The sequence below is a fragment of the Haliea sp. genome (assembly GCF_040221975.1).
GTDB lineage: Bacteria > Pseudomonadota > Gammaproteobacteria > Pseudomonadales > Halieaceae > Haliea.
Map to the genome: position 1 here is coordinate 230687 of NZ_JAVJWR010000036.1, position 113686 is coordinate 344372.

Sequence of the window (113686 nt, forward strand, 5' to 3'; positions counted from 1 at the left end):
AGGCATTGGTGCGGTGAAGCCTGCAAGGGCAAGCGGTAGAGGAAAATTACTCTCATTTATTGGTGGGGCGGGATACTTCTCACCATAGCCAATAGTGAAGGGACTCACGACGCTAGCTTTCTCCAACGTAGCGGTATTAGTTGGTAGCGGCGTCGGCAAACTGGATTCGTTGCCTGGAGAGCATCCGAGCACCGCCAGCGCGACAACGCTGGTAACCCAAAGTTGCGAAACGCTTCGAGAATCAAATCTCACGACTTGGCACTCCGCCTCGAATCCCTATAACGCTCGCATTTGCGGATGGTTTGGAGCGCAGCGGAAAACTAGTCCGACAACATGCGCTTGTTACGTGTTTAGTGAAGCCGGCTCGCGATGAGCCGATTTAAACTTACCCCCGCCTCCGCAGCCTGTATCGCTAATGAACGATGAGTTTCCGGCGGTACACGAACCATGAACTTACCGCTGTAGCTTTTAGCAGAGATAGGCTCGGGAACTGGCTCGCCACCTCCCTCCAAATCACTGACGCATTCCTGTACCAGCTTACGAATACCAGATAGAGCTTTTTCGGGCGTCTTTTCAAGCCAGCTCAGGCTGGAGAATTCTGCGCACAACCCAACATATTCCTGGTCCTCTTCAGACCAGGTGACACGGTATGTATAGCGATCAATAAATTTAGCCATTTTCCTCCTCCAAACGCTCAACCGCCGCCACCACTTGCCGTACCTGATAAGGCTTGGCTTTACCCTTAGCATTTTGGATATTGACTCTCGGATCTCCTTGCCATGGAGTTCTATAAACTCTATGGCTGGAACCGGATTGCCGGGCCTCACCAAAGAAGGCGTCACAGACTTTGCATAAGTCATTGAAACGTATGCCTTTTGGATTGGCCCGCATCTTGGCGAGGATATCTTCTATATCAGCCATACGCTTATAATATCACTATTGATACTATTGACAAGCCCTCCGATTGGGAGTTCGCCCGGGGCTAGGGAAACACGTAACGCCAAAGGAACCGGCGGCGCAGCCGCCCGGTTGCCTTACCTGTTATGCGCTGATAGAATTCGTACATATTTCCGTACATGTACAGGTTAAAGTCATGGAAAGCATAAGTTATACCGCTGCCCGCAGCAACCTTGCCAAAAAAATGGAGCAAGTCTGCAACGATCATGCGCCCATTGCGATAACACGCAAAGGGGAAGGTGCCGTTGTAATGATGTCTATGGAAGACTACCAAGCGCTTGAAGAAACCGCCTACCTTCTCAGAAGCCCCAAGAACACACGAAGGCTCATTGAGTCGATGGCAGAGTTGGAAGCAGGCGAGGGATTTGAGAAGGAACTTATCGAGTGAGGTTAATCTTTGCTGAGAAAGCATGGGAGGACTACCTATATTGGCAGAGGACCGACAAGAAACTTCTTAAGCGGATCAACGCACTCATCAAAGATATTACCCGGGAACCCTTCGAAGGAATTGGAAAGCCTGAACCATTGAAGCATGCACTCTCCGGCTACTGGTCCAGACGGATCAACGATGAGCATCGAATCGTGTATAAGGTCCAAGACAATTCCCTTCTTATCGCACAACTTCGATATCACTACTGAACGGGCGCATAACGCTTACCGCTGCGGCGCGGAAACCGCGCAGCGGTTTGTGCGTCCGGCCCCGCAGGGGCGCACAGCCGGTACTTGTTACGTGGCATCACTGGCACCCCACTGCACATCACCTTCTTTAGTGAAAATAATTTCATCGGTGGACCTCATACAATGCGTGACATAGCCCACGCTTGGAAAATCGTGTGACTGACCATCCTCGGTTGTAATTGATATAGCATAACTGCTGTCAGAGCCAGCTTGAAACTGGCAGGTAACTTCTCCGCCTGATGCCAATAACTTTGCCTCACAAAACTGGCCCCAGACATCGAGCCGAAGACTGGAGATCGTTTTGCCCGATAGATTGCGTATAGTGACGGTAGCTCCCTTGTCTCCGCAGAAGACTTTATCCAGTGCCACTAATCCCGCCACGCCGAGCAATCCAATTGCGACTAGCGATATTAGGAATGTGCGCCTCATTAAGCCACGTAACGCCGCCGGCACAGGCGAGCGGAACGCAGTGTAGCGAGTCCAGCGCAACTTGTTGCGCGGTTGTGCCCGGCCTTGTTAAGCATTAGTTGTATAGAAACATATTTTATTATTGTCTAAATCTCTTACATAGGCCGAATGCATATTAGAACGTATTCTAGGCTCGCCCTCGCTCACGCCTCCTAAATCAAGAACCTTGCTATGTAATCGATTAACCTCTTCAATAGAATCAACATGGAGACCAAGCATGGTACCATTCCCGTTCGATGCAGGGTTTTCATCGAACGGCTCTGCTATCGAAAACATAAAGTCTTCGTTACCCCATAGCGTCATCCGTCCTTCTCCGGGAATTTTATTTAATCCACACCCATCAAATAGTTCGTCATAAAACGCGACTGCCTTTTCTTTGCTATTTGTTCCAAATACAAAATAATTCATTTTCATAATAAATACTCTAGGTAGATAGGATGCTTAACGCTCACAGCTGGGGTGGCGAAACCGCGTAGCGGTTTTGGCGTCCCGGCAGCCTGTACTTGTTATAGGTACTACACACTGTCGCCTAAAAATTCGCAACTGATATGACCATTACGATAACACCAATAAGCGCCGCGACAATGCGCAGATAGGAACGCTCAGATGGAGCGATTGTCGCTCTAGGGAGGTGTAGTTTTGAGTTGAATAGAACCTCACTAAGTATCGTTGCTGCAAGAACATAGAGGATGAAATATTTGGTACCACTGCCAAACAGCTCAAATCCTTCGAAATACCAGAAGTCGACAATAACAGCTGCCACAATAGGCCAAAAAACCCACAACATTAGCGGAGGTAAAGAAAGAGTCTTTTTGGTCTCCGAATACGTGCCCATAGTCGCTCAGTACCTATAACGCCGCCAGCAGCGGGCGCGCTGTAAGCGCGTCCGGCGACCGTAGGGAGCGAACTGCCTGGCCTTGTTAGGCGTCGTTGCGGCCTGATTACTCAACAGTTTCTGGCTCTGGTTCGGGAGGCTCATCACCACGCTTCCGAAGTTCAGCCAACGCAAGGCGTACATCACCTCCATATCGGCGAAGGGCTCTCTTACACTCGAGTAAGCCAGCCCCGGATTCAAATCGGAGCTTCCTGATCTTCTCGGCTTCATCGTTGTGCTCCATAGACCGCCTAACGCCGTGCACAGCGGCGGCAGCGAAGCTGACGTCCGGCGCCGCTAGGGGCGAACTGATGCACTTTGTTATGTGCTATCCGAAAAAACATGCGTGCTCGTCCTCAGCCACAATGTTAAGAAATTCAGCGAACGACTTTACTTTTGGATTCGGCTCGTACCCGTGCCACTTCAAATCCGATCGTTGCCAGAATATCTTCCAACATTTCTGCGACTTCACGAAAGTAGCCTTTGCCACTGGAATTTCCATCTTCTGCGAAGGATTTCGCCATTGTGGCCGTATCTCAAATATCTCGACGCTCTGGCCGTCTATCCTATAGTCGAGGTCCAGTTCATTTCGGATGTGCGCTGGAGGGCGCCGCACTTTCATGAAAGCCTCGATCTCTTTCTCGCACTTCCTAATTTCAAATTCACTTATTGCCATGATAGTTCACAGATGTCCGATGGGCACATAACACCTTAGCGTTTATTCGACATGCAAGCATGGCGTATAAACGTCTGTTGATCTGAACCGCTTTGCGGTGGCTGCATCTTATATAGGGGATTGTTTTTAGAGTGGATGGACGATCATGGCCAATCAGCCCTGACGCAACGCCTTGTAGCTCCTGCCTCTGCTTACACTCGCCTGCATTTTCCTTGCGGCAGCACGTTATTTCATCACATTTAAGCCAATTGAGCCGACAAAGTCCACACGTCTCCCCAGCTCAGACCTGAACTGTCCATTTCACGCTGATGGCAGGAACCTGGCTTACATTACAGCATCACAACATCGCCTGGGGCGGCCGGCCTCTATCTCGCCGGCGATCTGTAAACTCCCTTGGCGGCATCGGGGACAGGTCCTGGTCGCGGTGACATCCATGACGGGATGTGCTATCCCCTCCCGCCGCGCCGTAACCGTATCCTCTCCAGCTGCGGCATCGACTTCCAGGCAGTGCCGTATTTGCTCAAGTCGCTTTCGCCGACAGCAATTGGCCATAAATCCGTAGTGTCGGATACGCATTAAGCCGTGAGGCAACACATGCAGGAGAAGCCGACGCACAAATTCCTGGCCCTCGAGGCGCATACGTTTACTGGTGCCTCCCGACGCGTAATCCTTGTACCGGAAGACGACGTCGTTCTCCTCCACGGCCTCAAGCCGGCTGTTGGAGATGGCGATACGGTGGGTATAGCGCGCCAGATACGCCAGGACCGTATCACTGTGGTGGCAGGTGCTCCGGGCATACACCACCCAGGGCGTCTCCATGAGCGATGCCAACTTACACTCCACTTCGGCTACGTCGGTCAGTCGCGATAGCAGACCCTTATCGTATGCCTGTCGCAACTCACTCACCATGCGGCCTCGGTAGCGGCGCGACAGGGCTTTCACGGGGAACAGATATGTCGATCTGGCGGGATGCCATTGGTGGCGTTCCCGGTGATACCCACCGCCCGGTATCAGACAGTGCAGGTGAACGTGTTGACTCAGGTTTTGCCCCCAGGTGTGCAATACCGCCGTCATCCCGATCTGGCCATCAAGGCGTTTCGGATCATCGCCGAAGCTCCGCAGGGTATGCCAGACCGCCCTGAACAGAATGGCGTACAACACCTCCGGGTGCAGCTGCACCCAGCCATTGAGCTGGTGGGGAACGGTGAACACGAGATGGAAGTAAGGCACAGGCAGCAGGTCTTCACACCGTTTGGCCAGCCAAGTGGCCGAGGCGTGCTGCTGGCATTGGGGACAGTGGCGATTACGGCAGGAACGGAACCGCGACTCATGATAATCACACTGGTCACAGGCCAGATCATATCCGCCCAGGGCCTCGGTGCGACAACGGCACAGCAGCCCCGTCACCTTCGCCTGCTGGGGCGTCAAGGAATGCCGCTGGCGATAGCTTGGCAGAAACTGCCTCAGGACCTCTGCCGTGCTTGGGGTGGCGTTCATGATGACGCCTCGGACCAGCACAGCAGGTCCATCCCCAGCTTGCCGCGATTCTGGTAGCTCGGCAGCCAATGGACATAGCGCAGGGTGCTCTTCATGTCGGTGTGACCCAGCAGACGTTGCAACTTGAACGTCGGCATCCCGGCCTCCAACTGGTGGGTAGCGTATGCGTGGCGGAGGCTGTGAACCCCGCCCTGCTTATCGATCCCGGCTGCCGCCTTGGCGCGGGTGAAGATCTTGCCCACCGTTCCGGCATCAAGAGGCTTCCTCGGGTCCTGACCATAAAACAAGGCCACCATGGGACGATAAAATTGCCAGTAGCGCCGCAACAGGAGCAACAGGGACTCGGGCAAAATCACTTCGCGATCCTTGTTGCCTTTGCCCGCCCGGATATGCACCAGCTCTCGGGCACTATCAATATCCCGCACGCGCAAATGCACCAACTCGCTCACGCGAAGCCCCGCGGCATAGCAGGTTGCCAGCAAGGTGTGGTGTTTCAGGTTGCGGGTGTGGGACAGAATCCGATGCACTTCATCACGGGTCAGGAGTTCCGGTATGCGTTGCGCACGTTTCGGATAGCGCACCAGAAAGTCCCGAGCGGGACGCTGAAGCACCTGGTTGTTCAAGAAGCGCATGCCGTTGACGATCAGGCGAACGCTGGCGCTGGCCATGCGCTTCTCCGTCAACAAGTACAGGAAATAGCTTTCCAGTTCGCCGACATCGATGCTGTCGGGTGAGCGGCCAAAATGCCTCGCCACTTTCTCCACAGAGTAAAGGTAGGACTTTTGAGTTTTTGGTGAGTATCCCTTCAGCACCATCAGATCGATCATTTTTTGGCGTAACGGAGTCATGACTTATCACCTCACTGGTTGAGTGAACGGCACAATGCCGTGTGATAAGTGTGGGATATTTTAGGGAGGTCAGCGTGGCGGAGGGCTGGCGGATGGAGCCACCGCGAAGCGGTTTAGTTCAACAGCGAATTAACCAGACCGGGCCGTATAACACCGTTCCGGTTAATTCCAAAATCGACGCGAGTAGCATCACCATTTATAGCTCGCAAACAGCACGTTAGCGATTCTTACTCCAAATCCTGCCAAGATAACCGGCCGCTTTCCGCAAACAGAATTCATCATTTCCCCCAATAACCAGAATCCGCCCCTACCTTGTCCCTTGGTGCTCGACCAGTCCCCAAAGGCCCTTTGTCAACCGGCGGCTCTGGGTCGAAAGCGGCCTTTAGCACAGATCGTTTTTGGCTGCCCTATAGTGCAGAGCTCAACACAATCCATCCGCCGACTTCTGATAGGTTTTTTGAATTGGGATTTATGTGGCCACCCGCGATTAAACGTTATTTTTTGCTGCGTCTATTTTGTTTATACCACGCGCCACTCAACACTCCAAACACGTCATGCTACAGCCACACGAGCTGGCGTACAGTGCTCTCGCGCAGCGCTCCATCATTCGGGGTGCAGATGTATGGCCAGCCACAGTGTACCGGGTTCACAGCTTTCAACCCGGTGCGGCGTGCCCGCCGGAAGAAAAAGATAATCGCCAGCACCGAGAACAGTGCGAATTCCGGCAACGTCCATAACGGCAGCGCCCTGAACCAGCAGTACCCACTCATCCTGCGGCTGTACGTACTCAACAGGCTGGATGTCGGCACCGCTGACAATGCGCTCGATCACCAGGTTGCGGTGGGAGAGGAGCGTGTCGAAGCGCTCGCCCTGAGCAGGCGGATTGAGGGCTTTGAAAAGGTTAGGTGTGGAATTCCGGCTCATGCCCATTGTTCTCAGTGGTAATCATCTTCAAGCTGATGCCGCACCGCGAGTACAGTCACGAGGTCATCGCCCTCAATCTCAAAGAGCGCAATGTAGCCAGAGGCGCCAAAAGGAATGATAACCTCACGAAGAAACGGATCACTACTTTCGGCTTTACGACAGGAGAGCGGGAATTCCTCCAGCATTTCCCATGTCTTGCCAAGCATTTCAAGTGCCCTGTCCGCCGCCGCCGGGTCATTTTCGGCGGCGAAGGTGTACAAGCGAACCAGATCCTCTGCAGCCTCTTCGGTAAAGCGGACCGAAAAACTCACCGCCCTTTCGGGGCCTCGTCACGAATGGAGCGGAGGGAATCCATTAGTTCATCCTTTGCGACGTAGCGACCTGTGGCTCTGGCTCGGTCACGCGCGGCGAGACCACGGGCAATGAACTCCTGCTGGAACTTGCGCCGTTCGATATGCTTGCGCAGGGACTCTTCGACAAAGCCACTCAGGGTTTCGCCTTCTTTCAACACGCTTTCAGCTTCATGACGAAGGCTGGGGGTAACTCTCAGGGATGGAATGGTTGCTGACTTCATGGAACTCGCCTCTGCATTACATTTGCAATGCACTATACCTGCCAGTCAATAGCTCCACAACCGTCATGCGGTCCCTAGATCACCGCCGCAAAGGTATCGCACTGACTGAAATCACCGCTCTCGAACCCGCGCCGGAACCAGGCCACCCGCTGGGCCGAGGTGCCGTGGGTAAAGCTGTCCGGCACCACCTCGCCACCGCCGCGTTTCTGCAGGCGGTCATCACCAATTGCCGAGGCCGCTTGCAATGCCTCCTCCAGGTCACCGGGTTCCAGCATGTCGCTGTAGTGCTTGGCTGAGAGGCCCCAGAGGCCGGCAAAGCAGTCGGCCTGCAACTCCTGGCGCACGGACAGGTTGTTGACCTCGGCTGCGGACTTGCCCTGGCCGCTGGCGCGCACCTGCTGGCTGATCCCCAGCAGGGTCTGGATGTGATGCCCGACCTCATGGGCAATCACATAGGCCTGGGCGAAGTCGCCCGGCGCGCCCAGCTGGCGGTCGAGGTCGCGAAAGAACGTCAGGTCCAGGTACACCTTGCGATCGGCGGGACAGTAGAAGGGTCCCACGGCTGAGCTGGCGGTCCCGCAGGCGGATGCCACCCGCTGGCTGAACAGCACCAGCACCGGCTCCTCATAGCGGCTGCCCGCGGCGGCGAAGATCTTCTGCCAGGTCTGCTCGGTGTCCGCCAGCACCACGGCCACGAATTCGGCCAGTTCCTGCTCTTCCGGCGAGAATGACGCCTGCCTGGATGGAGTGCCGGTACCGGTGGTCAGCTGCAGCAGGTCAATGCCCAGCATCTGGGCGCCGAAGAAACCGACCACCCCCACCAACAGCAGCGCCCGCCCGCCCTTGCTGCGCAGGAGCCAGGGCAGTATCCGCACCAGCATCAGCAGGCCCGCCCCCCCGCCAGCGCCGGCCCGCAGTGGCTGCCCGCGCCGGTCATCGACGTTGCTGCTCTTGCGTCTTCCTCGCCAGTCCATGCATTACTCCTGTGCGGCACCCAAGCGGGGCCGCGACATTACATTAGACCAGATTTCTGACCAAGTGTACGGGGAGCACCAGTGAGTGCTACGGTTAATCCAATGGCAAGCACCCCTGATCTGGAAGCCATTGCGACGAGGCTGCGGGCGCGGGGTATTGGGGTGCCGGACGCGCCCCTGCGCCTGAACGGCTATGGTGCAAGAATCCGCTTTTTCTCTTCCCGTCGCTTGATCGTGTTTTCCTGCCTGATCTGCTGATAGCGGATCTGGATCAGGCGTTCCTGCTCGGCCAGTTCCGTGGCGCGCTCCATAAAGGCTTGTCCCGCCGCTTCACCCTGCGCTGGCTGCAGCAGCATGCCGTAGACACTGTGCTGGGCAGTGATCGCCTGGCGCTCGGCGTCCTCTTCCCACTGCAGGCGGAAGTCCTCCTCCGCATTGGTGCGCTCCCACTCCCGCAAACGCTGCCCATTGCGGTAGGGTGCGAGCAGCTTGGCGTTGCGCTCGGTGATCTTGGCCACCTCTTTTTCCTCGCGCTGGTTCCACTGCTCTTCCTGCCGGGTCAATTCGCCGCCGATGGGCCGGGCCAGGATGGGCGCGTAGTCGCGGGTCAGGCCCAGCTCCGCTGCCCGGGCGAGCACCTTTTGGTCCAGGGCATCGCGCAGGCGATCCTTGTCTGCCTCGGCCTGCATGCGGGCGCGGTGTGTCTCTTCCACGGTCTGGCGCTTGAGGGCAAACAACCGTTCGCCGTAGGCCCTGGCATTGGCCTCCAGCGCCTGCAGCCGCTGCGCGTCCGGCTCGGCACCCTGGGTGAACATGGCCCCGGCAAACTCTTTCTGGAACTCGGTCTCGGCCCTGGCGACGCGCTCTGCGCCCTCGGCCCGCAGCCTGACTTCCTCCAGCCGGTAGGCGGTGTCTATCTCCTGCGCCTCGGGCTTGTAGGCCGCCTCCAGCTCGCGGGCATGGTCCCGCAGCTCCCGGGTGGCATCGGACAGGTCCTGGTTGCGCTGCTTGCGCTCCTCGCTGCGGGCCTTGTGGGCCTCGCTGCGCTCGGCGCGCAGTTCCTTGTCATCCTGGGCAAGGACAGGCGCGTATCCCTGGGGCAGTGTCAGTAACAGCCCGAGCAGGCCTCTCAGGAGCATTGTTCTTGTCACGGTTGTGTCCCTCCAAATGGACTTGTGCGCAGCGCACACTATCGAAGAATAGCCAGCACTGCGGAAACAGGCAATGGGCGCCCACGCGGCGTTCAATGGTTCGGGCGCAGGCTGGACATTCCCCCCACCAACGCCGAACATAGCGGGCTCTGTCATTACCCCGGAACCGCCCATGCTTGTCGACAACCCGGAAATCTACGCCGGCCTTACCTACCCCTGGTCACGGGCCATCAATCCCGAGCCCGGCGTGCCGCAGCTGGTCGCGGACGGGATCTACTGGGTCCGCTTCCCCATGCCGATGGGGCTTGACCATATCAATATCTGGCTGCTGGAGGACGGTGAGGGCTGGGTGGTGGTTGACACCTGCCTGGACCTGCCCCGTTCCCGCGAGATCTGGGAACAGCTGTTCGCCGGCTTCCTCAAAGGCGAGCAGGTCACCCGGGTGATCTGTACCCACATGCATCCGGACCACGTCGGCCTCGCGGGCTGGATCACCGAGCGCTTCGGCTGCCAGCTGCTGATGACCCGGGACGAATTCCTGATGTGCCGTTCGTTGGTCAGCGACACCGGCCGGCCCGCGCCAGAGGTCGCCACCCGCTTCTATGAAGCCGCCGGTTACAGCGAGGAGCAGATAGCGAACTATCGCAAGGCGTTCGGCGGCTTTGGCCGCGCTGTCTACAGATTGCCGGACAGCTTTCGCCGCCTCAAGGACCGCGAGACCCTGACCATTGGCGGCCGCTACTGGCAGATCATTGTCGGCAGTGGTCACTCGCCGGAGCACGCCTGCCTCTACTGCCCGGCACTGAAGATCCTGATTTCCGGCGACCAGGTGCTGCCCCGCATCACCCCCAACGTCAGTGTCTTTCCCACCGAGCCGGAGAGCGACCCGCTGCAGGAGTGGCTGCAGTCCTGCGCCCGCATCCGCGAATTGCTGCCCGACGACCTGCTGGTACTGCCCGCCCACGAAGCCCCCTTCCGCGGCCTGCATGTGCGCCTGACCCAGCTGATCGAAACCCACAAGCGCGAGCTGAACCAGCTCTACGAGCACCTCGCGGAGCCAAAGCGGGTGGTGGACTGCTTCCCCGCCCTGTTCAAGCGCGAGATCACCGGCGACCACCTGAGCCTGGCGACGGGCGAGACGCTTGCGCACCTCAACTGCCTGCAGCGGCGGCGCCAGATTGACTTCGATATCGATGCCCAGGGGGTGCGCTGGTATCGGCAGCTGCCGGAATCCATTGCCTTCGACTGACAAGAGACCGGTCGCGATGCTGCAATCCCTGAAAGTCTGGCTGCTGCGGCATTACTACCGCTGGAGCGGCGCCCGTGCCTGGCGCGGCAACTTCACCGACGCTCCCTACAGCACCCTGCAATTGCCACTGCCGGGCCGGTCGCTGGCGGCGCGGCTATACAGTGGCCCGGCGGGACGCGACCTGCCCCTGGTCATCTATTTCCACGGTGGCGGCTGGGTCATTGGCGACCTGGAGTCGCACCACGCCTTTTGCCAGCAACTGCGCGAGCAGGGCGGCTGTACGGTGGTGGCGCTGGATTACCGGCTGGCGCCCGAGCACCCCTGCCCGGCCGCGCTGGACGACTGCCGGGAAGCCACCCGCTGGCTGGTGCAGAACCTGGAAAGCAGCGGCCCCAACAACGGCAGTATTGTGCTGGCCGGCGACAGTGCCGGCGGCCACCTCGCGGTCTGCACCGCCCTGACCCTGGACCCGGAAGCCCGGGCCAGGCTTGTCGGCGCCCTGCTGATCTACCCGGTTGTGGACCACTACAGTACGCCCTATGCTTCCTACGTCGAGCGGGCGCAGGGGCAGACGCTGACCAGCAGCCTGATGCGCTGGTTCTGGGATACCTGGCTTGCCGGCGAGGGCGCACAGGCCGCGACCGCGGCAGGCGCCGTGCCCATGCACAGCAAGGGCCTGGCGACCCTGCCGCCCTGCCTGCTGGTTACCGCCGAGCGGGACCCATTGCGCGACGAGGGTGTCCAATTCGCAGCACAGTTGCGTGCCGCTGGTATTACTGTCACCAGTGAGCACTACGGTAACGCAGAACACGGTTTTGCCTGCTCCCAGGGCCCGACCCCGGATTGCAAACATTTCATGACCCTGGCGAGAGGCTGGCTGCGTACACTGTAGTTACCCGTCAAGGAGGCACCGCGATGAGCGACAAGGTCGACCTGGTAATCTTCGGTGGCACCGGGGATCTCTCAACCCGCAAGCTGCTGCCCGCCCTGTACCAGCTGCACCGCCACGGCCTCGCCGAGCGCCTGCAACGCATCATCGCCACCGGCCGTCGCGACATGGACTCGGAGACCTTCCGCAGCGAGGCACATGCCAACCTGCAGGAGTTCGTGGCCCCCCAGGACTGGGATACCGCGGTGTGGGAAAGCTATTGCCATAACCTGCACTACGTCCGCGTCGACGCCAGCGATGGCGGCGACTACGAGAGACTGACCGGGCTGCTGGACGCGGATGGTGCGCCCATCCGGCTGTTCTATCTCGCCACCCTGCCCGCCCTCTACGGCACCATTTGCAGTCATCTGCAGCAGGCCGGCGCGGTACAGGCACAGAGCCGGGTGGTGCTGGAGAAGCCCCTGGGACACGACCTCGCCTCCTGCCACGAGATCAATCTGCAGGTGGCCAGCGTGTTCAGTGAGGAAAATACCTTCCGCATCGACCACTACCTGGGCAAGGAAACCGTGCAGAACGTGATGGCGGTGCGCTTCGGCAATCCGCTGCTGCACCCGGTCTGGAACAACACCTTTGTCGACAATGTGCAGATTACCGTGGCCGAGGAGATCGGCGTGGAAGGCCGCGGCGGCTACTACGCCAAGACCGGTGCCCTGCGCGACATGGTGCAGAACCACCTGCTGCAGGTGCTGTCGCTGGTAGCGATGGAGCCGCCGACCAGCCTCGACCCCACCGACATCCGCGACGAGAAGGTGAAGGTGCTGCGCTGCCTGGAGCCCATCACGGCAGACAACGCCCGGGAGCGCACGGTGCGCGGTCGCTACGATGCCGGCGCGGTCCGCGGCGAGGCGGTCAAGGGCTTCCTGGAGGAGGCCGAGTACAAGGATGCCGGCGCCACCGAGACCTTTGTCGCTCTCAAGGCCAGCATCAACAACTGGCGCTGGGCCGGGGTGCCCTTCTACCTGCGCACCGGCAAGCGCCTGAGCCGGCGCTACTCCGAGATCGTCATCGAGTTCAAGAAATTGTCGTTCTCGCTGTTTGCCAACGATCCCAACGAACTGACCAACAAGCTGGTGATCCGCATCCAGCCCGAGGAAACCATCAGCCTGCACACCCTGAACAAGAAGCCCGGCCTGACTCGCAAGCTGCGCCTGCAGCCTGTGGAGCTGCACCTGACCGAGGACCCGGCCCAGAAAGGCGTCAGCTACGACGCCTACGAGCGCCTGCTGCTGGACGCCATCAACGGCGACCAGACCCTGTTCATGCGCCGGGACGAAGTGGAAACCGCCTGGCGCTGGATCGACTCCATCATCGCCGCCTGGGAGGAAGCGGGCACCCCGGTCAAACCCTACAACTCGGGCACCATGGGCCCCGGCGCCGCCACCGCCCTGGTCGCGGTGGATGGCCGCAGCTGGTATGAGTGAGTGGCGCGAATTCGGCAGTCGAGCCGAGCTGGATACAGCGCTGGCGGCACAGCTGGCCGCGGACTTGCGAGCGGACCTCGGCGCCCGTGCCCGCAGCAGCCTGGCGGTGTCCGGCGGCAGCACGCCGCGGCACATGTTCCGGCTGCTGGCTGCCACCGGGCTGGACTGGGCCCGGGTGGCCATCACCCTGGTCGATGAGCGCTGGGTAGACCCCGGCGACCCGGACTCCAATGCAGCGCTGGTGCGCGACTGCCTGCTGCAGGACCGGGCAGCGGCGGCGAGCTTTGTCGGCTTGAAAACGCCCGGCACGGACTGCGCGGCCGCCGTGGCCGAGGTCACAGCAGCGGTGAGCAACCTGCCGCGCCCCTTTGCCGCGGTGGTGCTGGGCATGGGTGGCGACGGCCATACCGCCTCCTGGTTTCCGCAGGCGCGCAATCTGCAGCGGCTGCTGGACCCCGCGAACCCGGCCCCGGTGGCCGCCACCGAGCCGGTCACCGCCCCGCACCCGCGCATGACCCTGACCCTCGCAGCCGTACTGGACAGCCGCCACATTCACCTCCATATCACCGGCAGTGGCAAACGCGCTGTGCTGGAATCCGCCGTCGCCCGGGGCTTGCCCGTGGCCAGCGTTCTGGCGCAGACACAGACACCCCTGACAATCTGGTGGGCCCCCGATGACTGATCCCCGACTGCAGCAGATCACCGACCGTATCGGCGAGCGCAGCGCCGACTCCCGCCGCACTTATCTGGACCGTATCGAAGCCATGCGCCGCCAGGGCCCGCAGCGAGGCAGCCTGTCCTGCAGCAACCTGGCCCACGGCTTTGCCGCCTGCGAGCCGGAGGAAAAGCAGGCGCTCAAGCTGGTGGAGGCCGCCAATATCGGTATCGTCAACGCCTACAACGACATGCTCTCAGCGCACCAGCCCCTGGGCGAGTACCCGGATATCGTCAAGCGCGCGGCCCACGCCGTGGGCTGTACCGCCCAGGTTGCCGGCGGCGTCCCCGCGATGTGCGACGGCGTTACCCAGGGCGCGGCGGGGATGGAGCTGTCCCTGTTCAGCCGCGACATCATCGCCGGCGCCACCGCCATCGCCCTGTCCCACAACATGTTCGACGGCGTCCTGTGCCTGGGAGTCTGTGACAAGATCGTGCCGGGTCTGCTGATCGGCGCGCTCAGCTTCGGCCACCTGCCGGTGATATTCGCCCCCGCGGGTCCGATGAGCAGCGGCCTCAGCAACACTGAAAAAGCCCGGGTCCGGCAACTGTTCGCCGAGGGCAAGGCCAGTCGTGAAGAACTGCTGGAAGCGGAGGCCGGCGCCTACCATGGCAAGGGTACCTGTACCTTCTACGGCACCGCCAACAGCAACCAGATGCTGATGGAGGCGATGGGCCTGCACATCCCGGGCGCCGCCTTCGAGCCGCCGGATACCGAGCTGCGCCAGCGCCTCACCGAGGCCGCGGCCCAGCGTCTGTGCCGGATCACCGCCCTGGGCAGGGAGTACACCCCGCTGGCCGAGGTGGTGGACGCAAAGGCCATCGTCAACGCCATCGTCGCCCTGCTGGCGACCGGGGGTTCCACCAACCACAGCATCCACTGGATCGCGATAGCCCGTGCCGCCGGCATCATCATCGACTGGCAGGACTTCAGCGAGCTGTCGGCGATCACCCCGCTGGTGAGCCGGGTCTACCCCAATGGCGCTGCCGACGTGAACCATTTCCACGCCGCGGGTGGTACTGCCTTCGTGATTCGCACCCTGCTCGACAGTGGCCTGCTGCATGAGGATGTACTTACCAACTGGGGGCCGGGCCTGCGCCACTACACCCGCGAGCCGCGCCTCGCTGACACCGGTCTCGACTATGTAGAGGGTACCGGGGCCAGCGCGGACCTGGCCGTACTGCGGCCGGCCTCGGAGCCGTTCTCGAGCGAGGGTGGCCTGCGTCTGCTGGAGGGCAATCTCGGCCGCGCCGTGATCAAGGTCTCGGCAGTGGCGGAGGAACACCGCGTGATCGAGGCGCCGGCGCGGGTGTTCGAAAGCCAGGACGCGCTCAAGCTGGCCTTTGAGGCCGGCGAGCTGGAGTGCAACGTGGTCGCCGTGGTGCGGTTCCAGGGACCCCGGGCCAACGGCATGCCCGAACTGCACAAGCTAACGCCCTACCTGGGCATTCTCCAGGATCGCGGCTTCCGGGTGGCGCTGGTCACCGACGGGCGCATGTCCGGGGCCTCGGGCAAGGTGCCGGCGGCCATCCACGTCAGCCCGGAGGCGATTGCCGATGGCCCGCTGGCAAGGGTTCGCGACGGCGACATTATCCGTCTGGACTGCGACAGCGGGGAGCTGCAGGCGCTGGTGCCCGCGGACGAGTGGCGCGAGCGCCAGTGCGTCCAGCGCAGTGATGCCAGCTGCGAGTACGGGACCGGGCGCGAACTGTTCGGCTTCATGCGCGCCGCGGTCAACGAGGCGGAGGCCGGCGCCACCGTCTTCCGCGGCTGAAGGCGCCGGGGCGGGGACTCAGGCGGTGATTTTACGCAGGATATCCAGAATCGCGTCCCGCTCCAGCAGCTTCGGCACGGGGTAGCCTTCACACTCCTTGAAGGCCAGGCCAGCCAGATAATCGTAGTCTTCGGCGCGAATCTTGTCGGAGGTCTCCGGCAGGCCGACGTCGGCGCGCAGCTGCACCACCGCCGCAATGAACTTGCCCGCCAGCGCATCGGTGGACTCGCCGGCGCTACCCGCCTCCACCAGCAGCGCCAGCTCCGCCAGCGCCTCGCCGGACTCCGCCCGACAGAACTCCAGCACATGCGGCAGCACCAGGGCATTGGCCAGGCCGTGGGGAATACCGTACTTGCCGCCGATCTGGTGGGCGATGGCGTGCACGTTACCGACGTTGACCTGGTTGATGGCAATACCGGCGTAATAGGCCGCCATGGCCATCGCGTCGCGGGCCTCACGATTGCTGCCATCGGCCACCGCGTCGCGCAGGTGCCGGAAGATCAGCCGGGTCGCCATGGCCGCGTGCTCCTTGCGAGTGCCGCGATCCCAGACACAAATGTAGGCCTCGATGGCGTGCGTCAGGGCATCGATACCGGTCGCGGCGGTAATCGGCGCCGGCATCCCCAGCATCAGGTCGGAATCCAGTGCCACTGCCGTCGGCAGCAGGCTGGAGCCGGAAATCACACCCTTCTCGCGGCTTTCGCTGTCGGAAATCACCGCGCCCATGGTGGCTTCCGAGCCGGTGCCAGACGTGGTCGGGATGACGTAGAGCTTGGGCACCTCGTGCTTGACCTTGCCAAAACCCACCCAGGTTTTCGGGTCCTCGTCGCTGCTGGCGGAGGCGGCGATGATTTTCGCCGCGTCGATGGACGAGCCGCCACCGATGGCCAGTACCGCCTCGCAGCCGTGTTCCACCATCAGCTTGCGACCGGCCGCCACCTGGTCGTAGGTCGGGTTGGGCTCGACGCCGTCAAAGATCACGATCTCCACCCCGGTGTCGGCAAGTGCGGCAGTAGCCTGGTCGACAATGCCGAGATCCCGCAGCGGCTTGTCGGTCACCAGCAGCAGTTTGCGCACACCGGTGCGAGTGATGTGGCGACACAGTTCCGCGGCGCTGCCGCTGCCGGTATAGGCCATGTACGCCGGGCTGCCGCCCAGGCCGGCCAGGGACTTCATCAGAAACAGGGTAAAGGCGTGCTTGAACTTGCGCAGGGACATCGGGGACTCCAGTGGGGCCGTTTATGCTTATAGAATAATTGACGCTGGACAGTATGGCCAAATCAGCCGTGGGAAACCATACCCACAGGGTGAACGTCTGCTGCCACAATCACTGAATCGCGGCCGGCCTCCTTGGCCTGGTACAGGGCCTGATCAGCGCGCAGCAGCAGGGCCTCCCTGCTGTCGCTCTGGTCAAAGGCGGCAATACCGAAACTTGCAGTCAGGAGAACTTCCTGGCCGTTGTCCACCAGCGGATGCTGTTGCAGTGTGCGGCGCACCCGGGCGACCATTCGGCCCGCGTCCTCGATACTGGACTCACCCATGACGATGGCAAACTCCTCGCCACCGATGCGGCCGATACAATCCTCCGCCCGCACGCTGTCGCGGAGAACCTGGGCGAAATGGGCCAGGGCAAGATCACCAATGCTGTGACCGTAGCGGTCGTTGACCCGCTTGAAGAGGTCGATATCGGCGAGCACCATTGTCAGCGGGCGTCGATGGCGCCGGGCGCGGGCCAGCAGGAGATCGGCGGCCTGCAGGAAACCGCGCCGGTTACTGACGCCGGTGAGCTGGTCGGTGATCGCCTGCAGGCGCAGCTTGTTGGAAAGATCCGTCGCCAGCAGGAAGATCACGGCGACACCCATGGCCACGAAAAAGGTCGGCATCAGGGCGAAGTTGACCAGGTTGTAGGCCTGCCCCTGTGCCGGCGCGGCAACTGCGCCAAACTGCAGGGCAATCGCCGCCGCCAGCCCCTGGGCGAGGCCAAACAGGCCGTGGATCACCGCGGCCACCCGCTGCGCCAGCACTGGCTCCGGGCCGTGGCGCAGCAACAGCCAGGCCACGTGCAGCAGGGCGACACAGGCAAAGGCCGGCGCCAGCGAAACCCGCACATCCGCCCGCGGCAGCACCAGGGTAAAGACCAGCTGCGCCAGCATGATTGCCACAAACAGGCCCGCGACCCACGGCCAGGGACTGATTCTGCCCAGCCGCTGCCGATGTCCCCAGACCACGGTGATCACCAGCAGCGTGGACATCAGGTTGGCGAACAGCCAGTAGGATTCATAGGAGGGCAGCGCATCGCGCACCAGATTGACCAGGTACTGACCCATGGCCAGCAGGTAGGCAAAGGTCCAGATCAGGGCATGCCGGGGGTGGCCGAACAAACGCCAGGCGAGATAGTTGGCGCCGGCGAATACGGCGCTAACGACCACCAGCGTCAGCTGCAGCGCAGCGACGGCATCAAGGTTCATGGAAGCGTGGCAAGGGCTGCAGGCATCAGCGGATCATCGCCCAGCTGCGGCTGGCGAGCAAGCACTCTGTGCCATCAAATAACATGCCCAGCAGGAGCCGAACGCCCCTGCTGGCGCAACCCGGAGCCGCCTTTCAGGCGCGGCGCGGCCCGCCGCGGGTTCCCTGCCAGCGGGACCCCGAGATGGTATCGGTGAAAGGCATGAAGCCGTCGGGGTCCAGCTTGCCCGCCAGGGTCACTTCCCGGTCGAGAAAGGTGGGCCACCACAAGTGCGCGGAGACCTGTTCCCGCAGCGGCAGGCGGCTGGCCAGCGGATCCCAGGGGCTGTCGCGCAGGACCAGCTGACCCTCGACCTTTTCCCGCCAGGCGGTGCCAAACCTGCTGCGGACATGGACCACATGGGGCGGGAAGTCGTAGCCCCGCGCCGGGTCCGGCATGACACCCACCGCGAGGGAGAACTTCACCCACCATTCGTGCATGTCGAATTCCGGCAGGGGATCGTTTTCCCCGCTGGAGGTGCCGCTGAATTCCACGAAGGTGTAGCCCTGGTGGCTGGCACGGGCACTGACGTTGGGTCCGTGCCGATAATAGTCGGTGGTACAGGGGTACTTGGGCTGGCCATTGTGGTCGCGGCTGATGAAGATCGCCGACTCCTGGTCTATACCGTAGCCCAGGGCGTACTCACCGGCAGTGCCGTTGTAGTCCGCATCCACGGTCTGCAGGATGCCATATTCCGGTTCATCCGGTACCGGCACATTGTAGATGGTCAGGTTGACATGGGGTTTGGCGCCGGGGCTGATGCCGGGTGGCAACACCGCCGCAATGGCGTCGGGATCAGTCCGGTAGACAATCTTGAGCAGCGGCCAGTTGCCGATATCACCAGGGCTGCCCTGGGGTGCGTTTCCTGTGTTGGACATGCTGGAGCTTCCTTATTGGTAGGATATGGGTGGAACAGACAATGCGCGACCTGGCCCCGTCCCGAATCAACCGCCGACCATGTTGGCAACCGGGTTATCGCGATTGAGGATCATGTCGGCCCGGGCGCGGATCTTCTGCTCCGTTTCCGGGGTGGTGGCCAGCAGCCAGAAGGCATCGCGCTCCAGCCCTTCCAGGGCCATGGCGGCAACCTCGTCCGGATGGGTGGTCTGCAGTTCGATGCCGTACTCCGCGGCCATGCGCTTCATGTCATCCACGGAGCTGATGCCGGAGGCGTTGCCCTCCACCTCTTTTTTCAGGGCCTCGGGCCGCACCCGGCCGGAATTGAACAGACCGGTCTCCACCACATGGGGGCCAGGGAACAGCGCGCTGACCTTCACCGGACTCTGGGCCGCCTGCAGCTGGTAGTGCAGGTTTTCGGTGATCGCGTGCACCGCCGCCTTGCTGGCGGTGTAGATGGGCGCGTCGGGGTAAATCAGCAGAGCGCCATTGCCGGAGCCGGTGACCACGAAGTGGGCGGGCTCATTGGCCGCCACCAGACGCGGCATGAAGGCCTTGATGGTGTTGATCACGCCCCAGATATTGACGTTGAAGCACCACTGCCAGTCCTTGTCGGAGTAGTCCCACATGGCCCCGGACTCGCCGGCGCCGATGCCGGCATTGGCAAACACCAGCTGGACGCCGCCAAAGTGCTCGGTAGCAATGGCCGCCAGATTCTCCAGGCTGGCGAGGTTGGTGACATCGCAGGCGGCCACCCGGGCGTCAATGCCCTCCGCCGCCAGGTCCGCGTCAATGGCCTCCATGGCCTTGGTGTCGACATCGCCGATGACGATGCGGGCGCCGCGGCGCCCCAGGGCAAAAGCCAGGGAACGACCGACGCCGCTGGCACCCCCGGTAATGACCGCTACCTTGTCCTTGAAATCCCGCATCTCAGGCAATGTCCCTTACGTCGATATAGAACTGGCGCACCCACTTGCGGTACAGCACCAGGGTCTTGTCCTCCCGGCAGAACACCGGCTTGTGCTTGTGCACCTTGTTGGCCCAGATCGGGTAATCGTCCTGGATGCCGGCGATGATGCCCTTCATGACGTCATCACCCGCCAGGTCCTCGATTTCGCGCCGCACCGACAGGGTCCAGCGCAGCAGGGTGGTGTGCTTGTCGATGGGCTGGGCGCTGTTGTAGACCAGCATTTCCGCACCGGGACCGTAGGAAGTGCGCACCACCGCCAGGCCCGGGTTCAGTACCATGGCATGCAGCTTGTGCGGCACCGCGGCCTGGTCAGCATCCGCGCGCAGGTGCAGGGTGCGACCATCGTCGTCAATGGTCACTTCCGAGGCCGGCACATCCGGCTGCCGGTGCACATACTGGAAATGCACCGGGTCGCAGGAGTTCTCCGCGATGTCCTGGATGTGGGCAGGCACTTCAAACTCGGCATAGCGCGGCGCCGTCCAGTTGTCGTCGTCGAGCTCGGTCAAGACCGGCAGCTCCCATTTCGGTGCCAGGTTCTGCGGGTGGAACCAGATGTAGACCTCGCCGTTCTGCTCCTCGGTGTGCCAGGTACGGATGCGGGCGCGCTCGGGAATCTCGTCACAGTAGGGGATTTCCACGCACTGTCCCGTTGTGTCGAAACGCCAGCCGTGGAAAGGGCAGCGCAGGGACTCGCCAATCACCCGCCCTTCGACCCCGAGGTGGGCACCCAGGTGGGGGCAGAACGCATCCTGCAGTACCGCCTTGCCGGAGCGTGTGCGGTAGAGCGCGAACTCGCGGTCGAACGCGTGCACGCGCTTGACCTCGCCCACCAGCAGTTCCTGGCTGCGGGCCACGGAGTACCAGCCCATCGGGAAATCGGGGGTGGTGTTGGTTTTCGATTCACAGGCTTCAACGATCTTGGTGGTCATGCGGCTTCTCCCCTGGCATGAAAGATGGAGGAACTGGGGCCGATCTGGTCGGCGACGGCCTGCAGGCGGGCGCGGTCGAGGCCATACCAGGCCACCGCGTTTTCGCCCAGGATCTTGCGCCCGTCGGCTTCGGGAATACCGGCGAAGGTCTCGCGGAAATACTCGCCGGTGTGCGGCCAGGTACCTTCCGGGTGCGGGAAGTCGCTGCCCCACATCAACTTGTCGACTCCCAGCACGGTGCGCAGGTCGATATCCCGGCGCGGCACGCAGGAGGCGCCGACCGCAATATTGCGCTGGAAGTATTCGCTGGGTGACATGGACAGATGGCTGCGGAAGTCCCCGAGCTTGGCGGAGAACTGCACGTCGGTATAGTTGTGGTCCAGCAGGCGCAGCCAGGGCGGCAGCATGAACACGGTCCCACCCTCGGTCATCACCACCTTAAGGCGCGGGAAGCGCTCGAATACGCCGCCCCAGATCATGAAGGTCAGGGGCCGGTAAAGCCACCACATGACCTCGGAAACGTAGATACCCATGGCTCCCGGCAGTTCCTCGCTGCGATCTTCCTGCGGCCACTGCTTGCCGAAGTATTCCGGGTGCGGGGCGGGACCGGAGTGGAAATGGACAATCACTCCCAGGTCCTGGCAGACCTCCCAGAACGGGTCGTATTTGGTGTCATGGTAGGGGGCGTGTTCGCCCCAGAGGGTCGGAATCATCACCGCCCTGAGACCGTTGTCGACACACCAGCGCACCGCATCCACCGCCTGCTGCACATCCCACAACAGGGGAATGGAGGCGACGCCAATATGCCGGGCCGGGTCGTTGCCGCAGAATTCGGCCAACCAGCGATTGTGCGCCATGGCCCCGGCCCACTGCAGCTCGGGCACCTGGTCACGGGGCGACAGGCCGAGGCCAGCGCCAAAAGGCGGCGTGTTCATTTCGGTGATGCCGTCCGGGAAGATGATCTCGGCGACGATGCCGTCTTCGGCCAGCATCTTCACCCGCTCCTGGTAATCCCAGGCTCCGGTCAACTGTTTCTGTATGGGCGCGCGCCAGGCATCGTTGATTTCCTTGATCAGGAAACTCTGCTCGGCTTTTTCCGTGAGCTCGACCTGGACCGGCACCGCCATGTCCATGACCTCGTGATACTTCGATTCAACGTAGGGCTTGTAATCGGCGATGTGCAGGCCGGCGTGGCAGTCCGAGGACACCACTAGCAAACGATCGGACATGACTTTACTCTCTGCGGGCAATTGCGAACCATTGTTATGAAGACAGACACCTGTGCAAACTTGCACATTTGTCTACAAATTAGTTTAATGGCTGCTGAAAAGCAACCGAATTACGGAAATTTCATGGGCATAGCCGAGGCACCGCAGGGACGCAGGGAAAAGCGCAAGCTGGAGACCCGCGCGCGCATCGAGGATGCCGCCTATGAACTGTTCCAGCGCCAGGGGATCGACGAGACCAGCATCGAACAAATCTGCGCCGAAGCCGACGTCGCCCGGCGCACGTTCTACAGCTATTTCCCCAACAAGCACGCCCTGCTGGGCGGCCTGGGCGTGTCGCGCCTGTACAGCCAATCCGGCCCGATGCTGGACGTATTGATCAACAATTACAGCAGCACCCGGGACCGGCTGGCGGCCATGATCGACTTTATCGAATCCACCTTCTCCGGCTATCGGGAAATCGACCGGCAACTGATCCTGGCAGCGCCGACCGTATTTGCGAATGACCCCGAAACCCAGCGCGAGATCAACAACTCCGCCCTGGACAGCTTTGCCCGCCTGTTTGCCGCGGGCCAGGCCCAGGGCGACGCCCGCACCACCTTCAGCCCGGAGATCCTGGCGTCCATGGTCGTCGGCACCCTGAACGTACTCACCGTATGCTGGGCCATGGACAGCAGCTACCCCATCTTTGCCAAGCTGGAAGAAGCACGGGACATGTTTGAGGGTATTGTCTGCAGGGACTGAAAGCCTGGTGAAAGTGGGATCAGGTCTCGCATTGTTGCGTTCCCTGATGCAACAATACGAGACCTGATCCCCTGCTTGCCGATGCAACGATGCGAGACCTGAACCCACATCTGCTACTGGCGCTATTCCTGAGTCTTGCCCTGAACGGCTGCGGTGGCGGTGGCGGAGGTGGCAGCGCCCCCTCACCCCCGCCCAACCAGCCTCCGGTCGCCGACATCTCAGCGCCCGTATCCGTGGACATTGGCGCCACCGTGGTCCTCGACGGCAGCGGCTCCAGCGACAGTGATGGCAGCATCGTCAGCTACCAATGGCAGCAGGTCGACGGGCCGGAGATAGAGCTGCAGGGCAGCGCCAGCGCCGAGGCCAGTTTCACCGCCCCGGGCGTCAGTGGCGATACCACTTTCGCATTCTCATTGACCGTTACGGATAACAGCGGCGCGGCAGCGAGCAGCAGTGTGAGTGTTATCGTCGAGGGCAGCGCCGGCGGGGTGACCTACAGCCTCAGCGGCAGCGTGCTGGCATCCAGCAACCAGGCCGTGGATGGTGATACCAACGATCCCGCCAACATGTATCTTGCCAACGACACGCTCGCCAGCGCCCAGCACCTGGCCAACCCGATCACGCTTGGGGGCTATGTCAATCTGCCCGGCACCGGCGCCGAAGGGCGCTCGCAGGTGGCCGGCGATATCGATGACTACTACCGTCTGGAGCTGCTGGAGGGCCAGTCCATCACCCTGCTGGTTGCTGATTTCGAGACTGCGGATGCGGATCTGTACCTCTATTCGGAGCAGGGTGAGATCGTCGACTTCTCCATCGAAACCGGTGAAATCGAAACGGTGACCGCACCTGCCAGCGGCACCTGGTTCGGCAATGTCTCCGCCTTTGCAGGCGCCACCAACTACATCCTGGCGGTCGGCAACCAGGCTCTCGAAGGCAACAGACAGCAGCCGGATATCGTCCCGGGAGAAATTGTCGTCGAGTACCGCGATGCCGCGGCGGGACAGCCGGGGCAGGCGCCAGAGGACCTGGCCCACCAGATGGGCATGGACCAGCGCGCCGGCGCCAGGGGCCGGGCACGGCTGCTGGCCCTGCGGGCGGGCCAGGCAGTTGAGCGCCGCCTCGGTAGCGCGGCGGCCCGCCGGAGCCAGTTCGGCGATCCGGTACAGCAACAGCGCTGGGAGACCCTGGTCAGCATCAAGTCGCTGCGGCGCATGCCGGGCGTCCGCTGGGCGGAACCCAACTACCGGATACGCGCATCCCTACAACCCAACGACAGCGCCTACCGGCTGCAGTGGCACTACCCGCTTGTTTCCCTGCCGGCTGCCTGGGATATCACCACCGGCGATCCGGGCGTCATTGTCGCGGTGGTGGACACCGGCATTCTGTCGGGTCACCCCGATTTTACGGGGCAGCTGGTTGCCGGCTACGATTTTGTCCGGGACCCGGCCGCAGCCGGTGACGGCAACGGCATCGACCCCAACCCGGAGGATCCCGGCGACCGCGACAACCCGGCCGCCAGCAGCTTCCACGGCAGCCACGTGGCCGGCACCGTCGCCGCCCGCGGCAACAACGCAATCGGCGTGGCAGGCGTCGCCTGGGGTACCCGGATCATGCCCCTGCGCGCCCTCGGGGCCAGTGGCGGCACCTCCTATGATGTGGCCCAGGCAGTGCGCTTCGCCGCGGGCCTGGCCAACGATTCCGGCACCGTGCCGGCCAGGCGCGCCGATATCATCAACCTCAGCCTGGGGGGCGAGGGCTTCAGCCAGATCAGCCAGCAACTGTACAGGGATCTGCGCCAGGCGGGCATCTTCGTGGTCGCCTCCGCCGGCAACGAGGCCAGCACGGCACCCGGGTATCCCGCTGCCTATGACAGCGTGGTCTCGGTGTCGGCTGTCGACATCCAGCGTCAGATCACCAGCTACAGCAACCGCGGTACCACCATCGACATCGCCGCGCCCGGCGGCGACAGCGCCGCCGATATCAATGGTGACGGTTATCCCGACGGCGTGCTCAGCACCGGCGGCACCGCAACAGCATCCACTATCGACTTTGCCTATGTATTCCTCAGCGGTACCTCAATGGCGGCACCGCACGTCTCCGGCGTCATCGCGTTGATGAAAAGCATCAACCCGGACCTCACGCCGCAACAGTTTGCAGCCCTGCTGCAGAGTGGCAGCCTTACTGACGACCTCGGAGCGCCGGGCCGCGATGACCTCTACGGTCACGGCCTGATCAATGCGCGCATGGCGGTAGAGGCCGCGCTGGCCAGTATCGGCACTGAATTTACCGCGCCGGCGTCGCTGCAGGCTTCCAGCCTCAACCTGAATTTCGGCAACAGTCTGGAGACCCTGAACCTGTTCCTGAGCAACGCTGGCAGCGGCGAGCTGCGCGTCACCGGGGTGTCCAGTGACGCGCCCTGGCTACAGGTCAGCCCCGATCAGGTCGACAGCCAGGGCCTGGGCCGCTACCGGCTGGCCGTGGATCGCGGTCAACTGGACGAAGGCATCCACGCCGCCACAGTGACAGCGCGCTCCAGTGCCAACAGCCTGCAGGTACGGGCACTGGTCTCGGTCGGCAATGCGGCGGTATCGGATGTGGGGGTAGTGTATATCCTGGTATACGATGCGGAACTGGACGACGCGGTGGAGCAGGCTGCAGCCCGGGCCCGCGACGGCCGCTACGAGTTCAGCTTTCCTGCACTGCCGGCCGGTCGCTACCTCCTGTTCGCCGGCTCCGATGCGGACAATGACCTGTTTATCTGCGATGCCGGCGAGGCCTGCGGCGCCTGGCTGACCACGGACCAGCCGGCCGTGATAAACCTCGACCGGGATCGGGACAACATCGATTTCCCGGCCGAGTACCTGATCAGCCTGCCTGACGCTGCCGCAGCTGGTACGGAGAACAACACAGGGCAGGGTCTGCCGCGTCAAACCATCGGGGATGGATTTCGGGACTGAGACAGACTGCCAGCGTCGCAGCGTAATCCCTAACCAGAGTCGCGCTGACGCTCAATGCGCTCGCTCAGCCAGGCCTCCCGGTGCTTCAGCTGAGCCAATTGACTCTCCAGGGCCGCTTTTTCCTCGGGGGCAGCCTGCTTGAGCTGCTCGCGTCCCGCCTTCAGATCCTCGTGAATCTGCTCCCGGTGCTGGCGCAACTCCTCCAGGCTCGCGGCTTCTTCGGCCATGTCGAAGATCTTGTCCTCGGGGACCGTGCTCTCGTCGTCGGCGGCGCTGGTGTGCAGTGTGGGTTGCTCAGGGATAACCTTTTGCTCGCCATCGACGCGGCGCTGATAGACAAACCCCGGGGAGACGATCTCCACACCATTGCCATGCAGCTGTTCGAGGATCGTCTTGCGCAGGTTGGAGCGCGCAGTCAACGGATGCTTCATGTCCTCCAGAAAGCCACAGGCCCGGTAGACCACGGCGTGATCCAGCAATTCCTGGACCAGCACGAAAGGCTCGGCGAGACCAGCCTCGGCCCCGGCCACCAGCAACAACTCCTGCACGCGAGTGTAGGGCTCGTCGTAGCCAATGGAAACGTCGGCGGAAATAATCGTGCCCTCACGGTGCAATACCGTGAAGGGCTGGTTCACCAGCATCAGGTTGGGCAAGGTAATCAGGTCGCGCATCTCGCTCTGGATCTGGGTGTTGAGCAGTGCTCGCCGGGTGACACGACCGAACAGTTCATTGATGCGAATATAATCCCCCGGATAAAAGGGCCGGGTAATCTGCAACATGATGCCCGCCATTGCATTGGCAACAAAAGTGGTGGAAGCCAGGGCGACGATGGCCGAGAGCAGCACACCCAGCAGGCTCAGCACCTGGCCCTGGGTCTCGTCATTGACCGGCAGCACGACGACCAGAGCGATAATGCCGGCCGAGACGATCAGCCAGACGGCCAGCTGAAACAGAATGCTGCTGGTGCCCTGAGGTCCCCGCAGTGCCACCAGTCGCGCCAGAAACACCCCAACCACCACCAAGACCACGGTCAACAGTGATGGCCAGGCCATGTCAAACAACGCAAGTATCTCGTTCACGGCTAAGTTCACTTGTCGCAGACCCCATGAAATTTCTTGATTCTGCTCAGTAGACCCACGTTTTCTGACCTTCCCTTGCTGTTGCAGTCATGCCGACATTTCCAGCTCGATTTTAGCCTGTAGCATAGGGCAAATTTGCACCCCGGGCAGCAAGCAAACGCCAGCTTGATGCAGGTCAACAGCCCGCGGGGACCGCTGCGGTAAGCTGGGTACCTACATCAGGACAGGCAGAGTATCATGGTATCCCCTGGCGCAGTCTCAACCCGCGAACTGACCTCGGATTCACTGTGGGACCCGGACCTGATTGCCCGCTACAACCTGGCGGGGCCGCGCTACACCTCCTACCCGACAGCGGCCCAGTTCAGGGACGATGTCAGCGAGGCCCAGTGGCGCGAAGCGCTGGCAGCCAGCAATGAAATCAGCGCCCCCCTGTCGCTGTACTTTCACATTCCCTTCTGCGATACGGTTTGCTACTACTGCGCCTGCAACAAGATCATTACCGCCAACCGCCAGCGCGCCAGTGACTACCTGGTATTCCTGCAGCGCGAGATAGCCCTGCAGGCAGCCGCGGTCAACCCGGAGCGGATCGTGCGCCAGCTGCACTGGGGCGGGGGTACGCCGACCTACATCAGCGACAGCGAGATGCAGGCGCTGATGACCACCATACGTGGGCAGTTCCGCCTGGCGCCAGATGACGAGGGCGAGTTCTCGATCGAAATCCACCCCGGCGGTATGGCCACCGACCGCATCCGACACCTGCGCGAGCTGGGCTTCAACCGCCTCAGCATGGGCGTGCAGGACTTCGATCCGGAGGTGCAGCAGGCAGTCAATCGCTTCAACAGCGCCGAAGAAGTTGCGGCACTGGTAGCGGCAATCCGCGCTTCGGGTTTCAAGTCCCTGAGCATGGACCTGATCTACGGCCTGCCGCTGCAGAGCGAGCGCTCCTTCGCCCGCACCCTTGAACAGGTCATCCGCCTGCAGCCAGACCGGTTGTCGCTGTTCAACTACGCGCACATGCCGCAGCTGTTCAAGACCCAGCGCCAGATTGACGAACGGCAACTGCCCGCAGCCGGGGTCAAGATGGCAATCCTGCAACAGAGCATAGACCGGCTGCTGCACGAAGGTTACGAGTACATCGGCATGGACCACTTTGCCCGACCGGGTGACGAGCTGGCCCTGGCACAGATGCAGGGCACCCTGCACCGCAACTTCCAGGGCTACTCCACCCACAAGGACTGCGACCTGCTGGCGTTCGGGGTTTCCGCCATCAATGCCCTGGGCAACAACCACTTCCAGAATTTCAAGGATGAGCCTTCCTACACCGCCGCCATCAAGGCCGGCAGGCTGCCGCTGGCGAAGCGGATCACGCTGAGCCGCGACGACGCGATACGCAAGGCCGTCATCAACGAGCTGATCTGCAATTTCGCCCTCGACTACGGGGTCATCGAACAGCAGTTTGGCATCCGCTTCGCCGACTACTTCAGCGCCGAGCTGACGCGCTTGCCGCTGCTGGCGGCCGATGGCCTGCTGGCGATGTCTTACGGAGGTATCACAGTGCTGCCGGCCGGTCGCCTGCTGGTCCGACGCATCTGCATGGAGTTCGACGCCTACATTGACTCCAGCCAACTGTCCGGCAACCGCTTCTCGCGGATTATCTGATCTCAGCGGCGGCTGCTGATGACGCTGTAGAGAAATCCGCCCACCGCGCCCGCAAGACCCTGGAGCAGCAAGCCACCCAAGTCCCTGGCTGCGGCCACCGGATACACACCCAGCGCCTGGCGCATGATCAAGTGCAGCGCCACGAGGGCGACAAAGCCGGCAAGAGTAAACCAGAACACCCGCGTTCCCGGCACCAGGTGAATGCGCACCAGGCCGGCGGCTACGGGCATGGCAATCACAAACGCCACCAGGATCAACAACAGGTAGGCGGTCATGCCCAGCAGGTCGTGAAAGCTGGCCTGCAGGCGGGTGGCCAGGGAGATGTCGACGCCCATGTCAGCCAGATTGCCGAGTACCACCTGGGTCGCCAACAGACAGCCGGTGATATAGGCGGCGATAACCGCGGGGAAAAATGCCTTGAGCACACGAATCATGGACGACTACCTCTGGCGCTGTGACTGTTTATAATGACCGCTCAAACCGCAAAGGAAAAGCCCATGAACGCATCAGCGATCGTCCGTCGCGTCCTCGCCACGGTACTCTGGCTGGCAGGTTGCGCCGTGTCGGCGGCAGATTACCAGCTGGAAACACTCGCCAGCGGCCTGCATCACCCGTGGTCGGTTGCCCAGCTGCCCGATGGCGGCCTGCTGGTCACCGAACGACGCGGCAAGCTGCTCCAGATCAGCGCCGACGGCAGCCAGCGCCAGGAAATCGGCGGCGTACCCTCTACCTGGTTGGCCGGCCAGGGTGGCTTTTTCGACATTGTGCTGCACCCGCAGTTTGCAGCCAACCGGCTGGTGTACCTCGCCTATGCCCGCGGTGACCGGGACGCCAACGGCACGGCCATCTGGCGCGCCCGGCTGGAGGACAACGTCCTCCGCGATGGCGCTGATATTCTGTGGGTAGCGAACAAGAAGAATACCGCCCAGCACTACGGCGGCCGCCTGCTGTTCCTGCCGGACAACAGCCTGCTGCTCACCACCGGCGATGGCTTCGATTTCCGCGAACAGGCCCAGGACCCCGGCAGCGAGCTGGGCAAGGTACTGCGGGTCAACGACGACGGCAGCGTACCCGCAGACAACCCCTTTGCCGCGCCCGGCAGCGAACGCGTGTGGACACTGGGCCACCGCAATCCCCAGGGCCTGGTCCTCGCTGGCGATTCCGGCACGGTCTACCTGCACGAGCATGGCCCCAAGGGAGGAGACGAGGTCAATCTGCTGCGGGCGGGAGAAAACTATGGCTGGCCGGCGGTAACCCATGGCGTCGACTACAGTGGTGCCCTTGTCTCGCCCTTCAAGGAGCTGCCAGGGATGGCAGCGCCCCTGCACGTCTGGTCACCCAGTATCGCCCCCTCGGGCATGACCTGGTATGACGGCGAGCAATTCCCGGCCTGGCGCGGCAAGCTGCTGGTTGGCGCCCTGGTAGACAAGGAGGTACGGCTGCTGACCCTGGAGGGCGGGCGGGTGAGCGATGAAACGGCGCTGTTCGGCGAGCTGGACGCACGCATCCGCGACGTCCGCACCGGAACAGATGGTTTCATCTATCTGCTCACCGATGCCGAGAACGGCGCCCTTGTGAGGGTGCGGCCGGCTGAGGTGCGGCCGGCTGAGGCGCCCCCGGCTGAGGCGCCCCCGGCGAACTAGACAGCCCCACCATCCGGAAAGTGGTGGGGCTGGATCTGGCGGCGCTTCAGCTGGACTTTGCGGGGGTAGCCCTGGTCTTCTTCGCAGCCGCCTTCTTGGGCGCCGCCTTCTTGGGCGCCGCCTTTTTCTTCGGAGCTGCCTTTTTCTTCGGGGCTGCCTTTTTCTTCGGGGCTGCTTTCTTTTTCGCTGCCGCCTTCTTCTTCGCAGCTGCGTTCGTCACCGCGGCACCTTTTTTCCCGGCCGCTGCATGCTGGGCCTTGCTGCGCCGCTCGGCAGCCTTCTCAACCATTGATGCCGCCTTGTCGGCCGCCTCGGCACGACGGGACTCCAGCGCCAGATCGGCCTGAATTGGCAGCAGCTTCTCGAAGGAGGTGTAGGCTGTCTTGGCAATCTTCGCTACCGATTCCGCCAGATCCTGAACCTGCTTGACCAGGTCTTCGACATGCTTCTGGTTGGCACTGCTGCTTTTGCCGCGGAAGGAAGTGCGCGCTTTCTTCAGGCGCGTGTTGGCGGCAGTATGCTTTTTCCGCGCCGCCGTCAGGTCAGCCTTGACCTTGGCGTGTGCCTTCTCGGTTTCCGATAGCAGCTTCTTTTGCAGCTGCACGACTTTCTTGTTTGCCTGCTCTGCCATCTTCACAGCCTGGGACATTTCTTTTTCCAACATGGGCGTTATCACTCTCGTGGTTGAACGGGTACCGCTGCCTAAGTGTAGGCGGAATAACAGCAGGCGCAATGTCTATTTTTTGATCTGCCGCAAGAGACAATGCAGTTCGATTCAATTCTCCAGCTGCAACATGAATTCGGCGGCGGCAAGACGAGTCGCCGCATCCAGATGCGCCTGCGGCGGCATCGCCGGATAATCCTGCCGCTTGCGCTCCGGCTCGGCAATATAGGCGGCGATGCCTTCGGGGTCATCCATGTAAAGCGCCTGCACTATCTGTACCGGCGGGCCAATCAGTCTGGAATTATAGGCATGGCAGCCAGCGCAGATGCCGTAATACACCAGGCGTCCGGTATCGACGTCGGCGAGGTCACGGGCGGGAACAGGTTCTGGCAATGTGTAGGTTGCCACATTGGCGGTGGTCTCGAAGGCACAGTCTCCGTACTCGCCAAGGCCGATCGTGCGGAAGCGCTCAGGATTGAGTATGCAGCCGTCATCCATGCCCACCGTGTCGATAATGTCCGGGCCGCGGGTCTCCAGCATGGCCGCGAGAATGGCCCGCACCACCGGTGCCGGGTTGCTGCCGTTGTTGAGCATGATGTTGTTGAGAATCACCGGGCGGTTCGGGTAGGGGTCAGATTCCGGGTCCACCGCGGCATTGGAGGCCAGGGAAAAGTCCGTGAAGGTTATGCCGACGGAGTCGTTGTTGGTGATGATGTTGCCTTCCAGCACCACATCGTCGCAGGCCATCACCAGCACCCCGGTGCCGGACGGAATATTGGACACCAGTGAGCCGGGAATGGCGAAGTTCTCGTGGTTGTTGCCGGAGATGAAATTGTTGCGGATGATCACATCGCCGCAGGTCTTGATCGGCAGCCCGGGAGTGATGAAGGCGAGGATGCCGCCGGTGTTGTTGTAGACGAAATTGCCTTCCACCAGGGCGCCGCGGCTGTTTTCGATCTCGATGCCGGCGACGCTCTCGAATACCTCGTTGAAGACCACATCGACATTGTCCGACATGCCCACATAAATTGCCGCATCCTCGATCCCGGAAACCACATTGTGGGCGACGATGCCGTTCTTCCCCAACTGCGGAAAGATCCCGTAGACACCGGTATCGACGATGATGTTGTTGCGGATAATGTAGTTGTTGCCCGCCTGGCCCATGATGCCGTTGCCTTTATAGCGGGTGATATACAGATTCTCGATGGTGACACCGTTGCCCGAGTACAGCACCGCATCGTTGCGGAAGTCCTCGCCGTCCAGCACCGGGTAGGCGCCGCGCTCGATCACCCCGGACAGGGTGATATTGTCCTTGTCGATGTAAACGGTCTCCCGATAGGTACCGGGCAACACCTTGATCACCGCGCCCGGCGCCGCCTCGCTGACGGCCGCCTGGATGGACTCGCCATCCCGCACCAGAATCAGTTCACCGCTGACCGGCGTAGCCAGGGTGCGCACCGGCCCCGAGGCCGGCGGCGCGATGTCTGCTGGCGCAAAAGCCGCCTTCGGCGCCGCCGGCGTCTGGATCACCGTGGGCGGCGGCTGGCGTGCCTGGCCGAGGTAAAAACCGACCGCAAGCATCGCTATCGCGCCAGTGGCAATTCCCAGGATTCTTTTCATGGCGTGCTCCCTGTTGTTATTGGTGTCGTGGGACCGTGCATCAGCGGCAGGCCGGAGGGCACAGCCGCCGGGGTCACGGGCTTCAGGCTCTCGTCGGTCAGCGTGTGCAGGAATTCGACCAGCTGGTCCAGTTCCTCGTCCGTCAGCCGCGGTTCCCAGATGTGCCAGTGTATCCTGAGATCCTCACTGGCGGGTACGGCATGGCCGCGACCGCCGGTATAGAAGGCCACGGCTTCGCGCAGCGTCGCAAAGCGGCCCGAGTGCATGTAGGGCGCGGTGAGGGCGATATTGCGCAGGCCCGGCGTGCGAAAGGCGCCCCGCAAAGTGGGTTCGCCCAGGCCCGGTCCGGCACCGGGGTCGAATGGCAGACCCTCGGGCTCGGGCGTGCCGATGACCGCGAGTTGCTGATTGCTGAACAGGGGCGGCGTATGGCACTCGGCACAGCGGGCGACAAAGGACCGGAACACGTTCAAACCGGCCTTTTCACTCGCACTCAAGGCATCGCCATGGCCGTGCGCATACTGGTCGTAGCGACTGTTGAGCGAGATCAGCGAGGTCTGGAAAGCAACCAGCGCGGTGTACAGCTGGTCGAGCTCGATAGCGGCGCCCGGGCGACTGAAATGATCGGGAAATGCCTGAGCAAACAGCGCGCGGTAGGCCGCGGAGTCGCGCAGGCTGGCGCGCAGGGCACCAGGTGAATTGGCCATTTCGGCGGTACTGAAGAGAGGCTCCAGCATCTGCTGTTCCAGGCTGTCGGCGCGGGCATCCCAGAACAGGCGTTGCAGAAAGGCCACATTCCACAAGCTGGGCGCGGAGCGCGCGCTCAACTGGCCGCCGCTGCCGACACTGCGCCCCATGCCATCGGCAAAACCGCGCTCGGGCTGGTGGCAGCTGGCGCAGGACAGGGTGTGATCCGCGGACAACAGCGGATCAAAAAACAGATAGCGGCCGAGATCGATCTGCTGCGGGGTGAAGCCATCGCGCCAGGGCGGCAAGCCGGTTTTCAGGCCGCCGACGCCAGCGCCCTGCAGTGAGTCGTAGCGCTGGTAAAGGCTGCGAAGCCTGCAGCCTTCGTCCTCAAGTTCGAACCCCGGAGGGCACACCTGGCTGAGATTGATCCCGGCAACGCCGTCAGCCGCCGCCACCCCCGGCCCCCAGCCCGACAGCAGGAGCATGCCAGCCAGCCAGATGGCCGGCCCACTGCGCCTACTCTGCGGGCTGGCTGCGGATAAACGCGATGACATCGAGGATCGCCTGTTCGCCGGGCAGGACCGCCGCCATGGAGCGCATCTGCCGGCCAGTGCGGTCCTCCCGGTGCTGGCCGCGGCGCCCGTCGCGAAACGCGTGCAGCTGCGCGGCCAGGTACCAGTCGTCGGCACCTGCCAGGGTGGGCGCGCTGAGCGCGACATTGCCACCGGCTGCGGGACCGTGGCAGGCGCCGCAGAACTGGTTGAAGTAGTCGCCACCGAGGACCGGATCCCCGCCGGTCAGGGTGGCCGCCGAGGGGCCACCTGCCAGCTCGCTGATGTACAGCGCGAGGTCCGGCCAGCGTTCCCGCGGCGGCAGCAGCGCAACCCCCGCAACCATTTGCTGCGCCGCCTCGGTGGCACCCTCGCCGCCGCGCAGGCCGCGCTGGAACTTGTCCAGCTGCGCCAGGATGTACACGGGCCGCAGGTGGTTGAGGCGCGGCGCCTGCAGGGCGACATTGCCCCCGGCGTCGGCGCCATGGCAGGCGGCACAGGGCCGGTAGAGATCGGCCACGGTGGCATCGGCAGCGGCCGTGGCCCCGGCAGACGCAGCAGCAAGCAGCAAAAACAGCGGCAAAAAAACCAAACTCATCCTAGTGTCCCGGGCAATAACCGTGAACCGGGGAATTTACCAGCTTTTCGTCGGCCGGAGTATCGGCCAGCTGCTTGCAGTCCGAACAGCATGCGGACCGCAGGTGGCGATACCCGCGGGGGAGGACAAACTCGCGGCCCTGCGCTAGACTCGCGTCTGACCTGCTCCGCGCGAGCACCAGCAAGCACCAGAATAAACTGACCTGACAGGGACGACCGATGGAATACAACCCCGATCAACACAGCCTGAAATGCCCCAAGTGCGGCCACGGCATGGAGGAAGTCACCTACGGCGATGTCACCATCGACCGCTGTACCAATTGCATGGGGCTCTGGTTTGACACTGGGGAGGCAGACGCCCTCAAGTCCAAGTGGATGGGTGACGCCCTGGACCTGGGCAACCCTGCCGAAGGCAGGAAATGGGACCAGGTGGCGGACATCGCCTGCCCGCACTGCGGCAAGGACATGGAAAAAACCTCGGACCGAAAACAGCAGCACATCTGGTACGAGACCTGCAGTGAACACGGCATGTTCATGGATGCCGGTGAGTTTACCGACTACAAGCACGAGACCCTGGTCGACCGTTTCCGCAGTCTGATCAAGGGCGGGCGCTGACCCGCCCGGGCATGCAGGGCGCCCCCCGCATCATCCCGGCGCAGTGATAACCGTCAAGACCCGCCTCCTGTATGGCGCAGGAGGCGCGGTATCTGCCGCCAAGGAAGCGGCCTACACCATGTTCATCCTGCTGTTCTACACCCAGGTCCTGGGCTTGAGCGGCACCGTCACCGGCCTCATCATCGCCATCAGTCTTGTCTGGGACGGCGTCTCCGACCCCCTGGTTGGCTCGCTTTCAGACCGCCTGCGCAGCCGCTTTGGCCGTCGCCATCCGTTCATGGCGCTGAGCATCCTGCCCCTGGGCCTGGGTTTCGTCGGCCTGTTCGCGCCACCCCAGGCCGTGATCGACAACAGCATCTGGCTGGCGGCCTGGCTGCTGTTCTGGTCCCTGTGGGTGCGCACCTTTGTCACCACCTTTACCATTCCCCACCTGGCCCTGTCGGCCGAGATCACTTCCGACTACCATGACCGGACCCAGGTGCTGGGAGCCCGCATGGGCCTGATGTTCCTGTTTGCCGTACTGCTGCCCGCAGCGGCCCTGGTGCTGGTATTCCCGGAACAAAACGGCATCGACGGGCGCTTCGAGCAGTCGCGCTACCCCCTGTACGGGATGCTGTCCTGCGCCGTGGTCTGGGTCATGGCGACTCTGAGCACGGTGGGAACGCGGCACCACATCCGGCCCGAAGTGCCGCGGCCCGGCGGCGACCAGGGCGAGCGCACGACGCTCTTCGCCCTGGTCCGGGACCTCTGGCGCACCCTGGGCAACCGCAATTTCCGCCTCCTGATCGCCTACGATGTTGCCGCCACTTCTGCCTATGGCGTCATCAGCAGCCTGAACATGCTGGTATGGACTTTCTTCTGGGAGTTCTCGGCCACCCAGATTTCCATCATTTTGTCAGTGCCGACGCTGCTGGCCGTACTGCTGGCCGCAGTGACCCTGGGTCCCCTCGGCAGGCGCCTGTCGAAGCAGCGGCTGGTGCAGCTGTCGCTGCTCGGGCTCATCCTCAACTGCCTGTGGCTATATCCGCTGCAGTTGTTCCAGCTGCTGCCCGCGGACAGCGACCGTCTCATTTTCGCCCTGAACTTCATCTTCATGTTGATATTCATGTACCTGTTCATGCTGCGGATCATCAACAGTACCTCCATCGTCGCAGACCTGACCGACGAACATGAACTGGACCACGGTGTGCGCCAGGAAGCCGGCTTCTTCTCAATGACCAACTTTGTCAACAAGCTGGCGACCGTGGCCGGCCCCCTGTACGGTGGCCTGGCGCTGGATATCATTGGCCTGGAAACCGGGATGCGCCCTGGCGAGGTACCCCTCGGGACCCTGCACGGACTCGTCTATGCGCTGGGGCTAGGTGTCATCCCGGCCCTGCTGGTTGCCCTCTGGATCATTTCCCACATCCACACCAGCCAGGCGCAGGTAGAGGCGGTGCAGGAAAAACTGGCCGCCCGGCGCGCACTGAGCGAGTAAACCTGGAATGGCCTCCTGCGGGCCTGGAGCGCAGTGACCCGGGTTGCCCGGATCCAGGCCCTGGGTCAAAATGCCCGGCCCAGGCGCCACAGGCAACACCATGAACAAGCCCAGCCCGACTGACCGCAGCCCGACTGACCTCAGCCCGACTGACCGTACCGATGATGTCCGCATCCACGGGGCCCAGCCGCTGATCACGCCCTGGGTGCTGGCAGAGGAACTGCCGCTGCCCGATGCCCAGCGCCACAACATCGCCCGGGCGCGGCGCGAAATCGAGGCCGTGCTGCGCGGCGAGGACCGCCGTCTGCTGGCCATCGTCGGCCCCTGTTCGGTACACGACCCGGCCGCGCTGCTCGACTTCGCAGCCCGTCTGCAGGAGGACTGTACGCCGCTGGCGGATGCCATATTGCCGGTGTTGCGGGTCTATTTCGAAAAGCCGCGCACGGTGGTCGGCTGGAAGGGCCTGATCAACGATCCGGACCTGGACGGCAGCTTCCATATCAACAAGGGCCTGCGGCAGGCGCGCAAGGTACTGCTGGATGTCGCCACCCTGGGATTGCCGGCGGCCAGCGAGTTTCTCGACACCACCTTCGGCCAGTACTACGCGGACCTGGTGAGTTTCGGCGCCATCGGTGCGCGCACCGTGGAAAGCCAGATCCACCGCGAACTCGCCTCCGGACTGTCCATGCCGGTGGGCTTCAAGAACGGCACCAACGGCAATATTACCGTCGCCATTGACGCTATCCGCTCGGCCAGCCACAGTCACTGGTTCCCGTCCCTGACCAAGGAGGGCACCCCCGCGATCCTGCACTCGACCGGCAACCCGCACTGCTACCTGATTCTGCGCGGAGGCGGAGACTCCGGACCCAACTACCATCCCGAGGCAATACAGGCCGCGGCCATGGCGCTGGCGACCAGGGAACTGCCCGCGTCCCTCATCGTCGACTGCAGCCACGGCAACAGCAACAAGGATCCGCAGCAGCAAGCGACTGTCGTGTCGTCACTGTGCGACCAAATCGAGCAGGGACAAGCGGCCATTCGCGGCGTCATGCTGGAGAGCCACCTGACCGGCGGCACCCAGCCGATGGCGGATCGCGACCAGTTGACCTACGGCCAGAGCATCACCGATGCCTGCCTGTCGCTTGCAGAAACCCTGCCCCTGCTGGAGCAGCTGGCGGCCACAGTGCGCCGGCACGGCTGACCCTGGGCTACCAGGTGTAACCGATCCTGAACCGGTAGCTCTGGTCCAGCTCATCCAGCTCGCCGGGCACGGCGCTGTCGTAGGTCAATTGCACTTCCGCCGCACCTTCGATATTCAGCAGCAGCGGAAACGACAGCCCCATGACGAGGTTGAGGACGAGATTGTCGGTCTCGTCCAGGTTCCAGATCCCCGTGTGCTTCAGGTAGAGCAGGGAATTGCCGTTCAGGTAGTTGCTGCTGGCGTCGACGCTCCAGTTGGCACCGACGTAATCCTGATCCTCGGCCATAATGAAGTCCTCGTCGACATAGACCAGGCCTGCCTCGCCGGAGAGAGTGAAAACCGGTTGCTCGTAGAACTGTCGACCCATGTAGGGGCCAAGGTAGTAACGCAGGTCGAGATCAGCGAAGTTGTCCTGCTCGGCGGAGACGTTCACACCCCAGTACAGTGGTCCTTCCAGAAAACGGTCATACTTGGCCAGCACTGACCAGTTCTCGGCATTCTTGACCCCATTGGCCTCGTCGATTTCCCCGTTCAGGCGGGTGGTGTAGCGATCCTGCAGGCTGCGCCAGACACTGTCGACCCGGTAGTCGAATTCGTCGGTATCGGTGTTGCCACGCTGCAAGCCAAGCGCCGCACTGGCCTGGCCGGTCCAGCGATAGCCGCGCCCCAGTTCCCAGGGCTCGGGATCGCTCAGCGCCAGGTCGCGCAAGGCGTAGCTGCCTGCCGGCGCGTCCCCGGAGGTCAGTACCAGCTGCTCCCCGGTAACGGTCAGGCCAGGCTCCGTGACCACTTCCCCATCCGCCAGCTTGAGCACCACGGGACCGTCTGACTGCAGGCTGACAATCCGGTCCTGCTTGATCTTCAGGCTGCCCGCGAACTCCGTCTCCACGGTCACAACACCGTCGCGTATGCCTTTTACAGTACCGAAAATCCGGGAGCCGTTCTTCAGTACCAGCTCGTCGGGCGCCGCCGCGGCGCCCGGGACAACCAGGCCCGCGACCAGCGCCGTAAGCGCCATCGTCAGCCTGGCAACAGGAAAAAATGTGTGTGCCATCAGATACGGCTCCTTGAAACAGGGGGGAAGTGCCTATAATACCGGATCCCAACCGGTTCTGCGGCCTCTACAAGACTGTTAGACTGATTCGCCCCCCCATCTGGAGACAACTGTGAGCAACAAGGACTACGATCTCTTTGTCATTGGCGCCGGTTCCGGCGGCGTGCGCGCGGCGCGCATCGCCGCCGGCTTCGGCGCGCGGGTGGCAATCGCCGAGGACCGCTACATGGGCGGCACCTGCGTCAATGTCGGCTGCGTGCCCAAGAAGCTGTATGTCTATGCGTCGGAATTCGGCAAGGCCTTCGAGGACGCCCGCGGCTTTGGCTGGGACAGCAGCAAGCCGGCCTTCGACTGGTCCACCCTGCGCGACAACAAGAAAACCGAGATCTCGCGGCTCAACGCCATCTACCGCAAGCTCCTGGCAGGGGCCAATGCCGACATTATCGACGGCCGGGCGCGACTGGTTGATGCCCACACCGTCGCCGTGGGTGACCGCCAGTACAGCGCCGAGAAGATCCTGATCGCCACCGGTGGCTGGCCCCATATTCCCGAGTTCCCGGGCAGCGATCTGGCCATCACGTCCAACGAAGTGTTCGATCTGGAGTATTTTCCGGAACGCCTGGTCATCGTGGGCGGCGGTTATATCGCGGTAGAGTTTGCCGGCATTTTCAACGGGCTGGGCGCGCGGGTCACCCAGCTGTATCGCGGCCCCCTGTTCCTGCGCGGCTTCGACCCGGATATCCGCGCCCACGCGGCCCGTGAAATCCTCAAGACCGGCGTCGACCTGCGGTTTGAGGTCAATGTGGAGTCCATCAGTCGCGGCCGGGATGGCCTCGACCTGCAGCTGACCGACGGTACGCAGATCACCGCGGATGCCGTGCTCTACGCCACCGGGCGGGTACCGCACCTGGACGGCCTGGGCCTGGAAAACGTCGATATTGAACTGACCGAGTTCGGTACCATCGCGGTGGATGAGCACTATCGCACCAGTGAATCGAGCATTTTCGCGGTCGGCGACGTTATCGGCGGCATGGAACTGACACCGGTGGCCCTGGCCGAGGGCATGGCCTTCGCCCGACGCCAGTTCGGCGATCCCGCCCAGGAAGTCGACTACGACTTCATCCCTACCGCGGTCTTCTGCCAGCCCAATATCGGCACCGTCGGCTTCACTGAAGAGGAGGCGCGGGCAAAGTTTGGCCACATACGCCTGTTCAAGGCCAACTTCCGACCCATGAAGCACACCATCAGCGGCCGCGACGAGCAGACCTTCATGAAGCTGATCGTGGACAAGGCCAGCGACCGGGTCGTCGGCGTACACATGATGGGCCCCGATGCAGGAGAAATCATCCAGGGCATCGCCATTGCCCTGCGTGCCGGCGCCACCAAGGCCGTGTTTGATTCCACCATCGGCATCCACCCGACCGCGGCAGAGGAGTTTGTCACCATGCGCGAGCCGTGGACGGAAGACTGAGGCATCCGGGCCGCGCTCCATGATTGAGGTCGATTCGCTGTCGCGCAACTACGGGTCCACCCCGGCGGTAGATAACGTCTCCTTTGGTATCGGCGCCAACGAGGTGGTCGGGCTGCTGGGCCACAACGGCGCCGGCAAGACCACCATCATGCGCATGCTCAGCGGCTTCCTGGAACCTTCGGCGGGCAGCATCACCATTGCCGGCGTGAGCATGTCGGAACAGGCGCGCGAGGTGCAAAAGCAGCTGGGCTACCTGCCGGAGCACCTGCCGGCGTACCCGGAAATGATGGTGGCGGATTATCTCGAGTATGTCGCCACCCTCAAGGGCATTCCGGCGGCTGACCGGTACCTGGCCCTGCGCGAGGCCATCGCCGCCACCGACCTGGGCGAGCGGGCCCTGGATCCGATCAACCGCCTGTCCCGGGGCCTGCGCCAGCGGGTGGGTGTGGCCCAGGCCATCCTCGGACAACCGCGCCTGCTGATCCTGGATGAGCCCACCAACGGCCTGGATCCGGAGCAGACCGGACAGATGCGAGCGCTGCTGCGACGCCTCTCGGAGCGTGCCACCGTGATTCTCTCCACCCACATCATGCAGGAAGTGGAAGCAGTCTGTGACCGGGTGCTGGTGCTGGCCGCGGGCCGCCTGGTACTGGACCAGCCACTGCAGGCCCTGCGCCAAAGCCGCACCCTGAAACTGCGCGCCGGGCTGGAACAGCCGGAGCTGGAAACCTGGCTGCGGCGCTTGCCGCAGATCGCCAACGTCAGTGTCAGCAGCGAGCCCGGTGACGCCGACCAACGAACCTGGCTGTTGCAGCTGCGGGCAAGCGCCGACATCGACACCGCCGCCAACAACATCGCCAAGTGTGTGACCGGCGCCGGCGCCGGCCTCTATGAGCTGCAACCGGTCGTGCAGGACCTGGACAGCATTTTTCGTGGGGCCGCCTCAGGTCGGGCCGCGTCAGGTCGGGCCGCGTCAGGTGGGGCCGCCTCAGGTCGGGCCGCGTCAGGTGGGGCCGCCTCAGGTGGGGCCACGAATGGCGGGGCTGTGGCATGAGCACCAGCAGCGTCAGCCGCCGGGTGGCGCAGAAGGAAATGCGCCTGTTCTTTGGCTCGCCAGTGGCCTGGCTGTTTTTGGCGGTATTTGCCGCGGTCACCCTGTTCATTTTCTTCTGGGTCGAGTCCTGGTTTGCGCGCAATATCGCCGATGTCAGGCCGCTGTTCGAGTGGATGCCGCTGCTGTTGATTCCGCTCAGCGCCGCCCTGACCATGCGCATGTGGAGCGAGGAGCGGCGCACCGGCACGCTGGAACATGTGTTGATACAGCCCGCCGGCATCTGGCGCTTCGTGCTCGGCAAGTTCCGCGCCTGCTTCAGCCTGCTGCTGCTGGCCCTGCTGGCCACCCTGCCCCTGCCGATCACAGCCAGCCTGATGGCGGATCTGGACTGGGGCCCGGTAGGCGCGGGCTATCTCGCCACTGCCCTGCTGGGCGCCGCCTATCTCAGCATTGGCCTGTTCGTCTCCTCCCGTACCGACAACCCGATCGTCAGCCTGATCGGGACCGTTGCGGTGTGCAGCCTGTTCTACCTGCTGGGCAGCAGCACCCTGACCGGCTTCTTCGACGACCGCAGCGGCGAACTGCTGCGATTGCTGGGCACCGGTTCGCGTTTCGAGAGCATCAGCCGCGGCGTGCTGGATCTGCGGGACCTGGCCTGGTACCTGGGACTGGTCGCCGGCTTCCTGGCGCTCAATGTCTACAGCCTGGAGCGCGAACGCCGGGCCCGGGATGTGCGCAGTGCGCGGCAAAGACGCTGGCAGACAGGGATTGTGCTGCTGCTCGCCAACCTGGTACTGGCCAATGTCTGGCTGCAGCGCCTGCCGGGCCTGCGCGTGGACGTCACCGAGGGCCGCCTGTACTCCATCTCCGCACCGACCCGGGACCTGCTGGCGCGGCTGCAGGAACCGCTGCTGATTCGCGGTTACTTCAGTGCCCGAACCCATCCCCTGCTGGCGCCGCTGGTACCCCAGCTGCGGGACCTGATCCAGGAATATGCCATCGCCGGCGGTGACCGGGTACAGGTGGAGTTTATCGACCCCACCGAGCACCCGGAGCTGGAGCAGGAGGCCAATGAGCGCTATCAGATACAGGCGACACCGCTGCAGGTCGCGGACCGCTACCAGTCCGCCCTGGTCAATGCCTGGTTCCATGTGCTGGTCAGCTATGGCGACGAATTTGTCACCCTCGGCTTTACCGACCTGATCGATGTTCGCACCGCCGGCAACACCGAAGCCGAAGTGCGCCTGCGCAATCCCGAATTTGACCTCACCCGCGCGATCCGGGATGTGCTCCACAGCTATCAGCTCGGCGGCAACCTGTTCCAGGCCCTGAGCCGGCCGGTGGAGCTGGTGGCCTACGCCTCCGACGAGGCGCTGCTGCCGGATCTGCTGCGCAGCTACAAACACGCCATCGTCGGTCAGCTCGATGAGAAAGTGGCCCAATCCGGGGGCATGTTCAGTTACCGTTTCGTACAGCCGGAAGCGAACGCTGGCGAGATTGCGCGCCGGCTCGGCGAGGACTGGGGCTTCCGGCCGATGCTGTCGGCGCTGGGCGACGAGCAGGAATTCTGGTTTTACCTGACCCTGGAGGATGACCACCAGGTGGTGCAGCTGCCCACCGAGGAGTTCGATCCGGCGGACTTCGCGCCAATGCTGGATGCGGGGCTCAAGCGCTTCGCCAGCGGCTTTACCCGCACTGTTGCCCTGGTCACCCCGGGAGTCAACGAGCAGATGACCCGCTATCATCTCGGAGCACCCACCTTCACCAACCTGGAGCAGGCGATCACCCGCGACTACAGCATCCGCCTGGAGGAGCTGGCCGATGGCCGGGTAGACCCGGGGGCCGATATCCTGGCGGTGGTCGCTCCCCACGAGCTGGATAGCACGGCACTGTTCGCCATCGACCAGTTCCTGATGCGCGGCGGCACCGTGGTTCTGGCAACCTCCCCCTTCAGCGTTGAGCTGACCGCCGGGGAGATGCGGCTGCTGGACTACCGCAGCGGCCTCGACGACTGGCTTGCGGCCCTCGGCATCAGCATCGACCAGAGCCTGGTGCTGGATCCGCAGAGCGCCGCCTTCCCGGCACCGATAGTGCGCAAGGTCGGCGACTACGAGTTCCGGGATGTGCAGATGATCGACTACCCCTACTTCATCGACCTGCGTCCGCCCGGACTCAACCCGGAGCACCCGGTGACCGACAATCTGCCCCAGCTGACCATGGGCTGGGCGTCGCCGATCCACGTCGACCCGCCCCAGGGATTGCGCCTGACCAGCCTGCTGCGCAGCTCGGCGGCGGCCTGGACCTCCACCGGGCGTGACATCCTGCCACACCAGGATGGCAGCGACCGGCCCGTGTTCACCCCGGCCGGGGAGCGCCGGCAAGTGCAGTTGGGTGTGGCCCTGGAGGGTCGGTTCCGCTCATGGTTCGCGGAACGCAAGCCGCCACCGCTGGCGAATGATGCCGCCGCCGAAGTACGGACTGTGCTGGAACGCTCGCCGGAATCCGCGCGCCTGATCGTGTTTGCATCCAACGATTTCATGGATGACCAGATGCTGAATGCGGTGGTCGCCGCCGCTGGCACCCAGTATCTGGGGCCGCTGGAGCTGTTCATGAACACCCTGGAGTGGTCGCTGCAGGATGAGTCCCTGCTGCAAATCCGCTCCCGTGCCCACTTCAACCGCACCCTGCCGCCCATGAGCCGGGACGCGCAGCGATTCGTTGAGTACCTGAACTATGGCCTGGCGGTTGCGTGGCTGCTCCTGCTGGCGGCAGTGCACGGCCTGCGCACCCTGCTGCGCAAGCGCCATTATCGCAGGAGCCTGGGGCTGTGAACCGCATCAACAGCGTCCTGCTGCTGGTACTGATGATCCAGGTTTTCCTGGTCGCCGTGGTCTACTGGCCGCAGCAAGAGGAGCTTGTGGCGGACCCCGCGAAACCCCTGCTGGCAATTGACCGCGCCGCCGTTGCCGGGATCCGGCTGGAAGATGACCAGGGCAACGAGGCCCTGTTGCAGCGCGTCGCCGGACGCTGGCAACTGCCGGCGCGGCAGGATCTGCCCGCGGACACAGCCCTGGTCGAGCGCCTGCTGCGGGTGCTCACGGAGGAGTGGCACGGCTATCCGATCGCCACCAGTGTTGCTGCCCGGCAGCGCTTTGAGGTCGCCAGCTACCGCTTCCAGCGCCGCGTGACCCTGCTCGGCGACGATGGCGCGCAACTGGGTACAGTGTTCCTGGGTACCGCCCCCGCCTTTCGTCGCATCCACGCGCGCAGTGATGCCGATGAGGCGATCTACAGTATCGCTTTCAACAGCTTTGAGGCGCCGGCCCATGACGCAGGCTGGCTGGAACCGCGCCTGCTGCAGGTCCAGGCACCGCGCCGCATTCAGGGTGCAGGCTTCGCCCTGGCACAAACGGACAGCGGCGACTGGCGCGCCGCCAACGGCGCCACGCCAGAGCCGCGGGAACTGGAAGCACTGCTGGTCTCACTGGCCAACCTGCAGGTGGACGGGATCGCCAGCGAAGACCAGCAGCGCAGCCTGGCTGCAGCGACACCGGCCTTCAGTGTGCGCGCTGTGGCAGCGGCGGAAGAGCGGAACCTCGACTTCTATCAGCTTGAGGGGGAGCACTTTGTCCACGATCCGCGCCACGACCTGTTTTTCACCGTCAGTGCCTACGATTTCGACCGCCTGCAGACACTGGATTCGGCGCGGCTGAACGGCAGGCCATGAGCAGCACCTCGCAGTGGCCGCTGCCGACCGAGGGCATACGCTTCCTGACCCCGGCGTTCATGCTGGAGCAGCTGCACCGCCACCCACTCACCCGGGACTGCTATCCGACGGCAATGGGCTACTATCCGCAGGCGGCCGGGCACCGCATGCGGCGGCCGCGCCACGACGACAATCTGCTGCTGTACTGTGTCGAGGGCCGGGGGCGACTGCGCATCGACGGCCAGCGCCAGGATATCGGGCCCGGCGACCTGGTCCTGCTGCCCCAGGGCCTGGGCCACAGCTACAGCGCCGACCCGGAACATCCCTGGAGCCTGTACTGGATCCACTTCCAGGGGATCAGCAGCAGGATATTCATGGAGTACCTCGGCTACCGGGAGGGCAAGGCGGTGGTGCACGCGGGCATCGCTCCCGGACTCATCGCCGCCTTCCACACCCTGCTGGCGGTCAACCGCACGGGCTACAGCAGCAGCGCCTTCATCAACGCCGCCAACCAGTGCCGGCACCTGTTTACCCAGATCGTGCTGGAGGCAAACCGGCAGCGCGCCACCCACACTGCGGGACTGGATCTCGAGGCGATCCAGGGCATCATGCAGGACCGCATCCACGGCAGCCTGGAGCTGGAGGAGCTGGCCGCGATAGCACACCTGTCCAAGTACCACTTTGCCAGCCGCTACAAGGCCCTGACCGGCTACTCGCCGATCAAGCACTTCCTGCACATGAAAATCGAGTACGCCTGCCAGCTCCTGGACAGCACCGATCTGAGTGTGAAAGCCATCGCGGCTGCCGTGGGTTACGGGGATGCGCTCTATTTCTCGCGTCTGTTCCGGCAAACCCTGGGACTCTCGCCGCGGGCCTACCGCAGCTCGGTACGCAAATAACAGGCTGCCATCCGACCCGGCGGGCCGTGGTCAGCGTGCGTAGACCTCGGGATTCACACAATGGGGCATGGGCTGCCCCTGCAGGGCGGCGATGGCGTTGGCGGCGGCGATATCCGCCATCCGCGCCCGGGTCCGGGTCGTGGCACTGCCGATGTGCGGCGCCAGCACCACGTTCGGCAGTGCCAGCAACGGGTTGCCCGTTGGTACCGGCTCCTCGGCAAAGACATCAACACCGGCGGCATACAGCGCGCCACTGGCCAGCGCCGCCGCCAGTGCCGGTTCATCAACAATGCCGCCGCGCGCAGTATTCACCAGCACCGCTCCCGGCTTCATCGCGGCGATTTCCGCGGCACCGAGCAAGCCACGGGTATCCGCGGTCAGGGCGAGGTGCACGCTGACGAAATCGCTGCGCGCCAGCAGCGCCTCCAGGGAGAGCTGCTCGACCCCCGGAATGTCCTTGGGACTCCGGTTCCAGCCGACCACCTCCATGCCGAAGGCCGCAGCGCGACGGGCCATGGCCTGGCCGATGTCACCCAGGCCGATCACGCCGAGAGTGGCGCCACTGACATCCTTGCCGGTGAAGAAGTCCGGCGACCAGCGGTTCTCCCGCCGCCACTCTCCCCGACGCACAAAATGGTCCGCCTCGGTGATTCGACGGGCGGCGGCCAGCAGCAGGGCGAAGGCCGTGTCCGCGGTGGTATCCGTCAGCACTCCCGGGGTATGTCCCAGGGGGATGCCACGAGCGGTAAGCGCAGCCACATCGACGTGGTCGACACCCGCCGACATGCTGGAGACGAACTGCAGGTCGGGCATCGCATCCAGCAACTCGCGGTCAATCCGGTCCGTCAGCAGGCAGACCAGGCCCTCGCAGCCCGTAAGTTCCTCGCGCAGGGACGCCGCCGGCAGCAGGCCCGGACCCAGCCACACGTTCACGGCGCAATACGCCGACAGCTCGTGGATGCGGCGCCCGGGCAGTTCGTGGGTAACAAACACTTTTCTGTTCATGGCGTCGAGCATACCGCAATCCCGGTGACCGGCAACAGGCAAGCGGCGGTTTCTGCGAACCGGCAATCGGATTAAGATGTGCGCCTGTGCCGGGGAACACACACCCCTCCCGGCAGTCGAAGCCTCCTGCCACCGCAGATCCGACTTTACCTGACAGGCCCGAACATGAATGACAGCAGTGTTGCACTGAATGGCGACCTTTCCCGGCATGTGATCGTGGACACACAGTCCATGGACTGGACGCCCAGTCCCGGTGGCCACGTATTGCGCAAGCGCCTGCACCGGGTGGGCCAGGCCGAATCCGGCCAGGTGACCTCCCTGGTACGCTACGAGCCCGGCGCCCGATTCCCCGCCCACGATCACCCCCAGGGCGAGGAAATCCTGGTTCTGGAAGGTGTCTTCTCCGACGAACACGGCGACTGGCCGGCCGGCACCTACCTGCTGAACCCGGAGGGATTTCGCCACGCGCCGTTTTCCCGCGACGGCTGCCTGCTGTTCGTGAAGCTGCGGCAGTACCCGGGTGCGGACCGGGAGCACGTGGTCGTGGACACCGCGGCCCGGCCCTGGCAGCCGTCCGTGCGCAAGAATACCAGCTGGAAAAAACTCTACGCCCAGGAGCCCTACACCGACTTCATGCGCCTGGAAAGCTGGGACACGCCCGCCGCCATTGGCCAGATCAACTTTCCCCAGGGGGCGGAGATCCTGGTCCTGAAGGGCAGCTTCAGCGACGACCGGGGCGACTACCGCACCCACTGCTGGCTGCGCATCCCCGCCGGCGGCTCCATTCACCCGACCAGCAACGAATACTGCGAGCTCTACATCAAGGAGGGCGGCTTCGGCTACCTGCGCAGCGCGGCCTGACCCGGCTACAGGGTCAGGCCACCGTCAACGACAATGCACTCGCCGTTGGTATAGCTGGACGCATCCGAGACCAGGTACAGCACCGCACCTGCCATCTCCTCCGGCTCAGCGTGGCGCTGCATGGGGATTTTCTCGATGGCAGTCTGGTAGATCTCGTCATTGCTGAACAGGGCACCGGCAAACCTGGTTTTGGTAAGCCCCGGCAGCAAGGCATTGCAGCGGATACCGAAGCCGCCGCACTCTTTCGCAAACACCTTGGTCATGTTGACTACCGCGGCCTTGGTGATTGAGTAGATCCCCTGCATGGGACCGGGCTGCAGCGCATTGACCGAGGCGGTGTTGACGATGGCACCGCGGCCCTGCTCCCGCATCAGCTTGCCGGCTTCGACCGACATGAAGAAGTAGCCGCGGATGTTGACGTCCACGGTTTTCTGGAAGGCGGCGAGATCAGTGTCCAGCACATGCCCGAAGTAGGGGTTGGCGGCACCGTTGTTGACGCAGATATCCAGCCGCCCATGAGCACTGCGGATGTGCTCGAACAATGCCTGGATGGCGGCCATGTCACCGACATTGCAGGCGCACGCTTCGGCGCTGCCGCCACTCGCACGGATGGCATCCGCCACCGGCTCACAGCCCTCCAGTTTGCGGCTGGATACGATCACATGCGCGCCCTGCTCCGCCAGCAGGCGCGCAATGGCTTCGCCGATACCGCGACTGGCGCCGCTCACCAGGGCGATGCGCCCATTAAGGTCAAACAACTTGGTGGTCATGCTCAGGGTTCTCCTTGTGTCGTTCCTGCGTGTCTGCCGGCGTGGCAGGTGCGGCGGAAAGCCGCGTGGGTGGTGGCCCCAGGGTCCAGGCCAGATAAAACAGCACCAGCACGATACACCCCAGCCAGGCCCCGACATAGCCGAACAGCGTCAGATTGGCACCCGCCAGCAGCGGCCCCAGTACCCGGCCCCAGGAGGCGGCAGAGGCCGTTGTGCCGAGCATCTGCCCGCGCAGCTGGTGGCAGGTGCGCTGGCTGGTAATGGTGTTGAGCAGGGGCATGCACAGGGTTGCACCGGACATCGCGAGATACAGTGCCGCCAGCATCCACGGCATGCTGGCCGCGAACACCGCCAGCCACAGGCCGAGCATCAGGCTGGCCACGCAGATCCGCAACAATCGCCACTCTCCAGCCAGCCGCACCAGCGGCCCCAGCAATCCGCCCTGCAGCAGCACCATGATCGCGCCCTGGACGCCGAACACGATCCCCACCTGCCGCGCACCCCAACCCAGCAGATCCCCCAGCCACAGCGGTGCCAGGTAGGTCACGGAGCTGATCGCCGCTGCGTGGAGCACGTACTGCAGCACCAGCATGCGGCTTTCAGTCTGTCGCAGCATGGTCCAGGTGGAGGCGCGAGAACCGTCGCGCTGCCGGCGCAGATTGGCGGCGCGCCGCTCGGCGGAGACTGACTCCGGCAGGAACAGGGCCGCCGCGGCAATAGCCAACAGCGACATGCCACCGGCCACCAGGCAGGGCAGGGTGAAGCTGCCGCTGTCACCGGCCAGCAGCCCTCCCAGCAGCGGTCCCAGTATCAGGCCCAGGCCAAAGGCCGCGCCGATCATGCCCATGCCTTTGGCACGTTTCTCGGGGGAGGTGATGTCGCTCATCATCGCGGATGCCACACCGAGGTTGCCCGCCATGATGCCGGCAAAGGCCCGCGCCGCAAAGATCATCCACAGCTGCGTCGCCAGTCCCAGCATTACATAGGATACGGCCGCGCCCCCCAGGCACAGCATGATCACCGGCTTGCGCCCCAGTCGGTCGGATAGCCGGCCCCAAAACGGCCCGGATATCCCGGCAAAGGCGGCATAGGTGACGATAATGAGAGCGATGTCGATCTTGTCGGCCCCCAGTTGCGGGGACAGAAACGGCAGGATGGGAATGACAATGCCGAACCCGATCAGGTCCAGCAGGACAACACCGAACAGGATCGGCATCAGTCGGCGGTCAGGAACGAGCCGCTGGCGATGGAGGCGCCGCTGATACCGACAATGATGCGCTCTGCCATGCCCTGTCCTGCCCCGCGAAAAGACCTGCACTGTACCAGTACGCTCGACGGATTTCACCGCCCGAAAGGCGTCACCGGGGCTCCGCTGTAGTAAGCTTGTGGGAAGGCAACGACAGAAACCGGACAACCATGCTGCACACAGCGCGGCTCACCATTGAGCCCCTCACCCTGGACGATGCTCCCTTTATCCAGGCACTGCTGAACGACCCGGATTTCATCACCCAGATCGCCGATCGCGGCATTCGCGACGAGGCTGCGGCCCGGCGCTACCTGGAGGAGGGTCCGCTCGCCAGTTACCGCGAGCACGGTTTCGGACTCTGGGCGGTGCGTCCACGCGGCGGCGGCGCTGCGATTGGCATCTGCGGACTGCTGCAGCGAGAGACGCTTGCGGACGTGGATATCGGCTATGCCCTGTTGCCGCAGGCACGCGGCAAGGGATTCGCCAGGGAGGCGGCAGAGGCGGTGTTGCACTATGCGCGGGAGACGTTGGGACTGACCCGGCTGGTGGCTATTGTGGCACCGGGAAATGCGCCCTCGCGGGCGCTGCTGGAAGGGCTCGGCTTCAGGCATGAGCGCCTGGTGCAGCTCACGCCCGAGGCCGAGAACCTCTGCCTGTATGGCTGGAAAGCCTCAGAACCGGTAGCGTAGGCCGGCCTCGATCGAGCGCCCGGCCTCCGGCGCCACATCGCGCAGGAACGAGGTACTGAGGCGGATTTCCTCATCACCCAGATTGCGTGCGGCGAGGAACAGGGTCAGCTCGCTGGCGCCCAGCGGCAGACGGTAGTCGGCGCCCAGATCCCAGCGTGTGTAACCGTCCGTGGGCTCCTCGTTGACGCCGGCGCGGTCCTGGCTGGACGCTTCCACGACCCGGGTCCACAGCTCCAGGGCATCGTTGCCCCAGCTCAGGCGCCCACCGATGCGTCGCGGAGGCAGGCGCGGCACAAAGTCGCCGCTGTCCAGCTTGCCGCGGGTGACGTCAGCAAATACACCGAGCCGGAATTCGCCCCCGGCAAAACTGCCGAGGCCAAACTGGCCGTTGACTTCCGCACCATAGAACTCGGCATCTTCCTGGGTATAGGCGAGTACCGGCAGCTCATCGACTTCCAGGCCGGTATTCATCAGGGTGATGTAGTCGGCAAAGTCGTTGTAGTAAAAGGTGACTTCGAGATCCTTGTTGCCATTGTGCCAGTGTAGCGACAGATCGACGTTACGCGACACCTCGGTCTCGAGGTCGGGGTCGCCCAGCTCGATTGCAGCGGTTGCCGCATGTTCAATCCAGTCTTCCGGGCCGCTGCCATCGACATTGGAAAACAGCTCTTCAATGGACGGCGCGCGCTCTGAGCGGGCCAGCTGCATGCGCAACTGCCAGTCTTCCCCGGCATTCCAGATAGCGGAGCCGGAGAGGCTCACTGCGGTGAAATCCTGCTTGCCCGCGCTCACCGCGTCCGGGTCACGCTGATCGCGATCCAGCCGCAGGCCGGCTTCGAAAATCCAGTTGCCCGTGCGCCAGTCCTCGATCAGGAACAGACCCAGATCGCGGCTGTCGGTCACCGGGATGAAAGCCTCCTCGCCCAGGGCGCTGAACTCACCGACCCTGGCCTGCAGACCCAGGGCACCGCGAAACCCGGCAACCTCGGCGTGCACCAGCTCGACCCGGGTCTCCCAGGTCTCATTGCTGTACAGGGTGCCAACCTCGCCATCACCCTCGATTTCGGCGTGCTCGTAATCCGTGTAGGTCACGGTGCTGCGCAGGGACTCAAAACCGGGCAGGGGTTCGACCAGCTCGAAAGCGAGATCATAGCGGGTCTGCTCGACATCGAGGCGAATACCACCTTCCTCTCCGTCTTCAGCGTGGTCATCGTCGTGGTCGTCGTGGTCCGCATCGCCGTGGTCCGCATCGTCGTGGTCGTCATGATGACCATGTGCACCGGCGGGAATACCGTACTCGTTCTCCAGCCGGCTGACCGCAAAACCGAGCAGACCGCGATCGAAATGGTAGCTGGAGCCCAGGGTCAGGGCCCGGGTGCGACCACCGGTGTTGTCGATAAAACCATCGGTGGTCTCCACTTCGTCGTCGTGGTCGTCGTGGTCGTCGTCGTGGTCGTCGTCGTGATCGTCATCGTGGTCGTCGTGGTCGCGGGCCGCCAGTCCGGGAATATCGAGGTTGTTCCAATCCCGGTACAGGGCATCGATATGAAAGGCCATATTGCCGCTGCCGGCGTCGACCCGCAGCACGGCAGTATCCATGTCCGGGGCCGAATCGTGACGCATTTCCGCACCGCCCTCGACACCATCAATACGCTGTCGCGGGATCCGGTTATCGATCACGTTCACCACCCCGCCGATGGCGCCGGCGCCGTAGAGCATGGTGGCGGGGCCGCGCAGGACCTCTATGCTGTCTGCCAGCAGGGCCTCTACTGAAACTGCGTGGTCGGCGCTGACTGCCGAGGCATCGGCACTGCTGGTCCCGTTCTGCAGCACAGTGACCCGGGGGCCCTGCTGGCCCCGGATTACCGGCTGGCCCACACCTGGGCCGAAGGAGGCATTGGCCAGGCCGGGGATATCGCCCAGGGTATCGCCGATGCTGGTGCGGGCGGCACGGCGCAGGTCCTCACCGGTCAGCACGGTGACCGGCAGGGCGGTTTCCGCCTCCTGCTTCTGCAGCGGCGCGGTAACCAACACATGTTCGAGGGGCAGCGATTGCGCTGCCGCGTTCGCACTGGCAACTGCCAGCGCGAGAGGCATGAAACGTTTCATGGTCTACTCCTGATAGAAGAAAAGAAAAAGTTTTCTCTCAGGAGTGGGCGGGGGGACCTGTGGTCTGGCGCGGCAGGTAGCGGTTGCAGGCGCGCGCGGCAAACGGTGCCGACAGCAGCAGTACCAGCAGCAGGGGGAACAAGAGCAGCGGCAGCACGCTTGCCAGCGGCAATGGCGCGGAGGTCTTGCACAGCAGACACTCTGCTGGCGAGTCACCAAGCCCGTGGGCATGGCTTGCTTCGAGAGTCTGGACACCCGTGAGACACAGCAGAGCCAGTACCGCGACAATGCGGGCCAGGCGGCGGCTGCGGGCTTTCAGGGTGAAGGACGGAAGCATGACGTTTACAGCACGACAAACGGATCGATGGCGGAGTATAGCGGCTCCTCCGGCGAGCAGCCAAATTTTTCGTTACCGCACTTCAGGCCGACAGCTGCTCCAGCATGGCTGCCATTTTCGCATGCAGCAGGTTGATGCCCTTCAGCGGCCGCACCATGACCTTGAATTCGACAATCTTCCCGTCCACGTTGAAGGTAATGATATCGACCCCGTTGACGGTGATACCGTCGATATCGCAGGTAAACTCCAGCACCGCATGGGGCTCCGCAACGACCTCCTTGACGTAGCGAAAGCTGTCGTTGAACACCGCCATGGCGCCGGTCAGGTACATGCGGGTGAGATCGCGCCCCTCCTGCGGCCGGTGCACGACCGGAGACCAGAACACGCAATCTTCCGCCAACAACGCCTCCAGGCGAGATGGATCGCCTGATTTGACTATCTCGTGCCACTCCGCCAGTGCCTGCAACATGGTGTCTCCCGCTTCGCTGTCAGCGGCAAAGATGCCACTGCAAACCTGCTTTGTCCATGCAGTCAGGGTAGCGCAGCGAGGAAGCTGTCGATCGCGCGCCGGGACTCCGGCTCGTCCAGGGTGGGTGCATGGCCGCGGCGGGGAATCTCCGCGCTGACCAGGTCAGGCTTGCGCCGCCGCATCTCCGCCACGCAGCTGGCGGCCAGGATATCGGAGTGAATGCCACGCAGAACCAGAATCGGCAGCTCGCGGATGGATTCGAATACCGGCCAGAGGTCCGGCGGTACCGCGTTGTCGTCGCTGGCGGCCATCGGCTCGGCGATCGCCGGGTCATAGGCCGGCACTGGCCGGCCGTCCACCTCGCGATACAGGGCGCGGGTAAAGCCCAGCCAATCCTCGTCGGTAAAATCGGGGAACGCGGCAGCATTGATGGCCCGGACCTGGGCTACGGCTTGCTCCCAGTCGGCAGCCGGTTGTGTCTTGCCGACATAGCCCTTGATGCGTTCCAGCCCCGCCGGATCCACCTCGGGACCAATATCGTTGAGAACAATGCCGTTGACCCGGGCCGGCTGCATGGCCGCCATCAGCATGGCCATCAGGCCTCCCATGGAGGTCCCCACCAGCAGGGCCTCCTGTACCCCCTGGCCGTCCAGCAGGGTAAACATGTCCTGCACGTAGGTGCCGGGGTGATAATTGGCGGGGTTGGGGTCGTAGTCCGAGCGGCCACGGCCGCGCTGCTCGGCTACCAGTACCCGGTAGCGCTGTGCCAGATGCGGAGCCAGGCCGGCAAAATCGGCGGCATTGCGGGTCAGGCCGTGCATGCACAGGGCCACCGGCGCACCGGTGCCGGGGCCGGCATAATCGCGCGCATACAGGCGCAGGCCATCGCTGCTGTGGTACCAGAGGTCCGTAAACTCAGTCATGCTGCAGCTCCGTAAACTGTGCGCGCAGCTCGCGCTTGAGGATCTTGCCGTTGGGGTTGCGCGGCAGGCTGTCGGCAAAGCGGACTGCCGCCAGCCGCTGTTGCTTGCCGAGGCGCGCATTGGCCCAGGCCAGCAGCTCCTCCGTACCTTCCGCGGCATCCGCTTCCGGTACCACCACCGCCAGCGGCGTTTCCCCCCAGCGGGCACTGGTTATGCCAATGACGGCGACGTCGTTGACTGACGGATGCTGCACCAGCACCGCCTCAATATCCTGAGGATACACGTTCTGGCCACCGGACAGGATCATGTCCTTTTTCCGGTCGACAATAAACAGGAAACCATCCTCATCAACATAGCCGATATCGCCCGAGCGCAGCCACTGCACGCCCTGTCCATCGACGAACTCGGACTCGCGATTGGCGTCGTCGCGATGCCAATAGCCGGGCATGGTGATCCGCCCCCGGGAGGCAATCTCCCCAGGGCTGTTGGCGCCGAGCACGCGATCATCATCATCGACGATGCAGATGTCGGTGCCGATCAGCGGTTTGCCCACCGAATCCCAGCGGCCTGTGGCCTCCTCCGGCTCAAGGGTGGTAATGATGCCCTCCGTCAGCCCGTACAGCTCGATAATGCCGCAGGGGAAGTGGCGGAAGATTTCCCGCTTGAGGCCCTCGCGCAGGGGCGAGCCACAGCTCATCATGGCGTGCATGCTGCTGACGTCGAAGCTGCCCTGGACCATCTGCTCGCATACCCGCTGGAACTGTACCGGCACCATCGCCGTGTGGGTTATGCGCTCGCGCGCCACGGTTGCCAGAAATTCCACCGGATCAAACCGCGTGTGTACCACCAGGGTACCGCCCGCCAGCACCGTGCACAGCATCGCCACCCAGGAGATGTTGGAGTACAGACCCAGGGTGAGCAGTGTGCGCGCGGCCCCGTGGTAACGCAGGGCGATAGCGAGGTCGTAGGCCCAGTCGCGGCGAGTGCGGTGACTGTGCAGGATACCCTTGGGCTGACCGGTGGTACCCGAACTGTAAATGATATTGAGCGGCGCATCCGGCGTCAGCGTCAGCGCCGGCAATGCAGCCGGCTGTCCGTCGCACAGCTCAGCGAGGCCAGTCCAGGTGTCGTCGCCGTCGCCTGCGGTGACGCACAGGCGCAGGCAGTGGGACAGTGAAGGCAACAGCGGCTGCAGACGTGCCTGCTGGTCCGCGCTGACCACCAGCGCGGTGATTCCGGCATCCAGCAACATGGAGCGCAGGGCTTCATCACTGACCGACAGATTGACCGGGACCGATACCGCACCCGCGGCCAGGGTGCCGAACAGGGCCTGCACCATCGCCAGGCCGTTGCTCATCACCACGCCGACGCGATCGCCGGCGACCACCCCGCGGGACCGCAGCCCATGGGCGAACCGGTGGTTGGCCGCGGTGAACTGCGCCCAGTCCAGGCGCACCTCACCACAGACCAGCGCCGGCTTGTGTGCGCGCCATTTGCCGTGCAGTGCCAGGATTTCCGGCAACAGGGGCACCGGCGCCTCGAATCCGCTCATGTTGCCGACCCCAGTCTAGAAGCGGTATTCCACCGTGGCGGTCACCGTGCGCGGCGGCGCATAGAACACGGAGGTGTTGTCTTCCAGCCCCAGTGTCGAGGGGCAGCCGCCGGAGCCAAAACAGTAGCCCGCGGTCTTGATCAGCTCATCGGTCAGATTCTTGCCATGGATACCAAACAGCCACTGCTCGTCCGAGCTGAGCCAGACAATGCTGGCATTGAGGATGTCGTAGCTCTCCTGGTCGATGACGGGCACTGGCGCCTCGAACTGGGTGATGTCGCCCTTGTAGGACCAGTTCAGATTCGCGGTGACGTCACCACCGGCAAGTCCGGTGCTGTAGATCAGGCCGACATACACCATTTCCTCCGGTGTATTCTGCACCGCGCGCTGGTCGGACACGTCCACGCCGTTGACCTGCCAGTCCTTGATCTCGGCGTCCAGGAAGCTGAGCGCAAGCTGCATGCTGAAGCCCTGCCCCAGCAGGATGTTGCCTTCCAGCTCGATACCCGAGATCTCTGCCTCGGCGGCATTGGTCACGGTACCCACGAAGCCGTCGTTGACACCGTCGCCGTCACTGTCGGTGCCTACCGAACCGGGGATCTGCATGTCCTGGTAGTCACTGTAGAACAGCGCGATGTTGGTGACCGCGCGCCCGTCCCACCAGGTGGTCTTGTAGCCGAGCTCCCAGGAATCGAGGGTTTCCGGGTCAAAGCCGCGCTCGACTTCGGGGGTCGCGAAGTTGGCGCCGCGGGGATCGAAGCTGCCTGCCTTCCAGCCCTGGCTGTAGCTGGCGTAGACCGTGGTGTCATCATTCAATGCGTAGCTCAGATTGAGCCGTGGCGAGAAGTCAGTATAGGTTTTGCTGGCTTCATAGTCGCTGGTGGTGGCCAGCAAGATGGCACTGTCATTGCCGAGGAACGGCGAACCAAGACCCAGGTAGGTGCCGCGGAAAACATCCGCAGTGCGCTTGTCCTCGGTGTAGCGCCCGCCGACAGACAGTGACAGGGCCTCGGTCAGACTATAGGTCACGTCTGCAAACAGCGACCAGGCTTCCGTATCCACCGTACCGCCAGTGTAGGCGGTAACCGGGCCGAGCTGTCCCAGCACCACATCAAAATCGTTGGAAGCTGTCGCGTCCAGGTAGTAAAAACCGGTGACCAGGTTCCAGCGGTCGGCGTTGTACAGTAGCTGGAATTCCTGGCTGAACTGCTCGTTGTCGTAGATGACCGGGGCGTCAAAATCCATGACCGCGAGGCCGTCGAAGTCGATCACGGATTCGGTGTAGTCTTCGCGCCAGGCGCTGATCGAACGCAGGGTGATGGTATCACTGAAGTTCCAGTCCACCGACAGCATCAGGCCTTCGGCGTCGATCTCATTGTTGCCGTTGATGCCTGCTGTAGACACTGACGCGGAAGCGCCGGCAGTAGTGTCATAGGGGTCGTTGAGTACAGGTACGCCACTCACGGCGCCAGGAAAGGGCCGAAAGCCGGCAACGGGATTGGTCTTGTCGTTGAGCTTGTCGTAGGCGAGGCGGACCAGCCAATCGTCATTGGGCAGCCACTCGGCACTGGCACGCCAGGCGAACAGGTCCTTGTCGTAGTGCTCGTCCCCGGTGGTGAGGTTCTTGCCGTAGCCGTCGCGGGTCAGCGACGCCACTGTCGCACCGACGCGGAAGGTATCGGTTACCGGTGCTGACACGGTGCCAACCAGGTCCATCTGCTCATAGCTGCCATAGGACGCTTTCAGGCGCACATCAACGTCGTCGCTGAGCCGGCGGGTCACGTACTTGATGGCTCCGCCCACGGCATTGCGCCCGTACAGCGTGCCCTGGGGACCGCGCAGCACCTCCACCCGCTCGACATCATAGATGTCCAACAGGGCCGCCTGGGGCCGGGCGATATAGACGTCATCCAGATACAGGGCCACGCCCTGCTCAAAGCCGGCAAGAGGATCCTGTTGGCCAACACCGCGGATAAAGGCGGTCAGCGTGGTGCTGGTGGCCCGGGAGGGTTCCAGGGTCACGCTGGGAATCATCTGCGCCAGCTCGCTGATATCGGTGGCCCCGCGCAGACGCAGGGCATCGCCGGACAGCGCGGTAACCGCGATGGGGACATCCTGCAGGTTTTCCGCCCGGCGCCGGGCGGTAACCACCACTTCTTCCAGCGCCAGAGCCGGGCCGGTCTGCGCCAGGGCGGGGCTGAACTGTGCTGCGGAAGCCAGGGAAACTGCCAGGGCAATAGCGGAGCGCGGTGCGAGTGCTTTCATGAGGATCACCTTTTTCATTATGAGTAGTCTGGTCGACTCTGCGCTTGCGACGCAGATTCAACAATTGTTGAATTCCGGAGCAAAATATTCAACATTTGTTGAAATGTCAAGTGGGTCTTGCGGCGGGAGCAGGCAGTTCAGGCTTGGGCCGGGTCAACAGCAGCCCCAACAGCCCGTAGGTCAGGGCCAGAAAAATGGCGTAGCTGGCGGATACCGCCGGATTCTGCACCAGCCCCGAAAAAGTCAGCCCCAGGTGGGTAAACAGGCCCAGCAGGGCCGCACCCAGCACCACCCAGAGGGGAATGTGGCGCCGCACCAGCACCCCGAACAGCACCGGCACGATGGACGCCGCCGCCAGCCCATACACGCCTTTCTGCGCAAACAGGCCGATCAGGGGCGGCGGGTTCCAGGCCAGGACCACACCCACCACACCCACCAGCACCAGGACAATGCGCGACAGTGCCAGCGCGTTGTAGCGGTCACCCCAGAGGGGCTGGACGATATCGCTGACCACCATCGCCGACAGGGACACCAGAATCCCGTCCAGTGTGCTCATGCCCGCCGCCAGCAGGGTCAGGAAGATGAATACCAGCACGTACTCCCCCCACAGGGAACTGCCAAATTCGAACAACAGGTACTCCCGCACTACCGTGTCCTGCTCCGGCACCTCCAGTCCCGCCAGCCGGGCGTAGAACCCGATCATCAGCATGAGGGAGAAAACAGTGCCGACCACCACCGTAGTGCCGATGAACTTGCCGATGTCGCGCTCGCTGCGCAGGTAGAGCACCTTGGTCAGGATATGCGGCTGCAGCATCAGCGCAAACGTCACCACGAAACCGCTGACAAAGACCGAGAAGAAGTCGAAATACAGCTCGCTGGTACTGTTGAAGGCACCGGCGTAGCCTGCGCCAACCCCGCGCAGCGCCGCCAGCGGGTCATCCCCAAAGTATTTCCAGCCCTGCGCAAACAGGATCACCGTGATCGCCAGCATCATCAGACCCTGCAGGGTGTTGGTGTAGGCGTGGGCATAGGTCCCGCCCATCAACACATAGGAAAACACGAACACGAGCACCAGGATCAACGCGGTTTTCTGGTCGACGGGGAACAGGCCCGTCACCAACAGGCTGCAGCCCACCAGGATCAGCACCACAAAGGTAATCGACAGCAGATTGATGAAGGCGAAGAACAGGCTCAGGCCGCGGTGGTTGTAGCGGTAGAAGATCCACTGCGGAATGGTCAGGGCCTGGCTGCTCTCCCCCAGGCGCAGGAACCCGCGGGTCAGGACCAGGAAAGCCGTGAGAATTCCCAGGGACCCGGCGAGACCGTAGTGCAGATAGGCGCTGAGGCCATGGCTATAGACGAATCCGGGATTGATCACGAACGTCGCCGTGGACGCGATCGACGCCGCCAGGGTAATGCCGATCAGGTAAGGGCTCATGTCCTTGTTGCCGATGGAGAAACCGCGGATGTCGCGGGTGCGGCGCATGCCCACCCAGGACAGCCAGAAAACCAGTACAACATAGCTTGCGGTGATCAGGTACTTGAACAGCTCGGGATTCATGGCGGGGTGCCCGGTTATGGTTATGGTGTCGGTCCGGGGCGGATTCTGAACAAAATCCGCGAAACTTTCAACAAGCGTTGAAATTTAGATTGTGCTATTGTCTCGCCGGACAAAAAAAGACACGCACTGATCATGAGCAACTCCCGCAGCCAGCCCAAACGAGAACGCATCCTGGATATCGCGGAGGAGCTGTTTGCGCTGCATGGCTACGACGGTGTGACACTGCGCCAGATCGCCAAGGGCGCCGGGGTCGATGTGGCACTGGCCAGCTATCACTTCGGCAAGAAGCTGGACCTGTTCAACGCGGTTTTCGAGCGCAGGGCGGAGCTGCTCAACAGCGCCCGCCTGGACGCACTGCGGGCCTGCCAGCAATCGGCGGCCAGCAGGGGACCCAGCGTTGAACAGATTATTGAGGCCTTCCTGCGGCCGCTGGAACTGGCCCAGGAAACCGGGGACCCGGGCTGGCAGCACTATCTGGCGCTCATCGCCTACATCAACAACTCTCCCTACTGGGGGCCGCGCATGATGTCCAAGCTGTTTGACGAACTGGTGAGCGAGTTCATCGCCGCCCTGCGCAAGGCGCTGCCGGACGCCCGGGACGAAGACCTGTACTGGTGCTACCACAACCTGTCCGGTGCACTGACCCTGACCCTGGCGCAGACCGGTCGCATCGACAAGCTGTCAGGCGGCAAGTGTCGTTCCGCAGATTTCGAGGCCGCCTACAATCACATGATCCCGTTTGTTGCCGCGGGCTTCAGGCAGGTCTGCGGCAAGAGTGCGCAGAAATAGTCTCGCTCCCCTCCACTAGAGGTCTGTCTCGCTCTGGAAATCCCGCTCTATCCGCTGCTGCAATTCAAACCGGGTGACGCCATTGTGGCTGTTGCTGGACTGCATGCGCTGCTGGTAGCGCTGGCGCCGGTACTGCGCCACCAGGCGCGGGAACCGCTCCTCCTCCAGCTCGCCTGCGATCAATGCTTCAATAAACGCGATGTCTATGCCTACCCGGTAGGCAATGCGGCTGGGCCGGATCTTGTGGGCGTGAAACTCGGCCACAATGTGGATCTGCTGCTCGCGGCTATAGTTGCACTGGCGCGAGTAGCCATAGGGCGGCGACGGCGTGCGGGAGTCGGTTAGGGTCGGCGGATTTTTCATGGCGCTGTTGTAGCAGGAGCCACCGGCGATGCCAAGCCCAAATCCACTCAGGGCGTTGGCTGCAGCATCTTCAGCGTCGCTCGCCGTGGCCACAAATGACTGGCCGCTGACGGTTAATTTCTGCCCATGGCACTACTATACTCAAGCTTCGGTTTCGCCAGCCAATTCGTCAACACAAGGATAACAGCCATGAATGCACCGCCATCAGTTACCCCGGCAGAAGATATCGAGCAGCGCATGCTGCAGACGCTGGAAGCCCAGCGCAAGGACTACCTGCGCGAGGGGGATGTCTCCGCTGAGACGCGCATCGACCGGCTTGATCGCGGGATAGATGTGGTGCTCAAGTACCAGGACAGAATTGTTGCAGCGCTGGACGCAGATTTCGGCTGCAGGGCCCGCCAGGTCAGCCTGCTGACCGACGTCGCTGCCTCGGTCACGCCGATGAAACACGCACGCAAGCACCTGCGCAAATGGATGCGGCCCCGGCGCCGGCCCACCATGTTCCCGCTCAACCTGCTCGGTGGCCGCTCCCGCATCGAATACCAGCCGCTGGGCGTTGTCGGCGTGATCTCGCCCTGGAACTTCCCGGTGAACCTGACCTTCGGCCCGCTGGCCGGGATTCTCGCCGCCGGTAACCGGGCCCTGATCAAGCCCTCGGAGTTCACGCCGGCCACCTCCGAAGTCATGGCGGAAATGGTCGCCGAGGCCTGGGACGAAAAGGAAGTGGCCATCTTTACCGGCGGGCCGGAGGTGGGCCAGGCCTTTTCCGCCCTGCCCTTCGACCACCTGCTGTTTACCGGCGCAACCTCTGTGGCCCGCCACATCATGACCGCGGCGGCCCGCAACCTGGTGCCGGTGACCCTGGAACTGGGCGGCAAATCGCCAGTGATCGTTTCCCGCAGCGCCAACCTTGAGCAGAGCCTGGAGCGGATCATGCTGGGCAAGACCTTGAACGCCGGCCAGATCTGCCTGGCGCCGGACTACCTGATGGTGCCGGAGGAAAAGCTGCAGGACGTGATCGCCGCGGCGGAAAAGGCGGTCACTGCCATGTACCCCACCATCCTCGGCAATCCCGAATACACCGCCGTGGTCAACGAGCGACACTACGAGCGCCTGACCGGCTACCTGCGCGAGGCCGAGGAGCGGGGCTTCAAGACCATAACAATCAATCCGGCCGGGGAAGATTTCAGCGCCCAGCAGGGCAGCCGCAAGATTCCCCCGACCCTGATCCCGCAGCCCGCGGAAGATCTCAAGGTCATGCAGGAGGAGCTGTTCGGTCCCCTGCTGCCGATCCGCACCTACAAGGATTTCAACGAGACCATCGATTACGTCAATGCCAACCCGCGGCCCCTGGCAGCGTATTACTTCGGCAGCGACAAGGCCGAAGAAGAGGCCGTACTCAAGCGCACCACTTCCGGCGGCGCCTGTATCAACGATGTCATCATGCATGTCATGCAGGAAGAGCTGCCTTTCGGCGGCGTTGGGCCCAGCGGCATGGGCGCCTACCACGGCGAGACCGGGTTCCGTACCTTCAGTCACGCCAAGTCCATCTACCGGCAGGCGGGCATCAATGTCGGCAAGCTGGGCGGCATGCTGCCGCCCTATGGCAAGGCCACGGAGAAAACCATCAGCATGCAGGTCAAGAAGTAACCACAGCGGACGGCGGCGATGCGATTGTGGCAGCAGTATCTCGCCCTGATCGCCGCTGTCCTGCTACCATGTGCGGCTATGACAGCAGCCGCCAGTTCCCCGATTGTTATTGCCCACCGCGGCGCCAGCGGCTATGTGCCGGAACACACCCTGGCGGCCAAGGCCATGGCCCACGCCATGGGCGCCGACTACATTGAACAGGATGTGGTGCTGACCCGCGATGGCATCCCCATCGTCCTCCATGACATCCACCTGGAATCCACCACCGACGTTGCCGCGCGCTTTCCCGATCGCGCCCGGCAGGATGGTCGCTTTTATGCGATCGACTTCACTCTTGCGGAAATCCGCACCCTGCGCGCGCACGAACGCACCGGGGCGGATGGCAACGCCGCTTTTCCCGGCCGCTTTCCACTCGGGCCGGGCCTGCTCACCGTCCCCACCCTGGCGGAAGAAATCGACTTCATCAGCGGGCTGGACCGCAGCAGGGGCCGCAGGACCGGCCTCTACATTGAATTCAAGGCGCCCAACTTCCACCGCCGGGAAGGTCACGACATTGCCCGCCGGGTGCTGGACGTGCTGGTGGAGAAGGGCTATGACCAGCGCCGGGACCAGGTCTTCCTGCAGTGTTTTGACGACGTCACCCTGCGCTACCTGCGCGACACCCTGCAGACGCCGTTGCCACTGATCCAGCTGATCGCCGACAACAGCTGGGGCGAGGACAGCGAAGTGGACTACGATTTCCTGCAAACCGCCCCCGGTCTCGATGCCGTGGCAAGCTACGCCGATGGCATCGGTCCCTGGCTGATGCAGATCTACCGCGGCAAGCAGGCCGATGGCAGCGTGGAGCTGAGCAACCTGGTGGCACTCGCGCACGAGCGGGGACTACAGGTACACCCCTATACATTCCGCGCCGACCAGTTGCCGGCAGGTATCGGCAGCTTCGCGGAATTGCTCGACATCTTTCTGCACCAGGCAGGGGTAGACGGTCTGTTTACCGACTTCCCCGACCTCGCCAGAGACTATTTGCTTCAGCACCCAGTGAACAGGACCTCCCCGTGACACCCAGAGTCAACCGGCGCACCAAGATTGTTGCCACCATCGGCCCCGGCAGCGAGTCCGATGACATGATAGCCCGGCTCATCACCGCGGGCGTCAATGTGTTCCGGCTCAACTTCAGCCACGGCTCCGCAGAGCAGCACGCCAGGGTGGCCCGGCGCATCCGCAAGCAGGCGGCAGTAGCCGGCCGCTACGTGGGAATCCTGGCCGACCTGCAGGGGCCCAAAATCCGGATTGGCAGTTTTCGCGACGGCTCGGTGCGGCTGGAGACTGGCGACCGGTTCCGGCTGGACCTGGGTCTGGGGGAAGGCGAGGGCGATGCCCACGGCGTCGGCCTGGACTACCGCGAGCTCACCACCAGCGTGTTCCGCGGTGACACGCTGTTGCTCGATGACGGTCGCCTGCGGCTGCGTGTGGACGAAGTCCAGACCAGCACCGTCGACTGCACCGTTCTGGTCGGCGGTATCCTCGGCTCACGCAAGGGCATCAACCGCCTCGGCGGCGGTCTCGCCGCGCCGGCGCTGACCACCAAGGACATCGCCGATATCGACAGCCTCGCCGAAGTGCGCCCTGACTTTGTCGCCGTTTCCTTCGTCTCCAGTGCCGAGGACATTTTCCAGACCCGCGACCTGCTGCGGGCCCACCAGCTCGAGCCGGCCATCATCGCCAAGATTGAACGGGCCGAGGTGGTGGCCGACAACGACACGCTCAACGGCATTATCGACGCCGCCTTCGGCATTATGGTCGCCAGGGGTGATCTCGGGGTGGAGGTGGGCGACGCGGAGCTGATAGGCCTGCAGAAGGACCTGATATCGCGCGCCCGCAAAATGGACCGGGTAGTCATCACCGCGACCCAGATGATGGAGTCGATGATCAGCAGTCCCATGCCCACCCGGGCAGAGGTATTCGACGTGGCCAACGCCGTGCTCGACGGCACTGACGCGGTAATGCTGTCGGCGGAAACCGCTGTGGGCAGTTACCCGGTGGAAGTGGTTACCGCGATGGCCGACGCGGCACTGGGAGCCGAGCGCCATCCGGTGGCGAGAACCTCCCGCTATCGTCTCGACAAGCAGTTTGCCAGCGCCCAGGAAACCATTGCCATGTCGGCAATCTACGCCGCCAATCACTACAAGACCGTGCGCGGAATTGCCTGCCTCACCGAATCCGGCACCACGCCGCTGCTGATGTCGCGCTTGAGCTCGGGACTGCCGATCTTTGCCCTGAGCAGCCGCAGTGAAACCCTGCAGCGGCTGTGCCTGTGTCGCGGCGTAGTGCCCCTGTTTTTCGACGCCAGCGTGTTTGACCAGGACACCGTCGAGGCCAGCGCCATCGAGTTCCTCTGTGACGAGGGGCAGCTACACAAGGGCGACGCGGTCCTGCTGACCAAGGGTGCCATCATGGGCAGGCCCGGCTCCACCAACATCATGAAGATCCTGCCGGTCGCATGAAGCGGGGGCCGGAGCGCGGCGGACGTCTGGTAGCGGACATCGGCGGCACCAATACCCGCATAGCCCTGTATCAGCTCACTGACGATCGGCTGCGGGCCATAAAGCGCTACCGGAATTGCGACTTCAATGGTCTGGAAGCCGTGCTCAGCCACTGGCTGGATGAGCATCCTGAAGCCAGGCCCCGGGACGCCTGCATCGCCGTCGCGGCGCCGCCCGAGGGCGATTGCGCGCACATGAGCAACTGCAACTGGTCCTTCCGCGGCAGCGAGCTGGCAGCGCGCTTCAACTGGGATCGGGTCGGCCTGATCAACGACTTCCAGGCCAACGCCTTTGCACTGCCGTGGCTGCAGCCCGGGGACTGGTACGAGATCCATCCCGGAACGGCCCGCTATGCGCGCATGGCCACGCTGGGGCCAGGCACCGGACTCGGTGGTGCGGTACTGGATACTGGCTCCGAGCCTCACCGGGCCATCGCCTGCGAACCGGGACACATGGCGCTGGCGCCTCAGGGCCTGCAGGAACTGGAACTGTGGCGTGTGCTCATGCACGAACACAGCCGCATCTACAGCGAACTGTTGCTGTCAGGGCCCGGCCTGCAGCGCCTTTATCAGGCGCTGGCCACCGTGGATGGTGTGGTCGCGGAACCCCTGTGTGGCGAAGAGATCAGCGCCCGTGCACTGGCTGGCTCGGACGCACTTTGCGCCGCCACGTTGCGCCGGTTTTGCTCGCTGCTGGGCACGGCCAGCGCCGATTTCATTCTCGCCAGCGGCGCATTTGGCGGTCTCTATCTGGCGGGCGGTATCCTGCCCTCCTTTCCGGGATTCCTGCAGGATAGCGAATTTCACCAGCGCTTCACTGATCGCGGCCCCATGCAGGGCCATCTCCAGCGCATGCCGGTGAGGGTCATCACCCATCCGCAACCCGGGCTGCTGGGCGCGGCACATGCGCCCCTGGGCTGAGCCCTTGCGGTCGCAAACGGGTAAAATTGCCCAAAAAATTTCCTCTCGCTGCAATCCCAGTGCCCGAAGGCGGTGCTACACTTCCTGAAGCTGAGCAATCAGTGGTATTTATGCGCGTCCTCGAAGTTCCCTCAAGTTCCTCGGTACGTTGAACATAAATAGATGACTAACCCCCTGGGGCCCGGACGGGCTTCCCAAAGCAATACAGGTAACACTTATGTCTACAGAAACCGGCACCGTTAAGTGGTTTAACGAGACCAAGGGATTCGGCTTTATCGAGCGCGAAGGCGGCCCCGATGTATTTGTTCACTTCAGCGCCATCAAGGGCGAAGGGTTCAAGACGCTAACAGATGGCCAGAAGGTACAGTTCACGGTCACCAATGGCCAGAAAGGCCCCCAGGCCGAGAACGTAACTCCTATCTGAGGGGGACAAGTTTGGGCAAATAAAAAGGAGCACAATGTGCTCCTTTTTTTTACAAGCTCGCGCTGTCAGCCACTTTCCAGTTGCTTCTGGCGTTCGATTTCCGAATCCATGTACTGAATCCATTGCCTGGCGTACTGCGCTGACCGCTCGTCGCGCCCGGCGGCCTGAAACGCTTCCCGCGCCTTTTCATACTGCTTGGTATTGAAGTAGGCCATGCCCAGCACCAGCCTGGCAGAATCCGGGCGGCGTACACCACCGCGCTGCAGGCCCCGGGTTATCGCGGTAATGGCCTCCTCATTGCGGTCGCCATCCAGATAGATGTTGCCCAGGCGGGCATAAAGCTCGCCGTCCTCGGACTTGGCTGCGGCCTTTTCCATTGCTGGAATCGCCTCTTCCACTTCCTGGGCCTGGCGCAGGGCATTGCCGAGAATCTCGTAATTGCGCGAGCTGTCCTCGATCGATTTGTTCTTGAGGCCCCTGTCCATCACCTTGGCGGCCTTGTAGGGCACCTCGGCATTCAGGTAGAGATAGGCCATGGTGACCTGCTCCGTCCCCTTGTCGAGCATGTCCTGCACATAGGCGGTTTCCATGGCGGCGAGCTGTTTGCTGTCCCGCTTCTGTTCGCCATACATGTGCGACAACTGGACCCAGTACTGCTTGTCAGGATAGTGCTTGAGCAATTCCTCCAGCACCCGCACGGTATTGGTGATGTCGCCTTTTTCAAAGTAAAGGAAGCGGGCCAGGTTGTACCACTGCTCCTTGGGCGTCTTGTCCTTTTCCTGGTACAGGGAGATCGCCTTCTCCACATTGGTCAAGGCCTTGGTGTAGTCGTTGAGCTGGTAATAGCCCTGGGCAAGAAGAACGTAGGCTTCCTCGTTCGGATTCTCGTTCAACTTGAACCAGTCCAGCAGTGCATTGACCCCCTGCTGCCAGCGTTCCTGCACAAAGTACAGCTGGGCAATGGTATAGCGGGTATTGATCTCCATTGCCAGCGGGATATCCGGCTGCCTGACCACGTTTTCATAGGCCTGCAGGGCAGCGTTGTAGTCTTCCCGGGTATAGTGTATGAAAGCGTACAGGTTGTAGACATTGGCGAGTTCATAGCTGTTGAGTTCATTCTTGCCACCCGCGGACAGCATGTCGTCCAGAACACGCGAGGCGGTCGCCAGATCGTTGGCCTCGGCCGCCGCCTGGGCCTCGGCCAGCTTTTCATAAACCTGGTTGCGCAGCGCCGGTGTGCGCCGCGTCTCGCGTTGCTCGCCTTCCTCCTGGGCCACGGCCGCAGCAAACGGCCGCAACCCGAGTTCAGACTGGACCTGGGTCACGGCGACCTGCGCCACCGCCACCGGTAGCGCCAGCAGCGCTGCCCGCAGCCAAATACCGGAATCATGGAGTTTCATACGTACCACCACCCTAGTTTTCCAGCTCATAGGTAAACAAGTTCTGCACGCCGGCCACCTCAATGGGCTCGCCGTCCACAACCCGCGGCCGGTACTTGAACTTCTCCGCGGCCTTGACGGAGGCCGACTCAAATACCCCCGAGGGCTGGCAGTCAACCGCACGCGGATCGCGAATGGAGCCGGTGCGGGTTACCGTATATTCGACGATACAGTAGCCCGAAATGCCGCGGGTCTGGGCCCGCCGTGGATAGACCGGGGCGACCTTCACAATGGGCAGGTACTCACCATCGCCACTGATTCCCGTGGCACTGATCTGCACATTGACCTGGGCCCTTGGTGCAGTGTTCACCACGTCCAGGTCCATGTCCATGTCGATATCCGGTGTCGGCAATTCAGGTGGCGGCTCTTCCGGATCTTCCACCTTGTCGGGCTTCGGCTGCTTGACGTTAACTTCGATCTCATCTTCGGGCACGATAATATCGGCAATCTTTCTCGCCTCGACATCTTCCTGCTCGTACTCGGTATTGATGAGGCTGTGCATCAAGAAAAACAGACCGATCGCAACGGGAACCGCTACCAGTGCACCGACCAGCACCCTCACAAAGCTACTGCCCATTACCATTAAACCTCGTCATCCGTTGAAATGCACGGCGGAGCTGTCAGCATGGGCCGCAATTCATCAATCAGTTGTTCCACGACATATGCCGGCGTCTCACGGTCAACCTGGACCACCACGTTCGCCTGTGGTGCCTCTTTCTTGGCTGCTTCAGCCAGGCGCATGGCCCGATCCAGCGATACGCGGTTCTTGTCATAGTGAATCTCGCCACGACTGTCGACCGCGAAGATGATGGTACCGCGCTCGCAGGCTTCGGTGGTTGTGGCCTGGGGCTTCATCAATTCGACACCCGGCTCCTTGACGAACGAGGACGTCACGATGAAGAAAATCAACATGATGAACACGACGTCCAGCATGGGCGTCAGGTCGATGGTGCTTTCATTGCCGGCGGGCTTGCGCGCGGCGCCTTCTCTCATGCTCATGGCTACTGCTGCCCTCCGCTGGCCCAGTTGACCGAAGGTGCGCCCGCCTCGCGAGCGGCATCGGCCACGTCAACGACAGTACCGGACCGGGCACCTTTCTCGACCTTGATGGTGACGCCCTGTTCCGGATCGTTGGCCAGCAACCGCTGGATATTGGCGCGCACCGCGCGCGTGTCAACCCGCCGATTCTCCATCCAGATCTGGTCGTCACTGCGAATCTGGACCAGGATGCTGGTGGCGTCGCTGGGGTCGGACTTGGAGGCGTCGGGCCGGTTGATCTCAACCCCTGCCTCCTTGATAAAGGACGCCACTACGATGAAGAAAATGAGCATGATAAACACGACGTCCAGCATTGGCGTCAGGTCGATCTCTGCTCCTTCCTCTTCATTATGTCTTGCAAGTCTGCGCATCTGATAGCTACCTTTGGACGCCCGTTCAGTGATCGGACGTCAAGTTATCCTGAAGATATTCCTGTTCCCGCGTCGCCATGCGAGTGATGTAGGTGTTGGCGAAGAGCCCGGACAGTGCGGCTACCATGCCGGCCATGGTGGGGATGGTAGAACGCTCCACCCCGCCGGCCATTGACTTGGCATCACCACCGCCGGTCACCGCCATGACGTTGAACACCTCGATCATCCCGGTCACGGTACCCAGCAGGCCCAGTAGCGGGCACAGTGCCACCAGCGTTGCGATCACCGGCAGATTGGCGTTGATCGCCTCGCGGCTCTGGGACAGCAGGCGCATGCGCACCTGCTTGGCGTTCCAGGACTTGCGCTCGGGGCGCGCTTCCCAGGCCTTGATCACCTCGAAGACTTCCTTGCGCCAGGTAAAGGTGAAATACCACAGGCGCTCAAAAATCAGCGTCCACATCACGAACACGAGGATAGCGATGAGCCAGAGCACATCCCCGCCCTTGTCCATAAAGGCGAGTACGGCGTCGAATATACCTCCCATGGTCGAACCCCTGTCTACTTGGCGTTGGCTTCGGAGTGCTCTGCCACGATGCCGGTCGCCTGCTCATTCAGTACGTGGATGATGCGCTGGGCGCGACCATTCACGATCGTATGCAGCAGCACGGTCGGGATCGCAACCAGCAGGCCCAGAACGGTAGTCACCAGGGCGCTGGAGATACCGCCGGCCATTGCTTTCGGGTCGCCTGCACCAAAGATGGTGATGGCCTGGAAGGTAATGATCATACCGGTAACCGTACCCAGCAGACCCATCAACGGCGCCACCGCAGCGATGATCTTCAACAGGGTAAGACCCGATTCCAGCCGCGGAGTTTCGCGCATCACGCCCTCGGCCATCTTGAGCTCCAGGGTCTCGGGATCCATGCCCGGGTTGTCCTCGTGAACCTTGAGCACGCGGCCGAGCGGGTTGTTGCTGTTGGCAGTTTTGCTCTTCAGCTGGCTGCTGACCTTGGCGCCGACCACGGACAGGACGATCAGGCGGAAGATGGCCAGAATAAAGGCAAACACACCCACCGCAGTGATCGCGTAGCCGACGTAGCCGCCCTGGTGCCAGCGCTCTTCCAGCGTCGGGCTGTCGATGATGGCCGCCAGGAAGGAACCGCCAGTCGGACCGGTGGGGTCGATTCCAAATGTGTGCATGCCGCTGTCCGCGTGGGCCAGAGTCTCGGCCCAGCTGGTATAACGGCCGGCTGGCTGGCGCGGAAGCACGCTCAAGGTATCATTGTTGTAGGCAAGGTAGTTGCCCTCCATGTCGATGACGTTGAACGCACCGACACGCACTACTTCACGCTCTGAGCGCTCGCCCGCGGCACTGGCCACTTCGGCGGTGAACTCCGCCACGTTGCCGGTCTCGGTGATTTCCCGCAGCAGTTCGTACCAGACGCGCTCGATTTCCTCGATGCGCGGCAGCTTGTCCGAGTTGCTCATCTTGTTGATCAACTCGCGGAGAAATTCTCCCCGGTCGGGATACTGCGCAGACACCAGTGAAACTTCGAAAGTGGACGCGAGGTCACCAGAGGCCGCCGTCAGGTGGCCAAACAGTTCGGTGAGGGAGCCGAGGCGCTCACGCAGCTGATCCTGCTTGGCCGCCACCAGCAGTTCGTTTTCCTCAAACTGGTTTTCCAGCCGGGTGGATTCCTCCTCCTGGCGAGTGCGCTCGGCCTCAGCCTCCCGCAGCAAGCGTGCCTGGTCGGCCTTGGCAGCGGCGAACTCTCTTTCCCGTGCGGCGTTCTCGCGCGCCTCGGTCGCCTGGCCCTGCTTTACCAGGCCGAGCAGTTCATCGAGAGTCGCGGCCTCCTCCTGGGCATTGGCTGCTCCGGAAATGGCCAGCGCACCGCCCAAAACCAGGGCTGGAAAAATCTTGTTCAGCGCTTTCATTATTCAGCCTCCGGTGCATGTACGGGCATGTTGAGAAGATCGATAGTGGCCTGGCGGTTGGCAATCCGTACGCCCTTGCGGATCTCGGCGGCGTAGTCGCCCGAATCCAGCGGCTCCCAGCTCCTGGTGTCGTTGTTCCAGACGCCGCTTTCATTGCCGTCGGTGCTCTGGTAGACCAGGGAAATCCGGCCGATGCGGAGGAAGTCCACTTCGCGGACGGAGCCGTTGATTTCGATGGCATCACTGTAGGTATCGAAGCCGCGGCCGTACTGAAGCTCAATATTGTAGGCTTCCAGCACCTGGCGGAACTTCTCGGCTACCGCCAGATCGGAGCGGTCGACGTTGTTGCGCAGGAACGCAATGCGCTCAAGACGCTCTTCGAGATTGAAGGGGACATCCAGCTTGATGAATTGCTCAAGGCTGTCAATCATGCGGATCACCAGCGGCGTCATCTGCCGCTGGATAACCGTGACTTCGTTGATGGACTCCTCGATGTCGTCAATGCGCCGCAGCTGGTTGTCGATCTGCCGCTGCAGGCGCGCGTTGTAGACCTTGAGGCCGTCAACCTGCTTCATGACCGCCTTGTAGTCGGTCAGCAGGTCGCGGGTTTCGTCCGCCAGGCGGTCGATCCTCACCTGCGACTCTCGCGCAGCCTCGTTGCGGGACTCCCCGACCTCCAGGATGGCGTTGAGGTTATTGGCTTGCACTGCTGCCGCGGCACCGAAAAGGGTGCCGGTGGCTACCAGCGCAGCGATCAATGCGTTCTTCAATCGATGCATAGTCATGGGAATTGTGCTTCCTATTTCCAACAAGAGTGATTCAGAGCTGAGACAGCGTGACTCGGTACTAGGTTATACGATACTGCGTTGTAAAGTGGAAAATTCTGGGTCGGTAAACCGAGGTGAAGAATTTAAACCCATCACACCGTCATTTTCAATCAATCACAGGCAGCGTTCTGGTCATTTCCCCAAAACGGGTAGAAAGGTTACAGTAAAACCCGCCGCAATTGCCGAAAGTAACATTTGTTGGCGTCAAGCAACTGCATGCTCATGCCTCCGCCCGCTCATAAACCACAAAAGCATAGGGATATGGGTTGTCAGAGGTCGCCGCGTGCTCTTCCCTGGCAATTTCCCGCCAGGCAGCGGGATTCAGCGGCGGAAACCAGGTATCGCCGGCAACTTCCGCGTGCACTTCGGTAACATAGAGGCGGCTCACCAGAGGCAGGGCTGCCGCATAGACCTCCGCGCCACCGATAACCACGAGTTCCTCCGCCCCGCTCGCCGCCGCGAGCGCCTGGCCAGAGTCCAATGCCGCCTCGAGGGAAGCGGCCACCGCAACGCCTTCAGCGGACCAGTTGCCGCGCCGCGAAATCACGATGTTGGGGCGTCCCGGCAGCGGCCTGCCAATGGACTCGAAGGTCTTCCGCCCCATGATGACGGGCTTGCCGAGCGTGGTGCGCTTGAAATAGCGTAAATCTTCGGGCAAGTGCCAGGGCAGGCCATTGTCGCGGCCAATAACCCCATTGGCGGCCATGGCGACCATCAAGGCAAGCCTGGCAGTAGTCACCGCTAGATCGCCACCGGCGCGGCGATGTGCGGGTGTGGATCGTAGTCGTGCAGGCGGAAGTCCTCGAAGCGGTAGTCGTAAATCGAGGGCGGCCGACGCAGGATTTCCAGCCGCGGCAACGGCCTTGGCTCGCGAGACAGTTGCTCGCGCACCTGGCGGAGGTGGTTACTGTATATGTGCGAGTCGCCGGTACAGATGACGATCTCGCCTGGCTCAAGATCGCACTGCTGGGCGAGCATCAGGGTCAGCAGGGCCAGGCTGGCGGTGTTGTAGGGCAGTCCCAGGAAGGAATCGCTGGAGCGAATCAGCAGCTGGGACGACAGCTTTCCCTCCGCCACGTAGAACTGGTACAGGAGGTGACAGGGAGGCAAAGCCATCCGGCCCGCCCTGACATTGTCCTGCGGGCTCATTTTCTCGTCCGGCAGGAACTCGACGTTCCAGCCGTGAAACAGGATGCGGCGACTGTCGGGATTGTTGCGCAGGCAGTCGAGCACGTAATCGATCTGATTGATGCTGCCACCGTCGCGGGTCGGCCAGGCCGTCCACTGGGCACCGTAGATCGGCCCCAGATCACCCGTCTCGGTAGCCCACTCGTCCCAGATGCTGACCCCGTTCTCTTTCAGCCAGCGGGTATTGGTGTCGCCACTGAGAAACCAGATCAGCTCGTTGACGATGCTCCTCAGGTGCAGTTTCTTGGTGGTAAGCAGCGGAAATCCGTCCGCCAGGTCGTGGCGAAACTGGCGCCCGAACACCGACAGGGTGCCAGTACCCGTGCGGTCACCCTTGACGGTACCGTGATCGAGAATATCCTGGAGCAGGTCAAGGTATTGCCTCATTTACGCGCCCCCCCGACGGTCAATCCCGGGCGACGATAGGCCCACCACAGCAGGAACAGGCCCAGCGCCAGCATCGGCAGGCAGAGCAGCTGGCCCCGGGTGAGCCAGCCAAAGGCCTGGAAGCCGATGTGGGCGTCCGGCTCGCGGAAAAACTCGGCGAGAAAACGCAGGCTACCGTAGCCCACGCAAAACAGCCCGCTGGCGGCCCAGGTCGGGCGCGATCGGGAAGTGAACCAGAGCATGATGAAGAACAGCAGCAGGCCCTCGAGGGCGAACTGATACAGCTGGGATGGATGGCGCGCCAACTGCAGCGGGTCATTGGGGAACACCATTGCCCAGGGCACATCCGCGGGTCGACCCCACAGCTCCTGGCCGATGAAATTTCCCAGCCTGCCCAGCGCCAGCCCCATCGGCGTCAGCAGGGCGGCGAGATCCAGTACCGTCCCTGGCGCCAGGCCGCGGCTGCGGGCAAACCAGAACAGGGCGACGATGACCCCGAGCAGGCCACCGTGGAATGACATCCCGCCCTGCCAGACCTGCAGCAGCCAGAGAGGATCCTCCAGCAGGCGTTCACCGCCGTAGAAGAAGGCGTACCCGATACGGCCACCCAGCACCACCCCCAGGGCGCTGAAAAAAACGAGGTCATCGATGTGCTCTCGCTGCAGCGGCACATCGGGCCGGGCACTGCGCCTGACACCCAGCCACCAGGCAAAAACCAGCCCTGCCAGGTAAGTCAGTCCGTACCAGTGTACCTGGGCGGGACCCAGGGAGAAGGCAACGGGGTCGATATCGGGGTAAGGCAGCATAATCTCCAGTCTTCGGCACGTGGTGCGGGCAGTGCCGGCAAGGGCTCCCCGACCGGCCGCGAGTCAGGGCCGCTCATTATCGTGTACGCGAGCCCGATTCACAATTGCGGCGACAGCTGGCAGGATGCAGTCCTGATCCAAGGAGTGCGACCCCGCGATGTGCCTGATTGTATTCGGCTGGCAGGTGAGGCCCGACTTTCCCCTGGTGGTGGTCGCCAATCGCGACGAGTTCCACCGCCGCCCCACCGCGCCCTCAGGTTTCTGGCCGGAGCACCCGCAGCTCGTTGCCGGCCGCGACCTGGAAGCGGGCGGAACCTGGATGGGAGTGACCCGCCAGGGCCGCTTTGCGGCGATCACCAACTACCGCGACCCAAGTCGCAGCCTGCCCGCGGCCCGCTCCCGGGGCGAGCTGCCGCTGGCATTTCTCACCGGCAGTGACACGCCGGAAAGGTTTTTGCAGCAGCTGGCGGACAGGGCCGGCGACTATGCCGGCTTCAACCTGCTGGTGGGCTCCGAGGGGCACCTCTGGTACTTCAGCAACAGCAGCGGCGAGAATCGGCCGCGGGCGCTGGCCCCGGGACTCTATGGGCTCAGCAATGCCCGCCTCGATACCCCCTGGCCCAAACTGGAGCTGGCGAGATCGCGGCTCGCGCCCCTGCTCGCCACCCCCGCGCTGAGCCACGAGGCGTTGCGCCGGGCGGTATCTGATCGCCGCCTCGCGGCAGAGGAGGACCTGCATCCGCTGGGCCTGAGCAATGGCATGGACAGGCAACTCTCGGCCCAGTTTATCGTCACCGCGGAATACGGCACCCGCTCGACCACCAGCCTCTGGCTGCAGCAAAGCACCGACACGGGTAGCCTGGCCGCCAGCTGGGAAGAGCTCAGTTTTGACCCGGCCGGGCGTGAAATCGGCCGCAGTAGCCTGGCGTTCAGCTGCGCCAGTGCGGCTCAGACCGGCGGCGCATGAATGAACTGCTGCAGCCCGCGCTCGGTCATCAGGCGCTGGAGCCGCTGGAGCACCGCAGCGGAGTGTTCCAGCAGCATGACTTCCGCCAGCAACTCAAGGGCGTCGGTACGGGTGATACTGCGCAGGGTTTTCTTCACCCTCGGAAGCGCGGTGGCATTCATGGACAGCACCTCGTAACCCATCGCCAGCAGCAGTACCGCGGCCAGCGGATCACCGGCCAGCTCACCGCAGATACTGACCGGCTTGCCCTCCGCGCGCCCGGCTTCAGCCACAGTGCACAGTGCCTGCAGTACCGCGGGGTGGAAGGAGTGATAGAGATCCGCCACCCTGGAGTTGTTCCGATCCACCGCCAGCAGGTACTGGGTGAGGTCGTTGCTGCCCACCGACAGAAAGTCCGCCCGCCGCGCCAGGGCCCGCGCCTGGTAAACCGCGGAGGGCACTTCAACCATCACCCCGATGGGCGGCAGCGCCACCTCCGTACCTTCCTGCACGATCTCCCGGTGACCGCGGTGAATCAGCCCCATGGCCTCTTCCAACTCGGCAATATTGCTGATCATGGGCAACATGATGCGCAGATTGCCAAGGCCGGCATTGGCCTTGATCATGGCCCGGACCTGGGCCAGAAATATTTCCGGGTGATCTAGCGTCACGCGAATCCCGCGCCAGCCCAGAAACGGGTTGTCCTCCGCTATCGGGAAGTAGGGCAGCGCCTTGTCGCCACCAATATCGAGGGTGCGCATCGTGACCGGCCGCGGGGCAAAGGCTTCCAGCTGCTCGCGATAGATCTGGCGCTGCTCTTCCTCACTGGGAAAGCGGTCGCGCAGCAGGAACGGAACTTCGGTGCGGTACAGGCCAACACCCTCGGCACCCTGTTCCAGCGAACGGGTGACATCCGCCATCAGCCCCGTGTTGACCCACAGCGGCAGGCGATGGCCGTCGAGGGTCTCGCAGGGCAGATCCCGCAGCGACTCCAGGTCCCGGGATACGGCCTGGTCCTGGTCCGCCAGCTCCTGGAATCGCGCGCGCACTTCCGGCAGGGGGTTCAGGTGCACGATGCCATTGTAGCCGTCGATCACGACCTCGCGGTCCTGAAGCCGGGTATAGGGCAGGTCCACCGCACCCATGACCGTCGGCACCCCCATCGCCCGCGCCAGGATGGCGACGTGCGAGTTGCCGGAACCGCGCACCGAGATCAGGCCGGCGAGCCGCTCCCGCGGCACTTCTCCCAGCGCCGAGGCCGTCAGCTCCTCGCCTACCAGAATGGTCTGCTCGGGATAGGTCTTGAGCTCTTTTTTCGCTTCGTCCTGCAAGTAAGCGAGTACTCGCGTACCCAAATCCTTTACGTCTACCGCGCGCTCCCGCAGATAACTGTGCTCCATCCGTTCAAAGTGACGGATGTGCCTGATCATCACTTCACTGAGAGCCCCCTGCGCCCACTGCCCCGCCTTGATCAGGCGGGCGACTTCGCCGCCGATCGCGGAGTCATCCAGTATCCCCAGGTAGACATCGAACAGGGCGTGGTCCTCCGGGCTCATTTCCCCGCGCAGGTTTTCCGATACCGCTTCGATATCACTGCGCACCGCCGCCAGCGCCACCTTGAATGCGCGCAGCTCCTGACGCCGGCTGGCGGCCTTCTTGCGGGGTACCGCGTACAGGTCCGCCACCGGAGACACCACCACGGCGGTGCCGATGGCGATTCCCGGCGCCCCGGGGATACCATTGATCCGGGCGGGGCCGCCGGCGCCGGCGCGCAGCTCCTCCTGCACCGCGCCGGTCACCCTGGCGTGGGCAATGACACCCGCGAGCTGGGCCGACATGGTCACCAGGAAGGCCTCTTCGCTTTCATCGAAGCGGCGCCGCTTGGCCTGCTGGATGACGAGGACCCCCAGCACGTCGCGCTGATGGATTATCGGTACGCCGAGAAAGGCGTGGAAGGATTCCTCGCCCAGGCCCTCCAGCAGCTGGAAGCTGGAGTGGCGCTCGGCGTCCTCGAGGTTGACCGGCTCCTCGCGGCTGGCGACCAGGCCGACCAGGCCCTGGCCGGGCGCCAGGCTGGCCTCGCCGATCTGCTCCGGATTCAGGCCCTCGGTAGCGCGGAATACCAGGCGCCCACTGTGCTCGTCGCGCATGTAGACGCTGCAGACCTCGGTGCCCATGGCATCGCGAACCCGCTTGACGATGATATTGAGGGCATCGTTGAGCCCCTCGGCGGCGTTGACCTCCTGGACAATGTTGCGGAGCGTCTCCAGCATCATTGCCGCCATCAGGTTTGGTCCCGGGTGATGCGGGCCAGCGGCGGCGCCAGCTCCTTGAGAGCACTGCGGTAGACTTCACGCTTGAAGGCCACCACCTGGTTCAGCGGGTACCAGTAACTGACCCATTGCCAGTGGTCGAATTCAGGCTTGCTGTTGGCGTCCAGGCGGACAGCGTCATCGGCGACACGCAGGTGCAGCAGGAACCATTTCTGCTTCTGGCCGATACAGAGCGGCTCCTGCCCCTTGCGGACAAACCGCCGGGGCAAGCGGTAGCGCAGCCAGCCGCGGGTTGCCGCAACGACCCGGACCGCGTTCTCGGCCAGACCCACTTCCTCTTCCAGTTCACGAAAGAGGGCCTGTTCGGCCGATTCACCCGCATTGATCCCGCCCTGCGGGAACTGCCAGGCATCCCTGCCACCTATGCGCCGCGCCCACAGCAGCTGGCCGGCGTCATTGGCCAGCATGATGCCGACGTTGGGCCTGAATCCATCCGAATCAATCACCAGATACTACCTTCTTATTCAGGCGGGCTATTGTTCCACACTTTCCCGCCGCCGGGAAATTTACTCCGGACGCTGGCCACGCTATCCTGCGGGGCTGCCTGGAGGAACCATGACCCTTGCCATCTTTGACCTCGACAACACCCTGATCGGCGGCGACAGCGACAACCTCTGGGGCCAGTTCGTCTGTGAACAGGCCCTGGTGGACAGCGATTCCTTTGCCCGCGACAACGAGCGCTTCTACCGCGATTACCAGGCCGGCACCCTGGACGTCGATGCCTACCTGCGCTTTGCACTGGGCCCCCTGAAAGGCCGCTCACCGGCGGAGCTGGCACCGTTGCACCGACAATTCATGCGGGAAAAGATCGAGCCCATCATGCTGCCACAGGCGCTGCGCCTGATCGACAGCCACAGGCGCCAGGGGCACAGGCTGCTGGTCATCACCGCGACCAACCACTTCATCACCCGCCCCATTGTCGACGCCCTCGGCATCGCCGACCTGCTGGCCTGCGAGGCGGAAATCAGCGATGGCCGCTACACCGGCGAACCCGTTGGCATTCCCTCCTACCACAGCGGCAAGGTACTGCGCCTGCGGGCCTGGCTGCAACAGCAGCAGCTGGATCTGGCCGGAAGCTGGTTCTACAGTGACTCCCACAATGACCTGCCGCTGCTGGAGCAGGTGGACTACGCGGTGGCGGTGGACCCGGACCCGATCCTGAAAGCGCGGGCCCTGGAAGCCAACTGGCCGATCATATCCCTGCGGGACTGAGGCGGCGCGCAAACACCGATTTCAGGTACCCGGTTTCCGGGATCAGCGGGTGCACCGGGTGGTCCGGCCCCTGCCCGCCCTGTTCCAGTATCCGCAGCTCGCAGGCGCAGCGCCGGGCCGCACCCTGCATGGCGGCCAGCAGGTCCGCCCGGGCCAGGTGCATGGAGCAGGACCCCGACACCAGCACCCCGCCGGGCCGCAGCACCCGGAGCCCGAGTTCATTGATCCGCTGGTAGGCCTTGATGCCCTTCTTGATGTCCTTGCGCCGCTGGATGAACGCGGGCGGATCCAGGATCACCAGGTCGAAGCTCTCGCCTTCGCGCTGCAGCGCCTGCAGGGTCTCCGCCGCCTGGCCCTGGCGCACGTGGACCCGGTCGTCGAAGCCGTTCAGGGCGGCGTTGTCCAGCACACCCTCCAGCGCGGTCGCCGAGCTGTCGACAAAGTGCACCTCACTGGCGCCGAAGGCAGCGGCCTGGATGCCCCAGCCGCCGATATAGCTGTACACATCCAGCACCCGCCTGCCCGGCGCGTAGCTGGCGAGGCGCGCCCGGGCCATGCGATGGTCGTAGAACCAGCCGGTTTTCTGGCCGTGGAATACCGGCACCTGGAAGGACACGCCATTTTCCCGCAGCGGCACGGTCTCCGGCACCTCGCCGTAGAGGACCTCGACCCGCTCCGCCAGGTTCTGCTCCCGGCGGCTGCGGCTGTCCGCGCGCAGCAGGAGGCCCAGCGGCTGCAGCAACGCCACCAGTGCCGTCACGATCTCCGCCTGGTAGCGTTCGATGCCGGCATTGTGGAACTGCAGCACCAGGTAGTCGCCAAAGCGGTCCACCACCAGCCCGGGGATGCCGTCGCTGTCGCCGTAGATCAGCCGGTAGCAGGCATCCGCCAACAGCGCCTCGCGGCTGGCCAGGGCGCGGGCCGCCAGTGCCTGCAGCCAGGGGGCATCCAGGGCCCGGTCCTCGCCGGGTGCATAGACTCGCGCGCAGATCAGTGCCTGCGGCTCCATGTAGGCCGAACCCAGCAGTTCGCCGCCGGCCCTGCGCACAGCAACCCTGTCACCAGCGGTAAACGCCTGCAGCGGGCTGCGCTGGACATCGACTTCATTGGAATAGACCCAGAGGTGGCCCGCACCGAGACGACGCTCAGCCCCGGGCCGCAGGAACAGATCGGCGCTCACTCGTCGGCACAGTGCTCGGTGTAATCCTCCGCACTCAGCAGATTGTCCAGTTCAGCGGTATCATCGGGCTGGATACGATAGAACCAGCCGTCGTTGTAGGGATCCCCGTTGACGGTTTCCGGCTCGTCTTCCAGGGCATCGTTGATCGCAATGACCTCGCCACTGACCGGGGCGTAGATATCGGAGGCGGCCTTGACCGACTCCACCACCCCGGCCTCGTCCCCCGCCGCCAGGCGGTCGCCTACTTCAGGAAGCTCGACAAAGACCACGTCGCCCAGGGCTTCCTGGGCGTGATCCGTGATGCCAATGGTCACTGTGCCATCCTCCTCGAGGCGCGCCCACTCGTGGCTGCTGGCGTATTTCAGTTCACTGGGGGTCTGGCTCATGGTGCATCCTCTCGTTCGGGATTCGGCTGCCGCCGGGGCTGGCGTAGCCGCACATTCTAACGGCAGGACCATGAAAAACAATGCGCTCCTGCAGGGCCCGGGAATGCCGGCTACTCGCGGTCCACTACGCCCATGGCCTGCTGCATGAGGCGCTGCTTCAGCGGGCGCGCACGATCCACCCCCCGCATGCCGGCGTTGCGCAACCAGCGCAACGGCAGCGCGGGCTGCTCAAACAGGCGCTTGAAACCCTCCATGGCCAGCATCATCGTCAGGTTCTCGCCCTTGCGGCGACGCTGGTAGCGCTTCAGCACTGCCAGGCTACCCGGTACCTCGCCCCGCTGCCGGGCCCGCAACAACTCCTCCGCCAGCACCGCGACATCCTGCAGGCCGAGGTTGATTCCCTGCCCGGCCAGGGGGTGAATGGTGTGCGCGGCATCGGCAACCAGGGCCGCCCCGGGCTGCACGTAATCCAGTGCATGGCGCTGGCGCAACGGAAAGCAATGGCGCCGGGAGCAGTCGAGAACCCTGCCGAGCCGCTGTTCAAAGGCCCGTTCCAGAACACTGCAGAACTCCGGCCCGGCCAGCGCCATGAGCCCCTCTACCTGCGCCGAATCGATGGACCAGACCAGCGAGCAGTAGTGCGCCCCGTCGGTCCCGGGCAGCGGCAGGAACGCCAGCGGCCCCGTGGGCAGGAAGCGCTGCCAGGCGGTGGCCCCGTGATCGTGCTCTACCTGCACCGTGGCGACAATGGCGTGGTGGCCGTAGTCCCACTCGCGGGTGCGAAAATCAAGCAATTCCCGCACCCTGGAGTTGGCGCCATCGGCTGCCACTGCCAGTCCCGCCCGCAACTGGCGCCCGGATTCCAGCTCCAGCAGCACGGCGCCCGCCACATCGCGGCTACAGGCCTGCAGCCGCTCAGGCGCCAGCATGCGTATATCTGCGCAGGTCTGCAGCTGGCTGCCCAGCGACCGCACCAGCGCCCGGTTCTCGACGATATGGCCGAGGGCGGTGGCACCGACATCGCTGCAGTCAAAATCAATCGCGCCAGTGCCGTCCGCATCCCACACCGTCATGTGCCGATAGGCGCAGCTGCGGTAGTCTGCCACACCCTGCCAGGCGCCCCACTGCGCCAACAGGGCCTGCGAGCGCGGATTCAGGGCCACCACCCGCGGGTCGAAATCCTCCAGGGCCAGCCCGGAGGGCAGCGCTGCGGAATCGTGCGGCTGCGCCTCGATCACCACGATCGACAAACCGTGGCCCGACAACGCCAGCGCCAGCGCACTGCCGGCAATACCGGCACCGACAATCGCCACATCGCACAGCAGCGGCTCAGCCACGTGTGGCCTCCAGGCCGGCAGCGTGCTCGACGAAAGCGCGCTTCAGCGGCGCCACCCAGTCGAGGCCGGAGAGGGCCAGATCCCGGGCCAGCGCCAGCATCGGGTCAGCGTGCATGAACAGGGCCGGCAGGCGGTCACTGAACTGGATGGTTCGCAGCTGATCCTGCCGCTGCCGCTCCCGGTAGCGCTGCAACACCGCCAGTGAGCCCGGGCTCTCCCCCGCCGCCACTGCCGGCGCCAGCACCCGGCCCAGGGCGGCAATATCGCGCAGGGCCAGGTTGAAACCCTGTCCCGCTACCGGGTGCAGGGCGTGGGCGGCATTGCCCATGATCACCACGCCGGCCCGCACCTGTTCTTCACAGTGCCGCAGGGACAGCGGATAGGCCTGGCGCGCACCCGCCTGCAGCAGGCGTCCGAGACGGTAGCCAAAGCGCTGTTGCAGGGCACCCAGAAACGCCTCATCGGTACCGGCGAGCAGGCTCTCAGCCCGCTCCGGGGGCAGCGTCCACACCAGGGCACTGCGGTTGCGGGCAGCGGCGGCGGGCAGCAGCGGCAGCAGTGCCAGCGGCCCCTCGTCGGTAAAGCGCTCGAAAGCGCAGCCGTTGTGCGGCTGCGCGGTGGCGATATTGCAGATCAACGCGTGCTGGCGATAGGGTTTTTCACTGCTGCTGACGCCAAGGCGCTGGCGCAGCCCGGAATCGGCGCCGTCGGCCACCACCAGCAAAGCCGAGCGCAGGTGCGCAGGGGCGGCGCCCTCAAGCACCAGATCAACCCCGTCGGCGCACGCCGTGGCGGCGACCACTGTCGCCGGATTCAACAGCTCCACCCGGCCCTGGCCCCGCAGAGCGTGCAGCAGGGTCTGGCCCAGCCAGGGGTTCTCAACCACATGTCCCAGCGCCTGCCAGCCATAGTCCCTGGCCCGCAGCAGGGTGCTGCCAAAATGCCCGCGGCTGGACACATGAATGGTGGCGATGGGGCACAGCCAGCGCTGCAATGCCGGCCACAGGCCCATGTCCTGGTAAATCAACTGCGAGCTGTAACTCAGGGCCGTGGAGCGGGCATCAAAGGACGGATGGTAATCGGGTGTCGAACTGGCCGGCGGCAGGGCGAAGCCCTCCACCAGCGTGATGCTGGTCGTCGCAGGCAGCAACCGACCCAGCTCCAGGGCCAGGCTGATACCCACCATGCCACCACCCGCTATGACAATGTCTCTCTGTTCGGTCACGGGGTCGGGCCTGTCATCAGTGCTTCAATCGCATCGGGATGGCGCGGCACCCCGCCGGTCAATACCCGGCAGCCGGTGTCCGTTACCACCACATCGTCCTCAATCCTGATCCCTATGCCGCGCCAGCGCGGCGCTACCCGCGTGTTGTCGGGAGCGATGTAGATCCCCGGTTCAACTGTCAGCACCATGCCGGGCTCCAGCTGCCGCCACTCGCCCGCGACCCTGTAGTCGCCGACGTCATGGACATCCAGCCCCAGCCAGTGCCCGGCGCGATGCATGTAGAACTCCTTGTACGCCTCCGCGGCGATCAACTCCGGTACCTCACCCTGCAACAGCCCCAGATCGCGCAGGCCCCGGGTGATCACCTCCACAGTTGCTTCGTGAGGCGCGTTCCAGTGATTGTCCGGACGCACCGCCGCAATTGCCGCCTGCTGCGCTTCCAGCACAATGTTGTAAATGGCGCGCTGCTGACGGCTGAAGCGCCCGTCCACCGGGAAGGTGCGGGTGACATCCGCGGCATAGCCCTGGTATTCGCAGCCCGCGTCAATCAATACCAGGTCACCCTTGCGCAGGGCGCGTGCATTTTCCGTGTAGTGCAGGATGCAGCTGTTGGGGCCACTGCCAACGATACAGGGGTAGGCGGGGTAACGAGCCCCAGCGCTGCCAAATTCGTGCAACAGCTCCGCCTCCAGCTGGTACTCGAAGACTCCGGGGCGGGCATGGCGCATGGCCCGGCAATGGGCGCGGGCGGTGATCTCACCGGCATGCTCCAGCAGGCGCAGTTCGGCCGCGCTCTTTTTCAGCCGCAGATCGTGCAGCATGTGGTCGAGATCGGTAAATTCGCCCGGGGGCACCGCACCGCTGGATTCCTTGCTGCGGATCAGGTTGACCCAGGCCATGATCCGGCGATCGAAGTCGGTACTGCGTCCCATGGAATAGTAGACCCGCTCCCGGCCCTCGATCAGGCCCGGCAGGATGTCGTCGATGTCGCCGACGGGAAAGGCGTCGTCGGCGCCATATTCCGCGCAGGCTCCCTCGGGGCCGGCGCGGTACCCGTGCCAGAGCTCCATCTTCGGATCGCGTTCGTGGCAGAAGATTACGTACTCGCCATGTTCGCGACCCGGTACCAGCACCAGTACCGCGTCGGGCTCGGGAAATCCGCAGAGGTAATGAAAGTCACTGTCCTGGCGGAAGGGGTACTCCGTGTCCCGGCTGCGCAGCTGCTCCCTGGCGGCGGGAATGATTGCAATACTATTGGACTCCATCAGCGCCATCAGGCGCTGGCGGCGGCGCCTGAATTCGCTTTTGCTGATTTTCACTACACTCACCGGCTCCGGCCCCGCAGCCCGGCTAGTGCCGGACATCGGACCCCCGCACCGCCTGCTCGCGGTCTTCACGCCGGGCGCGGCTGTCGAGGAACACATTGACCGCGGCAACCCGCATGTACTCCACCAGCTCGGTATAACTGGTTTCGGCTTCGTCGCCGTCCTCCGGAAGGGCGTCCGCATCGGCCTGGGCCAGGGCCGCAAAGTCGCGCAGGATCTCGGTGCTGTCACCGGGCAGCGTTTCGGCGCCGGTACCCGACACGGCAATGGCGCGGGCAAAGCCGGCCAGAAAGCCCTGACACCAGTGCGCCAGACACTGGGTGCGCACCGCCAGCTCATGGCTCTCATCCGGCAACAGCGGGCAGAAGTCGAACAGGTCCTCGCCGAGGGCCTCCTCGCTGAGCGTATAGAGCTGCATGACCTCGTCGGCCAGGTCGCCGTGCAAATCCAGCTCCAGCGCGTGGTTGACTGCGGCGAGCCCGGCCCCCGGATCAGCACTGTGACCCGCTGCCAGCAAACCGACCAGGCAGCCGTGCAGTTCCGACGGGGAAAGCGCCACCCCCTGCTCCAGCAACTGGTCCGCCACTTCATCGAAAACGAACAGCCCGGTCTCGCCCGGTAATCTGTCAAACATCCAGCAAACTCCCGAAGCGCCTGCCGCACCTCTACTGAAAACTGCAAAAAGGCTGGCAGGCTATTGAAATTCCATAACTTTTGCTGCGTTGACCTGTTCCACAGCCGGCTCTATAGTAAGCCCTATATTCACACAGCCCAAGTACAGCGTCATGGCAGATACCCCGCTTCAGGCACTGGAGTCCAAAATCGACGAATTGATAGCCCTGTGCCGGGAGCTCAATCGTGAAAACCAGCGCCTGCAAGACGAGAACAATGGCTGGCGGCGGGAACGGCAGGATCTCATCAGCAAGAACGAACTGGCGCGGTCCAAGGTCGAATCCATGATAGCCCGCCTGCGGTCAATGGAGTAATGCCAGTGAATCCCGTCAACACGGTCTCGGTACACATTCTCGACAAGGAATACCAGGTAGCCTGCCCGGAAGAGCAGCAGGCCGAGTTGATTGTCTCGGCCCGCTATCTCGACAAGCAGATGCGTTCCATCCGCGACAGTGGCAAGGTGATCGGCCTGGAGCGCATAGCCGTGATGGCGGCGCTGAACATCAGCCACGAACTGCTGCAAGCCTCCGATCAGGGCGGTGGCTCCGGGGCGGCGGGGGGCATCGATCACCAGGCTGTCCAGGGTCTGCAGCGTAAAATTGACCAGGCCATGCACCAACTCCGCCAGCTGGAGATCAACTGAGTCCCAAGCCGCCTGCAGGATCGTGTATACTGGCCCCGGATCCCTGGCATATGCGCCAGGCAGACAGTCCTCGAGCCGATAAGTCTATACCCGGAGGGTCCTGGCCACTGTTGGTGTGCAGGTCCGGCTTGTACCGGAAAGCCTGAAACAGTGCGGGAACCTCCTCCTTGAACCGTCGGGTTCAGGGCAACTCTGTCAACGCTATGCCGGGAATCCATCCTCTTCATGAGCCTTGAGCAACAAGCAAAGCCGGCCCTGCGCACACAGTTGCGCCGCCAGAGGCAGGCACTTGCCCCGGCTTTCAGGTCACAGGCAGCCGCCGCTGCCGCTGCACTGGCCTCCGGCCTGCCCGGCTGGGATACGGCACAGCACGTAGCCTTCTACTGGCCTGCGGACGGTGAGTTTGATCCGCTGCCGCTGGCCGCCGCCTGTCGACCACGGTGCACTCTCTACCTGCCGGTTCTGGCAGGCGAAAACCGGCTGCTGTTTCGCCGCTGGGATGCAGACACCACGTTCGACGTGAACCTCTTTGGCATCCCCGAGCCCGAATCCGACAATCCTGACCGCGCCGCTGCCGGGCTGGACATCATCTTCCTGCCTCTGGTGGGCTGGCAGAGGGACGGTTACCGCCTGGGCATGGGGGGTGGCTATTACGACCGCACCCTGGCCGGGCAGGAGGCACCATTGAAGGTGGGGCTGGGGTTCAATTGCCAGGAGCTTGAAGGCATGGCGGCAGAGCCCTGGGATGTCGCGCTGGATTATGTGCTGACGGAGACGACCCTGCACCGATGTGCAGGATCAGGGGTTGCCTGAGTCGCCGCTGGAACCGCGGTCGCTTACTCGTTGATGATCAGGCCAGCCTGGAGCTCGGAAGCCGGCGCGGCCACGGTGTCAGAGGCCGACAGGGGTAAAAGCATGGTGACCAGCACACCAATGCCGAAGGCAGCGATGAGGACAAGGATAAAATCCGGTTTACTCTTCACGGCAACACTCTCACATCAGTCATGTTCACATTTTCTTTGGCATTATTTCACAAACAACGCCGAGTCTAGCCCAGCAACTTCCCAAATGAAACCCTTAACCTCACTCAATCCACGCTGTTGCCGGCTCCGGGGGCGTCAACTACCCCAATTTGGGACTGACCCAGATACAGCTGGTAGGCCCGGTTGCCGGTTTCATCCCAATACGGGTAGCCCACAGCCTCCAGCACATCGCGAAATTCCCGACGCTCGGTCCGCGGCACCTGCACACCGAGCAGGATGCGCCCGTAAGCTGCGCCGTGGTTGCGGTAGTGAAACAGGGATATATTCCAGCGCTGACCCAGCCCGGAAAGAAATTTAAGCAGGGCACCCGGACGCTCCGGGAACTCCACCCGGTACACCACTTCATTCTTCAGTTGGGCCGGGGCCCGGCCACCGACCATATAGCGGATATGCAGCTTCGCCATCTCATTGTCGGTCATGTCTTCCGTGGCATACCCCTGCTGCTGCAAATCCTCCAGCAGTTCGGTCAGGTCGTTCCCTCCCGGTACTATTGACAGGCCCAGGAACACCAGGGCGCCGCCGGGATCCGAGTAACGGTAGTTGAACTCGGTGATGTTGCGGCGCCCGAGAGCGTTGCAGAAAGCACGGAAGCTGCCGGGGCGCTCGGGAATGGTCACGCTGATAACCGCCTCCCGATGCTCGCCGATCTCGGTGCGCTCCGAGATGTAGCGCAGGCGATCAAAATTGGTATTGGCGCCGCTGACAATAGCCAGCAGATCCTGGCCCCTGACCCCGGTGCGCTCGACGTACTTCTTCAGGCCCGCCAGCGCCAGCGCACCGGCGGGCTCGGCGATGCCGCGGGTGTCCTCGAAAATGTCCTTGATCGCGGCGCATATTTCATCCGTGCTGGCGGTCACGACTTCATCCACCGTCTCGCGAATCACCCGGAAGGTTTCCTTGCCGATCTGGGCGACCGCACAACCGTCGGCGAACAGACCCACCTCCGGCAGGGTCGCGCGCCGGCCCTTCTGCAGCGCCAGTTGCAGGCAGGCCGCATCTTCCGGCTCCACCCCGATCAGCCGCGTTTCCGGCCACACGTACTTTATATAGGCGGCAACTCCGGCCAGCAGGCCGCCGCCACCCACCGGCACAAAGATGGCATCCGCCGGTCGCGAGAGCTGGCGCACGATCTCCATGCCCACCGTGCCCTGGCCCGCGATCACATCCGGGTCATCGAAGGGGTGCACATAGACCATGGATTTTTCCGCCACCAGTTTCTGCGCATGCACTGAGGCCTCATCGAAGGAATCGCCGTGCAGCACCACCCGGGCACCGCGGTTGCGCACAGCATCCACCTTGATCTGGGGCGTCGTCCGGGGCATCACGATAATGGCCTTGACCCCCATGTGATGCGCGGCCATCGCCAGCCCCTGGGCATGATTGCCCGCCGAGGCCGCAATCACCCCGCAGGCCAGCTGCTCGGGGGTGAGTTTCTGCATCTTGTTGTAGGCGCCGCGCAGCTTGAAGGAAAATACCGGCTGCAGGTCCTCGCGCTTGAACAGAACGCGGTTGCCCAGCCGCCGCGACATCAGCATCGCTTCGTCCACCGGTGTCTCGCGCGCCACGTCATAGACGCGGGCGTCGAGTATGCGCTTGATATAGGACTTGGGCATGGGCACGGCTATCCAGAGTGAAACCAGCGCACCATGGTAATGGAGCCTGCAGCTATTTTCAGCTCCAATGCCCGGCGACAGCAGGTATTTTTCGTGTACTGGCGCTGTCCCTCTCCTATACTGCCGACCACAGCGGCAATAGCGGGAGCATGGCGATGACACAGGACGAACTGAAACAGGCGGTAGCAGCCGCGGCGCTGGACTACATCCGGCCGCATCTGGAGGAAAGCACCGTACTCGGCATCGGCACCGGCTCCACCGCCAACCTGTTCATCGACGGCCTCGCCGCCCTGCGCGGCCAGGTCAACGCCACCGTCGCCAGCTCGGATGCCTCCGCCGAGCGCCTGCGCCAGCACGGTATCCCGGTCTACGAGCTGAATACGGTGAACCAGGTGGACTTTTATATCGACGGTGCCGACGAGGCCAATGAGTCCCTGCAGCTGATCAAGGGCGGCGGCGCCGCCCTGACCCGGGAGAAAATCGTCGCCGCGGTCGCCCGCAGCTTCATCTGCATCGCCGACGACAGCAAGCTGGTGCACACCCTGGGGGCGTTTCCCCTGCCGGTGGAGGTCATCCCCATGGCCCGCAGCCACGTGGCGCGCGAGCTGGTGAAGCTGGGGGGAGACCCGGTGTACCGCGAAGGCGTGGTCACCGACAACGGCAACGTCATCCTCGACGTGCACAACTTCTCCATCCCGCAGCCGCTGGCAATGGAGGCGAAGATCAACAATATCGCCGGGGTGGTCAGCAACGGCCTGTTTGCCCTGCGGCCGGCGGACGTGCTGCTGCTGGGCACCGCGCAGGGCGTGAAAACCCTGCGGGCGCCCTGAGCGGGACCGGTACCCGGTACTAGTGGGCCACTAGAGGTCGAAGATCTTGCCCGGGTTCATGATCCCCCGGGGATCAAACACCCGCTTGATCTGCTGCATGATGGCAATTTCCGCCGCAGACCGGCTGTAATGCAGGTAATCCTTTTTCAACAGCCCCACCCCGTGCTCGGCTGACACGCTGCCCTCGTAGCGCTGCACGATCTCGAACACCCAGCGGCTGACTTCGCCGCAGCGCTGCTGGAACTCGGCCATGGGCAGTGCGTCGGGCTTGAGCACATTGAGATGCACATTGCCGTCGCCGATGTGGCCGAACCAGATGATCTCGAAGTCCGGGTAGGCACTGGTGACGACAGCCTCCACTTCGGCCAGGAAATCCGGGACCCGGGCGATGGTGGTGGAAATGTCGTTCTTGTAGGGGGTCCAGCGGGAGATGGTCTCGGAGATATCCTCCCGCAGACGCCACAGGGCCTGGGCCTGGGCCACGCTCTGGCTCACCACCCCGTCGAGCACCCAGCCCTGCTCCAGACAGTGTTCGAACAGGGCCATGGCCTGCCCCATATCCGCCCCGGTGTTCTGCTCGAACTCCAGCAGGGCGTAGAAATCCGCCCGGGTCTCGAAGGGTCGCTGCAGACCCTGGTGGGCGACAACTTTCTGCAGGGCCAGCTCGGAGAAAAACTCGAAGGCCTGCAGGTCCATGGCTCCCTGATAGCTTTCCAGTACTCGCATCACCGCCGCCATATCGGTCACGCCCAACACCAGCACCGCGAGATCTTGCGGTGGCCGAGTGAGCTGCATGGTGGCCTCAACCACGATGCCGAGGGTGCCCTCGGCACCGATCACCAGCTGTCGCAGGTCATAGCCGGCGTTGTTCTTGACCAAACCACGGTTCAGGTCCAGCAACTCGCCACTGCCCGTCACCAGCTTGAGCCCTGCCACCCAGTCCCGGGTCATACCGTGGCGGATGACCTTGATACCGCCGGCATTGGTGGCAATGTTGCCGCCGATCTGGCTGGACCCGCTGGAGGCGAAATCCACCGGGTAGAACAGGCCCTGCTCCTCCGCAAAGGCCTGCAGCTGGGCAGTTATTACCCCGGCGCCGCAGCGCACGGTGCGGTCGATGGGGTTGAAGTCGGTGATGCGGTTCAGACGGTCCAGGGCGACAACGATTTCGCCGTTGCAGGCCACGGCGCCGGCACTGAGCCCGGTACGGCCACCGGAGGGCACCAGTGCCAGCTGGCGCTCAAGTGCCAGTCGCACCAGCGCCTGCACCTCTGCAATGGACCCCGGCAGGGCCACCGCCGAGGGCGCCGGGGTGTGTACCCGGGTCCAGTCGCGGCCGTACTGGAGCAGGGCCTCGGCGTCGGTGAGGGCGCGATCGGCGCCAACACAGGCCTGCAGTGCAGACAGGATATCAGGGCTGATCGGGGTCACTCGGGGCTCCTGGGCAGACGGGGTCAGGGGGACTCAAAAACGAGCGACCTATGGTAGCATACGCGCCCTCTTTCATACCTGCCCACAATGCAGCAGCTCCGGGAGCAACCACGTTTATGGCGCCCAAGTCGCTTGAGAAAAGCAAGATCAAGTTCCTCCTGCTGGAGGGGGTGCATCCCTCCGCGGTAGAGACCCTGCGCAACGCCGGCTACGACAATATCGAGCTGCACCAGAAAGCCCTGGCGCCGGAGGACCTGAAGACGGCCATTGCCGGCGCCCATTTCGTCGGCATCCGCTCCCGCACCCAACTCACCGAGGACATTTTCGAGGCAGCGCGCAAACTGGTGGCGGTGGGCTGCTTCTGCATCGGCACCAACCAGGTCGACCTGGCTGCGGCCACCAGGCGCGGCGTGGCCGTATTCAATGCCCCGTTCAGCAATACCCGCAGCGTGGCGGAACTGGTCATTGCCGAGGCCATCCTGCTGCTTCGCGGCGTCGCCGCGAAAAACGCTGCAGCCCACCGCGGCGAGTGGCAGAAATCCGCGGTCAACTCCTATGAGATTCGCGGCAAGCGCCTGGGTATCATTGGCTACGGCAATATCGGCATGCAGCTGGGCGTCATTGCCGAGGGCCTGGGCATGCAGGTGCAGTTTTATGACGTGGTCAGCAAGCTGCCCCTGGGCAATGCCCGCCAGCTGCCGAACCTGGAGCAGCTGCTGGCCCAGTCCGATGTGGTCAGCCTGCACGTGCCGGAAACCCGCACCACCCGCAACATGATCGGCGCGACCCAGCTGGCGCAGATGCCCGGGGGCAGCATCCTCATCAATGCCTCCCGCGGCACGGTGGTGGATATCGACGCCCTTGCGGCCAGCCTGGCCAGCGGCCATCTGGGTGGCGCCGCCATCGACGTGTTCCCGGTGGAGCCCCGCTCCAATGACGATGAGTTCATCTCTCCGCTGCGGGCATTCGACAACACCTTCCTGACCCCCCATATCGGCGGCAGCACGGTGGAGGCCCAGGCCAATATCGGGGTGGAGGTGGCGGAGAAGCTGGCCCGCTACAGCGACAACGGCACCAGCACGTCCTCGGTCAACTTTCCCGAGGTGGCGCTGCCGGAACACGAGGGCAGCCACCGACTGCTGCACATCCACCACAATGTGCCGGGGGTATTGAGTGCCATCAACCGGGTCTTTTCCGAGTACGATGTCAACGTCGCCGCGCAGTTCCTGCAGACCAATGAGGCCATCGGTTATGTGGTCATTGATGTCGACGCCGAGTACTCGGATGTGGCTCTGGAGCAGTTGGCGAGCATAGACGGTACGATCCGCAGTCGCGTACTATTCTGACAATCCCGGCGCAATGAGGGTTGAATCATCACCTTGGCAGCCAACAAGAAGAACCAGTTTCTGGCGCACCTGGTCGCGACCCAGGGCACTGCCCTGGAACGCTACCTGGCACGCAAGCTGGACAACCCCGAGGACGCCGCCGAGGTCGCCCAGGAAGCCTTTTTGCGCCTGCACCGGCTGGAGTCCCCGGAGACTCTCGACAACGCCCGTGCCTTCCTGTTCCAGGTGGCCACCAACCTGGCTGTGGACCAGCTGCGGCGGCGCAAGCTGCACCTGCAGTTCCTCAACGGCGAGCGCAACCATGCCGCGGATGGCGAAACCCGGGACCTCAATGCCAGCGGTGCATCGCCGGAGCACATTCTCGGCGCCCGACAGAAACTGGCGCTGATCTTCGAGGCCGTGGAGGAGCTGCCGGGCAACGTGCGCCAGGCCTTCCTGCTGCACCGCCGCAACGGGCTCTCCTACGGGGAGATCGCCGCAGCCATGCAGGTTTCCGTGTCCAGCGTGGAGAAATACATCCTCCAGGCCCTGCAGCACTGCCGCAAACGGCTGGCGGCACTGTACCCGCCGGAAGATGGCGGCTGACCGGCGTAAATATTTACTTGAGGGAACTTCGAGGTTTCTCGTTACACTAACAGCCATAAGACAAGGAGGAGCCCGCTGCGGATTGTCAGTACTGCGATGGCAAAAGGAAACAGCGGTCGGCCGGGGAAGAGATGAACCAGACATTCACACGACAGTTCGAGCAGGACTGCGACGCGGCCACAAGCTGGATTGCACGCTTCCGCAGCGACGATATTTCGGAGCAGGACCACCGGGACTTCGCCCTGTGGCTTGCCGCCGACGCCAGTCACCGCCAGGCCATGGACCTGATGCTGGAGCTGTGGGATGACCTCGGCAGTGTCCGCCACCTGCCGTTCGAGGAGCCCCTGCCCGCAACCGGCACCGGGAGCCGACGGCAGTGGCTCGCAGGGGCCGCAGCCCTGGCGGCAGGCCTGGTCCTCGCGGTCATCGTGTTGCCCCTCGGCAACGATGAAGTCCACTCACAGGAATTCCAGACCGCCCAGGGTGAGCGCGCAACATTTACCCTCGACGACCAGTCCCGCATCACCCTCAATACCGGCAGCCGGGTCGAGGTCGAGTTCAGCGACTCCCTACGCCAGGTCGCACTGTTGCGGGGCGAGGTCTACTTCGATGTGGAGCCCGATGCCGAACGCCCGTTCCAGGTGGAAACCGGCACTGCGACGGTCACCGCTGTCGGCACCGCCTTCAACATCTACCGCCGGGAGGATGCCACTGACATAACGGTAACCGAAGGCATTGTCCGGGTCACGGAACGGGCCCGCGCTGGCCGCAGCCCCCGCTCGGCCATGCTCGAGGCCAATGAACAGTTGCAAGCCTCCGAACGCGGCCTCGACAACAGCCGCCCGGTCGATCCGGCGCCGCTGACGGCCTGGCAGCGCGGCGAGATGATCGCAGACGAAATGCCACTGCTGGAACTGAGCCGCGAACTGGCACGCTATACCGACACCCGCATCGTCATCAGGGACCGTGACGTGGCCAGGTTGACGGTCTCCGGTGTGTTCAACCTCGACCATCCGGACAGTGTGCTGCAGGCCGTTGAGCGCAGCCTGCAACTGCAGGTTGTGCGGCTGGATGACAGCACCGTGCAGTTGCTCAAAGCCCGCCAGTAGGATATAACAAACCCTTTCCGGCGCGCTTTCAGCGGCCGACCCAATTTCTCCTGCTTTTTCAGTAGGTTGCAACAAGCAGACAGGCAGGGTCCGAGAATGCTTGCCGAGTCCCGGGCGACAAGGTGCATTGCGCAGGGTATCGTTTCGGCATGGCTGACGGTAGCCGCAGCCTGCGGCTGGGCGCAGGAAACGCAGCGTAACGGAGCGCCCTCCCATATCTTCGATATCCGTGAAAGCACCCTTTCCTCGGCGCTGATCCAGTTCAGCCGCCAGAGCAACACCCCCATCGTATTCTCTGACCGACTCACCCGGCACCTCCCCGCCCCGGACCTGGTTGGCAGCCTGCAGCGGGACGCGGCCCTGGCACAACTGCTCGCCGCCAGCGGCCTCAACTGGGAACTGATCGACGACCGCATTATCGCCATCTACGCAGTCAACTGCAGCGACGGCCCCTGCGACAACCCCGAGCAGACCAGCACCCGTTTTCCCGTCTACGAGCCCGGCATGGAGGAAACCTACGTCTATGGCAGCAGCCTGACCGGGTCACGGATTCGCCGCAACCCCAACCGCTTCAGCGCCCCGGTGGAAGTATTCGCCCGCTCCGATATCGAGCGCAGCGGGGCCCAGACTCTGGGCGAGCTGCTCAAGTTCGTGCCCGCGGTCATCGGCAACTCCACCAGTACCGCAATATCCAATGGCGGCGACGGTACCGCCACCGTCACCCTGCGCGGGCTCCCCGCCAGCAACACACTGATCCTCATCAATGGCCGCCGGGTCGCCAACGACGGATTGTCCGGCGAGTCCGTGGATCTCAACAGCATCTCGCCCGCCGCAGTGGAGCGGGTGGAAATTCTCAAGGACAGCGCCTCGGCAATCTACGGTTCCGACGCTATCGCCGGCGTGGTCAACGTGATCATGAAGCGGGAATTCCACGGCGTGCTGGCCGAGACCTACTACGGCGAGAGCTCTCGGGGCGATCTCACTACCACCACCCAGACCCTGCAGTACGGCACCAGCTTCCGCGACGGCGGCCTGTTCCTGAGCGCCTCCCATTACGAACAGGAACCTCTGTTCAGCCGCGACCGGGAGGTCTCCCGCAGTGCCGACACGCGCTTCCTCGGCGGCACCGACCAGCGCTCCAGCGCCACCGCGGACGCCCGCGTTGTCCTGCCCGACGGCGAGAGCCTGATCGCCGAGAGCGGAGGCGGCTATCGGCCCACCGGCCCCGACGACCTGTTCAATTTCCAGGCCTTTACCACCGCCGTGGTACCCATGCGCCGCAGCAGTGTCTACACCAGCATCAACCGTGATCTCAATCCCCAGGTCACGGCCACCATCGAAGCAAGCTACCTGCAGACCAGCGCCCGGGCGACCCTGGCGCCGACACCGGTATTCACCGGTTTCGAACAAACCTCCCTGAGCGTGGCGGCAGACAACCCGTTCAATGACTTTGGGCAGGATATCGCCGATGTTCGCCGCAGACTGGTCGAATTTCCCTCTCGCTCGCAACGCAATGAATCCCGTGTTGGCCGGGTCAGTGCCATTGTCGAAGGCCTGTATTCAGACTGGCACTGGGACATGGGCATCAACTGGAGCCGCAGCGAAGCCACCGAATCCGTCACCAACCTGGTGGATGCGGAGCGCCTGCGCCGGTCGCTGGGCCCTGCCGACCAGTGCCGCGGGGCGAGCGTCGATGGCTGCGTGCCGGTGGACATCATGGGACCTGCGGGCAGCATCGGGCCGGACCAGGTGGATTATCTGCGCGTTGACGGCAAGACGACCGGTTACTCATCCCTGTCCAGTGCCGCCATCAACCTGAGCAACGCCCTGCTGAACCTGCCTGCGGGACGGGGTGACCTGGCGCTGGGACTGGAATTCAGGCACGAGGCCACAGCGAAGCGGCCCGATGCGCGCCTGGCCAGCTTCAGCACTATCGGCGCCACCAACTTTGAAGCCACCCGCGGCGATCGCAAGATCATCGAGCTGTATGTCGAGTCCAGGGTGCCGATCTGGAACAGTGCCAGCGGGGGCCGCAGCCTGGAGCTGGAGGCAGCCCTCCGCCAGTCCACCTACAGCGACTTCGGGGCCAGCACCAATCCCAAGCTGGGGCTGAAGCTGCAGCTCGGGCCGTCCATGACCCTGCGGGGCGGCTACGCACGCGGCTTCCGGGCTCCCAGCCTGAACGAGCTCTATGAGGGCAGCAGCGAACAGCAGGCCTTCCTCAGCGACCCCTGCACCCAGGCCGCCAATGCCGGCGTACTGCCCGGCTGCACACAGCAGGCAGACCCCAGTCGCAACCAGTTCCTGACAGTCAAGGGCGGCAATCCGGACCTGGAGGCTGAAACCTCGGATTCCCTCAGCGCGGGGCTGGTCTGGATCCCGGTGCGGATTCCCGGACTGCGGCTGACCGCTGATTACTGGGAGATCAAACAGGATGACGTCGTATCTTCCAGCGCCCAGTTCATCGTCGACCAGAACGCCCGTAACGGCAGTTTTGCGGACAGCATCCAGCGGGACGCACTCGGCAACCTGGTGCGGGTCGAGGCCAACAACATCAACATCGGCCGGCGCCGGATACGCGGCGCCGATATCGGATTCTCCTATCACTTCCCCGACCAACCCTGGGGTCAGCTGTCGATCAGCGGCAACGGCGCCTGGATCCGGGAGTATCTGGCCCAGCAGGATCCGGGGGCGGAAACCATTGACCTCGCGGGCACGTTCCTGGACGAGGCCTCGGAGGGCCTCGGGGGCATCCCCGAGTGGAAGGGCCAGCTCGGCCTGCGCTGGAAGCGGGAGCGCTGGGCCGCCAGCTACGACATTCACCATGTCAGTGCCATGCGGGAGACGCTGCCCGGCAGCAATCTCCAGCGCAGCATCAGCGACTGGACCGTACACGACCTGCAACTCAGCTATGTCTTCGATGTATTCGCCGGACTGCGACTGACCATGGGGGTGGACAACGCCTTCGATGAGCCGGCCCCTTTGGCAGCATCCGCGTTTAACGATAACATCGACGCCCGCACCCACGACCTCAAGGGCCGCTTCTGGTACACCCGTATCAGCCAGCGATTCTGACCCACGGAGCCAATCCATGCGCCACCCCCTCCTCACCTCGATCCTGTTCTGCGCCGCCTTCGCCACGACTCCGGCAATGGCGGCAGACGCCTTTCCCGGCGTGGAAAAACTGATGTCCGCGGAACAGTTCGAGGCTGCGGGCCTGCACAAGCTGACACCCGCGGAGCGGGAGGCCCTGGACCGCTGGCTGGTGAGCTATACCGCCGAAGAGGCGCCGGAGATGCTGCGCAGCAACCCGGAAGTGCGCGCCGCGGAGGAGTCGATCCGCATTGAAGCCAACATCAAGCCGCCCTTCGAGGGCTGGTCCGGGGACACCCTGTTCTACCTCGACAACGGCCAGGTCTGGCGCCAGCGTCTGCGCGGCCGCTACGTCCACCGCGGGGAGGACACCGCCGTGGTGATTGAAAAGAACCTGCTGGGCTTCTACAAGATGACCGTCGTGACCTCCGGCAAGTCCATTGGCGTTACCCGCGTACGCTAGAAAACTGCTTTCCAATCAATATCCTGGCGGCAGAAACTCAGGCGACTTCTGGCAATTTGGCAAGTTCCTCGGCGATTGCGTAAATATGTCACAAAACTGCAAGGAGCTTTGAGGGACACCCCAGTGAAATCGTTTAATGTGCGTCTCCAGTGGCACAAGCCACAGGAAAAGCAACTACATAGCGTACAGGGGTATTGATATGTTGAGGAAAAATCGTCTGACCATGGCAGTTTCGGCTGCTCTGGGCATGGGCGCAGCGGCAGTTCTGCCGCAAGTCGCCACCGCCCAGGATGAGCAGCTGCTGATTGAGGAAGTGGTGGTAACCGGTTCCCGGATCCAGAGAGCCAACCTGGTCTCCGCCAGCCCGGTCACCCAGGTCGATGCGGAGGACTTCAGGTTCCAGGGCACCACCCGCGTAGAAGACCTGATGAAGAACCTGCCCCAGGTTTACTCCAACCAGAACTCGTCGACCTCCAACGGCGCCACCGGCACCGCGACCCTGAACCTGCGCAACCTCGGCGACGAGCGCACCCTGGTGCTGGTCAACGGCCGTCGCCTGCCCGCGGGCTCACCGCTGCAGGGCGGCATCGGTGCCGACATCAACCAGATCCCCGCCTCGCTGATCCAGCGCGTTGAAGTGTTGACCGGTGGCGCCTCCGCTACCTACGGCTCGGATGCGGTGGCCGGCGTGGTCAACTTCATCATGGTGGACGATTTCGAAGGCGTCCAGTTCGACTACCAGTTCAGCCAGTACCAGCACGACAACGATAACGGCCGCCTGCAGGACATCGTTGCTGACTCCGGATTCTCCTTCCCCGATGGCAGCAAAACCGACGGCGACATCCAGAACTGGTCGCTGGTGATGGGTGGCAACTTCGACAACGGCCGCGGTAATGTCACCGCCTATGCCACCTACCGTGAGATCGATGCCGTCCTGCAGAGCGCGCGTGACTACAGCGCCTGCGCCCTGAACAACCCCGGTGACGGCTGCTTCGGTTCCGGCACCAGCGCGGCGGGTACCTTCATTCCCGGCGACGGCAGCGAGGGTGTCTACCGGGTTTCCGGCAACCAGCTGGTCGAGCCCACCGAGGTGTACAACTACGGCCCGCTGAACTACTACCAGCGCCCCGATGAGCGCTACACCGCCGGTGCCTTTGGTCGCTTCCAGATCAACGAGCACGTCGAAACCTACACCGAACTGATGTTCATGGACAACCAGAGCAACGCGCAGATCGCGCCCTCCGGCGCCTTCTTCCTCAGCGTTCCCATCGCCTGTGACAACCCGCTTTTGTCTGACCAGCAGGTCGGCGCCATCTGTGGCGACTACGGCCTGGGCGCAACTGACACCCAGACCGTCGTAATCGGTCGCCGGAACGTCGAGGGCGGCCCTCGGAACCAGGATCTGCGCCACACCTCCTTCCGCGGTGTGCTCGGCTTCCGCGGCGACATCAACGACACCTGGCGTTATGACGTGTCTGGCCTGTACTCCGAAGTGAGCATGGAAAACACCTACAACAACGACCTGTCCAACGCGAAAATCCTCAAGGCATTGAATGCCGTGGTGGATGACGATGGCAACATCACCTGCCAGTCGGTGGTTGACGGTACTGACCCGAACTGTGTGCCCTGGAACATCTGGGAAACCGGCGGTGTTACCCCTGAAGCAGCCGACTACCTGGCGCTGCCCCTGTTCGCACGCGGCACCACCACGCAGAAAGTGTTCAACGCGTTCGTTGCGGGTAGCCTGGGCGACTACGGCATCAAACTGCCTTCCGCCAACAACGGCGTGGAAGTGGTCATCGGTACCGAGTACCGCAAGGAAGAGCTGAACTTCAACCCGGATGAAGGCTTCCGGCTGGGCCTGGGTGCTGGTCAAGGTGGCGCTACCGTTGCTGTTGACGGTGCCTACGATGTCACTGAATACTTCATGGAAGCCAGCATTCCGCTGGTTGAAGGCGCTGCCTTTGCCGAGGAAGTCACCCTGGACCTCGGCTACCGCTACTCTGACTACTCCACCGACGTGACCACCGACACCTACGGTATCCGCGGCGGCTGGGCCATCAACCAGGACGTGAAGCTGCGCGCCAGCTTCCAGCGTGCCGTGCGTGCAGCCAACCTCCGCGAGCTGTTCCGGCCCCAGGGCCTGAACCTGTTCGACATGGATGCGGACCCCTGTGGCGGTCCAACCCCGGAGCGCAGCTTTGAAGATTGTGCCCGTACCGGTGTCACCGCCGCACAGTACGGCAACATCCTCAACTCCTTCGCGGGTCAGTACAATCAACTCGAGGGCGGCAACACCGATCTGCAGCCGGAAGAATCCGATACCTACTCAGTGGGCTTTATCTGGTCGCCGGCATTTGTTGAGGGCCTGGTTCTGAGCGTCGACTACTACACCATCGAAATCGAGAAAGGCATCGACAACCTGGGTGCAGAATTCACTCTCAACCAGTGCCTGGACGGCAACGACTCTCAGTGCGAGAAAATACGCCGCGGCCCCCCTGGGTGACCTGTGGATCGGTTCCGATGTCAACGTCAGCGGCCGGGTATCTGCCCTGCTCGACAACCTCGCCATTGAGGAAGTCAAGGGCTGGGACATCATTGCTGACTACGACGTAAGCATTGGTGACATGGGTACCCTGGCGTTCAACAACACCATGTCCATCATCGACACCTGGGACCAGCAGGAGCTCGAAGGTGCACCGGTTGTGGACTGCAAAGGCAACTGGGGCGGCGAGTGTGGCTATCCCACGCCTGACTTCCGCAACAACCTGCGCGCCACCTGGATGACCCCCTGGGACGTCACCGTGAGCGGCTACTGGCGCCACATCAGCAAAGTCACTGATCTGAACGGCAACCTGAACCTGCCTTCGATCAACTACTTTGACATCGCTGGTTCCTGGGACGTCATGGACGGCGCCTCAATTCGTCTGGGCGTGAACAACGTGTTTGACAAAGAGCCGCCGATCGCCGGTAACGCTGCTGGACCGTCCATCAACGGTAACGGCAACACGTTCCCCGGCATGTACGATGCACTCGGTCGCTACATGTTCGTCGGGGTCAGCGTCAGCTTCTAATCCCGGCTCAGCCAGCCCGCCATGCGGGCTGCGCCCTGGGATTCAAGCATAACCCGGCACCCGTGCCGGGTTTTTTTTTATCAACAGGACAGGCCACCACAATCGACTTTGACCTTTGCCCCAAGGCGGAGGACATTGAATACAAAGCAAGGAGTAATGTATGAGACATTCAATTTTTGCAATCGGCGCAGGCGCAGTTTTTGCCCTGTTGGCGGGCTGCGCCGGTACCACGGGCTCAGATACAACCGCTGGAAATGCCGGAAACACCGCGCAACAGGTTGCCAGCGATGAAGGGGTGACCTGCAAGACCGTGATCAAGACCGGCACCCGGCTGGGGACCAAGGTCTGCAAGAAAGACGAAGTGTGGCAGCGGGAGTCGGATGACAGCCGCGACGCGATCAACGATATCCAGCGCAACAGCGCCCAGAGTGCGGGCCCGTCGGGCGGCTAGTACCGCGGTGCCGCAACGGGAGGGGATGAGACCATCGCTTACGCTCTGGTCAGTACCAATCTCCAGGCCGCCGGCAGGGCGTGTCCCGGCACCGTCAACTGGTCCCGTTGCAGCAACCTGAAGCCCCGCGCAAGCAGCTTCCCGGTAGCGGCATCCAGCCGGTCTTCGCGCCAGGCGGCATCAAGCATGGATTGCATGCGGCCGGTGTAGGCCTGCAACTCCCCCTGCATTCCCGCCAGCCACTGCAGGATGTCAGCGGGTTCGTAGGCCGACATGCGGCGGTACATGTGGGCGATGTCCTGATACAGACGCTGCGGCAGGCCACCGGCTGCAGCGGGGCCGCGATCACGCAGTAGCTGTTCCAGCCCCCTGACCGCGGGCGTGAACGCCCGCTCCGCCTGCTTGAAGGTCTCGGGAGTACACTCTCCCCGGTTCAGGGCGAAACCGGCTGCAAATGCCGCCTGTGCCAATGGCAGTACCTCCAGTGCCTGCAGCTCGCGCAGGACATCCCGATTGAGTTCGCACTCGCGGTAGATCCCGCCCTCATGGACATGAATCAGCAGCGCCAGGACCCCACCCGGTGCAAGTAACCCAGCTGCTTCCCCAAGCGCAGCCTCACCGGCGTACTCAAGCCCGAATTGACTGACCACCAGGTCGAAACTCGCAGCGGCCAGGGGCAGGCGCGCGGCATCCGCTACCAGGCAGGTGCAGCCCGGGTGGCGACGCTCAAGCTCCAGCAGCGCGCTGAGGGAGTAGTCGCTGCAGTATACCTGCAGTCCGGGTGCCACGCTTCGGGCGTGGCCAGTGACAGCGCCATTGCCGCAAGCAAGATCCAGTACCGCCGGCTCTGGGCGCAGCGCCAACTCGCGGCGGAAGAAATCGGTCCAGAAGCCGCTCAAGACCGGTTCCTGGGGCCCACCTTCCCTGTGGGCCGCATTCTCGTGGGTACCGCGCCAGTAGGTATCCCAGAACCCGGCAGATACCGATTGCGAATCCGGACTACTCACGATGACTGGAATGCCTTCACCGCCTGCAGCATGGTTGACACCCAGTGCCGCTCGTCGGCGGTCAGCTCCGGGCGCCAGATATCAAACAGCAGTACTACCCGCGTCTCATTACTCCGGTTCCAGGCCTCGTGTTCAACGCTGTCATCAAATACCAGCAGTTCGCCCTCACGCCATGGCCTGCTGTCGTTGCCGACACGAAGTTCGCCGCAGTTCTGCGGCACCAGCAGCGGCAGATGACAGATCAGGCGGCTGTTGACCGCACCGTGATGGGGCTCAATACGCGCCCCCGGCGCGAGGCTGGAAAACAGCACCGACGGCATTTGCCCGGGAATAATGCACAGGGGCACCGCGGCCAGTGCCGCCAGGGTGCGGGGGCAGCGACTGGCGACCTCCTCCACCAGGGCGCCCTCGCGCCAGAGGTAGCTGGCACTCCAGTCCATACTGTCAAAGTTGCGACTGCTGTTCAGGCGGGGCCGGTTGGAGTCAGACTCAAGGTAGGGTTCAAACTGTTCAGGCTCCGACATCAGGCCCAGCAGTTCTTCACGGATCGCATCGGTATGCGCCTCCAGCCCGGCCGCCCAGGAAAACTCGCTGCGCTCGTAAAAGGCCCGCTGCGGCAGTGCGGGGAAGTAGTAGCGGGTTGGCTGCTGCAACTGCACCGGCACCTTGCCGCAGGCGATATCCAGGGATTCTGCAAACCGCGGTTGCTCGCGGCGGGTGAAGCCGGCAGCCTCCAGATTTTCCAGCAGATAGTCCTCGTAGCGCGCCGCCCAGCGATCACAAACGTCCTGCGCCCGCTCCATGCCGCGGGCGACATCCGCCGGCACCTGGGACATGCCAGCGGCGACCCGCAGTGTCGCCTGATAGAAGCCGAGTGCAACCCGGTGCTGCCCCATGCGATCCAGATGATCCGCCTTGAACAGCAGGGCGCGGATATTGCGCGGCTCCAGCGCCAGTGCCTGGTCGACCGCCGCCAGGGCATCCTCCGGCCGTTCCAGATTCACCCGGGCAAAGGCGAGTGCAAGCCAGGTAGTGGCTGCCGCGGGGCCGCTCGCAACCAGCCGCTGCAGGCGCTGTTCGGCCTCCGCGGCCCTGCCGGCACGAAGCGCCGCCAAAGCCTCCTGCAAACCGGGAGTCATCGCGTTGCTCATGAACAGCGTACCCGCGGCAGACCGCGGGGAAGGACTACAGAAACAGGAAACAGTCGCTGATGCGGCATCTCATTATCCACCTGGAAAGACAGTCACCGGAGGCCGCCAATGATACCAGAATCAGGGTGGCATGGGCCCGCGGGAAGCCGCTCAGCGGGTCGCCAGCAGATCCAGCTTGTTGCGGTAGCGCGCCTGGTGCTCCACATCGGCGTGGCGAGCCGCCAACTCAAACTGCGACTCCGCAGCTGGGAGATTGCCCTGCCGCAGGTAGGTTAAACCGAGCAGACGGTAAAACTCGTGCTCCCCCGGCTCCTTGCGAATCGCCGTCAGCAGGAAATTGCGCGCGGACCCGTAATCCGCCCTGGCATAGGCCTCCTCCGCCAGGTGGAACAAATAATAGGGGTTGCGGCGGCGGAACAGCTGTACCCGATCGCGGTACCAGGCGCTCAACTCCTGCTCTCCCAGCTGCGCATAGAGCCGTGCCAGATTGCTGTTGGCCGCGGCGTCGTCTGCGAGGGCTATGGCCCGCAGATAGCCGGCCTCCGCAGCCTCGAGATCCCCCTGGCGCCGGTACAGCGTACCGAGATTGGTCCACACGTGGGCAGTGCGAGGACGCAGGACGAGGGCGGACCGCAGATGCAAAAACGCCCGCTCGTGGTCACCCTGCTCCATCCAATGCACACCCATGTTGTTGTGGTAGCGCGCCAGGGCGTCCTCATCGCTCAACAGCCGACGCTTGTAGTCGCGATCGTAGTCCTCAAGATTGAAGTCGACCACCTGCTCGCCCACCGGCAGCTTGACCAGGGCGTTGATATGCAGGTTGTAGCGCCAGGTATCGCCGTCCGCGGTCCAGGAGGGCGGAATCTCCACCTCCTGGTAGCGGGCGTTGACACCCGCCTCCCTGGCAAGGGCCACAAACAGGTTGGTGAACGACATGCAGTTGCCTTCCCGCTGATAGAAGGCCTCTTCCGCGGTGAAGGTCCTGAAGTTGTCGTAACGCAGCTGCAGCCCGTCCTGCAGCAGCGCCTGCAGGATCAATTCGATGGTGCGCGTGGGCCCCAGCCCCGCGGGCACATGCTGCCGGAGAAACGCGCGCATGTCCTCATTCACCGCCGTCAGCGACACCGGCGGCGGGGCTGCGTCGCGACTGATGCCGAGCCGGTCACCCCTGAGCAGCTCGGCATGGCTGATTGCCGGAGCCTGCACCCCCGGCGGCTGGGCGGCACAGGCACCCACTGCCAGCGCGAGGGCAGCGACTGCCAGCGCGTAAGTCCATCTCTTCCCGTTCATGCCAGGCCTCACCATCACGATCGCAACCTGTCCTGTTCCCAGCATAGCACTTTGCGCACAAAAGACCCCCCGGCAACGCTTAGCGCACCGATGTTCCCCGGGTTACAATGGGCCGGTTTCACTAGGAGCGCCCATGGATACAGTTTCCGCCTTCGTTACCCTGCTGTTCGTCATGGATCCGCTGGGCAACATCCCGGTGTTTCTCGCCGTTCTGAAGGATGTGGAGGCGAAGCGTCGCCAGTGGGTGATTTTCCGGGAACTGGTCATCGCCCTGCTGGTGCTGCTGCTGTTCCTGTACGCCGGCTCGGCCATGCTCAACGTGCTCAACCTGCGCCAGGAGTCCATCAGCATTGCCGGTGCCATCATCCTGTTCCTGATCGCCCTGCGCATGATCTTCCCCAATCCCCAGGGTGTGATGGGCGACACCCCCGACGGGGAACCTTTCATTGTGCCGCTCGCCATCCCCATGGTCGCGGGTCCCTCGGCGCTGGCGATCACCATGCTGCTGGTGCACAAGGACCCGGAGCGGATGCTGGACTGGACCTTCGCCGTGGTCGGCGCCTGGGGGGTCTGCGCTGCCCTGCTGATGGCCTCGCCCCTGCTGCTGCGCGCCCTCGGCGCCCGCGGGTTGATCGCCATGGAACGGCTGATGGGAATGATCCTGGTGATTATCTCGGTGCAGATGTTCTTTGACGGGGTGCAGAAGTTTCTCAGCCTGGCGGCGGTGTAACTGCCCGCGGTTCGTGGTTCGTGGTTCGTGGTTCGTGGTGCCGGAGCTCTGAGCCGGCGGCCAGTTCCGGGTGGGGCGTCGAGCGCCATGGTCGTCCTACCGTGATCGTGATAACGCAGCACGATGCCCACATCGGCGGGCTTTTTATTGGCCCAGATTTGAGACTGCTAACGTCTCAAAGCGGCCAGCAGCGGCCGTTGGATACCATCACCGTAGAGTCGGCAGTCACACTTATTTCTCCCCCGATCGCTTCGCTTGGTAAAGAGCAGCGTCGGCACTCATTACTAGCTCGCTCGCGTGCATCATTTGATCGTCATAGATAGCGTCACCAGTACTCACAGTAATTCCATGGGGATTTTGTAAGCGCTTTAGGTAATGAACATTGGGTAAATACAAGGGTACGCGAACTACGACCTTCTCTGTAACTTTGAGCGACGATTATGTGGAGCTGGGATGTAATTCCGTCGCACGGGCCGACCAAGGCCGTGCCTGTTGGCCTCCCTGCTCGGTGACCGTGTTGGACCGCCCCTGACCGTCCATGCCAACATGCCATTCATGGACGAACACAGTGAGTCACTGGAGCCCCCGTCAGAGATGCCACTAGAAGTACAGAAGGTACTGTCGGCTCAATTGACCAGCCACTACCGCAAAACCCTGGATGAACCCATTCCTATGCTCAATGGCCTCAGCCCGCGCCAATGTGCGGCTGACCCGGCGCTGCAGGACGAGGTCGTTTGCTGGCTCAAGCAGCTGGAGAATTCCAACGAACGGTCACCGGGACTGGCCTATGATTCGGCTGGATGTGGGATGAACTCAAGCTGGATCGCCACTAACAGTGAGTAGAAGCGTTAGTAGGCGTCATCGCAAGGTTTGGTGGCTGAGATACGTTAAGCGCTCACAGCAGCGAATATTGTCGCTATGAATCGGGTCGAGCAATTGCATGAGGCGACCAAGGTGAGAGAACGGGGGATGCGACGATTCAAGTCCACGAGGCAGACTCAGCCATTCGTAACCGCGCATGCGCTGCAGCCCAGAATCTATTCAACCTGGGAAGGCACTTGATCGGGGCTGAGTACTATCGAAATCTCAGGGCTAGTCCGTTCAGCCAGTGGAGCATGGCAGTGGCTTGAGACTGGGTGGTAGATTTCTGCTGTCTGGATGATTTTAACTTGCCAGAACCTTGGGGGCTTCCGCAGGTCTGGCAAGGTTAACTAGCCGACACCATAAATCCGCCTGTTGAGTCAGAACAACTGCCCAACGTATAGAAATGCAGCGGTCTGGTTGTCATCACCAATCGCAAAGCCCAGATAAACTGGACCCAGGAAACTGTCAGCGCCGAAGAAAAGACTTGAGCTGTTATGCAAACCGCTGAGACTCATGTCAGACTCCTTATTCCACAAGTTTCCAGCCTCTATGAGACCGCCAAAGTAGATAGGAGTCTGTGTAAGCAGGCGGAGCCCGCCGATCCTACGATAGTACATAAGACCCGCAGTTCCGCCATAATTTCCTGTCAATTGCCCGGGGGCATAGGCGGCCATTCTGGGGAAACCGCCCAACTCGAAGAGATTCAATTCTTCGGGCCCGCTGTTCATGGTTGTTACATATTGGTAGACAAGACCCAAAGTGTTTCGCCCCCAGCTGAAAGGCTGATAACCGTTCAACGTAAACGCATCAACCAGGCTATTTCCATTCTGCGACGATTGACTATTGGTATAGCTGGCAGCAAATCCCGTACCGCTGTGCGGGAATCTCGCTTCATCAAGGCTGTCAACTGCAAATAAAGCAGTGAACGCCGTGTCATCGAAAGGGGTGCTCTCATCGGTGGGAAATCCGATTCGAACGTCTACATTGCCCTTGGACCGCAGAGCTCCAAACCGAAGGGTGCCCCAATTGCCAAAATTTGTGCCAAGTCCCGCATGCACTGTGGTTTGGGAAATCCTCGTCTGGGCTGCGATCTTGCCATTACTTTCAACAATATTGCGATTGAACTTGCCCCTAAAACCATTGAAAAATAGGTAGTATTGGTTAGTGTAGTCGACAGGTTGGTAATACTCGGCAAACAGACTGAACTCATCGCCGATGGAAACTCTCGTGTCAATCTCACCCCCTAAACTATTGATCGCTAGGTTGGTAAAAGCAGTAGATATTTGAAAATCGCTCTCGCCATCGAAGTCATCCTTGAGTGCCAGGCCAAAACGAAGGAACTGATGACCAATTTGATTTCGCTTCGCAACAATCTCAACACCTGTCTCATTGTCGCGCTCGACCAGTTCATAACTGACCTCTTCAAATATTTCCATACCGTAAATTTCAGATAGCTCCTCCGATAGCTTCAATTCATCGAGCGGTTGATCGACCTGCAAACTCAGGTGCGCTCTAATCACATCGTCAGAAATCCTTGAGTTGTTGACGATTTGAATGAAATCGATTTGCGGCTGCTCACGTTTTACCTCACGCCGTGATTCCATATATGCGACCCAGGCTTGCTGCGACAGGCCTAAGTCGGCCAGCCTGGGAAGTGCTGCCGTTGCTGCTTCGATTCCTCGCGGAATAATCTCACGTGCGTTTTCGAAATCGACAAAATCGATATCATCCAATATAGGACGTATCAGGATGTCCCGGTACGAGAGAGTCGCCAACTGTGCAGCTGAGTTCCGGTTAGTCATAATCGTTATTAGCTGGTCAAAGACTGTTTTGAACGAGCCAATATCATCTCTGTTAATCAAAGGCGTACTGATATCGACCACAATAACGAGATCAACACCCATTGATCGGACAACGTCAACAGGCACATTATTTGAGACTCCGCCATCGACCAAGAGTCGACCCTCAAATTCTGCAGGAGGAAACAAGGCAGGAACAGCCATGCTCGCAACAATGGCGGAAGCAAGGTTTCCATGGTCCAGCACCACCTCTTCACCTGTCTCTAGATCTGTGGCAACAGCCCGGAATGGAATCTTCAGTTCATCAAAATCTCCAACATCAGTGACCTCAACAATCAGATCCTGCAATGTCAGTCGCAAGTTATTGGCCGTAATCAGACCACGGGGCAACTTGAATCTTCCATCCTCAATGCCAACCTTAAATTTGATCAGTAACCCGTCGTCATCTTGTTTGCGCTTGAATGATCGCTCATCTCTGGGCGCGCTACCCGACAAAGATACCTGCCAGTCAATGCTTTCTAGAATGTGCTCAAGCTGATCAGCCGTATAGCCGGCGGCTGATAGCCCACCTACGATCGCGCCGAAACTGGTGCCAGCTATGGCATCAATCGGTATGCGATGCTCTTCCAATACCTTCAAAACACCAACATGTGCGGCGCCGCGCGCACCGCCTCCAGAAAGCACCAATCCAATTTTTGGCCGCACCGATTGGTCAGTTAGTACCTGCACCTCTTTTGAATGACTCTGACCAGAAAAGATAATAAGCAATAGACAACACATCGCTCGAAAGCAAACACGAGATGAGTACCACATCGTAACGTCCCCACGAGCTTGTGTGGCTGAATTTAGTAAAGAATGTCAGTTCACACAGGGTCGGATGTTGTCAAAAAACGCCAGTATAAGTCGGTTTAAAAGTGTCGCCAACGTAGCTGCCGGAAATTGCCAAAATTGGCCCATGGCTACCTATAAGCGCGACCGATTCCCGCCCGACATCATTTCCTATCCCGTCTGGCTATACTATCGCTTCAACCTAAGCCATGGGGATTTTGTAGACTTACCAGCCGAAGGGGATGCGGACAAAATCTTGGACTACTTTGGAGGTAGTCCACGTACTCATACGAAGAGCGGCTTCGGGCGGTGAAGCTGTATTTGACGCTTGGAAAGCGTTGCAAGGCGACGATTCATCAGTTGGGTTACCCGACCAAGAATGCTTTGAAGACGTGGCATGACGAATTCGAAAGGCGTGGTGATCTGCAGGCAGGGTACGCTCGCTCAAAGCCGAAGTACTCGGACGAGCAAAAGAACGCGGCGGTTGAGCAATGGGCAAATCATGGGCGCTGCTTGGCCTTCACCCTGAAGGCATTGGGCTACCCCGTCGACGAAAACTTACCGCATGGGTCCGCGAGCGATATCCGGAAGCCAGGAAATACGTCGTTGGTAAGGCGGGCAGACCAACTGTTTCATTGTCCTCCAAGCGTGTCGCAGTTTACGAGTTGTGTACACGCACAGGCAGTGCACAGGAGGTTGCGGACAAGCTGGACGTTGACCGAGTGACGTTGTACAACTGGAAGAACCAGTTACTTGGCCGAGAGGCTCCAGCATCAATGAAACGCGAAAAGCCCCACCAGCAGCGGCGGATAGGGAGGAGCTGGGACTGTTTGGCTGGAAAGCTGAAGACCCGGAAGAATCCAGCAAGCCAAAATTGGAAAGAATAAGAGAGCGTCGACTCAGCACCAAAGGCCAGGCTCCGGTACCCCTGGGGGCCTTCATGGACTGTATGAAACATGGATGTTCGGGGCCGCCCAGGCATCCAAGCCTACAGGGAGGTATTCACGGCGTGTCCATGAAGGCCCCCAGGGGTACCGGAGCCGGATTTAGAAATCCCGTCCACCCAGTCCGGTCACCAACCCAGATATCGATCCACAACCTTAAGGTATCGTTCCCGCAACGCCTGCGACTCATTGGCCAGCTGGTGTCCTGCCCCGTGAACCAGCTCAATCCGCAGCCCCGGAAACAGCTTGCCATAGCGCGGCAGGTTGTAGCGCCAGTCCACCGTGGTGTCGGCGTCGCCCTGGACCAGCAGTGCCGGACCCACGCCGAGAGCCTGCAGCGGCAGCTCAGCCAGCCAGCGGCGCAGGGCACCGACCCAGCTGACATGGATGCGATGGGACTGCAGCGGGTCGTTGCGAACGAACGCGAGGAAGTCGCGATCGGAAGAATTGTCGGCAAAACCCCGTGGTACGGTGTCGGCAAACCGGTGCACCAGGGCGTGGGCGGTGCGCACTTTCCACCAGCCGGCGGGCCGCAGCAGGGGGGCGAGCAGCACGGTGCCGCTGAAAGGCCAGGGGGGATGGTGGCGGGCAAACTCGACCAGGGCGCTGCCGCCGGTGCTCTGCGCCATGGCCTGCCAGGGCAGGCGCGGCAATTCCACGGCAGCGAGTACATCGCGAATGGCGTCGCCGTACACGCGGAAATCGCCAATGGCGACTGGAGTTCCGGTGGACAGGCCGTGACCCGGCAGGTCGAAGGCAACCACGTTGCAGCCCCGCGCCAGGGCGTGGCCGATGAGGTGCCGGTAGAGGCCGACATGGTCCAGGTAGCCGTGTACCAGCAGCAGGTTGTGGCGAGCGTCCGCCTGCTGCCAGCAGTGCACGGCGAGCCGGTAGTCACCGCTGCTGATGGAACCCACCTCATGGCTCACGCCCGGCTGTTGTCGGGCGAAGTCGATGGCGTAGAACTCGAGGTACTCTGCCAGCCCCGCTACCGGGCGGTCCTCGCGGAGTGGCGGCAGTGCGCCGCGCAGGGCTTCGAGGCTTTGGCGGTCGGGGTGCGCCACGCAAACCGGGGCGCTAGTTGACCTTCGGATCCAGCTCGCCGGCGTCGTAGGCTTCCTGCATGGCAATCAGCGAGCGAACCTTGATCTTGTCTGCGTTGCCGGCAGTGCCAAAGGCCTCGTAACGGGCAATGCAGATGTCCCTCATCGCCACCGTGGTCGCGGTAAGGAACTTGCGCGGATCAAACTCGGCCGGGTGCTGGGCCAGAAAACGGCGCACCGCGCCGGTGGATGCCAGCCGCAGGTCGGTGTCGATGTTGATCTTGCGCACCCCGTGGCGGATACCTTCCTGGATCTGCTCTACCGGGACCCCGTAGGTTTCCGGTATGTCACCACCGAACTCGTTGATGATGGCGAGCCACTCTTGGGGCACGGACGAAGACCCGTGCATCACCAGGTGCGTGTCGGGAATGCGGGTATTGATCTCCTTGATCCGGTCGATGGCGAGGATATCGCCGGTCGGCGGACGACTGAACTTGTACGCGCCGTGACTGGTGCCGCAGGCAATGGCCAGGGCATCGACCCCGGTGGCCTTGACAAAGGCAGCGGCCTCTTCCGGATCGGTCAGCAGTTGGTCGTGGCTGAGGGTGCCCGCCGCGCCGACACCGTCTTCCTCACCGGCCTGCCCGGTTTCCAGGGAACCCAGGCAACCCAGTTCGCCTTCAACTGAAACGCCACAGGCATGCGCCATTTCCACCACCTGGCGGGTAACGCCGACGTTGTAGTCGTAATCCATGGGCGTCTTGCCGTCCACACCCAGGGAGCCGTCCATCATCACCGAGCTGAAGCCCAGCTGGATGGAGCGCTGACACACCGCCGGCGAGACCCCGTGATCCTGGTGCATGACTACCGGAATGTGCGGGAACTCCTCGATCGCAGCCTGGATCAGGTAGCGCAGGAAGGGTGCACCGGCGTATTTGCGGGCGCCGGCACTGGCCTGCATGATCACCGGGGAATTGGTGGCATCGGCCGCCTCCATGATGGCCCGGGTCTGTTCCAGGTTGTTGACGTTAAAGGCGGGCACGCCGTAGCCGTGTTCGGCGGCGTGGTCCAGCAACTGACGCATACTGATAAGAGCCATGGAAAAATCCTCGATGGGTTGCTGGCGGAGGCGCTGCCCTCAGGCATCCTCTCCGCGTTGTTGGAGAATGGCGACCGCGGGCAGGGTCTTGCCTTCCACATATTCCAGGAAGGCGCCGCCGCCGGTCGAGATATAGGACACCCTGTCGGCAATACCGTACTTGTCGATCGCCGCCAGGGTGTCGCCACCACCTGCCAGCGAGAAGGCGGGACTGTCGGCAATCGCCCGGGCCAGGGCCTCGGTACCGCCACCGAACTGGTCGAATTCGAACACACCGACCGGGCCGTTCCAGAGAATGGTGCCGGCGGTGGCGAGCACTTCGGCAATGGCGGCGGCGGCCTGGGGGCCGATATCCAGGATCATGTCGTCCTCGGCTACCGCGTCCGCAGGCTTGGTTTCCGCCACGGCGCTGGCGGACACCTCCTTGCCGGTGACCACATCCACGGGTACGGGAATACTGGTTTTGGCCATCAGTGCCGTGGCCGCCGGAATCAGGTCGTGCTCACACAGGGACTTGCCCACCGGCTTGCCGCTGGCAGCCAGGAAGGTGTTGGCGATGCCGCCGCCGACCACCAGCTGGTCGACCTTGTCCGCCAGGGTCTCCAGCACGGTCAGCTTGGTGGAGACCTTGGAGCCGCCGACAATCGCCACCAGCGGCCGCGCCGGCTGCGCCAGGGCCTTTTCCAGCGCGGTGAGTTCCGCAGCCAGCAGCGGACCGGCACAGGCGATGGGCGCAAAGCGGGCCACCCCGTGGGTAGACGCCTGGGCCCGGTGGGCGGTGCCGAAGGCATCCATGACAAAAATATCGCAGAGCGCCGCATAGGCCCGGGCGAGGGTCTCGTCGTCCTTTTTCTCGCCCGGGTTGAAGCGCACGTTTTCCAGCAGCGCGACCTCACCATCGGCGAGGTCGACGCCCTCTCGCCATTCGGCCAGCAGGGTCACCGGCTGGCCCAGCAGCTCCGCCAGATGCGTGGCGACCGGCGCCAGGGAAAATTCCTCCGCAAACACGCCCTCCTCCGGCCGCCCCAGATGCGACATCAGCAGCACCCTGGCGCCCGCCGCGACTGCCTGGCGGATGGTCGGCAGGGCGGCGCGAATGCGCGCGTCGCTGCTCACCACGCCATCCTGCAGCGGCACGTTGAGGTCCTCGCGGATCAATACCCGCTTGCCGGCGAGGTCCAGATCGTTCATCAATATCATCGGTGCTCTCCTGCGCTGTTGTCCAGCCTACAGACTGCCCCACCAGGCAGCCACGTCCAGCATGCGGTTGGCATAGGCCCATTCATTGTCAAACCAGGTGAGCACTTTGACCAGCTGCTCGCCACTGACCCGGGTCTGACTGGCATCGACGATACTTGAGCGCGGGTCGTGGTTGAAGTCACAGGATGCCAGTGGTTCGATGGTAAAGCCAAGTACACCGTGATAGCCGGCCACAGAGGCCTGGCGCAGGATGCGGTTCACCGCCTGCTCGCTGGTGGGCTGGCTAACCTGGACGGTGAGGTCCATGGCGGAGACGTTCAGGGTCGGGACCCGCAGGGCCTGCGCGGTAAAGCGGCCTCGGAGGGCCGGCAGGATGCGCTCGATGCCCTTGGCCAGGGCAGTATCCACCGGGATGATGGACTGTGCGGCGGCCCGGGTCTTGCGCAAATCCGTGTGGTGATAGGCGTCGAGCACCGGCTGGTCGTTCATGGCCGAGTGAATGGTGGTAATGGTGCCGCTGATGATACCGAGAGATGCGTCCAGGGCGTGAATCACCGGCACGATGCCATTGGTGGTGCAGGAAGCGGCCGAGACGATCTGGTGCTCTGCGCGCAGGGTGTCGTGGTTGATGCCGTAGACCACCGTGGCATCCACGTCGCCCTGGGCCGGCTGCGAGAACAGCACTTTGCTGGCGCCGCCGCGCAGGTGCAGCTCGGCAGTGGCGCGGTCGCTGAAGGCGCCGGTGCACTCCAGCACCATATCGACGCCGAGGTCGGCCCAGGGCAGCTTTGCTACCTCGGGCTGGCTCAGCAGGACAATGCGGTCAGCTGCCACCCGCAGTTCCCCGACATCCCCCTCCAGCGGCAGGCCGAAGCGCCCGTGGGTGCTGTCATAGCGGGTCAGGTGCAGGACCGTACGGGCGTCGGCCAATTCGTTGATGGCGACAATCTGCAGCCGGTCCCGCAATGGGCCCTCGTACAGGGCGCGCAGGATACTGCGCCCGATGCGGCCATAACCGTTGATGGC

General features: G+C 62.9%; 109 protein-coding genes, 1 other RNA gene and 3 pseudogenes (2 of these 113 cut by a window edge). 47 read left to right on the forward strand and 66 right to left on the reverse strand.

The annotated features are described in order from the left end of the window. From RLO07_RS19210 to RLO07_RS19220, 3 genes are all read right to left on the reverse strand, one after another. Positions 1-252 carry the beginning of a hypothetical protein gene (locus tag RLO07_RS19210; protein ID WP_462293764.1) on the reverse strand. It extends 318 nt beyond the left edge of the window, so 252 of the gene's 570 nt are visible here — the first part of the coding sequence; the start codon lies at positions 250-252; its stop codon lies beyond the left edge, outside the window. Between the two features lie 98 nt (positions 253-350). Continuing rightward, complete coding sequence (locus RLO07_RS19215) at positions 351-677, reverse strand: type II toxin-antitoxin system HicB family antitoxin (RefSeq protein ID WP_462293765.1); 327 nt, start codon at positions 675-677, stop codon at positions 351-353. Next, positions 670-921, reverse strand: coding sequence for a hypothetical protein (locus RLO07_RS19220; protein ID WP_462293766.1), 252 nt, complete (start codon positions 919-921; stop codon positions 670-672). Before RLO07_RS19220 ends, RLO07_RS19215 begins: the two co-directional genes overlap by 8 nt. A gap of 172 nt (positions 922-1093) precedes the next feature. On the opposite strand from RLO07_RS19220, the gene RLO07_RS19225 reads away from it, so the two are divergent. Further along, on the forward strand, positions 1094-1345 hold the full coding sequence (locus tag RLO07_RS19225; RefSeq protein ID WP_027950545.1) for a type II toxin-antitoxin system Phd/YefM family antitoxin: 252 nt from the start codon (positions 1094-1096) through the stop codon (positions 1343-1345). After that, positions 1342-1596 carry a Txe/YoeB family addiction module toxin gene (locus RLO07_RS19230; RefSeq protein WP_462293767.1) on the forward strand — a complete coding sequence of 85 codons (255 nt, stop codon included), beginning with the start codon at positions 1342-1344 and terminating at the stop codon, positions 1594-1596. Before RLO07_RS19225 ends, RLO07_RS19230 begins: the two co-directional genes overlap by 4 nt. Before the next feature lie 87 nt (positions 1597-1683). Here the strand turns inward: RLO07_RS19230 and RLO07_RS19235 are convergent, their stop codons facing one another. The 10 genes from RLO07_RS19235 to RLO07_RS19280 form a co-directional block, all read right to left on the reverse strand. Then, positions 1684-2004: a hypothetical protein gene (locus tag RLO07_RS19235; RefSeq protein ID WP_462293768.1), complete on the reverse strand. Its 321-nt coding sequence runs from the start codon at positions 2002-2004 to the stop codon at positions 1684-1686. A 147-nt stretch (positions 2005-2151) separates the two neighbouring features. Continuing rightward, positions 2152-2517 (reverse strand): VOC family protein, encoded by a 366-nt coding sequence (locus tag RLO07_RS19240; protein ID WP_462293769.1) that lies wholly within the window; start codon positions 2515-2517, stop codon positions 2152-2154. Between the two features lie 788 nt (positions 2518-3305). Further along, the gene (locus tag RLO07_RS19245) at positions 3306-3653 is read right to left on the reverse strand and encodes a DUF3024 domain-containing protein (RefSeq protein WP_462293770.1); all 348 of its coding nucleotides are present in this window, start codon (positions 3651-3653) and stop codon (positions 3306-3308) included. Between the two features lie 324 nt (positions 3654-3977). Further along, the gene (locus RLO07_RS19250) at positions 3978-5150 is read right to left on the reverse strand and encodes an IS91 family transposase (protein ID WP_462293771.1); all 1173 of its coding nucleotides are present in this window, start codon (positions 5148-5150) and stop codon (positions 3978-3980) included. After that, positions 5147-5998, reverse strand: a complete 852-nt coding sequence (locus RLO07_RS19255; RefSeq protein ID WP_462293772.1) for a tyrosine-type recombinase/integrase — start codon at positions 5996-5998, stop codon at positions 5147-5149. The genes RLO07_RS19250 and RLO07_RS19255 overlap by 4 nt, the downstream gene beginning before the upstream one ends. 603 nt (positions 5999-6601) lie before the next feature. Next, positions 6602-6922, reverse strand: a complete 321-nt coding sequence (locus RLO07_RS19260; RefSeq protein WP_462293773.1) for a cupin domain-containing protein — start codon at positions 6920-6922, stop codon at positions 6602-6604. Positions 6923-6933: 11 nt separating this feature from the next. After that, positions 6934-7233 (reverse strand): type II toxin-antitoxin system RelE/ParE family toxin, encoded by a 300-nt coding sequence (locus RLO07_RS19265; protein WP_462293774.1) that lies wholly within the window; start codon positions 7231-7233, stop codon positions 6934-6936. Continuing rightward, positions 7230-7496, reverse strand: a complete 267-nt coding sequence (locus RLO07_RS19270; RefSeq protein WP_462293775.1) for a YlcI/YnfO family protein — start codon at positions 7494-7496, stop codon at positions 7230-7232. The genes RLO07_RS19265 and RLO07_RS19270 overlap by 4 nt, the downstream gene beginning before the upstream one ends. 74 nt (positions 7497-7570) lie before the next feature. Then, complete coding sequence (ypfJ, locus tag RLO07_RS19275; RefSeq protein ID WP_462293776.1) at positions 7571-8470, reverse strand: KPN_02809 family neutral zinc metallopeptidase; 900 nt, start codon at positions 8468-8470, stop codon at positions 7571-7573. Between the two features lie 191 nt (positions 8471-8661). Further along, positions 8662-9621, reverse strand: coding sequence for a hypothetical protein (locus tag RLO07_RS19280; RefSeq protein ID WP_462293777.1), 960 nt, complete (start codon positions 9619-9621; stop codon positions 8662-8664). Positions 9622-9793: 172 nt separating this feature from the next. On the opposite strand from RLO07_RS19280, the gene RLO07_RS19285 reads away from it, so the two are divergent. Genes RLO07_RS19285 through edd form a run of 5 tightly spaced genes read left to right on the forward strand, consistent with a single transcriptional unit; the run spans position 9794 to position 15729 of the window. Further along, positions 9794-10870: an MBL fold metallo-hydrolase gene (locus RLO07_RS19285; RefSeq protein ID WP_462293778.1), complete on the forward strand. Its 1077-nt coding sequence runs from the start codon at positions 9794-9796 to the stop codon at positions 10868-10870. A gap of 16 nt (positions 10871-10886) precedes the next feature. Next, positions 10887-11762 carry an alpha/beta hydrolase gene (locus RLO07_RS19290; protein ID WP_462293779.1) on the forward strand — a complete coding sequence of 292 codons (876 nt, stop codon included), beginning with the start codon at positions 10887-10889 and terminating at the stop codon, positions 11760-11762. 23 nt (positions 11763-11785) lie between these two features. Beyond that, positions 11786-13240, forward strand: a complete 1455-nt coding sequence (zwf, locus tag RLO07_RS19295) for a glucose-6-phosphate dehydrogenase (RefSeq protein WP_462293780.1) — start codon at positions 11786-11788, stop codon at positions 13238-13240. Beyond that, entirely contained in the window at positions 13233-13922 is a 690-nt protein-coding gene (gene pgl / locus RLO07_RS19300; protein ID WP_462293781.1) for a 6-phosphogluconolactonase, read from the forward strand. Before zwf ends, pgl begins: the two co-directional genes overlap by 8 nt. Beyond that, positions 13915-15729 (forward strand): phosphogluconate dehydratase, encoded by a 1815-nt coding sequence (edd, locus tag RLO07_RS19305; protein ID WP_462293782.1) that lies wholly within the window; start codon positions 13915-13917, stop codon positions 15727-15729. Before pgl ends, edd begins: the two co-directional genes overlap by 8 nt. A gap of 18 nt (positions 15730-15747) precedes the next feature. On the opposite strand, the gene RLO07_RS19310 is transcribed toward edd, so the two are convergent. The 6 genes from RLO07_RS19310 to RLO07_RS19335 all read right to left on the reverse strand — a co-directional run bounded on the left by RLO07_RS19310 (position 15748) and on the right by RLO07_RS19335 (position 22260). Continuing rightward, positions 15748-16947, reverse strand: coding sequence for an iron-containing alcohol dehydrogenase (locus RLO07_RS19310; protein ID WP_462293783.1), 1200 nt, complete (start codon positions 16945-16947; stop codon positions 15748-15750). 62 nt (positions 16948-17009) lie between these two features. Next, entirely contained in the window at positions 17010-18197 is a 1188-nt protein-coding gene (locus RLO07_RS19315; RefSeq protein WP_462293784.1) for a GGDEF domain-containing protein, read from the reverse strand. A 133-nt stretch (positions 18198-18330) separates the two neighbouring features. Further along, positions 18331-19113 carry an acetoacetate decarboxylase family protein gene (locus RLO07_RS19320; protein WP_462293785.1) on the reverse strand — a complete coding sequence of 261 codons (783 nt, stop codon included), beginning with the start codon at positions 19111-19113 and terminating at the stop codon, positions 18331-18333. A gap of 66 nt (positions 19114-19179) precedes the next feature. Then, positions 19180-20061: an SDR family NAD(P)-dependent oxidoreductase gene (locus RLO07_RS19325; protein WP_462293786.1), complete on the reverse strand. Its 882-nt coding sequence runs from the start codon at positions 20059-20061 to the stop codon at positions 19180-19182. Between the two features lies 1 nt (position 20062). Further along, complete coding sequence (locus RLO07_RS19330) at positions 20063-21031, reverse strand: Rieske 2Fe-2S domain-containing protein (RefSeq protein ID WP_462293787.1); 969 nt, start codon at positions 21029-21031, stop codon at positions 20063-20065. Then, complete coding sequence (locus RLO07_RS19335; protein WP_462293788.1) at positions 21028-22260, reverse strand: amidohydrolase family protein; 1233 nt, start codon at positions 22258-22260, stop codon at positions 21028-21030. Before RLO07_RS19335 ends, RLO07_RS19330 begins: the two co-directional genes overlap by 4 nt. Positions 22261-22383: 123 nt before the next feature. Here RLO07_RS19335 and RLO07_RS19340 point away from each other — a divergent pair, with 123 nt between their 5' ends. Both RLO07_RS19340 and RLO07_RS19345 read left to right on the forward strand, forming a co-directional pair. After that, a complete protein-coding gene (locus tag RLO07_RS19340) occupies positions 22384-23001 on the forward strand; it encodes a TetR/AcrR family transcriptional regulator (protein ID WP_462293789.1) in 618 nt (205 codons plus the stop codon). An 89-nt stretch (positions 23002-23090) separates the two neighbouring features. Further along, positions 23091-25958, forward strand: coding sequence for a S8 family peptidase (locus RLO07_RS19345; protein WP_462293790.1), 2868 nt, complete (start codon positions 23091-23093; stop codon positions 25956-25958). A gap of 29 nt (positions 25959-25987) precedes the next feature. Here the strand turns inward: RLO07_RS19345 and RLO07_RS19350 are convergent, their stop codons facing one another. Beyond that, positions 25988-27037 (reverse strand): mechanosensitive ion channel family protein, encoded by a 1050-nt coding sequence (locus RLO07_RS19350; protein ID WP_462293791.1) that lies wholly within the window; start codon positions 27035-27037, stop codon positions 25988-25990. Positions 27038-27274: 237 nt separating this feature from the next. On the opposite strand from RLO07_RS19350, the gene hemN reads away from it, so the two are divergent. Continuing rightward, complete coding sequence (gene hemN, locus RLO07_RS19355; RefSeq protein WP_462293792.1) at positions 27275-28696, forward strand: oxygen-independent coproporphyrinogen III oxidase; 1422 nt, start codon at positions 27275-27277, stop codon at positions 28694-28696. Positions 28697-28698: 2 nt separating this feature from the next. Here the strand turns inward: hemN and RLO07_RS19360 are convergent, their stop codons facing one another. Continuing rightward, a complete protein-coding gene (locus RLO07_RS19360) occupies positions 28699-29130 on the reverse strand; it encodes a hypothetical protein (protein WP_462293793.1) in 432 nt (143 codons plus the stop codon). A 63-nt stretch (positions 29131-29193) separates the two neighbouring features. Here RLO07_RS19360 and RLO07_RS19365 point away from each other — a divergent pair, with 63 nt between their 5' ends. Beyond that, complete coding sequence (locus RLO07_RS19365; protein WP_462293794.1) at positions 29194-30339, forward strand: PQQ-dependent sugar dehydrogenase; 1146 nt, start codon at positions 29194-29196, stop codon at positions 30337-30339. A gap of 46 nt (positions 30340-30385) precedes the next feature. Here the strand turns inward: RLO07_RS19365 and RLO07_RS19370 are convergent, their stop codons facing one another. From RLO07_RS19370 to RLO07_RS19385, 4 genes are all read right to left on the reverse strand, one after another. Then, positions 30386-31003 (reverse strand): hypothetical protein, encoded by a 618-nt coding sequence (locus tag RLO07_RS19370; RefSeq protein ID WP_462293795.1) that lies wholly within the window; start codon positions 31001-31003, stop codon positions 30386-30388. A gap of 111 nt (positions 31004-31114) precedes the next feature. After that, on the reverse strand, positions 31115-32623 hold the full coding sequence (locus tag RLO07_RS19375) for a parallel beta-helix domain-containing protein (RefSeq protein ID WP_462293796.1): 1509 nt from the start codon (positions 32621-32623) through the stop codon (positions 31115-31117). Continuing rightward, positions 32620-33798: a cytochrome-c peroxidase gene (locus RLO07_RS19380; RefSeq protein WP_462293797.1), complete on the reverse strand. Its 1179-nt coding sequence runs from the start codon at positions 33796-33798 to the stop codon at positions 32620-32622. Before RLO07_RS19380 ends, RLO07_RS19375 begins: the two co-directional genes overlap by 4 nt. A 31-nt stretch (positions 33799-33829) precedes the next feature. Beyond that, positions 33830-34462, reverse strand: a complete 633-nt coding sequence (locus RLO07_RS19385) for a c-type cytochrome (protein WP_462293798.1) — start codon at positions 34460-34462, stop codon at positions 33830-33832. Positions 34463-34680: 218 nt separating this feature from the next. On the opposite strand from RLO07_RS19385, the gene RLO07_RS19390 reads away from it, so the two are divergent. The 3 genes from RLO07_RS19390 to RLO07_RS19400 all read left to right on the forward strand — a co-directional run bounded on the left by RLO07_RS19390 (position 34681) and on the right by RLO07_RS19400 (position 37754). Continuing rightward, the gene (locus RLO07_RS19390) at positions 34681-35076 is read left to right on the forward strand and encodes a zf-TFIIB domain-containing protein (RefSeq protein WP_462293799.1); all 396 of its coding nucleotides are present in this window, start codon (positions 34681-34683) and stop codon (positions 35074-35076) included. Between the two features lie 43 nt (positions 35077-35119). Further along, entirely contained in the window at positions 35120-36553 is a 1434-nt protein-coding gene (locus RLO07_RS19395) for an MFS transporter (RefSeq protein ID WP_462293800.1), read from the forward strand. Between the two features lie 100 nt (positions 36554-36653). Next, complete coding sequence (locus RLO07_RS19400; RefSeq protein ID WP_462293801.1) at positions 36654-37754, forward strand: 3-deoxy-7-phosphoheptulonate synthase; 1101 nt, start codon at positions 36654-36656, stop codon at positions 37752-37754. A 7-nt stretch (positions 37755-37761) separates the two neighbouring features. Here the strand turns inward: RLO07_RS19400 and RLO07_RS19405 are convergent, their stop codons facing one another. Continuing rightward, complete coding sequence (locus tag RLO07_RS19405; protein ID WP_462293802.1) at positions 37762-38808, reverse strand: DUF481 domain-containing protein; 1047 nt, start codon at positions 38806-38808, stop codon at positions 37762-37764. 112 nt (positions 38809-38920) lie between these two features. Between RLO07_RS19405 and gor the strand changes: the two genes are divergently transcribed. Genes gor through RLO07_RS19430 form a run of 5 tightly spaced genes read left to right on the forward strand, consistent with a single transcriptional unit; the run spans position 38921 to position 45938 of the window. Then, positions 38921-40279, forward strand: a complete 1359-nt coding sequence (gene gor, locus RLO07_RS19410) for a glutathione-disulfide reductase (protein ID WP_462293803.1) — start codon at positions 38921-38923, stop codon at positions 40277-40279. 19 nt (positions 40280-40298) lie between these two features. Next, positions 40299-41333 (forward strand): ABC transporter ATP-binding protein, encoded by a 1035-nt coding sequence (locus RLO07_RS19415; protein ID WP_462293804.1) that lies wholly within the window; start codon positions 40299-40301, stop codon positions 41331-41333. After that, positions 41330-44164: a Gldg family protein gene (locus RLO07_RS19420; RefSeq protein ID WP_462293805.1), complete on the forward strand. Its 2835-nt coding sequence runs from the start codon at positions 41330-41332 to the stop codon at positions 44162-44164. Before RLO07_RS19415 ends, RLO07_RS19420 begins: the two co-directional genes overlap by 4 nt. After that, positions 44161-45060, forward strand: coding sequence for a DUF4340 domain-containing protein (locus RLO07_RS19425; protein ID WP_462293806.1), 900 nt, complete (start codon positions 44161-44163; stop codon positions 45058-45060). Before RLO07_RS19420 ends, RLO07_RS19425 begins: the two co-directional genes overlap by 4 nt. After that, positions 45057-45938 (forward strand): AraC family transcriptional regulator, encoded by an 882-nt coding sequence (locus RLO07_RS19430; protein WP_462293807.1) that lies wholly within the window; start codon positions 45057-45059, stop codon positions 45936-45938. The genes RLO07_RS19425 and RLO07_RS19430 overlap by 4 nt, the downstream gene beginning before the upstream one ends. Positions 45939-45968: 30 nt before the next feature. Here the strand turns inward: RLO07_RS19430 and RLO07_RS19435 are convergent, their stop codons facing one another. Further along, positions 45969-46955, reverse strand: a complete 987-nt coding sequence (locus RLO07_RS19435) for a 2-hydroxyacid dehydrogenase (protein ID WP_462293808.1) — start codon at positions 46953-46955, stop codon at positions 45969-45971. Between the two features lie 153 nt (positions 46956-47108). On the opposite strand from RLO07_RS19435, the gene RLO07_RS19440 reads away from it, so the two are divergent. After that, positions 47109-47804 (forward strand): cupin domain-containing protein, encoded by a 696-nt coding sequence (locus RLO07_RS19440; protein WP_462293809.1) that lies wholly within the window; start codon positions 47109-47111, stop codon positions 47802-47804. Positions 47805-47809: 5 nt separating this feature from the next. On the opposite strand, the gene RLO07_RS19445 is transcribed toward RLO07_RS19440, so the two are convergent. Both RLO07_RS19445 and RLO07_RS19450 read right to left on the reverse strand, forming a co-directional pair. Further along, positions 47810-48574 carry an SDR family oxidoreductase gene (locus RLO07_RS19445; RefSeq protein ID WP_462293810.1) on the reverse strand — a complete coding sequence of 255 codons (765 nt, stop codon included), beginning with the start codon at positions 48572-48574 and terminating at the stop codon, positions 47810-47812. Continuing rightward, the gene (locus RLO07_RS19450) at positions 48555-49790 is read right to left on the reverse strand and encodes an MFS transporter (RefSeq protein ID WP_462293811.1); all 1236 of its coding nucleotides are present in this window, start codon (positions 49788-49790) and stop codon (positions 48555-48557) included. Before RLO07_RS19450 ends, RLO07_RS19445 begins: the two co-directional genes overlap by 20 nt. 200 nt (positions 49791-49990) lie before the next feature. On the opposite strand from RLO07_RS19450, the gene RLO07_RS19455 reads away from it, so the two are divergent. Then, positions 49991-50509 (forward strand): GNAT family N-acetyltransferase, encoded by a 519-nt coding sequence (locus tag RLO07_RS19455; RefSeq protein ID WP_462293812.1) that lies wholly within the window; start codon positions 49991-49993, stop codon positions 50507-50509. Here the strand turns inward: RLO07_RS19455 and RLO07_RS19460 are convergent. The 7 genes from RLO07_RS19460 to RLO07_RS19490 form a co-directional block, all read right to left on the reverse strand. Further along, a complete protein-coding gene (locus tag RLO07_RS19460) occupies positions 50492-52618 on the reverse strand; it encodes a TonB-dependent receptor (protein ID WP_462293813.1) in 2127 nt (708 codons plus the stop codon). The genes RLO07_RS19455 and RLO07_RS19460 overlap by 18 nt on opposite strands. Positions 52619-52655: 37 nt before the next feature. After that, on the reverse strand, positions 52656-52955 hold the full coding sequence (locus RLO07_RS19465) for a hypothetical protein (RefSeq protein WP_462293814.1): 300 nt from the start codon (positions 52953-52955) through the stop codon (positions 52656-52658). 82 nt (positions 52956-53037) lie between these two features. Then, positions 53038-53424: a nuclear transport factor 2 family protein gene (locus RLO07_RS19470; protein WP_462293815.1), complete on the reverse strand. Its 387-nt coding sequence runs from the start codon at positions 53422-53424 to the stop codon at positions 53038-53040. A gap of 62 nt (positions 53425-53486) precedes the next feature. Then, entirely contained in the window at positions 53487-54347 is an 861-nt protein-coding gene (locus RLO07_RS19475; RefSeq protein WP_462293816.1) for an alpha/beta fold hydrolase, read from the reverse strand. Continuing rightward, positions 54340-55899 carry a class I adenylate-forming enzyme family protein gene (locus RLO07_RS19480; RefSeq protein ID WP_462293817.1) on the reverse strand — a complete coding sequence of 520 codons (1560 nt, stop codon included), beginning with the start codon at positions 55897-55899 and terminating at the stop codon, positions 54340-54342. Before RLO07_RS19480 ends, RLO07_RS19475 begins: the two co-directional genes overlap by 8 nt. Positions 55900-55914: 15 nt before the next feature. Beyond that, positions 55915-58164, reverse strand: a complete 2250-nt coding sequence (locus RLO07_RS19485) for a TonB-dependent receptor (RefSeq protein WP_462293818.1) — start codon at positions 58162-58164, stop codon at positions 55915-55917. 106 nt (positions 58165-58270) lie between these two features. Continuing rightward, positions 58271-59725: a sodium:solute symporter family transporter gene (locus tag RLO07_RS19490; protein ID WP_462293819.1), complete on the reverse strand. Its 1455-nt coding sequence runs from the start codon at positions 59723-59725 to the stop codon at positions 58271-58273. 132 nt (positions 59726-59857) lie between these two features. Between RLO07_RS19490 and RLO07_RS19495 the strand changes: the two genes are divergently transcribed. Further along, positions 59858-60514 carry a TetR/AcrR family transcriptional regulator gene (locus RLO07_RS19495; RefSeq protein WP_462293820.1) on the forward strand — a complete coding sequence of 219 codons (657 nt, stop codon included), beginning with the start codon at positions 59858-59860 and terminating at the stop codon, positions 60512-60514. Positions 60515-60529: 15 nt separating this feature from the next. Here RLO07_RS19495 and RLO07_RS19500 read toward each other — a convergent pair whose 3' ends face one another. Then, positions 60530-60970 (reverse strand): hypothetical protein, encoded by a 441-nt coding sequence (locus RLO07_RS19500; protein WP_462293821.1) that lies wholly within the window; start codon positions 60968-60970, stop codon positions 60530-60532. Between the two features lie 96 nt (positions 60971-61066). Here RLO07_RS19500 and RLO07_RS19505 point away from each other — a divergent pair, with 96 nt between their 5' ends. The 5 genes from RLO07_RS19505 to RLO07_RS19525 all read left to right on the forward strand — a co-directional run bounded on the left by RLO07_RS19505 (position 61067) and on the right by RLO07_RS19525 (position 66414). After that, complete coding sequence (locus tag RLO07_RS19505; protein ID WP_462293822.1) at positions 61067-62527, forward strand: coniferyl aldehyde dehydrogenase; 1461 nt, start codon at positions 61067-61069, stop codon at positions 62525-62527. An 18-nt stretch (positions 62528-62545) separates the two neighbouring features. Next, a complete protein-coding gene (gene glpQ / locus RLO07_RS19510; protein ID WP_462293823.1) occupies positions 62546-63586 on the forward strand; it encodes a glycerophosphodiester phosphodiesterase in 1041 nt (346 codons plus the stop codon). Beyond that, entirely contained in the window at positions 63583-65031 is a 1449-nt protein-coding gene (gene pyk / locus RLO07_RS19515; protein WP_462293824.1) for a pyruvate kinase, read from the forward strand. The genes glpQ and pyk overlap by 4 nt, the downstream gene beginning before the upstream one ends. After that, complete coding sequence (gene glk, locus RLO07_RS19520) at positions 65028-65990, forward strand: glucokinase (RefSeq protein WP_462293825.1); 963 nt, start codon at positions 65028-65030, stop codon at positions 65988-65990. Before pyk ends, glk begins: the two co-directional genes overlap by 4 nt. A 217-nt stretch (positions 65991-66207) precedes the next feature. Further along, positions 66208-66414 (forward strand): cold-shock protein, encoded by a 207-nt coding sequence (locus RLO07_RS19525; RefSeq protein ID WP_462293826.1) that lies wholly within the window; start codon positions 66208-66210, stop codon positions 66412-66414. A 65-nt stretch (positions 66415-66479) separates the two neighbouring features. Here the strand turns inward: RLO07_RS19525 and RLO07_RS19530 are convergent, their stop codons facing one another. The 10 genes from RLO07_RS19530 to lgt form a co-directional block, all read right to left on the reverse strand. Continuing rightward, on the reverse strand, positions 66480-67814 hold the full coding sequence (locus RLO07_RS19530) for a tetratricopeptide repeat protein (protein WP_462293827.1): 1335 nt from the start codon (positions 67812-67814) through the stop codon (positions 66480-66482). 13 nt (positions 67815-67827) lie between these two features. Beyond that, positions 67828-68430, reverse strand: coding sequence for an energy transducer TonB (locus RLO07_RS19535; protein ID WP_462293828.1), 603 nt, complete (start codon positions 68428-68430; stop codon positions 67828-67830). 5 nt (positions 68431-68435) lie between these two features. Beyond that, positions 68436-68852, reverse strand: a complete 417-nt coding sequence (locus tag RLO07_RS19540; protein WP_462293829.1) for an ExbD/TolR family protein — start codon at positions 68850-68852, stop codon at positions 68436-68438. A 2-nt stretch (positions 68853-68854) separates the two neighbouring features. Next, on the reverse strand, positions 68855-69262 hold the full coding sequence (locus RLO07_RS19545) for an ExbD/TolR family protein (RefSeq protein ID WP_462293830.1): 408 nt from the start codon (positions 69260-69262) through the stop codon (positions 68855-68857). Between the two features lie 25 nt (positions 69263-69287). Next, a complete protein-coding gene (locus tag RLO07_RS19550) occupies positions 69288-69806 on the reverse strand; it encodes a MotA/TolQ/ExbB proton channel family protein (protein ID WP_462293831.1) in 519 nt (172 codons plus the stop codon). A 14-nt stretch (positions 69807-69820) separates the two neighbouring features. Beyond that, positions 69821-71200 (reverse strand): MotA/TolQ/ExbB proton channel family protein, encoded by a 1380-nt coding sequence (locus RLO07_RS19555; protein ID WP_462293832.1) that lies wholly within the window; start codon positions 71198-71200, stop codon positions 69821-69823. Continuing rightward, positions 71200-71985, reverse strand: coding sequence for a DUF3450 domain-containing protein (locus tag RLO07_RS19560; RefSeq protein ID WP_462293833.1), 786 nt, complete (start codon positions 71983-71985; stop codon positions 71200-71202). Before RLO07_RS19560 ends, RLO07_RS19555 begins: the two co-directional genes overlap by 1 nt. A 262-nt stretch (positions 71986-72247) precedes the next feature. Beyond that, the gene (locus RLO07_RS19565; RefSeq protein WP_462293930.1) at positions 72248-72742 is read right to left on the reverse strand and encodes a dihydrofolate reductase; all 495 of its coding nucleotides are present in this window, start codon (positions 72740-72742) and stop codon (positions 72248-72250) included. A gap of 26 nt (positions 72743-72768) precedes the next feature. Further along, positions 72769-73602 carry a thymidylate synthase gene (locus tag RLO07_RS19570; RefSeq protein WP_462293834.1) on the reverse strand — a complete coding sequence of 278 codons (834 nt, stop codon included), beginning with the start codon at positions 73600-73602 and terminating at the stop codon, positions 72769-72771. After that, a complete protein-coding gene (gene lgt, locus RLO07_RS19575) occupies positions 73599-74408 on the reverse strand; it encodes a prolipoprotein diacylglyceryl transferase (RefSeq protein WP_462293835.1) in 810 nt (269 codons plus the stop codon). The genes RLO07_RS19570 and lgt overlap by 4 nt, the downstream gene beginning before the upstream one ends. Positions 74409-74565: 157 nt before the next feature. Between lgt and RLO07_RS19580 the strand changes: the two genes are divergently transcribed. Then, positions 74566-75375 (forward strand): NRDE family protein, encoded by an 810-nt coding sequence (locus RLO07_RS19580; protein ID WP_462293836.1) that lies wholly within the window; start codon positions 74566-74568, stop codon positions 75373-75375. On the opposite strand, the gene ptsP is transcribed toward RLO07_RS19580, so the two are convergent. Both ptsP and RLO07_RS19590 read right to left on the reverse strand, forming a co-directional pair. After that, positions 75357-77627 (reverse strand): phosphoenolpyruvate--protein phosphotransferase, encoded by a 2271-nt coding sequence (gene ptsP, locus RLO07_RS19585; protein WP_462293931.1) that lies wholly within the window; start codon positions 77625-77627, stop codon positions 75357-75359. The genes RLO07_RS19580 and ptsP overlap by 19 nt on opposite strands. Before the next feature lie 11 nt (positions 77628-77638). Next, on the reverse strand, positions 77639-78133 hold the full coding sequence (locus RLO07_RS19590; RefSeq protein WP_462293837.1) for an RNA pyrophosphohydrolase: 495 nt from the start codon (positions 78131-78133) through the stop codon (positions 77639-77641). Between the two features lie 109 nt (positions 78134-78242). Between RLO07_RS19590 and RLO07_RS19595 the strand changes: the two genes are divergently transcribed. Next, complete coding sequence (locus RLO07_RS19595; RefSeq protein WP_462293838.1) at positions 78243-78899, forward strand: histidinol-phosphatase; 657 nt, start codon at positions 78243-78245, stop codon at positions 78897-78899. Here the strand turns inward: RLO07_RS19595 and RLO07_RS19600 are convergent. From RLO07_RS19600 to RLO07_RS19625, 6 genes are all read right to left on the reverse strand, one after another. Next, positions 78880-80079 (reverse strand): class I SAM-dependent rRNA methyltransferase, encoded by a 1200-nt coding sequence (locus tag RLO07_RS19600; protein ID WP_462293839.1) that lies wholly within the window; start codon positions 80077-80079, stop codon positions 78880-78882. The two genes, RLO07_RS19595 and RLO07_RS19600, sit on opposite strands and share 20 nt — an antisense overlap. After that, a complete protein-coding gene (gene gcvH, locus RLO07_RS19605) occupies positions 80076-80465 on the reverse strand; it encodes a glycine cleavage system protein GcvH (protein WP_462293840.1) in 390 nt (129 codons plus the stop codon). Before gcvH ends, RLO07_RS19600 begins: the two co-directional genes overlap by 4 nt. A gap of 110 nt (positions 80466-80575) precedes the next feature. Beyond that, positions 80576-81802, reverse strand: a complete 1227-nt coding sequence (locus RLO07_RS19610) for a UbiH/UbiF/VisC/COQ6 family ubiquinone biosynthesis hydroxylase (protein ID WP_462293841.1) — start codon at positions 81800-81802, stop codon at positions 80576-80578. Beyond that, entirely contained in the window at positions 81795-83027 is a 1233-nt protein-coding gene (ubiH, locus tag RLO07_RS19615; RefSeq protein WP_462293842.1) for a 2-octaprenyl-6-methoxyphenyl hydroxylase, read from the reverse strand. Before ubiH ends, RLO07_RS19610 begins: the two co-directional genes overlap by 8 nt. Next, on the reverse strand, positions 83024-84346 hold the full coding sequence (pepP, locus tag RLO07_RS19620) for a Xaa-Pro aminopeptidase (RefSeq protein WP_462293843.1): 1323 nt from the start codon (positions 84344-84346) through the stop codon (positions 83024-83026). Before pepP ends, ubiH begins: the two co-directional genes overlap by 4 nt. Positions 84347-84377: 31 nt before the next feature. Then, the gene (locus RLO07_RS19625; RefSeq protein WP_462293844.1) at positions 84378-84986 is read right to left on the reverse strand and encodes a UPF0149 family protein; all 609 of its coding nucleotides are present in this window, start codon (positions 84984-84986) and stop codon (positions 84378-84380) included. Between the two features lie 151 nt (positions 84987-85137). Between RLO07_RS19625 and RLO07_RS19630 the strand changes: the two genes are divergently transcribed. The 4 genes from RLO07_RS19630 to RLO07_RS19645 all read left to right on the forward strand — a co-directional run bounded on the left by RLO07_RS19630 (position 85138) and on the right by RLO07_RS19645 (position 86480). Further along, entirely contained in the window at positions 85138-85338 is a 201-nt protein-coding gene (locus RLO07_RS19630; RefSeq protein ID WP_462293845.1) for a TIGR02449 family protein, read from the forward strand. Further along, entirely contained in the window at positions 85338-85667 is a 330-nt protein-coding gene (locus RLO07_RS19635) for a cell division protein ZapA (protein WP_462293846.1), read from the forward strand. Before RLO07_RS19630 ends, RLO07_RS19635 begins: the two co-directional genes overlap by 1 nt. Positions 85668-85704: 37 nt before the next feature. Continuing rightward, positions 85705-85884: non-coding RNA, 6S RNA (ssrS, locus tag RLO07_RS19640), on the forward strand. 8 nt (positions 85885-85892) lie between these two features. Beyond that, entirely contained in the window at positions 85893-86480 is a 588-nt protein-coding gene (locus RLO07_RS19645) for a 5-formyltetrahydrofolate cyclo-ligase (RefSeq protein ID WP_462293847.1), read from the forward strand. A 23-nt stretch (positions 86481-86503) separates the two neighbouring features. On the opposite strand, the gene RLO07_RS19650 is transcribed toward RLO07_RS19645, so the two are convergent. Further along, a complete protein-coding gene (locus RLO07_RS19650) occupies positions 86504-86650 on the reverse strand; it encodes a hypothetical protein (RefSeq protein ID WP_462293848.1) in 147 nt (48 codons plus the stop codon). Between the two features lie 104 nt (positions 86651-86754). Continuing rightward, the gene (ilvA, locus tag RLO07_RS19655; protein ID WP_462293849.1) at positions 86755-88323 is read right to left on the reverse strand and encodes a threonine ammonia-lyase, biosynthetic; all 1569 of its coding nucleotides are present in this window, start codon (positions 88321-88323) and stop codon (positions 86755-86757) included. Between the two features lie 155 nt (positions 88324-88478). Here ilvA and rpiA point away from each other — a divergent pair, with 155 nt between their 5' ends. Next, positions 88479-89153 carry a ribose-5-phosphate isomerase RpiA gene (gene rpiA / locus RLO07_RS19660; RefSeq protein ID WP_462293850.1) on the forward strand — a complete coding sequence of 225 codons (675 nt, stop codon included), beginning with the start codon at positions 88479-88481 and terminating at the stop codon, positions 89151-89153. A gap of 30 nt (positions 89154-89183) precedes the next feature. Here the strand turns inward: rpiA and RLO07_RS19665 are convergent, their stop codons facing one another. Continuing rightward, entirely contained in the window at positions 89184-90584 is a 1401-nt protein-coding gene (locus tag RLO07_RS19665; RefSeq protein ID WP_462293851.1) for an FAD-binding oxidoreductase, read from the reverse strand. 116 nt (positions 90585-90700) lie between these two features. Here RLO07_RS19665 and serA point away from each other — a divergent pair, with 116 nt between their 5' ends. The 8 genes from serA (at position 90701) to RLO07_RS19705 (ending at position 100705) form a co-directional block, all read left to right on the forward strand. Next, positions 90701-91930, forward strand: a complete 1230-nt coding sequence (gene serA, locus RLO07_RS19670; protein ID WP_462293852.1) for a phosphoglycerate dehydrogenase — start codon at positions 90701-90703, stop codon at positions 91928-91930. Positions 91931-91963: 33 nt separating this feature from the next. After that, positions 91964-92515, forward strand: coding sequence for an RNA polymerase sigma factor (locus RLO07_RS19675; RefSeq protein WP_462293853.1), 552 nt, complete (start codon positions 91964-91966; stop codon positions 92513-92515). 131 nt (positions 92516-92646) lie between these two features. Further along, positions 92647-93624 carry a FecR family protein gene (locus RLO07_RS19680; RefSeq protein ID WP_462293854.1) on the forward strand — a complete coding sequence of 326 codons (978 nt, stop codon included), beginning with the start codon at positions 92647-92649 and terminating at the stop codon, positions 93622-93624. 96 nt (positions 93625-93720) lie between these two features. Beyond that, positions 93721-96699 (forward strand): TonB-dependent receptor, encoded by a 2979-nt coding sequence (locus RLO07_RS19685; protein ID WP_462293855.1) that lies wholly within the window; start codon positions 93721-93723, stop codon positions 96697-96699. Between the two features lie 16 nt (positions 96700-96715). Next, positions 96716-97180, forward strand: coding sequence for a hypothetical protein (locus RLO07_RS19690; protein ID WP_462293856.1), 465 nt, complete (start codon positions 96716-96718; stop codon positions 97178-97180). Between the two features lie 223 nt (positions 97181-97403). After that, complete coding sequence (locus RLO07_RS19695) at positions 97404-99686, forward strand: TonB-dependent receptor plug domain-containing protein (protein WP_462293857.1); 2283 nt, start codon at positions 97404-97406, stop codon at positions 99684-99686. Then, entirely contained in the window at positions 99607-100254 is a 648-nt protein-coding gene (locus RLO07_RS19700; protein WP_462293858.1) for a hypothetical protein, read from the forward strand. The genes RLO07_RS19695 and RLO07_RS19700 overlap by 80 nt, the downstream gene beginning before the upstream one ends. A 160-nt stretch (positions 100255-100414) precedes the next feature. Further along, the gene (locus RLO07_RS19705) at positions 100415-100705 is read left to right on the forward strand and encodes a hypothetical protein (RefSeq protein WP_462293859.1); all 291 of its coding nucleotides are present in this window, start codon (positions 100415-100417) and stop codon (positions 100703-100705) included. Between the two features lie 38 nt (positions 100706-100743). Here the strand turns inward: RLO07_RS19705 and RLO07_RS19710 are convergent, their stop codons facing one another. The 3 genes from RLO07_RS19710 to RLO07_RS19720 all read right to left on the reverse strand — a co-directional run bounded on the left by RLO07_RS19710 (position 100744) and on the right by RLO07_RS19720 (position 104153). Then, positions 100744-101712 (reverse strand): class I SAM-dependent methyltransferase, encoded by a 969-nt coding sequence (locus tag RLO07_RS19710; protein WP_462293860.1) that lies wholly within the window; start codon positions 101710-101712, stop codon positions 100744-100746. Beyond that, positions 101709-102863: an aspartyl/asparaginyl beta-hydroxylase domain-containing protein gene (locus RLO07_RS19715; RefSeq protein WP_462293861.1), complete on the reverse strand. Its 1155-nt coding sequence runs from the start codon at positions 102861-102863 to the stop codon at positions 101709-101711. Before RLO07_RS19715 ends, RLO07_RS19710 begins: the two co-directional genes overlap by 4 nt. A gap of 150 nt (positions 102864-103013) precedes the next feature. Further along, a complete protein-coding gene (locus RLO07_RS19720) occupies positions 103014-104153 on the reverse strand; it encodes a tetratricopeptide repeat protein (protein ID WP_462293862.1) in 1140 nt (379 codons plus the stop codon). Between the two features lie 133 nt (positions 104154-104286). Between RLO07_RS19720 and RLO07_RS19725 the strand changes: the two genes are divergently transcribed. The 3 genes and pseudogenes from RLO07_RS19725 to RLO07_RS19735 all read left to right on the forward strand — a co-directional run. After that, positions 104287-104883: a YhgN family NAAT transporter gene (locus RLO07_RS19725; protein ID WP_462293863.1), complete on the forward strand. Its 597-nt coding sequence runs from the start codon at positions 104287-104289 to the stop codon at positions 104881-104883. A gap of 594 nt (positions 104884-105477) precedes the next feature. Further along, positions 105478-105726 carry a hypothetical protein gene (locus tag RLO07_RS19730; protein ID WP_462293864.1) on the forward strand — a complete coding sequence of 83 codons (249 nt, stop codon included), beginning with the start codon at positions 105478-105480 and terminating at the stop codon, positions 105724-105726. 78 nt (positions 105727-105804) lie between these two features. After that, positions 105805-106013: pseudogene (locus RLO07_RS19735) on the forward strand (IS6 family transposase); the annotation flags it as partial. A gap of 111 nt (positions 106014-106124) precedes the next feature. Here RLO07_RS19735 and RLO07_RS19740 read toward each other — a convergent pair. Then, positions 106125-108314 carry a patatin-like phospholipase family protein gene (locus RLO07_RS19740; RefSeq protein ID WP_462293865.1) on the reverse strand — a complete coding sequence of 730 codons (2190 nt, stop codon included), beginning with the start codon at positions 108312-108314 and terminating at the stop codon, positions 106125-106127. A gap of 187 nt (positions 108315-108501) precedes the next feature. On the opposite strand from RLO07_RS19740, the pseudogene RLO07_RS19745 reads away from it, so the two are divergent. Together RLO07_RS19745 and RLO07_RS19750 are read left to right on the forward strand one after the other, a co-directional pair. Beyond that, a pseudogene (locus RLO07_RS19745) lies at positions 108502-108612 on the forward strand (IS6 family transposase); the annotation flags it as partial. A gap of 71 nt (positions 108613-108683) precedes the next feature. After that, positions 108684-109197, forward strand: a pseudogene (locus RLO07_RS19750) (IS3 family transposase); the annotation flags it as partial. A gap of 249 nt (positions 109198-109446) precedes the next feature. On the opposite strand, the gene RLO07_RS19755 reads toward RLO07_RS19750, so the two are convergent. The 4 genes in view from RLO07_RS19755 to RLO07_RS19770 are tightly spaced (at most 39 nt apart) and all read right to left on the reverse strand, a layout consistent with a single transcriptional unit that may run on beyond the window. Then, entirely contained in the window at positions 109447-110382 is a 936-nt protein-coding gene (locus RLO07_RS19755; protein WP_462293866.1) for an alpha/beta hydrolase, read from the reverse strand. A 13-nt stretch (positions 110383-110395) separates the two neighbouring features. Beyond that, positions 110396-111460 (reverse strand): class II fructose-bisphosphate aldolase, encoded by a 1065-nt coding sequence (fba, locus tag RLO07_RS19760; protein WP_462293867.1) that lies wholly within the window; start codon positions 111458-111460, stop codon positions 110396-110398. A 39-nt stretch (positions 111461-111499) separates the two neighbouring features. Then, positions 111500-112651, reverse strand: a complete 1152-nt coding sequence (locus RLO07_RS19765) for a phosphoglycerate kinase (RefSeq protein ID WP_462293932.1) — start codon at positions 112649-112651, stop codon at positions 111500-111502. 36 nt (positions 112652-112687) lie between these two features. Further along, on the reverse strand, positions 112688-113686 hold the 3' portion of the coding sequence (locus tag RLO07_RS19770; protein WP_462293868.1) for a glyceraldehyde 3-phosphate dehydrogenase NAD-binding domain-containing protein. It continues 12 nt past the right edge of the window; only the last 999 of its 1011 coding nucleotides appear in the window; its start codon lies beyond the right edge, outside the window; its stop codon occupies positions 112688-112690.

Excerpts from the sequence above, each read along its gene's own strand:
- RLO07_RS19215 (WP_462293765.1), bottom strand. The coding sequence starts at position 677 with ATGGCTAAATTTATTGATCGCTATACATACCGTGTCACCTGGTCTGAA.
- RLO07_RS19220 (WP_462293766.1), bottom strand. The coding sequence starts at position 921 with ATGGCTGATATAGAAGATATCCTCGCCAAGATGCGGGCCAATCCAAAA.
- RLO07_RS19225 (WP_027950545.1), top strand. The coding sequence starts at position 1,094 with ATGGAAAGCATAAGTTATACCGCTGCCCGCAGCAACCTTGCCAAAAAA.
- RLO07_RS19240 (WP_462293769.1), bottom strand. The coding sequence starts at position 2,517 with ATGAAAATGAATTATTTTGTATTTGGAACAAATAGCAAAGAAAAGGCA.
- RLO07_RS19245 (WP_462293770.1), bottom strand. The coding sequence starts at position 3,653 with ATGGCAATAAGTGAATTTGAAATTAGGAAGTGCGAGAAAGAGATCGAG.
- RLO07_RS19250 (WP_462293771.1), bottom strand. The coding sequence starts at position 5,150 with ATGAACGCCACCCCAAGCACGGCAGAGGTCCTGAGGCAGTTTCTGCCA.
- RLO07_RS19255 (WP_462293772.1), bottom strand. The coding sequence starts at position 5,998 with ATGACTCCGTTACGCCAAAAAATGATCGATCTGATGGTGCTGAAGGGA.
- RLO07_RS19260 (WP_462293773.1), bottom strand. The coding sequence starts at position 6,922 with ATGAGCCGGAATTCCACACCTAACCTTTTCAAAGCCCTCAATCCGCCT.
- RLO07_RS19270 (WP_462293775.1), bottom strand. The coding sequence starts at position 7,496 with ATGAAGTCAGCAACCATTCCATCCCTGAGAGTTACCCCCAGCCTTCGT.
- ypfJ (WP_462293776.1), bottom strand. The coding sequence starts at position 8,470 with ATGGACTGGCGAGGAAGACGCAAGAGCAGCAACGTCGATGACCGGCGC.
- RLO07_RS19285 (WP_462293778.1), top strand. The coding sequence starts at position 9,794 with ATGCTTGTCGACAACCCGGAAATCTACGCCGGCCTTACCTACCCCTGG.
- RLO07_RS19290 (WP_462293779.1), top strand. The coding sequence starts at position 10,887 with ATGCTGCAATCCCTGAAAGTCTGGCTGCTGCGGCATTACTACCGCTGG.
- zwf (WP_462293780.1), top strand. The coding sequence starts at position 11,786 with ATGAGCGACAAGGTCGACCTGGTAATCTTCGGTGGCACCGGGGATCTC.
- pgl (WP_462293781.1), top strand. The coding sequence starts at position 13,233 with ATGAGTGAGTGGCGCGAATTCGGCAGTCGAGCCGAGCTGGATACAGCG.
- edd (WP_462293782.1), top strand. The coding sequence starts at position 13,915 with ATGACTGATCCCCGACTGCAGCAGATCACCGACCGTATCGGCGAGCGC.
- RLO07_RS19310 (WP_462293783.1), bottom strand. The coding sequence starts at position 16,947 with ATGTCCCTGCGCAAGTTCAAGCACGCCTTTACCCTGTTTCTGATGAAG.
- RLO07_RS19315 (WP_462293784.1), bottom strand. The coding sequence starts at position 18,197 with ATGAACCTTGATGCCGTCGCTGCGCTGCAGCTGACGCTGGTGGTCGTT.
- RLO07_RS19320 (WP_462293785.1), bottom strand. The coding sequence starts at position 19,113 with ATGTCCAACACAGGAAACGCACCCCAGGGCAGCCCTGGTGATATCGGC.
- RLO07_RS19325 (WP_462293786.1), bottom strand. The coding sequence starts at position 20,061 with ATGCGGGATTTCAAGGACAAGGTAGCGGTCATTACCGGGGGTGCCAGC.
- RLO07_RS19330 (WP_462293787.1), bottom strand. The coding sequence starts at position 21,031 with ATGACCACCAAGATCGTTGAAGCCTGTGAATCGAAAACCAACACCACC.
- RLO07_RS19335 (WP_462293788.1), bottom strand. The coding sequence starts at position 22,260 with ATGTCCGATCGTTTGCTAGTGGTGTCCTCGGACTGCCACGCCGGCCTG.
- RLO07_RS19340 (WP_462293789.1), top strand. The coding sequence starts at position 22,384 with ATGGGCATAGCCGAGGCACCGCAGGGACGCAGGGAAAAGCGCAAGCTG.
- RLO07_RS19345 (WP_462293790.1), top strand. The coding sequence starts at position 23,091 with ATGCGAGACCTGAACCCACATCTGCTACTGGCGCTATTCCTGAGTCTT.
- hemN (WP_462293792.1), top strand. The coding sequence starts at position 27,275 with ATGGTATCCCCTGGCGCAGTCTCAACCCGCGAACTGACCTCGGATTCA.
- RLO07_RS19360 (WP_462293793.1), bottom strand. The coding sequence starts at position 29,130 with ATGATTCGTGTGCTCAAGGCATTTTTCCCCGCGGTTATCGCCGCCTAT.
- RLO07_RS19365 (WP_462293794.1), top strand. The coding sequence starts at position 29,194 with ATGAACGCATCAGCGATCGTCCGTCGCGTCCTCGCCACGGTACTCTGG.
- RLO07_RS19370 (WP_462293795.1), bottom strand. The coding sequence starts at position 31,003 with ATGTTGGAAAAAGAAATGTCCCAGGCTGTGAAGATGGCAGAGCAGGCA.
- RLO07_RS19375 (WP_462293796.1), bottom strand. The coding sequence starts at position 32,623 with ATGAAAAGAATCCTGGGAATTGCCACTGGCGCGATAGCGATGCTTGCG.
- RLO07_RS19380 (WP_462293797.1), bottom strand. The coding sequence starts at position 33,798 with ATGCTCCTGCTGTCGGGCTGGGGGCCGGGGGTGGCGGCGGCTGACGGC.
- RLO07_RS19385 (WP_462293798.1), bottom strand. The coding sequence starts at position 34,462 with ATGAGTTTGGTTTTTTTGCCGCTGTTTTTGCTGCTTGCTGCTGCGTCT.
- RLO07_RS19390 (WP_462293799.1), top strand. The coding sequence starts at position 34,681 with ATGGAATACAACCCCGATCAACACAGCCTGAAATGCCCCAAGTGCGGC.
- RLO07_RS19400 (WP_462293801.1), top strand. The coding sequence starts at position 36,654 with ATGAACAAGCCCAGCCCGACTGACCGCAGCCCGACTGACCTCAGCCCG.
- RLO07_RS19405 (WP_462293802.1), bottom strand. The coding sequence starts at position 38,808 with ATGGCACACACATTTTTTCCTGTTGCCAGGCTGACGATGGCGCTTACG.
- RLO07_RS19415 (WP_462293804.1), top strand. The coding sequence starts at position 40,299 with ATGATTGAGGTCGATTCGCTGTCGCGCAACTACGGGTCCACCCCGGCG.
- RLO07_RS19420 (WP_462293805.1), top strand. The coding sequence starts at position 41,330 with ATGAGCACCAGCAGCGTCAGCCGCCGGGTGGCGCAGAAGGAAATGCGC.
- RLO07_RS19430 (WP_462293807.1), top strand. The coding sequence starts at position 45,057 with ATGAGCAGCACCTCGCAGTGGCCGCTGCCGACCGAGGGCATACGCTTC.
- RLO07_RS19435 (WP_462293808.1), bottom strand. The coding sequence starts at position 46,955 with ATGCTCGACGCCATGAACAGAAAAGTGTTTGTTACCCACGAACTGCCC.
- RLO07_RS19440 (WP_462293809.1), top strand. The coding sequence starts at position 47,109 with ATGAATGACAGCAGTGTTGCACTGAATGGCGACCTTTCCCGGCATGTG.
- RLO07_RS19445 (WP_462293810.1), bottom strand. The coding sequence starts at position 48,574 with ATGACCACCAAGTTGTTTGACCTTAATGGGCGCATCGCCCTGGTGAGC.
- RLO07_RS19450 (WP_462293811.1), bottom strand. The coding sequence starts at position 49,790 with ATGCCGATCCTGTTCGGTGTTGTCCTGCTGGACCTGATCGGGTTCGGC.
- RLO07_RS19455 (WP_462293812.1), top strand. The coding sequence starts at position 49,991 with ATGCTGCACACAGCGCGGCTCACCATTGAGCCCCTCACCCTGGACGAT.
- RLO07_RS19460 (WP_462293813.1), bottom strand. The coding sequence starts at position 52,618 with ATGAAACGTTTCATGCCTCTCGCGCTGGCAGTTGCCAGTGCGAACGCG.
- RLO07_RS19465 (WP_462293814.1), bottom strand. The coding sequence starts at position 52,955 with ATGCTTCCGTCCTTCACCCTGAAAGCCCGCAGCCGCCGCCTGGCCCGC.
- RLO07_RS19470 (WP_462293815.1), bottom strand. The coding sequence starts at position 53,424 with ATGTTGCAGGCACTGGCGGAGTGGCACGAGATAGTCAAATCAGGCGAT.
- RLO07_RS19475 (WP_462293816.1), bottom strand. The coding sequence starts at position 54,347 with ATGACTGAGTTTACGGACCTCTGGTACCACAGCAGCGATGGCCTGCGC.
- RLO07_RS19480 (WP_462293817.1), bottom strand. The coding sequence starts at position 55,899 with ATGAGCGGATTCGAGGCGCCGGTGCCCCTGTTGCCGGAAATCCTGGCA.
- RLO07_RS19485 (WP_462293818.1), bottom strand. The coding sequence starts at position 58,164 with ATGAAAGCACTCGCACCGCGCTCCGCTATTGCCCTGGCAGTTTCCCTG.
- RLO07_RS19490 (WP_462293819.1), bottom strand. The coding sequence starts at position 59,725 with ATGAATCCCGAGCTGTTCAAGTACCTGATCACCGCAAGCTATGTTGTA.
- RLO07_RS19495 (WP_462293820.1), top strand. The coding sequence starts at position 59,858 with ATGAGCAACTCCCGCAGCCAGCCCAAACGAGAACGCATCCTGGATATC.
- RLO07_RS19505 (WP_462293822.1), top strand. The coding sequence starts at position 61,067 with ATGAATGCACCGCCATCAGTTACCCCGGCAGAAGATATCGAGCAGCGC.
- glpQ (WP_462293823.1), top strand. The coding sequence starts at position 62,546 with ATGCGATTGTGGCAGCAGTATCTCGCCCTGATCGCCGCTGTCCTGCTA.
- glk (WP_462293825.1), top strand. The coding sequence starts at position 65,028 with ATGAAGCGGGGGCCGGAGCGCGGCGGACGTCTGGTAGCGGACATCGGC.
- RLO07_RS19525 (WP_462293826.1), top strand. The coding sequence starts at position 66,208 with ATGTCTACAGAAACCGGCACCGTTAAGTGGTTTAACGAGACCAAGGGA.
- RLO07_RS19530 (WP_462293827.1), bottom strand. The coding sequence starts at position 67,814 with ATGAAACTCCATGATTCCGGTATTTGGCTGCGGGCAGCGCTGCTGGCG.
- RLO07_RS19535 (WP_462293828.1), bottom strand. The coding sequence starts at position 68,430 with ATGGGCAGTAGCTTTGTGAGGGTGCTGGTCGGTGCACTGGTAGCGGTT.
- RLO07_RS19540 (WP_462293829.1), bottom strand. The coding sequence starts at position 68,852 with ATGAGCATGAGAGAAGGCGCCGCGCGCAAGCCCGCCGGCAATGAAAGC.
- RLO07_RS19545 (WP_462293830.1), bottom strand. The coding sequence starts at position 69,262 with ATGCGCAGACTTGCAAGACATAATGAAGAGGAAGGAGCAGAGATCGAC.
- RLO07_RS19550 (WP_462293831.1), bottom strand. The coding sequence starts at position 69,806 with ATGGGAGGTATATTCGACGCCGTACTCGCCTTTATGGACAAGGGCGGG.
- RLO07_RS19555 (WP_462293832.1), bottom strand. The coding sequence starts at position 71,200 with ATGAAAGCGCTGAACAAGATTTTTCCAGCCCTGGTTTTGGGCGGTGCG.
- RLO07_RS19560 (WP_462293833.1), bottom strand. The coding sequence starts at position 71,985 with ATGACTATGCATCGATTGAAGAACGCATTGATCGCTGCGCTGGTAGCC.
- RLO07_RS19565 (WP_462293930.1), bottom strand. The coding sequence starts at position 72,742 with ATGGTCGCCATGGCCGCCAATGGGGTTATTGGCCGCGACAATGGCCTG.
- RLO07_RS19570 (WP_462293834.1), bottom strand. The coding sequence starts at position 73,602 with ATGAGGCAATACCTTGACCTGCTCCAGGATATTCTCGATCACGGTACC.
- lgt (WP_462293835.1), bottom strand. The coding sequence starts at position 74,408 with ATGCTGCCTTACCCCGATATCGACCCCGTTGCCTTCTCCCTGGGTCCC.
- RLO07_RS19580 (WP_462293836.1), top strand. The coding sequence starts at position 74,566 with ATGTGCCTGATTGTATTCGGCTGGCAGGTGAGGCCCGACTTTCCCCTG.
- ptsP (WP_462293931.1), bottom strand. The coding sequence starts at position 77,627 with ATGCTGGAGACGCTCCGCAACATTGTCCAGGAGGTCAACGCCGCCGAG.
- RLO07_RS19595 (WP_462293838.1), top strand. The coding sequence starts at position 78,243 with ATGACCCTTGCCATCTTTGACCTCGACAACACCCTGATCGGCGGCGAC.
- gcvH (WP_462293840.1), bottom strand. The coding sequence starts at position 80,465 with ATGAGCCAGACCCCCAGTGAACTGAAATACGCCAGCAGCCACGAGTGG.
- RLO07_RS19625 (WP_462293844.1), bottom strand. The coding sequence starts at position 84,986 with ATGTTTGACAGATTACCGGGCGAGACCGGGCTGTTCGTTTTCGATGAA.
- RLO07_RS19630 (WP_462293845.1), top strand. The coding sequence starts at position 85,138 with ATGGCAGATACCCCGCTTCAGGCACTGGAGTCCAAAATCGACGAATTG.
- RLO07_RS19635 (WP_462293846.1), top strand. The coding sequence starts at position 85,338 with ATGCCAGTGAATCCCGTCAACACGGTCTCGGTACACATTCTCGACAAG.
- RLO07_RS19645 (WP_462293847.1), top strand. The coding sequence starts at position 85,893 with ATGAGCCTTGAGCAACAAGCAAAGCCGGCCCTGCGCACACAGTTGCGC.
- ilvA (WP_462293849.1), bottom strand. The coding sequence starts at position 88,323 with ATGCCCAAGTCCTATATCAAGCGCATACTCGACGCCCGCGTCTATGAC.
- rpiA (WP_462293850.1), top strand. The coding sequence starts at position 88,479 with ATGACACAGGACGAACTGAAACAGGCGGTAGCAGCCGCGGCGCTGGAC.
- serA (WP_462293852.1), top strand. The coding sequence starts at position 90,701 with ATGGCGCCCAAGTCGCTTGAGAAAAGCAAGATCAAGTTCCTCCTGCTG.
- RLO07_RS19680 (WP_462293854.1), top strand. The coding sequence starts at position 92,647 with ATGAACCAGACATTCACACGACAGTTCGAGCAGGACTGCGACGCGGCC.
- RLO07_RS19685 (WP_462293855.1), top strand. The coding sequence starts at position 93,721 with ATGCTTGCCGAGTCCCGGGCGACAAGGTGCATTGCGCAGGGTATCGTT.
- RLO07_RS19690 (WP_462293856.1), top strand. The coding sequence starts at position 96,716 with ATGCGCCACCCCCTCCTCACCTCGATCCTGTTCTGCGCCGCCTTCGCC.
- RLO07_RS19695 (WP_462293857.1), top strand. The coding sequence starts at position 97,404 with ATGGCAGTTTCGGCTGCTCTGGGCATGGGCGCAGCGGCAGTTCTGCCG.
- RLO07_RS19705 (WP_462293859.1), top strand. The coding sequence starts at position 100,415 with ATGAGACATTCAATTTTTGCAATCGGCGCAGGCGCAGTTTTTGCCCTG.
- RLO07_RS19715 (WP_462293861.1), bottom strand. The coding sequence starts at position 102,863 with ATGAGCAACGCGATGACTCCCGGTTTGCAGGAGGCTTTGGCGGCGCTT.
- RLO07_RS19720 (WP_462293862.1), bottom strand. The coding sequence starts at position 104,153 with ATGAACGGGAAGAGATGGACTTACGCGCTGGCAGTCGCTGCCCTCGCG.
- RLO07_RS19725 (WP_462293863.1), top strand. The coding sequence starts at position 104,287 with ATGGATACAGTTTCCGCCTTCGTTACCCTGCTGTTCGTCATGGATCCG.
- RLO07_RS19730 (WP_462293864.1), top strand. The coding sequence starts at position 105,478 with ATGCCACTAGAAGTACAGAAGGTACTGTCGGCTCAATTGACCAGCCAC.
- fba (WP_462293867.1), bottom strand. The coding sequence starts at position 111,460 with ATGGCTCTTATCAGTATGCGTCAGTTGCTGGACCACGCCGCCGAACAC.
- RLO07_RS19765 (WP_462293932.1), bottom strand. The coding sequence starts at position 112,651 with ATGAACGATCTGGACCTCGCCGGCAAGCGGGTATTGATCCGCGAGGAC.